Source organism: Chryseobacterium lathyri, assembly GCF_003290185.1.
Taxonomy (GTDB): domain Bacteria; phylum Bacteroidota; class Bacteroidia; order Flavobacteriales; family Weeksellaceae; genus Chryseobacterium; species Chryseobacterium lathyri.
In genome coordinates, this window is the sequence record NZ_QNFY01000001.1 from 115343 (window position 1) to 230685 (window position 115343).

The 115343-nt window shown below is 37.1% G+C and carries 106 protein-coding genes and 1 tRNA gene (2 of these 107 running past the window's edge); 59 read left to right on the plus strand and 48 right to left on the minus strand.

Annotation, left to right across the window (positions count from 1 at the left end; genetic code table 11):
- The 5 genes from DRF61_RS00460 to DRF61_RS00480 all read right to left on the minus strand — a co-directional run.
- Positions 1-110, minus strand: the start of a protein-coding gene (locus DRF61_RS00460) for a M20/M25/M40 family metallo-hydrolase (RefSeq protein ID WP_111952964.1). 1294 nt of this gene lie to the left of the window's left edge; only the first 110 of its 1404 coding nucleotides appear in the window; its start codon is at positions 108-110; the stop codon falls past the left edge of the window.
- A gap of 55 nt (positions 111-165) precedes the next feature.
- Positions 166-1410, minus strand: a complete 1245-nt coding sequence (locus DRF61_RS00465) for a DUF1015 domain-containing protein (RefSeq protein ID WP_111952966.1) — start codon at positions 1408-1410, stop codon at positions 166-168.
- A 3-nt stretch (positions 1411-1413) separates the two neighbouring features.
- A complete protein-coding gene (locus DRF61_RS00470; protein WP_111952968.1) occupies positions 1414-2379 on the minus strand; it encodes a D-2-hydroxyacid dehydrogenase in 966 nt (321 codons plus the stop codon).
- A 121-nt stretch (positions 2380-2500) separates the two neighbouring features.
- The gene (gene serC / locus DRF61_RS00475) at positions 2501-3565 is read right to left on the minus strand and encodes a 3-phosphoserine/phosphohydroxythreonine transaminase (protein ID WP_111952970.1); all 1065 of its coding nucleotides are present in this window, start codon (positions 3563-3565) and stop codon (positions 2501-2503) included.
- 122 nt (positions 3566-3687) lie between these two features.
- Positions 3688-4038, minus strand: coding sequence for a 4Fe-4S binding protein (locus tag DRF61_RS00480; RefSeq protein WP_040999034.1), 351 nt, complete (start codon positions 4036-4038; stop codon positions 3688-3690).
- A gap of 59 nt (positions 4039-4097) precedes the next feature.
- Here DRF61_RS00480 and DRF61_RS00485 point away from each other — a divergent pair, with 59 nt between their 5' ends.
- From DRF61_RS00485 to DRF61_RS00495, 3 genes are read left to right on the plus strand one after another with little or no spacing between them, the layout of a single operon-like run.
- Positions 4098-5132 (plus strand): acyl-CoA reductase, encoded by a 1035-nt coding sequence (locus tag DRF61_RS00485; RefSeq protein WP_111952972.1) that lies wholly within the window; start codon positions 4098-4100, stop codon positions 5130-5132.
- Positions 5133-5176: 44 nt separating this feature from the next.
- Positions 5177-5620, plus strand: a complete 444-nt coding sequence (locus tag DRF61_RS00490) for a peptidylprolyl isomerase (protein ID WP_111952974.1) — start codon at positions 5177-5179, stop codon at positions 5618-5620.
- Positions 5621-5644: 24 nt separating this feature from the next.
- Positions 5645-6334: a Bax inhibitor-1/YccA family protein gene (locus DRF61_RS00495; protein WP_111952976.1), complete on the plus strand. Its 690-nt coding sequence runs from the start codon at positions 5645-5647 to the stop codon at positions 6332-6334.
- 383 nt (positions 6335-6717) lie between these two features.
- Here the strand turns inward: DRF61_RS00495 and DRF61_RS00500 are convergent, their stop codons facing one another.
- From DRF61_RS00500 to DRF61_RS00515, 4 genes are all read right to left on the minus strand, one after another.
- Positions 6718-6966, minus strand: a complete 249-nt coding sequence (locus tag DRF61_RS00500; protein ID WP_034727575.1) for a DUF6952 family protein — start codon at positions 6964-6966, stop codon at positions 6718-6720.
- Positions 6966-7274: a thioredoxin family protein gene (locus DRF61_RS00505; RefSeq protein WP_034707328.1), complete on the minus strand. Its 309-nt coding sequence runs from the start codon at positions 7272-7274 to the stop codon at positions 6966-6968. Before DRF61_RS00505 ends, DRF61_RS00500 begins: the two co-directional genes overlap by 1 nt.
- Positions 7275-7391: 117 nt before the next feature.
- Positions 7392-8024 (minus strand): peroxiredoxin, encoded by a 633-nt coding sequence (locus tag DRF61_RS00510; protein ID WP_111952978.1) that lies wholly within the window; start codon positions 8022-8024, stop codon positions 7392-7394.
- Positions 8025-8197: 173 nt separating this feature from the next.
- The gene (locus DRF61_RS00515; protein ID WP_111952980.1) at positions 8198-9394 is read right to left on the minus strand and encodes a pyridoxal phosphate-dependent aminotransferase; all 1197 of its coding nucleotides are present in this window, start codon (positions 9392-9394) and stop codon (positions 8198-8200) included.
- A 224-nt stretch (positions 9395-9618) separates the two neighbouring features.
- Here DRF61_RS00515 and DRF61_RS00520 point away from each other — a divergent pair, with 224 nt between their 5' ends.
- The 5 genes from DRF61_RS00520 to DRF61_RS00540 all read left to right on the plus strand — a co-directional run bounded on the left by DRF61_RS00520 (position 9619) and on the right by DRF61_RS00540 (position 15385).
- On the plus strand, positions 9619-10956 hold the full coding sequence (locus DRF61_RS00520; protein WP_111952982.1) for a M20/M25/M40 family metallo-hydrolase: 1338 nt from the start codon (positions 9619-9621) through the stop codon (positions 10954-10956).
- Positions 10957-11053: 97 nt separating this feature from the next.
- A complete protein-coding gene (gene rsmG, locus DRF61_RS00525) occupies positions 11054-11689 on the plus strand; it encodes a 16S rRNA (guanine(527)-N(7))-methyltransferase RsmG (protein ID WP_111952984.1) in 636 nt (211 codons plus the stop codon).
- A 62-nt stretch (positions 11690-11751) separates the two neighbouring features.
- Complete coding sequence (locus DRF61_RS00530) at positions 11752-12156, plus strand: hypothetical protein (protein ID WP_111952986.1); 405 nt, start codon at positions 11752-11754, stop codon at positions 12154-12156.
- 2 nt (positions 12157-12158) lie between these two features.
- Positions 12159-12695 carry a DUF922 domain-containing protein gene (locus DRF61_RS00535; RefSeq protein WP_111952988.1) on the plus strand — a complete coding sequence of 179 codons (537 nt, stop codon included), beginning with the start codon at positions 12159-12161 and terminating at the stop codon, positions 12693-12695.
- Positions 12692-15385, plus strand: a complete 2694-nt coding sequence (locus DRF61_RS00540; protein ID WP_111952990.1) for a PD-(D/E)XK nuclease family protein — start codon at positions 12692-12694, stop codon at positions 15383-15385. The genes DRF61_RS00535 and DRF61_RS00540 overlap by 4 nt, the downstream gene beginning before the upstream one ends.
- Before the next feature lie 61 nt (positions 15386-15446).
- Here the strand turns inward: DRF61_RS00540 and DRF61_RS00545 are convergent, their stop codons facing one another.
- The 4 genes from DRF61_RS00545 to DRF61_RS00560 all read right to left on the minus strand — a co-directional run bounded on the left by DRF61_RS00545 (position 15447) and on the right by DRF61_RS00560 (position 20861).
- Entirely contained in the window at positions 15447-17390 is a 1944-nt protein-coding gene (locus DRF61_RS00545; RefSeq protein ID WP_111952992.1) for a T9SS type A sorting domain-containing protein, read from the minus strand.
- Positions 17391-17554: 164 nt separating this feature from the next.
- Positions 17555-18733, minus strand: coding sequence for an acyl-CoA dehydrogenase family protein (locus tag DRF61_RS00550; protein WP_111952994.1), 1179 nt, complete (start codon positions 18731-18733; stop codon positions 17555-17557).
- 128 nt (positions 18734-18861) lie between these two features.
- On the minus strand, positions 18862-19650 hold the full coding sequence (locus tag DRF61_RS00555) for an NUDIX hydrolase (RefSeq protein WP_111952996.1): 789 nt from the start codon (positions 19648-19650) through the stop codon (positions 18862-18864).
- 23 nt (positions 19651-19673) lie between these two features.
- On the minus strand, positions 19674-20861 hold the full coding sequence (locus DRF61_RS00560) for an MFS transporter (RefSeq protein WP_228452536.1): 1188 nt from the start codon (positions 20859-20861) through the stop codon (positions 19674-19676).
- A gap of 177 nt (positions 20862-21038) precedes the next feature.
- Here DRF61_RS00560 and DRF61_RS00565 point away from each other — a divergent pair, with 177 nt between their 5' ends.
- From DRF61_RS00565 to DRF61_RS00590, 6 genes are all read left to right on the plus strand, one after another.
- Positions 21039-23957 (plus strand): SusC/RagA family TonB-linked outer membrane protein, encoded by a 2919-nt coding sequence (locus tag DRF61_RS00565; protein WP_111953000.1) that lies wholly within the window; start codon positions 21039-21041, stop codon positions 23955-23957.
- Positions 23958-23968: 11 nt separating this feature from the next.
- Entirely contained in the window at positions 23969-25519 is a 1551-nt protein-coding gene (locus tag DRF61_RS00570; RefSeq protein WP_111953585.1) for a RagB/SusD family nutrient uptake outer membrane protein, read from the plus strand.
- 3 nt (positions 25520-25522) lie between these two features.
- On the plus strand, positions 25523-26947 hold the full coding sequence (locus DRF61_RS00575) for a glycoside hydrolase family 30 protein (protein WP_111953002.1): 1425 nt from the start codon (positions 25523-25525) through the stop codon (positions 26945-26947).
- 9 nt (positions 26948-26956) lie between these two features.
- A complete protein-coding gene (gene bglX / locus DRF61_RS00580) occupies positions 26957-29179 on the plus strand; it encodes a beta-glucosidase BglX (protein WP_111953004.1) in 2223 nt (740 codons plus the stop codon).
- A gap of 83 nt (positions 29180-29262) precedes the next feature.
- Positions 29263-30072, plus strand: a complete 810-nt coding sequence (locus tag DRF61_RS00585) for a glycoside hydrolase family 16 protein (protein WP_111953006.1) — start codon at positions 29263-29265, stop codon at positions 30070-30072.
- Positions 30073-30114: 42 nt separating this feature from the next.
- Positions 30115-31554, plus strand: a complete 1440-nt coding sequence (locus DRF61_RS00590) for a glycoside hydrolase family 30 protein (protein ID WP_111953008.1) — start codon at positions 30115-30117, stop codon at positions 31552-31554.
- Between the two features lie 79 nt (positions 31555-31633).
- On the opposite strand, the gene DRF61_RS00595 is transcribed toward DRF61_RS00590, so the two are convergent.
- Together DRF61_RS00595 and DRF61_RS00600 are read right to left on the minus strand one after the other, a co-directional pair.
- Complete coding sequence (locus DRF61_RS00595) at positions 31634-32443, minus strand: enoyl-ACP reductase FabI (protein WP_111953010.1); 810 nt, start codon at positions 32441-32443, stop codon at positions 31634-31636.
- A 119-nt stretch (positions 32444-32562) separates the two neighbouring features.
- Positions 32563-32862 (minus strand): hypothetical protein, encoded by a 300-nt coding sequence (locus tag DRF61_RS00600; RefSeq protein WP_111953012.1) that lies wholly within the window; start codon positions 32860-32862, stop codon positions 32563-32565.
- A 143-nt stretch (positions 32863-33005) separates the two neighbouring features.
- Here DRF61_RS00600 and DRF61_RS00605 point away from each other — a divergent pair, with 143 nt between their 5' ends.
- The gene (locus tag DRF61_RS00605; RefSeq protein WP_111953014.1) at positions 33006-33566 is read left to right on the plus strand and encodes a DNA-3-methyladenine glycosylase I; all 561 of its coding nucleotides are present in this window, start codon (positions 33006-33008) and stop codon (positions 33564-33566) included.
- A gap of 263 nt (positions 33567-33829) precedes the next feature.
- Positions 33830-35209: a hypothetical protein gene (locus tag DRF61_RS00610; protein WP_111953016.1), complete on the plus strand. Its 1380-nt coding sequence runs from the start codon at positions 33830-33832 to the stop codon at positions 35207-35209.
- 103 nt (positions 35210-35312) lie between these two features.
- On the opposite strand, the gene DRF61_RS00615 is transcribed toward DRF61_RS00610, so the two are convergent.
- The 5 genes from DRF61_RS00615 to DRF61_RS00635 are packed head-to-tail and all read right to left on the minus strand — an operon-like array spanning position 35313 to position 40640.
- Positions 35313-35726, minus strand: coding sequence for an immunity 70 family protein (locus DRF61_RS00615; protein WP_111953018.1), 414 nt, complete (start codon positions 35724-35726; stop codon positions 35313-35315).
- A gap of 31 nt (positions 35727-35757) precedes the next feature.
- Positions 35758-37341: a DUF4280 domain-containing protein gene (locus DRF61_RS00620; protein WP_111953020.1), complete on the minus strand. Its 1584-nt coding sequence runs from the start codon at positions 37339-37341 to the stop codon at positions 35758-35760.
- A gap of 11 nt (positions 37342-37352) precedes the next feature.
- Positions 37353-37625: a hypothetical protein gene (locus DRF61_RS00625; protein ID WP_111953022.1), complete on the minus strand. Its 273-nt coding sequence runs from the start codon at positions 37623-37625 to the stop codon at positions 37353-37355.
- Positions 37606-38448: a hypothetical protein gene (locus DRF61_RS00630; RefSeq protein ID WP_111953024.1), complete on the minus strand. Its 843-nt coding sequence runs from the start codon at positions 38446-38448 to the stop codon at positions 37606-37608. Before DRF61_RS00630 ends, DRF61_RS00625 begins: the two co-directional genes overlap by 20 nt.
- 2 nt (positions 38449-38450) lie before the next feature.
- Positions 38451-40640: a type VI secretion system Vgr family protein gene (locus DRF61_RS00635; protein ID WP_111953026.1), complete on the minus strand. Its 2190-nt coding sequence runs from the start codon at positions 40638-40640 to the stop codon at positions 38451-38453.
- A 576-nt stretch (positions 40641-41216) separates the two neighbouring features.
- On the opposite strand from DRF61_RS00635, the gene DRF61_RS00640 reads away from it, so the two are divergent.
- Positions 41217-41999, plus strand: a complete 783-nt coding sequence (locus tag DRF61_RS00640; protein ID WP_111953028.1) for a Rossmann-fold NAD(P)-binding domain-containing protein — start codon at positions 41217-41219, stop codon at positions 41997-41999.
- Between the two features lie 165 nt (positions 42000-42164).
- On the opposite strand, the gene DRF61_RS00645 is transcribed toward DRF61_RS00640, so the two are convergent.
- Both DRF61_RS00645 and DRF61_RS00650 read right to left on the minus strand, forming a co-directional pair.
- On the minus strand, positions 42165-43019 hold the full coding sequence (locus tag DRF61_RS00645) for a nucleoside phosphorylase (protein WP_111953030.1): 855 nt from the start codon (positions 43017-43019) through the stop codon (positions 42165-42167).
- Positions 43020-43038: 19 nt separating this feature from the next.
- Complete coding sequence (locus tag DRF61_RS00650; protein WP_111953032.1) at positions 43039-43494, minus strand: hypothetical protein; 456 nt, start codon at positions 43492-43494, stop codon at positions 43039-43041.
- A 322-nt stretch (positions 43495-43816) separates the two neighbouring features.
- Between DRF61_RS00650 and DRF61_RS00655 the strand changes: the two genes are divergently transcribed.
- From DRF61_RS00655 to DRF61_RS00665, 3 genes are all read left to right on the plus strand, one after another.
- A complete protein-coding gene (locus tag DRF61_RS00655) occupies positions 43817-45646 on the plus strand; it encodes a cytochrome-c peroxidase (RefSeq protein WP_111953034.1) in 1830 nt (609 codons plus the stop codon).
- A 282-nt stretch (positions 45647-45928) separates the two neighbouring features.
- Complete coding sequence (locus DRF61_RS00660) at positions 45929-48082, plus strand: alkaline phosphatase PhoX (RefSeq protein WP_111953036.1); 2154 nt, start codon at positions 45929-45931, stop codon at positions 48080-48082.
- Positions 48083-48136: 54 nt separating this feature from the next.
- On the plus strand, positions 48137-49036 hold the full coding sequence (locus DRF61_RS00665; RefSeq protein ID WP_111953037.1) for a leucine-rich repeat domain-containing protein: 900 nt from the start codon (positions 48137-48139) through the stop codon (positions 49034-49036).
- A 2-nt stretch (positions 49037-49038) separates the two neighbouring features.
- On the opposite strand, the gene DRF61_RS00670 is transcribed toward DRF61_RS00665, so the two are convergent.
- The 3 genes from DRF61_RS00670 to DRF61_RS00680 form a co-directional block, all read right to left on the minus strand.
- On the minus strand, positions 49039-49362 hold the full coding sequence (locus DRF61_RS00670; protein ID WP_111953039.1) for a translation initiation factor: 324 nt from the start codon (positions 49360-49362) through the stop codon (positions 49039-49041).
- Between the two features lie 103 nt (positions 49363-49465).
- The gene (locus tag DRF61_RS00675) at positions 49466-49789 is read right to left on the minus strand and encodes a helix-turn-helix domain-containing protein (protein WP_111953041.1); all 324 of its coding nucleotides are present in this window, start codon (positions 49787-49789) and stop codon (positions 49466-49468) included.
- A gap of 16 nt (positions 49790-49805) precedes the next feature.
- Complete coding sequence (locus DRF61_RS00680) at positions 49806-50228, minus strand: transposase (RefSeq protein ID WP_111953043.1); 423 nt, start codon at positions 50226-50228, stop codon at positions 49806-49808.
- Between the two features lie 493 nt (positions 50229-50721).
- Here DRF61_RS00680 and DRF61_RS00685 point away from each other — a divergent pair, with 493 nt between their 5' ends.
- The 7 genes from DRF61_RS00685 (at position 50722) to DRF61_RS00715 (ending at position 58929) form a co-directional block, all read left to right on the plus strand.
- A complete protein-coding gene (locus DRF61_RS00685; protein ID WP_111953045.1) occupies positions 50722-52155 on the plus strand; it encodes a tetratricopeptide repeat protein in 1434 nt (477 codons plus the stop codon).
- A gap of 701 nt (positions 52156-52856) precedes the next feature.
- Positions 52857-53606, plus strand: coding sequence for a hypothetical protein (locus tag DRF61_RS00690; RefSeq protein WP_146896916.1), 750 nt, complete (start codon positions 52857-52859; stop codon positions 53604-53606).
- Positions 53607-53969: 363 nt separating this feature from the next.
- Positions 53970-55511, plus strand: coding sequence for a 2,3-bisphosphoglycerate-independent phosphoglycerate mutase (gene gpmI, locus DRF61_RS00695; protein ID WP_111953049.1), 1542 nt, complete (start codon positions 53970-53972; stop codon positions 55509-55511).
- 152 nt (positions 55512-55663) lie between these two features.
- Complete coding sequence (locus tag DRF61_RS00700; RefSeq protein WP_111953051.1) at positions 55664-56644, plus strand: acyl-ACP desaturase; 981 nt, start codon at positions 55664-55666, stop codon at positions 56642-56644.
- 91 nt (positions 56645-56735) lie between these two features.
- The gene (locus tag DRF61_RS00705) at positions 56736-57167 is read left to right on the plus strand and encodes a BT0820 family HAD-type phosphatase (protein WP_111953053.1); all 432 of its coding nucleotides are present in this window, start codon (positions 56736-56738) and stop codon (positions 57165-57167) included.
- Between the two features lie 185 nt (positions 57168-57352).
- A complete protein-coding gene (map, locus tag DRF61_RS00710; RefSeq protein ID WP_111953055.1) occupies positions 57353-58162 on the plus strand; it encodes a type I methionyl aminopeptidase in 810 nt (269 codons plus the stop codon).
- On the plus strand, positions 58162-58929 hold the full coding sequence (locus DRF61_RS00715) for a class I SAM-dependent methyltransferase (RefSeq protein ID WP_111953057.1): 768 nt from the start codon (positions 58162-58164) through the stop codon (positions 58927-58929). The genes map and DRF61_RS00715 overlap by 1 nt, the downstream gene beginning before the upstream one ends.
- A gap of 68 nt (positions 58930-58997) precedes the next feature.
- Here the strand turns inward: DRF61_RS00715 and DRF61_RS00720 are convergent, their stop codons facing one another.
- The 3 genes from DRF61_RS00720 to DRF61_RS00730 all read right to left on the minus strand — a co-directional run bounded on the left by DRF61_RS00720 (position 58998) and on the right by DRF61_RS00730 (position 60448).
- Entirely contained in the window at positions 58998-59324 is a 327-nt protein-coding gene (locus DRF61_RS00720; RefSeq protein WP_111953059.1) for a DMT family transporter, read from the minus strand.
- Between the two features lie 222 nt (positions 59325-59546).
- Positions 59547-60110 carry a Crp/Fnr family transcriptional regulator gene (locus DRF61_RS00725; RefSeq protein WP_111953061.1) on the minus strand — a complete coding sequence of 188 codons (564 nt, stop codon included), beginning with the start codon at positions 60108-60110 and terminating at the stop codon, positions 59547-59549.
- A 5-nt stretch (positions 60111-60115) separates the two neighbouring features.
- Positions 60116-60448 (minus strand): hypothetical protein, encoded by a 333-nt coding sequence (locus DRF61_RS00730; protein WP_111953063.1) that lies wholly within the window; start codon positions 60446-60448, stop codon positions 60116-60118.
- A 130-nt stretch (positions 60449-60578) separates the two neighbouring features.
- Between DRF61_RS00730 and era the strand changes: the two genes are divergently transcribed.
- The 3 genes from era (at position 60579) to DRF61_RS00745 (ending at position 64505) form a co-directional block, all read left to right on the plus strand.
- Positions 60579-61454, plus strand: a complete 876-nt coding sequence (era, locus tag DRF61_RS00735) for a GTPase Era (protein WP_111953065.1) — start codon at positions 60579-60581, stop codon at positions 61452-61454.
- A 67-nt stretch (positions 61455-61521) separates the two neighbouring features.
- Positions 61522-61950: a DoxX family protein gene (locus tag DRF61_RS00740; protein WP_111953067.1), complete on the plus strand. Its 429-nt coding sequence runs from the start codon at positions 61522-61524 to the stop codon at positions 61948-61950.
- A 152-nt stretch (positions 61951-62102) separates the two neighbouring features.
- Entirely contained in the window at positions 62103-64505 is a 2403-nt protein-coding gene (locus tag DRF61_RS00745; protein ID WP_111953069.1) for an alpha/beta hydrolase family protein, read from the plus strand.
- A gap of 47 nt (positions 64506-64552) precedes the next feature.
- Here DRF61_RS00745 and DRF61_RS00750 read toward each other — a convergent pair whose 3' ends face one another.
- The gene (locus DRF61_RS00750; protein ID WP_111953071.1) at positions 64553-65242 is read right to left on the minus strand and encodes an HAD family hydrolase; all 690 of its coding nucleotides are present in this window, start codon (positions 65240-65242) and stop codon (positions 64553-64555) included.
- Between the two features lie 77 nt (positions 65243-65319).
- Between DRF61_RS00750 and DRF61_RS00755 the strand changes: the two genes are divergently transcribed.
- Both DRF61_RS00755 and DRF61_RS00760 read left to right on the plus strand, forming a co-directional pair.
- Complete coding sequence (locus DRF61_RS00755; RefSeq protein WP_111953073.1) at positions 65320-65886, plus strand: Crp/Fnr family transcriptional regulator; 567 nt, start codon at positions 65320-65322, stop codon at positions 65884-65886.
- 269 nt (positions 65887-66155) lie between these two features.
- Positions 66156-66659 carry a GNAT family N-acetyltransferase gene (locus DRF61_RS00760; protein WP_174772301.1) on the plus strand — a complete coding sequence of 168 codons (504 nt, stop codon included), beginning with the start codon at positions 66156-66158 and terminating at the stop codon, positions 66657-66659.
- 394 nt (positions 66660-67053) lie between these two features.
- Here the strand turns inward: DRF61_RS00760 and DRF61_RS00765 are convergent, their stop codons facing one another.
- The 11 genes from DRF61_RS00765 to DRF61_RS00815 all read right to left on the minus strand — a co-directional run bounded on the left by DRF61_RS00765 (position 67054) and on the right by DRF61_RS00815 (position 78797).
- Entirely contained in the window at positions 67054-68067 is a 1014-nt protein-coding gene (locus DRF61_RS00765; RefSeq protein ID WP_111953075.1) for a terpene synthase family protein, read from the minus strand.
- 539 nt (positions 68068-68606) lie between these two features.
- Positions 68607-69968 (minus strand): MATE family efflux transporter, encoded by a 1362-nt coding sequence (locus DRF61_RS00770; RefSeq protein ID WP_111953077.1) that lies wholly within the window; start codon positions 69966-69968, stop codon positions 68607-68609.
- A gap of 102 nt (positions 69969-70070) precedes the next feature.
- Complete coding sequence (locus DRF61_RS00775; protein WP_111953079.1) at positions 70071-71255, minus strand: sigma-54-dependent transcriptional regulator; 1185 nt, start codon at positions 71253-71255, stop codon at positions 70071-70073.
- Between the two features lie 56 nt (positions 71256-71311).
- A complete protein-coding gene (locus DRF61_RS00780) occupies positions 71312-71971 on the minus strand; it encodes a YggS family pyridoxal phosphate-dependent enzyme (protein ID WP_111953081.1) in 660 nt (219 codons plus the stop codon).
- A 116-nt stretch (positions 71972-72087) separates the two neighbouring features.
- A complete protein-coding gene (locus tag DRF61_RS00785) occupies positions 72088-72954 on the minus strand; it encodes a polysaccharide deacetylase family protein (RefSeq protein WP_111953083.1) in 867 nt (288 codons plus the stop codon).
- 333 nt (positions 72955-73287) lie between these two features.
- Complete coding sequence (locus DRF61_RS00790) at positions 73288-74016, minus strand: DUF72 domain-containing protein (protein WP_111953085.1); 729 nt, start codon at positions 74014-74016, stop codon at positions 73288-73290.
- A gap of 4 nt (positions 74017-74020) precedes the next feature.
- Complete coding sequence (locus DRF61_RS00795; protein ID WP_111953087.1) at positions 74021-76879, minus strand: heavy metal translocating P-type ATPase; 2859 nt, start codon at positions 76877-76879, stop codon at positions 74021-74023.
- A 199-nt stretch (positions 76880-77078) separates the two neighbouring features.
- Positions 77079-77639: a helix-turn-helix domain-containing protein gene (locus tag DRF61_RS00800; protein ID WP_111953089.1), complete on the minus strand. Its 561-nt coding sequence runs from the start codon at positions 77637-77639 to the stop codon at positions 77079-77081.
- The gene (locus DRF61_RS00805; protein WP_111953091.1) at positions 77636-78028 is read right to left on the minus strand and encodes an acyl-CoA thioesterase; all 393 of its coding nucleotides are present in this window, start codon (positions 78026-78028) and stop codon (positions 77636-77638) included. Before DRF61_RS00805 ends, DRF61_RS00800 begins: the two co-directional genes overlap by 4 nt.
- Before the next feature lie 95 nt (positions 78029-78123).
- Positions 78124-78534, minus strand: a complete 411-nt coding sequence (locus DRF61_RS00810) for a DUF6157 family protein (RefSeq protein ID WP_111953093.1) — start codon at positions 78532-78534, stop codon at positions 78124-78126.
- A gap of 59 nt (positions 78535-78593) precedes the next feature.
- A complete protein-coding gene (locus DRF61_RS00815; RefSeq protein WP_111953095.1) occupies positions 78594-78797 on the minus strand; it encodes a helix-turn-helix domain-containing protein in 204 nt (67 codons plus the stop codon).
- A 310-nt stretch (positions 78798-79107) separates the two neighbouring features.
- On the opposite strand from DRF61_RS00815, the gene DRF61_RS00820 reads away from it, so the two are divergent.
- Positions 79108-79476, plus strand: coding sequence for an RNA recognition motif domain-containing protein (locus DRF61_RS00820; protein WP_111953097.1), 369 nt, complete (start codon positions 79108-79110; stop codon positions 79474-79476).
- 172 nt (positions 79477-79648) lie between these two features.
- Here the strand turns inward: DRF61_RS00820 and DRF61_RS00825 are convergent, their stop codons facing one another.
- The 3 genes from DRF61_RS00825 to DRF61_RS00835 are packed head-to-tail and all read right to left on the minus strand — an operon-like array spanning position 79649 to position 82555.
- The gene (locus DRF61_RS00825; protein WP_111953099.1) at positions 79649-81439 is read right to left on the minus strand and encodes a DUF4153 domain-containing protein; all 1791 of its coding nucleotides are present in this window, start codon (positions 81437-81439) and stop codon (positions 79649-79651) included.
- Positions 81440-81457: 18 nt separating this feature from the next.
- Positions 81458-81943, minus strand: a complete 486-nt coding sequence (locus DRF61_RS00830) for a BlaI/MecI/CopY family transcriptional regulator (RefSeq protein ID WP_111953101.1) — start codon at positions 81941-81943, stop codon at positions 81458-81460.
- Between the two features lie 9 nt (positions 81944-81952).
- Positions 81953-82555, minus strand: a complete 603-nt coding sequence (locus DRF61_RS00835) for a phosphatase PAP2 family protein (protein WP_111953103.1) — start codon at positions 82553-82555, stop codon at positions 81953-81955.
- Positions 82556-82679: 124 nt separating this feature from the next.
- Here DRF61_RS00835 and pdhA point away from each other — a divergent pair, with 124 nt between their 5' ends.
- Together pdhA and DRF61_RS00845 are read left to right on the plus strand one after the other, a co-directional pair.
- Positions 82680-83681: a pyruvate dehydrogenase (acetyl-transferring) E1 component subunit alpha gene (gene pdhA / locus DRF61_RS00840; protein WP_111953105.1), complete on the plus strand. Its 1002-nt coding sequence runs from the start codon at positions 82680-82682 to the stop codon at positions 83679-83681.
- Positions 83682-83768: 87 nt separating this feature from the next.
- A complete protein-coding gene (locus tag DRF61_RS00845; RefSeq protein ID WP_111953107.1) occupies positions 83769-85382 on the plus strand; it encodes a pyruvate dehydrogenase complex dihydrolipoamide acetyltransferase in 1614 nt (537 codons plus the stop codon).
- A 117-nt stretch (positions 85383-85499) separates the two neighbouring features.
- Here DRF61_RS00845 and DRF61_RS00850 read toward each other — a convergent pair whose 3' ends face one another.
- Positions 85500-85883 carry a helix-turn-helix domain-containing protein gene (locus DRF61_RS00850; protein ID WP_111953112.1) on the minus strand — a complete coding sequence of 128 codons (384 nt, stop codon included), beginning with the start codon at positions 85881-85883 and terminating at the stop codon, positions 85500-85502.
- A gap of 145 nt (positions 85884-86028) precedes the next feature.
- On the opposite strand from DRF61_RS00850, the gene DRF61_RS00855 reads away from it, so the two are divergent.
- The 14 genes from DRF61_RS00855 to DRF61_RS00920 all read left to right on the plus strand — a co-directional run bounded on the left by DRF61_RS00855 (position 86029) and on the right by DRF61_RS00920 (position 99307).
- A complete protein-coding gene (locus DRF61_RS00855; protein ID WP_111953114.1) occupies positions 86029-87528 on the plus strand; it encodes a hypothetical protein in 1500 nt (499 codons plus the stop codon).
- Positions 87529-87539: 11 nt separating this feature from the next.
- Entirely contained in the window at positions 87540-88124 is a 585-nt protein-coding gene (locus tag DRF61_RS00860) for a DUF6705 family protein (protein ID WP_146896913.1), read from the plus strand.
- Positions 88124-88696: a DUF6705 family protein gene (locus tag DRF61_RS00865; RefSeq protein ID WP_111953118.1), complete on the plus strand. Its 573-nt coding sequence runs from the start codon at positions 88124-88126 to the stop codon at positions 88694-88696. The genes DRF61_RS00860 and DRF61_RS00865 overlap by 1 nt, the downstream gene beginning before the upstream one ends.
- Positions 88696-89262: a DUF6705 family protein gene (locus tag DRF61_RS00870; protein WP_146896910.1), complete on the plus strand. Its 567-nt coding sequence runs from the start codon at positions 88696-88698 to the stop codon at positions 89260-89262. The genes DRF61_RS00865 and DRF61_RS00870 overlap by 1 nt, the downstream gene beginning before the upstream one ends.
- Positions 89263-89335: 73 nt before the next feature.
- Positions 89336-89812: a hypothetical protein gene (locus DRF61_RS00875; protein ID WP_111953122.1), complete on the plus strand. Its 477-nt coding sequence runs from the start codon at positions 89336-89338 to the stop codon at positions 89810-89812.
- A gap of 195 nt (positions 89813-90007) precedes the next feature.
- Complete coding sequence (locus DRF61_RS00880) at positions 90008-90676, plus strand: ABC transporter ATP-binding protein (RefSeq protein ID WP_111953124.1); 669 nt, start codon at positions 90008-90010, stop codon at positions 90674-90676.
- A 16-nt stretch (positions 90677-90692) separates the two neighbouring features.
- Positions 90693-91271 (plus strand): murein L,D-transpeptidase catalytic domain-containing protein, encoded by a 579-nt coding sequence (locus DRF61_RS00885; protein WP_111953126.1) that lies wholly within the window; start codon positions 90693-90695, stop codon positions 91269-91271.
- Positions 91272-91305: 34 nt separating this feature from the next.
- Positions 91306-91983 (plus strand): RadC family protein, encoded by a 678-nt coding sequence (gene radC / locus DRF61_RS00890; RefSeq protein ID WP_111953128.1) that lies wholly within the window; start codon positions 91306-91308, stop codon positions 91981-91983.
- Positions 91980-92891 carry a hypothetical protein gene (locus tag DRF61_RS00895; protein WP_111953130.1) on the plus strand — a complete coding sequence of 304 codons (912 nt, stop codon included), beginning with the start codon at positions 91980-91982 and terminating at the stop codon, positions 92889-92891. Before radC ends, DRF61_RS00895 begins: the two co-directional genes overlap by 4 nt.
- Before the next feature lie 91 nt (positions 92892-92982).
- On the plus strand, positions 92983-93915 hold the full coding sequence (locus DRF61_RS00900; RefSeq protein ID WP_111953132.1) for a phytanoyl-CoA dioxygenase family protein: 933 nt from the start codon (positions 92983-92985) through the stop codon (positions 93913-93915).
- 84 nt (positions 93916-93999) lie between these two features.
- Positions 94000-95163 carry a hypothetical protein gene (locus DRF61_RS00905; protein WP_111953134.1) on the plus strand — a complete coding sequence of 388 codons (1164 nt, stop codon included), beginning with the start codon at positions 94000-94002 and terminating at the stop codon, positions 95161-95163.
- 24 nt (positions 95164-95187) lie between these two features.
- Positions 95188-95700, plus strand: coding sequence for a DUF7935 family protein (locus tag DRF61_RS00910; RefSeq protein ID WP_111953136.1), 513 nt, complete (start codon positions 95188-95190; stop codon positions 95698-95700).
- Positions 95701-95716: 16 nt separating this feature from the next.
- A complete protein-coding gene (locus tag DRF61_RS00915; RefSeq protein ID WP_111953138.1) occupies positions 95717-96328 on the plus strand; it encodes an inorganic pyrophosphatase in 612 nt (203 codons plus the stop codon).
- Positions 96329-96571: 243 nt separating this feature from the next.
- On the plus strand, positions 96572-99307 hold the full coding sequence (locus tag DRF61_RS00920) for a sodium-translocating pyrophosphatase (protein ID WP_111953140.1): 2736 nt from the start codon (positions 96572-96574) through the stop codon (positions 99305-99307).
- A gap of 126 nt (positions 99308-99433) precedes the next feature.
- Here the strand turns inward: DRF61_RS00920 and DRF61_RS00925 are convergent, their stop codons facing one another.
- The gene (locus DRF61_RS00925; RefSeq protein ID WP_111953142.1) at positions 99434-100573 is read right to left on the minus strand and encodes an aminotransferase class I/II-fold pyridoxal phosphate-dependent enzyme; all 1140 of its coding nucleotides are present in this window, start codon (positions 100571-100573) and stop codon (positions 99434-99436) included.
- An 88-nt stretch (positions 100574-100661) separates the two neighbouring features.
- Between DRF61_RS00925 and DRF61_RS00930 the strand changes: the two genes are divergently transcribed.
- From DRF61_RS00930 to DRF61_RS00950, 5 genes are all read left to right on the plus strand, one after another.
- Positions 100662-101714 carry a M28 family metallopeptidase gene (locus DRF61_RS00930; RefSeq protein ID WP_111953144.1) on the plus strand — a complete coding sequence of 351 codons (1053 nt, stop codon included), beginning with the start codon at positions 100662-100664 and terminating at the stop codon, positions 101712-101714.
- Positions 101715-101963: 249 nt separating this feature from the next.
- Complete coding sequence (locus DRF61_RS00935) at positions 101964-102413, plus strand: GNAT family N-acetyltransferase (protein WP_111953146.1); 450 nt, start codon at positions 101964-101966, stop codon at positions 102411-102413.
- Positions 102410-102772: a VOC family protein gene (locus DRF61_RS00940; RefSeq protein ID WP_111953148.1), complete on the plus strand. Its 363-nt coding sequence runs from the start codon at positions 102410-102412 to the stop codon at positions 102770-102772. The genes DRF61_RS00935 and DRF61_RS00940 overlap by 4 nt, the downstream gene beginning before the upstream one ends.
- Complete coding sequence (locus tag DRF61_RS00945) at positions 102772-103287, plus strand: endonuclease V (RefSeq protein ID WP_307724872.1); 516 nt, start codon at positions 102772-102774, stop codon at positions 103285-103287. Before DRF61_RS00940 ends, DRF61_RS00945 begins: the two co-directional genes overlap by 1 nt.
- Before the next feature lie 199 nt (positions 103288-103486).
- Positions 103487-104785, plus strand: a complete 1299-nt coding sequence (locus DRF61_RS00950) for a GEVED domain-containing protein (protein ID WP_111953150.1) — start codon at positions 103487-103489, stop codon at positions 104783-104785.
- A gap of 111 nt (positions 104786-104896) precedes the next feature.
- On the opposite strand, the gene DRF61_RS00955 is transcribed toward DRF61_RS00950, so the two are convergent.
- Positions 104897-108241: a DEAD/DEAH box helicase gene (locus tag DRF61_RS00955; protein ID WP_111953591.1), complete on the minus strand. Its 3345-nt coding sequence runs from the start codon at positions 108239-108241 to the stop codon at positions 104897-104899.
- 240 nt (positions 108242-108481) lie between these two features.
- Here DRF61_RS00955 and DRF61_RS00960 point away from each other — a divergent pair, with 240 nt between their 5' ends.
- The 4 genes from DRF61_RS00960 (at position 108482) to DRF61_RS00975 (ending at position 112438) form a co-directional block, all read left to right on the plus strand.
- Positions 108482-109540: a 3-oxoacyl-ACP synthase III family protein gene (locus DRF61_RS00960; protein WP_111953152.1), complete on the plus strand. Its 1059-nt coding sequence runs from the start codon at positions 108482-108484 to the stop codon at positions 109538-109540.
- A gap of 211 nt (positions 109541-109751) precedes the next feature.
- On the plus strand, positions 109752-110549 hold the full coding sequence (locus DRF61_RS00965) for an SDR family oxidoreductase (protein WP_111953154.1): 798 nt from the start codon (positions 109752-109754) through the stop codon (positions 110547-110549).
- Positions 110550-110625: 76 nt separating this feature from the next.
- Positions 110626-111540 (plus strand): helix-turn-helix domain-containing protein, encoded by a 915-nt coding sequence (locus DRF61_RS00970; protein ID WP_111953156.1) that lies wholly within the window; start codon positions 110626-110628, stop codon positions 111538-111540.
- Between the two features lie 70 nt (positions 111541-111610).
- Positions 111611-112438: a hypothetical protein gene (locus DRF61_RS00975; RefSeq protein WP_111953158.1), complete on the plus strand. Its 828-nt coding sequence runs from the start codon at positions 111611-111613 to the stop codon at positions 112436-112438.
- 99 nt (positions 112439-112537) lie between these two features.
- On the opposite strand, the gene DRF61_RS00980 is transcribed toward DRF61_RS00975, so the two are convergent.
- Positions 112538-112609, minus strand: a tRNA-Arg gene (locus DRF61_RS00980).
- 881 nt (positions 112610-113490) lie between these two features.
- Between DRF61_RS00980 and DRF61_RS00985 the strand changes: the two genes are divergently transcribed.
- On the plus strand, positions 113491-114126 hold the full coding sequence (locus DRF61_RS00985) for an NAD(P)-dependent oxidoreductase (protein ID WP_111953160.1): 636 nt from the start codon (positions 113491-113493) through the stop codon (positions 114124-114126).
- 252 nt (positions 114127-114378) lie between these two features.
- Here DRF61_RS00985 and uvrA read toward each other — a convergent pair whose 3' ends face one another.
- Positions 114379-115343, minus strand: partial view of an excinuclease ABC subunit UvrA gene (gene uvrA, locus DRF61_RS00990; protein ID WP_111953162.1) — the 3' portion only. The gene runs 1828 nt beyond the window's last position; the window shows 965 of its 2793 coding nt (coding positions 1829-2793); the start codon falls outside the window, past its right edge; the stop codon is at positions 114379-114381.

The following is a 115343-nucleotide window of genomic DNA, read 5'->3' on the forward strand; positions in this document are numbered from 1 at the left end:
TAGTTGAACTTAGCCACGGTTGTTTTTTTTACCGGTTTTTTCTGTGGCTTTTTTTGAGAAAATAAAAATCCACTCAAAAAGAGTGGAAGTATAATGAAGATTTTTTTCATTTTTTATTTACCTTTCTTTTTCCGAAGATAAAAGTAGGGAAAAATTAGGAATTTATTAAGGTTTCATATCGTACATTAACAGTGCTGTAACCAATTTTGGTTCAATGAATGTACATTTTGGAGGCATACTGAGCTTAAGATCAGAAATTTTGATCATATCATTGAAACTCACTGGATAGATTCCGAACCCTACTTTGCCCTCACCATTGTCTATTTTTTCTTTTAAATAGTTGATTCCCTGGATATTGGATGTTCCTTTGGCGTATGATATTTTCTCAGAACTGTCTGAATTTTCTATTTTAAGGATATTTTTGAAAATGTATTTATCTAAAAGATGGTGGTCAAGGTTGTCAAGGGACATTTCCGTTGAACGTAGGTCATGCTTCACGTGAAGTGAATAGAATTTACCATCCAGGTACATCGAGATGTGGAATTTCTGTGAAGGGAAATAAGAAGTTTCACCTTTTTCATGAATCAGGAAATACTGGTCCAGCTCTTTTAAAAACTCTTCGCTGGAAAGCCCGTTAAGATCGGACAGAATTCTGTTGTAATCATGAATCTTGATCGACTGGTTGGAGACGATAAAACTATAGACAAAATTATAGGCTTCCGTACCGTTGTGTCTTTTATTTTTTTCCTTGTGATATTTAGCATTCAGAGCAGTAGATCCGATCCTGTGGTGACCATCTGCAATGTAAAACGAGTCAATTTGATCGATTACCTCTTTGAATTGCTGAAGTTTCAGACGGTTATCTATTCTCCAGATCTTATGCCTGATCCCGATAGAATCCACATGATTGAAAATAGGAACATTCTTCTCTTCATGATTCATCAGAAGCTCAATCTTGGAATTGGAAGGGTAGGTAAGAAGCACAGGTTCAGCCTGAAGACTTACTTTGTCCAGATAATGAGCCAGCTTTTCTTTTTTCTGTGGAATGGTACTTTCGTGTCTTTTGATCTTTCCGTTCCAGAAATCTTCAATACTTGCTAATCCCAGCAAGCCTCTGAAAACCTGTTTGTTGGGATAGATTTGCTCATAAAGGTAATATGATGAACTGTCCTGGATCAGTTTCTTTTCTTCCAGAAGTTCTTCAAATGTTGAACGGATCTTCCTTAAATTCCGGTCAATATCTTTGGATTTACTTACAACATAAGGTTTAATCATATTGATGTAAGTATTTTCAACTTGAGCTTTCTCTGCAATCTCCTCTTGGGTGAAATTGTCCAGCGGATGGGTAGGGAAAGTGCTCTCAAAGTCTTTATGAGGTCTTATTCCACGGAAAGGTTTAAAAACAGGCATATTTTATCTTATGGTTTCTTTTTGTAGCTTAATAATTTGTTCTGCAAGTTCTGCTCCGATTTTCTCCTGTGCATCTATGGTGTTTCCACCTACGTGAGGCGAAAGAGATAATGCAGGATTCATCAGTAAAGGGAGTTCCGGAGTCGGTTCGTTTTCGAATACATCCAGTGCGGCACCCGCTACTTTTTCAGATTCAATGAAATCTATAAGGGTTACCTCATTGATTACACCGCCTCTTGCAGTATTTACTATGTAGACTCCATCTTTCATTTTTTCAAACTGAGGTGTGTCTATAATATATTCATTCGTTTTTGGAGTATTGATGCTGATGAAATCTGTATCTTTAAGGAAAGCATCCATATCATTGGTGGAAGTGATCTCAAAGTTCAGACTCTGTCCATCGAAAAAGTCCAGGGTAAGAACTCTTGTCTTAGGATTTTTTGTCAGCACCTTAATTTTCATTCCCAATGCTATCCCCATTTTTACAACTTCCTGCCCAATACTTCCAAAGCCGATTACTCCAAGTGTTTTTCCTGAAAGTTCATACGCTTTGCTGAATGACTTTTTCATAGCATCGAAATGGGTTTCCCCCTCCAATGGCATCAGCCGGTTCGATTCGTGAAGGAATCTTGCCAGTGCAAAAAAGTGTCCGAAAACAAGCTCAGCTACTGATTTTGAAGATGCTGTAGGCGTGTTGATCACTTTTATACCTTTGCTTTTAGCATAATCAACATCAATATTATCCATTCCGATACCGCCGCGTCCAATGATTTTCAGGCTTGGGCAAGCATCGATTATGTCCTGTCTTACTTTCGTCGCGCTCCTTACCAAAAGAATATCCACGTTATTTTCATTAATGAAATTGATCACGTGATTCTGTGCCACTCTGTTCGGCAGGACTTCAAATCCTGCTTCCGTAAGGGCCAGTTCTCCTGTTTTCGAGATTCCGTCGTTTGCTAAAACTTTCATGTGTTATTTAGATTTAAAGATTGAAAAATTTAATTATTTAAAAATTTTAAATCGGGGCGCAAATTAATAAATTTTAATTAACTGCTCTAAATTTTTCAATCTTTGAATTTTTAATGCTCAATTATTTAATAGATTTCATAACATCAACAAGAACCTGCACACTTTCAATTGGTAAAGCATTGTATAAACTTGCTCTGTAACCACCCAGGCTTCTGTGTCCGTTCAGCCCGCTTATTCCTGCGGCTTTCCATGCAGTGTCGAATGCTTCTTTTTTGCTCTCATCTGTGATGTTGAAAGAAACATTCATTAAAGAACGGTCTTCTTTTACACAGAATGTTTCAAACAGAGGATTGCTGTCGATCTCATCATATAAAAGTTTTGCCTTTGCCTCATTTCTGGCTTCTGCTGCTGCAATTCCTCCGTTCTTTTCAAGATACTGTAAAGTAAGAAGGGAAGCATAGACAGGGAAAACCGGAGGGGTGTTGTACATGGATTCTTTTGAAATATGTTGGGAATAATCCAGAATAGAAAGCATGTTCTCTCTTCCTGTTTTCCCAAGAATTTCTTTTTTAATGACCACCAGGGTAACTCCTGCAGGTCCCATATTTTTCTGAGCTCCGGCATAGATAAGATCAAATTTTGAAAAATCAAGTTGTCTTGAGAAAATATCAGAACTCATATCACAAACCATCAAAGTATCTACTTCGGGGAAAGATTTCATCTGAGTTCCGTAGATTGTATTGTTCGACGTGCAGTGGAAATAATCGTATTCTGAACCTACCGTATAATTTTTAGGAATAAAAGAATAGTTTTCTTCTTTGGAAGAGCCTACCACATCCACATTTCCTAATTTCTTAGCTTCTTTAATAGCTCCTGCCGCCCATGTTCCTGTATCCAGGTAAGCTGCTTTACCGCCTACTTTTAGCAGATTGTAGGGAACCATCGCAAACTGCAGGCTTGCACCGCCACCTAAATAAAGCACTTCATAATCATCACCAAGGTTCATCAGTCTTTTCACAATGGCACGTGCTTCGTCCATTACAGCAACAAAATCCTTGCTTCTGTGCGAAATTTCAAGGAGAGACAGTCCGATTCCGTTAAAATCTAAAATAGCTTCTGCTGATTTTTCAAATACCTCCTGAGGTAAGATGCATGGTCCTGCGCTGAAGTTGTGCTTTTTGCTCATATTTTTACTTTTTTGGTTGTGCAAGAATTTTATGGACTTGCGGTTTATTATTGATATTTTACTAGATTCCTTTAAGTTTATGGTTAAAAAAACCGCCTCATTATGCTGAGACGGAGCTTTTATTATTCACCGTGTAAGAATGCTTTTTTATTAAGCAGGGTTTCTTCAGATTCTACGTGGTCTTCGTCCGGAACACAACAGTCTACCGGGCAGACAGCTGCACACTGAGGTTCTTCATGGAAGCCCTTACATTCCGTACATTTATCTGTTACAATGAAATATACATCATCACTTACCGGTTCCTGCGGCGAATCTGCATCTACAGTAAGTCCTGACGGCATGGTCACAGTACCTGTAAGGGCAGTACCTTCAGAAGCTTTCCAATCTACGGCCCCTTCATATATTGCATTATTTGGGCATTCCGGTTCGCAGGCTCCGCAATTAATGCATTCATCAGTTATTTTAATAGCCATCGCTAATTTTTTTTAAATTTGCACAAAATTACAAAATATTCCCCAATTTAAAAGTAATTATGAATATCGAAAATAAAGTTTTAGGACTTATTAAGTTAAGTGTATATATAAAAGAGTTTTTAGCAAAGAATCCTGCGGATTATAATGATCATGATACGGAGTTTGAGTTATTGCTGAGAAGATCCGAAATAGAGAATCCCTGGTTTACCCTTGAGAATCAGAAATTTGCTCTTACAGAATGGACTCATTTGCTTACTCAGGAAAATATAAACAATTGGCTCAGAAATTATTCCGTTTCCAAAACTTCAAAAAGAGTAGGATTGATCCTGGCCGGAAATATTCCATTGGTAGGACTGCATGATGTGATATCTGTTGTTTTAAGCGGACACATTCCTTTGATTAAGCTGTCTTCAAAAGATAAGCAGATGGTCCCATTCCTGCTGAAAAAATGGAATGAGTTGTCAGATGGAGCTGTCCAGTTTGAATTTGTTGAAAGACTGGAGAATTTTGATGCTGTGATTGCAACAGGAAGCAATAATACTGCAAGGTACTTGGAATATTATTTCAAGGACCATTTAAGCATTATTAGAAAAAACAGAACCTCTGCGGCGGTTCTGAAAGGTGATGAGACTCCTGAAGAACTTCAGCTTATGGCGGAAGATATTTTCAGGTATTTCGGTTTGGGATGCAGAAATGTAACCAGAATTTTTATTCCTGAAGACTTTCTTATCGACAGGCTATTTGAAAGTTTTATCGGTTTCCAGGACATCATTAATCATAATAAATATGCAAATAACTATGATTATAACAGGGCAGTTTATCTCCTGAACCAGGATAAATTCTGGGATAATAATTTTGTTATGCTGAAAGAGGATGATAAGCTTTTCAGCCCGCTTTCCGTGATCCATTTCAGCAGGTATTCATCTTTGGATGATGTTAAAAATTTCATTGCCGAAAATGAAGAGAATATCCAGTGTATTGTGGCAAAAGATGAGCTGGGATTGGATTCAATTCCTTTCGGAGAAGCGCAGCACCCTGCTTTGGATACGTATGCCGATAATGTAGATACGATGAAATTTTTGGAAGTGGTCTGATTTTCGTATCTTAACTCACTATTTTACCAATAACAAAAAAGATTATGAAAAAAATATTTTTAGGACTTACAGTTCTTGCCGCACAGCTGATGTTTGCTCAGAAAGTAACAGGCGTGAAGGTTGAAAAAGTTCAGAAAGAAATTCCTGTGCAGTTAAGCAAAGAGAAGATTAATCTGTATAATGACAACTTTCTTAAGTTTGTTGAAGCACTTAAATCTTCGGATCGTTCAGGCGTTGATGCACTTCTTTCCGATAAGGTAAAAGATATCGTTACGGATGATGTTCTTAAAAAAGTAAAAGAAGGCTTTGATGTGAATAAAAAGCTGGAAATTTTAAAAACGGGATACCACAGATTGATGGATGGTTCCAGTTTGCCAAGCATCAACTACAAATATGCAGGAGATTCTTCTTCAAAAGAGGTAATTATGGCTGTTTTTGAAGAGGATGGAAAAATTATTGGGGTAATGCCGGCAAAAAAAGATAAATAATTTAAAACAATAAAAATACTAACTATGATGACAGATGTTTTAGTTGCTCATTCCTCCGATGTGGAAAAAGCAGCTTTTTACAGAAAAACTTACCTGCATGTCGCTTTATCAATCCTGGCATTTATCGGGGTTGAAACTATTTTACTGAAAACGGTTCCTGTGGAGATCATTGCTATGATGTTCGGACAGAAATACACATGGCTACTGATTATCGGTGTTTTCTGGCTGGCTTCGATGCTGGCTTCTAAATGGTCACTTTCGCAGAGCAGAACAACACAGTATTTCGGATTAGGCTTCTATATTATTCTGGAAGCTGTGATTTTCATGCCTATGATCTATATCGCAGCAGGAATGCAGGGTGGAGGAAATATTATATTCCAGGCTGCCATGCTTACGATTGCCATGTTTGCCGGACTTTCGGCAGTGGCATTTACTTCAAAAAAAGATTTTTCGTTCCTAAGAAATATTATTGTTATCGGAGGTTTTCTTTCGATAGGGCTTATTGTAGCCGGAGCAATTTTTGGGTTCAATCTGGGACTTTGGTTCTCGGTAGGAATGGTGCTTTTGGCTTCTGCAAGTATTCTTTATGAAACAAGTAAGCTTAAAGATGTTTATTCTACAGGGCAGTATGTAGGTGCTTCATTGCAGCTTTTTGCATCCATTATGCTTTTGTTCTGGTATATTCTGAGAATCTTAATGAGCAGAAGAAGCTAGTTAATTTAAAAATGAAAGGAGAAGAATTGTAAATTCGGATTCTATCTTATAAATAATCCTGGTGATATTTTCACCGGGATTATTTTTTTGAATTTTTTTACACAAATGCTACAAATGTTTTCAAAAAAAACACTTTAATTTTAATTCAGCCATTTAACCAAAAAATCCCGGTGAAAATATCACTGGGATTTTAGTGGATTCTTTAATCTATATAAACAGAAGCAACAGCGTCAGCAATGGCATATTACAGAAGCTTTGAAGCGTGTGTTTAAATTAAAAACTAAAGAATTGAGAAAATATAGTATCGAGGAAAGCCTCAGTAGTACTGTGTTTTTGTTGTAATTTTTTACTATTAATCTTAAATGATCGATCGAATGAAAAAATTACTTGTCAATGGATCCTAAGACCTTCTGTGCAAAAGAATTTAAAGCGTCTTTTTCGCTCATTCCGTTCTGAACGCTGGCGTGTACTTCCAAAGCGCCGCAGATATTTGTGATCAGCTCTCCTGCTACATTCAGATCTTCTTCGCTGGTTCCTCTGAATTCGCAGAAGCTTTCTAAAACCTCTAATGTTTTTTCAAGATTTTCAGGCGTCTGATTCTGATAAAACTGTCGGATTACGGGTAACTTCATTACTGTATTTCTTTAAAAAGATTAATTAAACTTTCAGCCTGGTTGCTCTGTACCTGGTTTACCAATTCACCGTTTTTAAAAACTGCAAAAGTAGGAAGGTTATCAACGGTTGCTAATTTTCTGCTTTCAGGAAGCTTTTCAGCATCTACATATAAGAAAGGAATTTCTTCATTTTCTGATGCTAATTTTTTAAATTTAGGCTTCATGATTCTGCAGTTTCCGCACCATGTGGCACCGTACTGAACAACTACTTTTTCATTGTCGTTCACGATATTCTGTAAAGTATCTTCTGTTAATTCTGTGTACATAAGTTTATTTTTAGAAAAAATAAACAATGTAGCAATCTAATAATTTACCAATCTAACAATTAAAAAACGAATCTTAAAATTGTTATACTGTTAGATTGCTACATTGTTATATTAAAATTAGTTCTTAGCTAAGTATTCTGCTGTAGAAGTTCTGTCTGCTTTCATAGCATCTTTTCCTTCTTCCCAGTTGGCAGGACATACTTCACCATGTTTTTGAACGTGCGTGTAAGCGTCGATAAGTCTTAAATATTCTTTCACGTTTCTACCAAGAGGCATATCGTTTACAGACTCATGGAAAATTTTTCCAGTTTCGTCGATTAGGTATGTTGCTCTGTACGTTACATTAGAACCTGTGAAAGTTTCCTCTCCATCTTCATTGTATTCGAAATCCTGATCTACAATTCCTAGGATGTTTGCCAATTGTCTGTGAGTATCAGCTAAAAGTGGGTAAGTTACTCCTTCAATACCTCCGTTATCTTTTGGAGTGTTCAACCATGCAAAGTGTACCTCGTTAGTATCACAAGAAGCACCGATTACTTTGGTGTTTCTTTTTTCGAATTCACCTAAAGCATCCTGGAAAGCATGAAGCTCTGTAGGACATACGAAAGTGAAATCTTTCGGATACCAGAATAAAATTACTTTTTGCTGGTTAGAAGTAGCTTCTTCAAGGATGTTGATTCTAAGATCATCACCCATTTCAGACATAGCATCGATTGTTACATTTGGGAATTTTTTTCCTACTAAAGACATAATTTTCTGTTTTTATATTAAATTTTCTTGTGCAAATATATAAATATTTCATCTATCAAACAAATCAATATTGATAAATAAAATCTATAATTGTTTTTAATGGAACTATAAGAAAAAAGCCCTGAAATCAGAGCTTTTTTGTTTACTTTATACTAATTTTTATTCAGTCTAATTTATGAATTAAATGGAGCTAAAGCATCTTTAATTCGTTTCATCGCTTCTCTAAGATCCTCTTCAGAAGCTGCATAAGAAAATCTGATACATTCCGGGCTTCCGAAGGAAACACCGCCTACACATCCTACATGAGCACTTTCCAATAAAAACATAGCGAAATCATCAGAGTCTTTGATTTCAGTGCCATTCAGTGTTTTTCCGATATAGTGGGAGATATCCGGGAAGAAATAAAATGCAGCTTTTGGAAGTAATACTTTGAATCCTGGAATTTCTTTCATCAGGTCATACACCAGATCTCTTCTTTTCTGGAACGCATCAATCATGTATTTGTACTCGGAAGGATCTGTTTTTAGAGCAGTAATAGAAGCTCTCTGAGCCACTGTATTGGCTCCGCTGGTCATTTGTCCCTGAACCTTTTCGCAGGCTTTAGCCAGCCATTCCGGACAGGCAGAATACCCGATTCTCCATCCTGTCATGGCAAATGCTTTAGACATTCCGTTAATCACAGCAGTCTGCTCATATACTTCAGGGAATTGAGCGATGGATGTTGTTTTTGTTTCGTAATTGATGTACTCGTAGATCTCATCCGAAATAACCGTTACATGAGGATATTTGGCAATAACTTTCGCCATCGATTTTAACTCATCATAGGTATAATATCCGCCGGAAGGGTTACAAGGAGAACTGAAAAGAATAGCTTTTGTTTTATCTGTAATGGATTCTTCAAGTTGTTCGGCAGTGATCTTGAAATCTGTAACATAAGAAGTCGGCAGCATTACTGAAGTTCCCCCCATCATTTTTACCATTTCATCATAGCTTACCCAATAAGGTGCTGGAAGAAGAACTTCGTCACCATCATTGACCACGGAGGCCAATACATTTAAAATAGCTTGTTTAGCTCCGTTGGAAACACAGATCTGGGTTGGCTTATAATCAAGATTGTTGTCTCTTTTTAATTTGTGGGCAACCGCTTCACGAAGTTCAAGAAACCCGGGAACAGGAGAGTAATGGCTGTAGTTTTGGTTAATCGCGTCAAAAGCTGCCTGTTTGATATTGTCCGGAACATCGAAATCCGGTTCGCCAAGTGTCAGACTGATCACATCAATGCCGGCGGCCTTCATTTCTCTTGCTTTGTTTGACATTACGAAAGTCTGTGAGTAACCTAATCTCTTTACTCTATCTGAAAGTTTATCCATGTGGGTCTTTTTGAATTTTAACAAATATATAATAAAAACGTTTTGCCGGGAAATAAAAGTAGGGCAGGAAAAAAGATTTTTGTCAGGTTTTTTAAATTTTAATCATTAAAGTATAGTCTTTTATACTTTTCTGCCGAAATATTCAGTTCCTAAGAACATGGAAATGAAAAGCGGTACCCAATATTATGTTTTTGTATATTTAACTATCTAAATATTCAGTAGGTATGAAATATTCTCTCCTTTTATTGTTGGTTCCTTTTGTAAGTTTTTCCCAAACAAAAACAAAAGATGATGAAATAAAAAAATACGTTTCTGAAGTAAGTTCGGATTCTTTAAAATCCTATATCGGCAAGCTTGTAAGCTTTCATACCAGGCATACTTTAAGTTCTGTTGATGATAAAAATCAGGGAATAGGAGCGGCAAGGAACTGGGTGCTTGGAAAATTTAAAGACTATGCAAAGAACTCCGGAGGAAGAATGGATGTTTACTTACAGAAGGAAAACATTCAGCCGGATGGAAAACGGATAGACAGGGTTACCAACCTGGGAAATCCTATAGCCTTTTTAAAAGGTACAGATCCTAATGATAAAAGAATTTTCCTGATTTCTGCACACCTGGATTCGCGGGTTACCGATGTAATGAACAGAATTTCATACGCGCCGGGTGCCAACGATGATGGGAGCGGAGTGAGTGCTGTTATAGAAGCTGCGCGAATTTTGAGCAGATCTTCTTTTCCGGCATCCGTTATTTTCGTTACTTTTTCCGGAGAAGAACAGTCTTTGCTTGGATCTAAGCTTCTGGCAGATAAAGCCAAAAAAGAAAACCTGCAGATAGAAGCAGTCCTGAACAACGACATGATCGGAAATTCTAAAGCAGGAGAAACAGGAGAGATCAATAACCATACATTAAGGGTTTTTAGCGAAGGGCTGCCTTATGCAGAACTCGATAAAAAAGCAATGGGTATAAGGAACCTGGGACTTGAAAACGACAGTGAATCCCGGCAACTGGCCCGGTATATTAAAGAAATTGCAGAACAATATGTAAAAGGACTAGAAGTGAAGCTGATCTACAGGAACGACAGGTTTTTACGTGGCGGAGATCATTCCAGTTTTGTCAGTCAGGGATTTCCTTCCGTAAGGCTCACTGAATATTATGAAAACTACGATCATCAACATCAGGATATAAGAGTTGAAAATAATAAGCAGTACGGAGATCTTCCTGAATTTATAGATTTTAATTATCTGAAAAGAAACGTTGCGGCAAATATTGCTGTTCTGGCAAGTCTTGCCAAAGCTGCTTCAAAGCCTGACCGGGTAGAAGTAATGGTTAAAGAGCTTACCAACTCCACCTCACTAAGATGGGAAAAGCCAAAATCCGGAACACCAGCGGGGTATTATATTCTTGTAAGAGAAACGGATAGTCCCGTTTGGCAAAAAAAGATATTTACTAAAGAGCTTTCCATTAAAATCCCACTTTCAAAAGACAATTATATTTTTGCCGTTCAGACGATTAATCAGGCCGGAAATTTAAGTGTACCTGTTATTCCGGGGATTGCGAAATAATATCGACTAAGGAAGCTGAAATTTAAAATCTGATCCGGACAACTTCATTTGAATACAACAGAAATAAAACTTATTTTTGTAGATTATAATAATTCATATGGCAGCATCGTTACTATTAAAATACTTTCCTGATCTTACGGAGAAGCAGATCGAGCAGTTTTCCCAGTTGGAGAAACTGTATAATGAGTGGAATGAAAAAATCAATGTGATCTCAAGAAAAGATATGGAATCGCTGTATGAGAAGCATGTTCTTCACTCCTTAGGAATTGCAAAAATAATGGAATTTGCACCCGGAACAAAAGTGCTGGATATAGGAACAGGAGGAGGTTTTCCGGGGATTCCCCTGGCAATTTTATTTCCGGAAACGGAATTTACTTTAGTTGATTCTATCGGAAAAAAAATTACTGTAGTGAAAGCAGTGGCAGAAGGAATCGGGCTAACTAATTTAACGGCCATTCACGGAAGAGCGGAAAAAGTAAAAGAAAAGTTTCATTTTGTGGTAAGCCGCGCTGTAACCCAGATGCCGGAATTCCTCAGATGGCTGAAAGGAAAGTTTGAGAAAGAACAGTTTAATCCCAAACATAACGGGGTTTTATATTTAAAAGGCGGCGACCTTGCAGAAGAATTAGCCGGAATTAAATGTGAAATCTTCAATCTTAAAAACTATTTTGATGAAGAATTTTTTGATACTAAAAAAGTGATTTATGTATCAAAAGGTAATTTTAATTCTTAATTTTAGTGAATTAAGGAATAATTTTTGCTGAATTTTTATTAATAATCAGTAAATTTAAGGTTATGAAAAAACTTTTAAATATTGGATTTTCTGTATTGTTTTCAGGAATGGTTTTTGTTTCCTGCGAAGACGATGATTACCAGACTGTACAATCTATAGGTAAGATCAAAATCGACAGTGTAAAGATCATGCAGGATACTATGGATGTATATTCAATACAGAGTATTAAGACGTATTCTACCTATTCGTCCCAATGTGAGGGTTTTTATGGATATGATTACATTCATGACAGCAGCCTGGAAAGATCTGTTACCGCTTATAAATATACTACGGACGGTCCCTGTACACAGGAAGCCCATGTGGGAGCCAACCAGATCAACTTCAGTCCGCGTCAGACAGGAACGTATACCTTTAAATTCTGGAATGGTGGTAACAGCTGGATCACCAAAAAAATTGTAGTAGAATAATAATGAAATGGATTTCACTTTGCTTTTTTCTTTTTGCCAATGCTCTTTTTGGGCAGAAAATTATCTGGCAGGAAGATCATAAGCTGGTCTGGGATAACTTTAAAAGCCCCATAAACAGAAAAAATCATCCCGATGTAGCTGCCTATACACACTGCGGCTGGGAATATTCTGTAGTGAAATCCACCAATCCTAAATCTCCCGTTAAAATTGAGGTCACTGCTATTTTTAATGAAGACAGATCCTGGAAAGATGTCAAAAAAATAAATGATTATATCCTGCTGCATGAGCAAATGCATTTTGATATTGCAGAATTGTTTGTCAGAAAATTCAGGAAAGAGATAGGAGAGAAGATCAAAACTTCCGGTGATTACAATAAAAATTTTAATGCAGTTTACAGCAAAATATCAAACGATTACAAAAATTTCCAGATGTCTTACGACAGGGTTACGGAACATGGAATGAATAAAGAAAAGCAGGCAGAATACAATGCTCTCATTGCTGAAGAACTGGACCATTTAAAAAGCTATAAAGCCTCTTGAAATTTCTCAATAAAATCATCCACGAACTGCTGGCCCAAAACCAGGATCTTTCGGAGTTCAATATTGTTCTGCCCGGAAAACGTCCCATCGTATTCATCAGGCAGATCCTGGAAGAAAACAATTACTCAGGATTTCTTCCCAATTTCTTTACCATAGAAGAGCTGATCGACAGGATTGCAGGCAAACAGCCTGTTCAGGGAATCTCTCTTTGGCTTTTTGCCTTTGATGTCTACCGGAGTCTTGGTCTAATCCCGAAAGATGATTTTGCAGACTTTTTAAAGTGGTTTCCGACCCTTCAGAAGGACTGGGACGATATCCTGAAGTTCTCTGAAAGTGATGAAGCTGTTTTACAGTATATGTTTGATGAAGAAAGGATCAAAGAATGGGCTCAGGATCTGGGTGAAGATGATGATGTTCCCCGTAAAAAATTCCTTAATTTCTGGCGGAATATGAACGTTTTTCTTCCAATTCTAAAGAAAAAACTACAGGAAAGAAACTGGGCGACTTCCGGGATGATTCATGAAACTGCGAAGGCCAAGATCTCAGCTTTTGCCGAAAATACTTCCGAACATTTTGTATTCTGTGGCTTCAATGCTTTCACACCGGTGGAAGAAAAGCTCGTAAGGAGCTTACTGCGTTGGAATAAGGCACAGTGTTTCTTTCAGGCGGATCATTATTATTTTGATGATGAAAGACAGGAAGCGGGAAAATTCCTCAGGAACCATAAAACATGGAAAGAATTTGATGACAACAGGATTTTTCAGTGGATAGAAGATGATTTTAATCAGCCAAAAAATATAAAAGTTTATGAGGTTTCCGGAAATGTAACGCAGACTAAAGTTCTACCTGAAATATTTAAGGAAATTGAAAATAAGACCTATTCCAACACCGCAGTGGTATTATTGGATGAAAATCTTCTTCCTGCAAGTCTGGATGTGATGTACGGTGTTGAAAACCTGAATATTACCATGGGTTTTCCTTTGAAGAATCTTTCTTTTTCCAATGCCGTAAAACAGCTTTTCTATCTTCAGAAACAGCTGGAGAAAAATAAATCTTCCTATTACTACAGAGATATTTTCCCGATCCTTGAAGAGCTTCCGAAGTCTTCTGAAGATGAGTTGATTATCGGTAATTTCAGGACGAAAATAGAGGAGAGGAATATCGTTTATATATCAAAAAAGCTTTTAGAAGAGCTTCTGGGTGGGCTTTCTTATTATGGACTTCTTAGAAAAGCTGATCATACAGGTGTTTACCTGGATATGCTTATCGCTTTCTGTAAACGGATCAAATGGCTGGAAATAGATGATATCCAATATGAAAACGTTTCCCATTTTGAAAATGCGTTCAGAATTATTAAAAACCAGCTCAGTCCATATGATTTTGAAATCAAAATGGAAACACTGGAAATCCTGATCAACCAGCATGTCAATTCCGAAAGTATAGATTTCCAGGGGGAACCGCTCCGCGGACTTCAGATTATGGGTCTTTTGGAAACCCGTCTTCTGAATTTTGAAAATGTAATCATGCTTTCTGTGAATGAAGGGAAGCTGCCTTTAGGAAATTCACAGAATACTTATATTCCGTTTGATATCAGAAGGTATTTTGATATGCATACGTTCCTGGAAAATGACAGTATTTATGCCTATCACTTTTACAGGCTGATCCAGGATTCCCGAAATGTCCATCTTCTGTACAATGCACTCAGTTCCGGAGTGAATACTGGAGAGAAGAGCAGATTTATCACACAGATAGAAATGGAGAGCTCCCATAAGATAGAGCACCTTATTATTGAGAATTCTTCCGAACCTATTGCTTCGCAACCAATAGAAATTCTGAAGACGGAAATCGTGATGGAAAGGTTGCAGAAATGGAAGGAAAAAGTATCTGCATCACACCTGACCAGCTATCTTTATAATCCTATAGATTTTTATCTTTCCAAGATATTGAAGACCTCGGAAACGGATGAAATAGAAGAAGAACTGTCTGTTAAAAATTACGGAAATCTGGTTCATTATTCACTTCAAGAAGTATATGAATTACTTAAAGGTAAAGTATTAAAAGAAAAGGATTTACAAAATTCAATTAAAGAAATAGATCAATACATTAATATTGCTATTGAAAAGCTAAAGCATCAGCCTGAATTCTATGAAAAAGGCATGAATTTTATTCACAGGGCTATTGCTAAAAAAGTGATAGAGAATGTACTGAATCATGATCTTGAACTGGTGAGAAATGGTAATACCCTGGAGATTCTGGACATTGAAAAAAGATTCGAAAATGTAGATTTTTATCTTGATGGCAACGACAAAATTTCTTTCTTCGGATTTATCGACAGGATAGACCGCCTTAACGGGACCCTAAGAATTATTGATTATAAAACGGCAAAGATCAAAAACCTCACGGTAAAAATAGATGAAAATAACGTAGATGAATATTTCCATAACAGCGAAAGGAAACAGGCTCTACAGCTTTGCATTTATCATTATGTGGTACAAAATCTTCCGGAATTTTGGGGACTTCCTATAGAAACGGGAATCTGGAGCTTTGCAGAAGCTAAAAAAGGAGTCATTTCTCTGCAGTTTGATAAAGGGAATATTGATGATGCCATGCAGTCTGTAAAGAACCTTATTCTGGAAATATTGAACCCTGATCTCAGTTTTATTGAGAATATCAAGCCGTATTCCAATTAAAAATGCACTTCATTGCTGAAGTGCATCTCATTTGAAATGAAGATATACTAGTACTATTGTCTTATAATTTTACTTTTTTATTCACCGTTTTACCATCGTTTCCGGTAAACTGAACTACATAAATGCCTGGTTCCAAGCTTTTTGATTCAAATTCTGATTTATTGACTTCCTGCTGAATAATCAATGCCCCCGAAATATTATAGATGCTGATGTTTTTAATGCCATTGCCTGCTCTGGCAACGATCTGGCGGTTTTTCGTAAATATCTCAGCCTTGTCAGATAATGAGCTGTTTTCCAGTGCTTTTTTGAACTGAAGATTATAAAACTGAGTGACCACTTCAAAAGTGTTCTGATTATTAAGACCTTTTATGTCAATTCCATTGTTTTCGGCATACTCTTTCTGAGAAACTGTTCTTAAAAGATTTTTATTGCCATCAAAAATATTGACAGTGATCAGTTCTTCCTGTGGTATTTTCAGTTTTAAAATATTATTGTTTTCAGACTGTACAATTTCATTTTCAGGAACTTCTACGGGTGTGCTTTTAACGTATGGAATTAATTTCTGATTGTTATTTTCCTGTACTTTTAAAAGATAAACACCGTCTGTTAATGATGATAAACTGCCGTTTGTTCCTGATTTGCTTACTGCTTTTTCCTGATTGAAATCTGTAACTCCTACAAGCTGCATTTTTCCAAGATCCGGCTTTAATTGAGAAGAATAGAGTGTATGGGTCTCAGCCTGGCTGTTTCCCTGTTGTTTTGAAGTCAGTATGGCCCATTCATTCAGAAAACCTCCGCTTCTGAGTGTATTGAATTTGGCATTGGAGGCCAATGTAAAAGGAACAATTCCCCCTACATGGCCTAAAGGTCCCCAAAATAATGATTCCAGCTTATATTTGTTCAGATCCCACCATGCATAATATCCCCGCTGTACATCAATGGTTTTAGAAGTGTTTTCCGGTGGAATAGCCAGGTCTACTGAGGAATGTCCCAGGGTCATAGGGGTTTTGTTGTACCAGTCATACACATCCTTAGGCTTCATGCATCGTCTGAGGTTATTGTTGGGATTATTGGTAACATCATTAACAAAATTCTGAGTGAAAAGATTTCTCCAGATCACAGGCCCCCAAAGAAGGCCTCCGTTGTCCTGAACCACATGGTAATTGTATTTATCCAGATATTCCGGAGAAATGACCTCAGAAATGCTCGTATTGTAGGTTTTATAACCTGTATTATTGCAGGTATGCAATACATTGGCAAGGAAAGAAGTGAAAGGATAAAAATCCTTTTCCAGGACTCCTTTATTCAGGGTAACTCCTGAAAAATCATATGGTCCGTCTCCCATGTAAGCATACTTGAACTTCAGATTGGTTGGGTTAGAGGTATTCAGGCTTTTTAAAGTGGACATGGCGGCATGCGCACCTTGTGAATAGCCTGCCAGAAAGTATTCATCGTATCTTTTTATTCCTAACTGACCCAGCACTTTATTGGCTGCCTTTACAAAGTCTATCGTTGCGCCAGCTTCCGTAGCAGCGTCTACATATGGATGAACGCCGTCTCCGCTTCCCATTCCTACGTAATCAGGTGCCATCAGAATATAGCCGTTGAGTACATATGATAATTCAACTACGAATCCTGCGGTTAAGGCTCCTTTGAAGTTAGAAGGGACATTATCTCTGCTGTCGGTCGTTCCGTGATCAGAAACCACCGTGGAAAGTTTAAAATTAACGTTCGGATACATCAGAAGTCCTGTAGCCTTTACTAAGACATTCTTTTCATTTTTGGTATAATAAGTAATTTTATAGCCCTTAAGCCCCACATTGAATCCATTGAGATAGCTGACAAAATCCGGAGCGTTCTGCTCGCCCAGACTGTTGGCGATGAAATTAGTAACTCCCTGTGGAGTCAGATCCAATTTTTGTTCAAAACTCACAACATCTCCTGCCTGTTGGGCAAAAAAGAACGGAGCAGTGAAACTTAATAAAAGTGTAGATAATTTTCTCATATCAATATTTTTTGATGTTATTAAATTAAATATTTTTAATAAAAAATGGATAATGTTAATACATCAATAATTATTCATTGAATATAAGTTCCCTGCAAAGTGAGTAAAACAAGGAGTCCGGCCATTCGGCCGAACTCCTCTTCAGTATATTTTTGAGCTTTTATTTAAAAAGCGTTGATTCCTGTAATATCTAAGCCAGTGATCAGTAAATGAACATCATGTGTACCTTCATACGTAATTACCGACTCAAGATTGGCTGCGTGTCTCATCATCGGGAATTCGCCCATGATTCCCATGCCGCCAAGGATTTGTCTGGATTCTCTGGCAATATCAATAGCCATTTTCACGTTGTTGCGCTTAGCCATTGAGATCTGTGCAGGACTTGCTTTGTGGTCATTTTTAAGATTTCCTAACTGAAGACATAATAACTGTGCCTTTGTGATCTCTGTTAAGAATTCAGCTAATTTCTTTTGTTGAAGCTGGAAAGAACCAATCGGCTTGCCAAATTGTTTTCTTTCTTTAGAATACTGAACAGCTGTACAGTAGCAGTCAATTGCTGCCCCGATTACACCCCATGAAATTCCGTATCTCGCTGAGTTTAAACAAGATAAAGGTCCTTTTAACCCTGTTGCCCCAGGAAGTAAATTTTCTTTAGGAACTTTTACATTATTAAATACCAGCTCTCCGGTTTTTGAAGCTCTCAAGCTCCATTTATTATGAGTTTCAGGCGTAGTAAAGCCTTCCATTCCCCTTTCAACGATTAAGCCCTGTATTTTTCCTTCTTCGTTTTTTGCCCAGACTACTGCGATATCGCACAGAGGAGAATTCGTGATCCACATTTTGGCTCCATTCAGAAGATAATGGTCACCCATATCTTTGAAATACGTTTCCATAGAACTTGGATCTGAACCGTGATTAGGCTCAGTTAATCCAAAAGAACCGATCATTTCCCCTGCAGCAAGATGCGGAAGGTATTTTTTCTTCTGTTCCTCGGAACCGAATTCGTTGATAGGGAACATCACCAGCGAGCTCTGTACCGAAGCAGCAGAACGTACCGCAGAATCTCCTCTTTCAAGCTCCTGCATAATAAGACCGTAAGAAATCTGATCTAACCCTGAACCGCCATATTCAACAGGAATGTATGGACCTAAAGCTCCAATCTTTCCCAATTCTTTCATTAAGCCCGGAATATCAGTATGATTTTGCGCGGCCTGGTCAATCTGCGGCATTACAAAACTTTCCACCCAATCTCTTACCGATTGACGGATCAGTTTATGTTCTTCAGTAAGTAAAGCATCAATTCCGTAGTAGTCTGGAATGCTTGTAAGAGGATAATATGACATGATTTTTTTGATTTGCTTAAAAGTAATACTTTTCGTTGGTTTGAAAAATTTTTTTACGAATCTTTGTTGCGTTTGATTTTCAGTAAGATAAATGGGACCATACAGGATTTCAGTTAAAATACAGTCTCCTAAGATTCCTCATCATTAGAGATAGGATACTGATTGGCAGCATTGTGTACCTTACTTTTGAACTTATACAGATATGGAGCCTTATTGGCAGATCCGTCATACAGTTTCTCCAGTCTGTCCAGAATATTCAAGCTTAATATTTTACGCTGAAAATTATTTCTCCGGAATTTCTGTCCCAGAATAGTTTCATACAGCGACTGAAGATCTTTCATCGTAAATTTTTCAGGAAGAAGATTACTGGCTGCCACTTCGGTATTGATATTCATACGAAGATATTCAAGGCCCGTTTCTATAACTCTGTCATGGTCGAAGGCCATCTTGGGAAGTTTATTAACCTCAAACCATTCACAGCTTTCGTTGAATGCATCCGGAAAAGTATTGGCGACGGAAAAATCAATAAGGCTGCAGTAGCCCACCGTAATAAATCTCTGGAAGATCCAGTGATCTTTCGGAACTTCAATTCCTTTATTGTTAAGAAGGATTTGATGGACATTATTCTCCGTTCGGTCAATTCTCCCAAACGTGTGAAACTGTTTTAAAAAAAGGTCCTGGAGATGGGTTCTTTCATACAGTACTCTCGCAGCGGCTTCACGAAGGTCTTCATCATTGAAAACAAAACCGCCCGGAAGCGACCACAGATCCAGATCGTGGTACTTCAGAAGCAAAACCTTCAAAATATTATTGTGAAAACCAAATATTGTGCAGTCAACAGATACGTGTGCTACAAAATCTTTTGTATCAATAAGTTCCTGAAGGGTTTCTTTGTTTTTGGTGTCTTTGATTTTCATGGGAGTAAAAATAAAATTATTTTCTATAATTTCTTTCCTGCAAGCTTAAAATATATTAAACTCACTGTAAAAAGCACAGAAACAGCAAGTAATATATAAAGCGGATAGTAGTTTAACAGTTGTTTTCCGAACAGAACTGCCATAATAATTGAACTGACAGAGCTGCCAAGCGATGAAAAAATGACAATCAGGGATGTAAACAGGTTGATTTTTTCCCTGTCGATCTGTGCAATCATCTTTGAATTGACGACAGGGTAGAGCGGCGAAAGGAAAAGTCCGATCACCGGAAATAAAAATAGAATAATACCGGAATTCACAGAATCAAAATACTGTATTCCCACGATAATTACCAGCACAGCAATAATTAAAGAAATGCACAGAATATAATATTTTGACAGTGAAAATCTGTGAATGATATTAGCTGTTGCTGTTCTGCCTGCATAAGAAAAAAGAGCAAGAAAAGAAGTGGCCTGTAAAGCAAAAAAAGAATTTACATTCAGGTGATTTTTATAAAAAGAAGGCAGCCATGAATTAAATCCCTGCTCAACAAAAACAATAAAAAAAACTACAGCAAGGAACATAATTGTTGTGGGTTTTACAAATACTGAAAGTTCAGCCATAAGACTTTTATTCTCCGTTTTTTTCGCTTCTGAGATGTTCAGCTTTGAAAAAAGAAATATCGTTACAGCACAGAGTACTGTTATAGAAAGGAAACCGAACTTCCAGTATTCGGAATAGCGGCTGGAAATGAGCCACCCGAAACCGGTATTTACTATAAAAATACCGACCATAAATGAGGCTTCCACGCTGTTCATCATTTTGGCAAGAGATTTTTCATCTGAAATATTGTTCCGGATAATTCCGAAAACACAGATCTTTCCTACGGCAAAACAGGTCCCGATAATAGCAAACCAGACTTTATAGAACCAAAAATCTTCTATAAATGGAAGGAAACATGAGCAGATTCCAACAATGACTAAAGCAGAAACCAATGCTTTTTTAGTACCCGTCTTGCTTATAAAATTCACTGCAAAAAGTGAAATAAATGCAATGGGAATATCTTTGAAAGATTCTAAAAAGCCTAATTTTTCATAGGTGATTTTTGCCTCTGAAAGCTGAAGGATCACAATACCCATGCAGTTCAAGACCATTGAAAAAATAAGGAAGGTTAGTTTTAGAGGAAGAGAGATCTTGGAAAGCTTGGCTGTCATTTTGGGGACTTTTTTTATTGTTTTTTTACGATTTTTTTAGGAATTATGAAGAAGATATAAGGCTTTCAACTCCCAAAAATAAACGAAAAATTAAAATAATTGTGAATAGAATGTTAATTTATTAAAAAAAAATATATTTTTATTGTCTCAATTTGAGAATTAAAAAACTAACTGTATATGAATCTAAGAGTATCAAGAAGTCTGGGAGTAGTTGCTGTGCTGTATTTTACAGCTAATTTCAGTGCACAGGCCAGCGTACAAGACACTGTTCCGAAAGAGAATAAAATAGAGGAGGTTATTGTGATCGGTTACGGTACACAGAAAAAAAGTAATGTGACCGGAGCTATTGCAAGTATTAAAGCAAGCGACATAGAAAACATTCCGGCAGGTAAACCTGAACAGGTATTACAGGGAAGAGCTGCGGGTGTTTCTGTAGTGACGAATTCCGGGCAGCCCGGAGCTGCTGCTACGGTACGGGTGCGTGGAATTACCAGTTTTGGTGCAGGTAGTAACAGCCCTTTATGGGTGGTGGATGGTATTGTAGTAGACAATATCGGATGGCTGAACCAATCTGATATAGAAAGTATGGAAGTCCTGAAAGATGGGGCATCATCTGCTATCTATGGGGTTTCTGCAGCAAAGGGAGTAATTCTGGTTACGACAAAAAAAGGAAAGAAAGGAAAACTGAGTCTTTCGTACAATGGGTTTTATGGTTTTTCAAATACTTCCAAAAAATTAGACCTTTTAGATGCTACTCAATATGCAAACATCATTAATGAAGGGTTTGTAAATGATGGGGGAACACCTAGATATGCCAATCCCGGATCACTTGGAAAGGGAACAAACTGGCAGGATGCTATCTTCGGAACCGGTGAAAAATCTTCTCACGAAATAAGTATTACAGGTGGTAATGAAAAGTCAACCTATTATACTTCGTTTGGATATTTTGATCAAACGGGTATTGTCATGAGCGATATCTCTTATTATAAAAGGATAAATGCCAGATTTAATTCAACACATAAAGTTACAGACTACCTGACCATAGGCCAAACCTTTGCGTATACACACGTAAAATCTCAGGGAATCAGTGCCAACGAAGAATTCGGTGGTCCATTAGCTTCAGCAGTTAATTTAGATCCTACCACTCCGGTAGTCGTTACAGACTGGTCTTTAGTAGATCCTAACGGTTATACCAACCCATATATTATCCGTGACGAAAATGGTAATCCATATGGAATTTCCCGTTATGTCAATCAGGAAATGACCAATCCACAAGCTTTCCGCCACATCCAACAGGGAAATTATAGCTGGTCGGATGACTTTGTCGGGAATGTTTTTGCTGAGCTTAAATTTCTTGATCACTTCACTTTCAAAACAAGTTTAAATGGTAAGAAGTCGTATTGGGGAAGCCGCACTTTTACGCCGAAATATTATTTGAGCCCTAATTTTAACAATACCAGCTTCAACAGTCTGAATAAGGTAGACGAAAATAAATTCGAATGGAGTATGGAAAATACTCTGACCTATCAGAATAAATTCGGCGATCATAATTTAAGTGTATTGTTGGGACAGGGAGTTTACCGATATAATATTGCTGGCGGGGCAAGTTTGACCTATAGTAATCTGCCTATTGATAACTGGCAGGATGCATCTTTCAACTTTAATATCCCTCAGGATGATATTACGGCTACAGGATGGGATGGAATACAGACCCGTAAAGCATCTTATTTTGGTAGAATTATTTACGATTATGCAGATAAATATCTATTTACTGGAACTATCCGTAGAGACGGTTCTTCAAAATTTGCCACGAATCAGCATTGGGGAACTTTCCCTTCCATGTCATTAGGATGGAATGTTCATAAAGAAAACTTCTGGCCTCAAAATAAAGTGATCAATAATTTGAAATTAAGAGGAGGGTACGGAGTTTTAGGAAATGATGAAATGGATAACTTCAGATTTGCAAGTTTCATGGTTTCCGGAAGCAACTATACCACTGCCGGAAATAATATTATCATAGGATATGCACCAAGTACACTGGAAAATCCGAACCTGAAGTGGGAAGAGACCAGCCAGCTGAATATTGCAGCGGATTTGAAACTTTTCAACAACTTCACTTTTACAGCAGACTGGTACAAAAAGAAAACATCTGATATCTTAAGACAGGTGAATATCCCTGGTTATGTAGGTGTTCCTAATTTGCCTTGGGCAAACGTTGGAGATATGGAAAACTCAGGATTAGAACTTGAGCTAGGTTACAAAAAGAACTGGGAAGATTTTAGCATTTCGGTTAACGGTAACTTTGCTACTATTAAAAACAAAGTTTTACGATTAGAAGATGATATAGATTATTTCAACCTTGCCTCTTTTCAGACCATGGGAGCGGTATCCAGAGTAGCAGTAGGGCAGCCTTACGGATCATTTTACGGATACACATATAGTGGTGTTTTCCAGAATCAGACACAGGTTGATTCCTACGTCAATGCAACTGGAAACAAGTTATTACCTAATGCGAAACCAGGAGATTTTATATGGCAGGACAATAATGGCGACGGTAAAATTGATGACAATGATAAAGTAAACTTAGGAAGCTCTATCCCGAAATATACTTTTGGACTGACCGTCAATTTAAATTATAAAAATTTCGATTTTATGATGTTTGCACAAGGACAAGCAGGGAATAAAATTTTCCAGGGTTTAAGAAGATTAGATATGCTTGATGCTAATTATCAGACAAGGGTTTTAGATCGATGGACAGGGGAAGGTTCCACCAATAGTAACCCTAGAGTTACAAGGGATGATCCTAACCATAACTATTCCTGGATGTCAAATTATTATCTTCAAAAAGGAGATTATGTCCGTTTAAAAATCATCCAGTTAGGTTATACACTTCCTCAGGATGTTACAAACCGTTTTGGGATGAGCAAAGTAAGACTGTACGTAACGGGAGAAAATGTCTTTACTTTTACGAAATATACGGGCTACGATCCGGAAATCGCAGGAAGAAACAATTCCGAACAAGATATAATAGGAGTTGACAGAGCTTACTATCCACAAGCCAGAACATTTTTGTTAGGTGCTAATATCCAATTTTAATAATGAACAAAATGAAAAATAAGAATTTTTTATATAAAGGGCTTGCCATTACGTTTCTTACAGGCCTGAGTTTTAGTAATATTGCCTGTAGTGATTCATATCTGGATGACGTAAAGAATTCAGGGTCTTTTAATACCGATCTGTATTTTCAGAATGAACAACAGTCTTTCAGTGCATTGGTTTCCGTATATGATATTTTAAGAAAATATTCCGGAGGATTCGAGAATACGGTCACTTTTTTTAATGCAGGATCTGATGACTTTTATTCCGGAGGTGGAAACTCCAATGATGGAGCAGGAATCCAGGGAATGAATAATTTTACAATTAATCCCAATACCATGCCTGCGAGTTACTGGAAAGATTTTTATCAAGGGATAGCACGTGCTAATCTCTTAATAGAAAAAGTTCCGGGAGCTACTATGGGTGAAGATATTAAAAAGAGATATATTGCAGAGGCCAAAGTACTCCGGTCCTTATATTATTTCGAATTGGTAAGAATGTTTGGAAATATTCCGTTAGTGCTCAAAACTATTCAGTTCGGTGATGATTACTGGAATATACCACAGGCGAAACCAAGTGATGTATATGCGCAGATAGAAAGTGACATCAATGCGGCCATTCCAGATTTAATGATGACGTCTAGCGGCAATGACAAGGGTAGAATTACACAAGGAACAGCCAGGGCAATATTAGGTAAAATTTATCTTTACGATAAAAAAATGCCCGAAGCAGCAACACAGTTGGCAGCAGTGAATGGTACACCGGGAGGAACCAGCCAATATGGATATAAACTTGTGGCCAACTATGCCGATCTATTCAAAGTGGGACCGGAAACTGCAGATCCATATAAATTTTCAACAGAATCAATTCTGGAAGTTATGCATACCAACAAAGGAAACTCCGACTGGGGATTCTGGGGACAGGGAAAAGATGAAGGTAACTCTATCAACGTAATGGTAGGACCGCGTTCTTATTCTTTAAAAAATGTTCCGAATAATAATGCACCGGATATTTATTCCGGATGGGCTTTTAATACAGTAACGAATGACTTCGTTAATTTCATGCAGGGGGATCCCAGATTAAATGTAACCGTTTTCAATGCGAAACAATTGGTCGCTGATGGTAAAATTTCTTACAGCCCTGCCTTTGCAGATACAGGATATTTCTTAAACAAATATTTACCTACGAACGATTTGAAAAGCTCACTTCCAGGACCGGCTGAATTGAATTTCAGACAAAATTATGTAGCCATAAGACTGGCAGATACTTACCTGATGGAAGCAGAAGCCTTAGGCGGTGCCGGAGGTAGAGCACAGGCTCTGTTGGATGCTGTGAGAGCAAGAGTAGGTTTAGCATCAGTTCCTGTTTCTTTACAGGCTATTAAAGACGAAAGAAGAAGAGAGCTTGCCGGAGAAGGACACAGATGGTTCGATCTTGTCAGATGGGGAGATGCTCCTTCTAAGCTTGCCTCTAAAGGATTTAAAGCAAATAAAAATGAAATTCTTCCAATTCCGTTCAATGAATTGCCAAATACTGCTTTAAAACAAAACCCAGGCTACTAAAACATGAAGTTTCACAGTTTATATAGTTTCTTTTTTAAAGGTACTGCGCTGCTTTGCGGCGTGGTACTTTTTCCTGTATCATGTGCGTCAGTAAATAGTGATAAAGAAAGTGTTCAATCCTGGCTGACGAAAGGAAATGAAAGTGTAAAATTACAGCAGCAGAGCCCGGTTAGGTTTACAACAAATGCCAATAACTGGCAGAATATTGAAATTGATGATACCCAGAAATTTCAATATGTTGACGGTTTTGGCTATACCCTGACAGGAGGAAGTGTTGAGGTGATCAACAGGCTTTCATCTTCAAAACGGAAAGCGCTTCTGGATGAACTTTTTGGGAAAGATAAAAATTCAATTTCCATAAGCTATCTGCGGTTAAGTATTGGAGCTTCCGATCTCGATGGTGAAGTTTTTTCTTACGACGATCTTCCGGAAGGCCAGACAGATCCGACGCTTTCAAAATTCAGCCTGGCAAAGGATAAAGATCTGATTGCGATGCTGAAAGAGATCTTGGCCATCAATCCCGATATCAAAATTATTGCAGCTCCATGGTCGTCTCCAGTTTGGATGAAGGACAACGGAAAATCCAAAGGAGGAAGCTTAAAACCTGAGTTTTATAAAGTCTATGCAGAATATTTTGTAAAATATATTCAGGGAATGCAAAAGGAAGGGATTACCATTGATGCCATTACGCCTCAGAACGAGCCTCTCCATCCCGGAAATAACCCAAGCCTGTATATGCCGTCTGAGCAACAGAAAAACTTTATCAAAGGTCATTTGGGCCCTGTTTTTAAAGCCAACAACATCAAAACAAAAATTGTTGTTTACGATCATAACTGCAACAAACCGGAATATGCCCTTGATATTCTGAAAGATCCGGAGGCGTATCAATATATTGACGGCTCGGCTTTCCATTTGTATGAAGGAGACATTTCGGCGTTAAGTACGGTTCACAACGCATTTCCCGATAAAAATTTGTATTTTACCGAGCAGTGGACGGGATCGAAGGGAACTTTTAATGAAGACCTGAACTGGCATGTTAAAAATGTAATCATCGGTTCCATGAGAAACTGGAGCAAAATTGCTTTGGAATGGAATATAGCAAATGATCCGCAGTACAAACCGCATACAGACGGAGGATGTACAGAATGTAAAGGGGCAATAACAGTTTCGGACAGTGAAAACTTCACCAGAAATGTCTCCTATTACATTATCGCACACGCTTCCAAATTTGTACCTGCAGGTTCCCGGCGTATTGCCTCCTCACAGACAGAAACACTTTCTACGGCAGCCTTTAAAACCCCTGCCGGAAAAACTGTACTTATTATCCAGAACGGAAACAGTACAGATGAAAGTTTTAATATCAAATATAACGGAAAGACTGCTCCGGTTACCCTTTCAGGACACTCGGCAGCGACTTATGTTTTTTAATTTAATATCATGAAAAAAACTTATTTCTTACTTGCAATTGCAGCATTAGGTATCAATGTCCACGGGCAGAAAACGATTGATCAGAAAGTAGCGGAACTGCTGTCTAAAATGACACTCGAAGAAAAAGTAGGACAGATGGTTCAGTATAGCGGATTTGAATATGCCACAGGGCCTCAGCAATCCAATTCAGCAGCAGTACTGGAAGAAATAAAGAAAGGGAAAGTAGGCTCCATGCTCAATGTAGCGGGCGCTGATGAAACCAGGGCTTTTCAGAAACTCGCTCAGCAATCAAGGCTGAAAATACCCTTACTGTTCGGACAGGATGTTATCCATGGCTATCGGACGACTTTTCCTGTTAACTTGGGTCAGGCAGCAAGCTGGGACCTGGCAATGATTGAAAAGTCTGAGAGAATTGCAGCCACAGAAGCTTCTGCTTATGGGATCCACTGGACCTTTGCACCTATGGTAGATATAGCAAGAGATCCGAGATGGGGAAGGGTAATGGAAGGTTCCGGAGAAGATACTTACCTGGGAACGCAGATTGGTCTGGCAAGAATTAAAGGATTCCAGGGAAAGGGCTTAGGAAGCCTTGATGCGGTAATGGCCTGTGCCAAGCATTTTGCGGCCTATGGAGCAGCTGTCGGCGGAAGAGATTACAATTCTGTAGATATGAGCTTACGACAGCTGAATGAAACCTATCTGCCTCCGTTTAAAGCCGCAGCTGAGGCTGGAGTAGCCACATTCATGAATTCTTTTAACGATATCAACGGAGTTCCTGCTACAGCCAATCAATATATTCAAAGAGAACTTTTAAAAGGAAAATGGAATTACAAAGGTTTTGTGGTGTCAGACTGGGGAAGTATCGGGGAAATGATTCCTCATGGTTATACCAAAGACGCTAACGAGGCCGCTGAAAAAGCTATATCAGGTGGAAGTGATATGGATATGGAAAGCCGCGTTTATATGGCAGAACTTCCAAAATTAGTTAAAGAAGGAAAAGTTGATATACAATTAGTAGATGATGCCGCAGGAAGAATTTTAACCAAGAAATTCGAAATGGGGCTTTTTGATGATCCTTACAGATTCAGCAATGAAAAAAGACAGAAAGAACAGACCGACAATCAGGAACACCGGAAATTCGGAAGAGAATTCGGTTCAAAAAGTATTGTTCTTCTGAAAAATAAAGGAAATATTCTTCCACTTTCAAAAACAGTGAAAACAGTCGCACTGATCGGACCTTTCGGGAAAGAAACAGTTGCTAACCACGGATTTTGGTCCATTGCATTTAAAGACGATAACCAAAGAATCGTTTCTCAGTTTGACGGAATTAAAAATCAGCTCGATAAAAATTCTACCTTATTATATGCAAAAGGATGTAATGTAGACGATCAGGACAGATCTATGTTTGCGGAAGCAGTGGAAACTGCGAAAAAAGCTGATGTGGTAATCATGACGTTAGGAGAAGGTCATGCAATGAGCGGTGAAGCCAAAAGCAGAAGCAGTATCGGTTTTTCCGGCGTACAGGAAGATTTATTGAAAGAAATAGCTAAAACAGGAAAACCTGTTGTTTTAATGATTAACGCTGGAAGACCTTTGATCTTTAATTGGGCAGCAGATCATATTCCTGCCATAACCTATAATTGGTGGCTGGGAACAGAATCAGGAAATTCTATTGCCGATGTTCTGTTCGGTGCAGTAAATCCCGGAGGAAAACTTCCAATGAGCTTCCCAAGAACCGAAGGACAAATTCCTATTTATTATAATCATTACAATACAGGAAGACCTGCGAAAAATAACACAGATAGAAATTATGTTTCAGCTTATATTGATCTGGATAATGATCCGAAATTTCCATTTGGTTACGGATTAAGCTATACGGATTTTAAATATTCTGACATGGTCTTAAGTTCAACCAGTCTTAAAGGAAACCAGACTTTAAATATCAGCGTAACGGTTTCCAATACAGGAAAATTTGACGGAGAAGAAGTCGTACAGCTTTACATCAGGGATCTTTTTGGGAAAGTAGTACGGCCTGTGAAAGAACTGAAAGGTTTCCAAAAAATATCCATCAAAAAAGGAGAAAGCAAAAAAGTAGACTTCAAACTGACCCCGGAAGACCTGAAATTTTTTGATAATGATCTGAATTATGATTGGGAAAGTGGAGAATTCAATATTATGGTTGGAACCAACTCCCAGGATGTTCAGACGAAAAGAATCAATTGGATTAAATAATTCAATAGGAGCGGGCTTTAGCCCGCTTAACATAATAAAAAAGAAAACGGCTTCAGCCAAAAATCTACATGACAACCACATTCATGAAAATCAAATTTAGAAATATCATTCAACTCTGTGCGGCCGGAATATTAGTTCTTTCTGTGGCAAGCTGCGTCTCAAACAAAGCAGGCTCCGGCAGAAAACTGGTCTGGAGCGATGAATTTAATGGGAAAGGTCTTCCCGATTCATTAAAATGGAATTATGATGTAGGAGGAGACGGATACGGAAACCAGGAAGCTCAGTTTTATACAAAGAAAAGAATTGAAAATGCCAGAATGGAAGGTGGAAATCTTGTTATTGAGGCCAGAAAAGAAAATTGGGATAAGAATAAGTATACTTCTGCAAGGCTTTTGACCAAGGGGAAATTCTCTTTCCAATACGGAACAGTAGAAGTAAAGGCAAAACTTCCCAAAGGCAGGGGAACATGGCCAGCCGTCTGGATGATGAGTGAGAATATGAAAAAATGGCCGGATGACGGCGAACTGGATATCATGGAACATGTAGGTTTCAATCAGGGGTATATCCATGCTTCGGTTCATACCAAAAAGTATAATCATATTCAGGGAACACAGAAAACGGATACTCTGATTGTAAAAGATGCCAGTGAAAAATTCCATGTATATAAAGTAGACTGGACGCCGGAAAAAATTGATGTCTATATTGACGATAAAAAGTTTTTCACGTATGAAAATAAAGAAAAAACTTATGAAGCATGGCCTTTCGATCAGCCTTATTTTATTATTTTAAATCTGGCAGTAGGCGGTTTCTGGGGCGGAAAAGAAGGAATAGATGACAGCATATTTCCGCAAAAGTATTATATAGACTATGTAAGGGTTTATCAAAATAAATAATGAAGAGAGGGCAGTTACGTCCAAAAACAGAAAGAAAAAATTATGAAAAAACTAATTGTAAGCTGTTTGGCAGTAGGAGCGTTTCTGAATGCTAATGCACAGAACTATTGGAAAAAGAACACAGGGAAAACAGCAAAGGTTATTCTTACCAACTCCAAGGCCAATGAGAAAATGGCAGATAAAGGAATGGTTAAGTTTGAGAAGTTCGGACAGCCCAAAGAAACGGATGCCTGTATTTTTGTAGATCCTGATTTTAAATATCAGAAGCTGATCGGAATTGGTGGGGCCATCACTGATGCATCTGCAGAAACCTTTTATAAAATGCCGGAGGACAAGCAGAAAGAGATTATAGAGGCTTACTTTGGAAAAAACGGATTGGGATACACCGTAGTCCGTACCAATATGAACTCCTGCGATTTTTCCAGTGATTCTTATACTTATGTAGAAGATAATGATACGGCTTTGAAGACTTTCAATATTGCCCATGACGAAAAGTATAAGATCCCGATGATTAAAGAAGCTCAGAAAGCGATAGGGAAAGATTTCACATTTTACTTCTCCCCATGGAGTCCGCCAGCATGGATGAAATCTAATAAAAGTATGCTGAAAGGAGGGCGGTTGGAAAATGCATTTTATCAGACCTGGGCAGATTATTACATTAAATTCATCAAAGAATATGAAAAAAGAGGAATCAACATATGGGGTCTGACTGTACAGAATGAGCCTATGGCGACACAGACCTGGGAGTCCTGCATTTATTCAGCTGAAGAAGAAGGCGAATTTCTTAAGAACAACCTTGGGCCGACACTTTGGAAAAATGGTTACAAAGACAAAAAGGTAATGATCTGGGATCACAACCGGGATTTAATCTATCAGAGAGCCACTACTACTTTAAGCGATCCTGAAACCTCGAAATATGCCAGCGGAATTGGGTATCACTGGTATGAAACCTGGAATAATAAAACGCAGCTTTTCGATAATTTATCTGAAACGCAGAAAGCTTTCCCGGATAAGTTCCTGGCTTTTACCGAAGGTTGTAAAGAACAGTTCAATATGTCCGGAATTTATGATGTGAGTCTTGGTGAACTTTATGGAAGAAATATGCTTAATGATTTCAATAAAGGAACAGCCTTATGGACAGACTGGAATGTGTTGCTGGATGAAACCGGAGGCCCAAACCATGTCGGAAACTTCTGTTTTGCCCCTATCATTGCTGATACCAAAACAGGAGAGGTACATTATACTTATGAATATTATTATGTAGGCCATGTTTCAAAATTTATCAAGCCTAATGCCCAGAGAATCGGAAGTTCTTCAAACAGAGCGGCTCTTACATCTACCACTTTCATGAATGAAAACGGCCAGCTGGTTACTGTGATCATGAATGATTCCGGGAATGATATTGAAACAAATCTGTGGATCGAAGGAATGGCTGCGAAATTATCTGCGCCGGCCCATTCTATACAGACTGTTATACTGTAACTTCATATTAACATTTTTATAGAACCGGCGGCCTCGTAGAGGCCGCCGGTTTATTGTTTACAGTATATTTTTAATGCTGTTATTCAACATCATATTTGCTGATTACTTTCTGAGTAACTCCTGAGCTGCTGAAACCACCATCATGGAATAAGTTCTGCATCGTCACTTTCTTAGTAAGATCAGAGAATAAAGTTACACAATAGTTGGCACAGTCAAGAGCTGTAGCATTTCCAAGCGGAGACATATCTTCAGCGTATCCAAGGAAGCCGCCGAAACCTTTCACACCGCTACCTGCTGTAGTAGGTGTAGGAGATTGGGAAACCGTGTTGACACGTACTTTTCTCTCACCCCAGTAATTTCCGAATGTTCTTGCAATACTTTCCAGATAAGCCTTATTATCAGACATATCATTGTAGTCAGGGAAAGTTCTCTGAGCTGCAATATAAGTCAGTGCTAAAATGCTTCCCCACTCATTCATGCAGTCTTTCTCCCACGCCACACGCATTACCTTGTGGAAAGAAACCGCTGAAATATCCCAGCCTTTTTCCAACCAGTCATAATTCATTTCAGTGTAATGCTTTCCTTTTCTTACATTTACGGACATGCCTATAGAGTGAAGGATAAAATCTATTTTCCCGAATTTTGCTGTCGCAGCATCAAAAAGTTTTTCAAGATCTTCTATAGAAGTAGCATCTGCAGCAATCACCTCAGAACCTGTTTTTTCTGCTAAACCATTAAGTTCTCCCATTCTCAAAGCAATAGGGGCATTTGATAAGATAAATTCAGCACCTTCTTCATGACATCTTTCTGCAACTTTCCATGCGATTGATTGCTCATTAAGGGCTCCAAAAATAATTCCCTTTTTGCCTTTAAGTAAACCGTATGACATAATTTTTTAATGTTTATTTGAATACAAATGTAGCAATAATTTGTGTTTGTAACATCATAAAAATGGAGCCTTATTGATTTAAGACTCCATTTTCTTGAAATATTTATATGACTGAAATTTTAATTGGTTTTCTTATTCCATTCTGCTTTTGCATCTTCCGCAGCATCTTTAGTTTTTTCCCAAGCTTCGTTTGCCTTATCTTTTATGTCATCCCATGCATCTGCAGCATTATTCTTTACTCTTTCAAACCAGTCTTCCTGCTGTGCCTCTTCATCATTATTCCTCTTTTCATTGATGTAATCTTTTGCTTTGGCTGCCAGGTCATCAATTTTCCATTTAGCATTGTCTGCTGCATTCTTTAAAGAGTTTTCTGTGTTATTTACTGCATTTTCCGCTTTGTTGTATTCTGAATTGTTCATAATATATAATATTTTATTGTTGTGTATACGTAAATAAACAATAACTATTCCTAAAACCTGGAAATGCTGTTAAACTTTTCTTAATCTTTTGTTATACTTTTCAAATCAGTATTATCTTTAGTACAGTATAAAAAATTACTATTATGGAAAAAATACGATGTGGCTGGTGTGAGAAAGACGATCTGTACCGAAAATATCATGATGAGGAATGGGGAAGGCCCGTATACGATGATGAAACTATTTTTGAATTTCTGATCCTTGAAAGTTTTCAGGCGGGACTGAGCTGGTATACGATCCTTTCTAAAAGAGAGAATTTCAGAAAAGCTTTTGATGATTTCAATTATAAAAAAATTGCAGCTTATACGGAAGAGAAAATGGAGGAGCTTATGAACGATCCCGGCATTATAAGAAACCGGCTTAAGATAATGGCTACAGTAACCAATGCGCAGAAGTTTCTGGAAGTTCGGAAAGAGTTTGGAAGCTTTTCAGAATATATATGGGGTTTTGTAGGTGGAAAGCCGGTGGATAACTGTCCCAAAACTTTAGGTGATGTTCCGGCTGTAACAGATATTTCTGATATTTTATCTAAAGATCTGAAGAAAAGAGGTTTTAAATTCGTGGGATCTACAGTGGTTTATGCTCATATGCAGGCCACCGGAATGGTGAACGATCATATTGAAAGCTGCTTCGTAAGACAAAAATAAATTTTATTTTATTCATTTTTACGTGATTTTTTTATATATAATGTAATTTAATTTTTTATATGATAGAAGATATAAGGCCTTTGGAACTGTGTTGTTATTAGGTTTCATGCTTTTTAATTCATGATAATGTTTCAATTATAAGTGATTAACGGTGGATTTAATCACTATTAAGTGTATATTTATTGATTTGATAAAAAATATGGCTATTTTGTTTTAAATTCGTATATTTGCATCCTCAAAAAATAAACTATAGCAATAAGGCGATGCAAAGCAAATTCAAACTTCAGCTCTTTCTTCTTTTTTTACTGATTAATAATTTTATTATCGCACAGGTGGGGATTGGTTTACCTGAGCCTGATTCTTCTGCTATGCTGCACATCAGTTCAAAAAATAAAGGAGTGCTTTTTCCAAGTGTGTCTTTAGCATCCAATATAGATCAGTTAACTATTCGAAATCCGGCTGAAGGGCTCATTGTTTGGAATAATGGACAAGGAAGTTTAACGGAGACCGGGTTTTATTACTGGAATAAGGGCAAATGGAATATGCTTGCCACCTTTGCAGGAACGAACGGAAACGGAGCCGGCGGAGGAAGTGTCGCTCCATTTTCAGCATGGAATAGCTCGGCAACAAACAGCGGTAATTCGGCTGGAGCTAATACCAATCTTTCTTTAGGGACCAATACTTCAGATGATCTTATTTTTAAAGTAAATTCTACCACAGTAGGACATTTGGGTGTAAATAACTCAATAAGTTTTGGTATGGCAGCTCATGCAGATCAGAATGGTATTGCTCTGGGTAATTCCAGCAGTGCTTACCAGGGAATTGCCATCGGAACAAATACATCTGTTACGGCCAATGAATCGGTAGCCTTGGGAGCCAATACTAAAATTTCCGGTTATCAGTCAACTGCAGTAGGATTCAATGCCAAAGTAACAATGAATGAAGCTACAGCAATAGGAAATAATGCGGAAGCATCAGGCTTTCAATCGATCGCAGCAGGGTATAATGCCAAAACAACAACAAATGATGCGACGGCTTTAGGTAAAAATTCAACAGCATCAGGCTTTCAGTCTACTGCAATAGGATATAATGCAAAAACAAGTTCTAACAGTGAAACGGCTGTAGGATATAATACAGTGACCAATAATCAGAATTCTACGGCAATAGGATCGGGAGCGAATGCTTTGGGGCAGTTTTCTTCAGCGATTGGATATGGAGCGGCGACTTCCCAAGCTAATGCAATTGTCATTGGAAATAATAATGCTAATGTTGGAATAGGTACAGGATTCCCTAATACATCTGCTAAATTGGATGTAAATGGTGGATACAAACTGGGGGAAAAGGGGAGTGTACAAAAAAACCAGATCAGTTTTGAAGCCTGGCCATCGGTTTCTGTGAATAATCTGCCCCCCGGAAAATCTGTTATGCTCGAAATTCCTGTTCCTGCGAGTATGCAGCCGGGTTCTGTAAGAGCGGCAATTGTAGTTTCTCCGGCGGGCGATTTTGCAGGCAATACTTCTTTTTCGGTATCCAATCCAAGAATGACTTCTACTACAAGTGTTACAATTAATCTCACAAATATCTCAGGCGGACCTGAAAGTTTGTATTCAGGGCATTTTTATGTGATGATTAATGAGTTTTAAATTGGAAAAGTCTTACAAGCTATGCCATTGGTCCTGTAATTTTTAGATATCAAAATGAAAAAACCGCCATAAAGCGGTTAATTATATAAAAACTTATAACTAATTATAAACTTTGAACTGATATTTCTTTATTAACTTTCTTTGCCGCGTCCATAGCTTTTTTGAATACGGCGAAAAGATCTTCACCATCACTAGTATAAAAATAATTAGCCAAGCTCGTAATTCTTTCAGCAATATTATTACCCCAAGGTGGTTGTTTTGATAAATCTTCAATATCCCAGACAACCATAGAAGGAGAATATTCTTCCAGTTCAGTGAAAATGGTTTTTAATTCTTCAGTAGCAGAATCAATTTTATCAGGTGACAAACTTTTATAATATAATTCATTCATAATCAATGGAAATCTGCTCCCCCAATTATTATTCTCTAAATTATAAGCTACAGTTGAAAAGAATGAATGCAGAAAACTTCCGGTTCCTATTTTGTAAAAGATTGGACCTACTTTTAATCCTACCATATTTTAAAATTTTAAGTTAAATATATAAAAATTATTGCATGAAAATTACTTCCAAATCCGGACAGCTTCGATTTATGCTTTCTTGAAGTTCTATCAATGTTTCTGGTGACACATTTTGACCTCTTACATCAATTACAGCCGTTTGCCTTGTCCCATTCGGAAGGTTTTTTAATCTGTCATTATATTGTCTTTTTAATTCATTTGTTAAATTACTTCTTCCATTATTGGAGGTAACGTCATAATTTTTTACTTCAACACTATGACCTTCAGTGTATAAATCAGGTCTTGTACTGCCTTCCGTTCCGTACGGCACTTCTTTTTTATCAATAAAGCTTTTCTGAGTATCATAACCCGGATACATACCTTCCGCATCTATTTCACTTTTTCTCCAACTTGGTCTATTTGAATCATTAGGGTTATTTGGATTATTTTCAGGCTCATTTTTAGGAGGTTTATTAGGGTCTTCGACAAATTTGTTGGTTTTAGAATCTCTTAACCTTCCCTTTGTATCTCTATAAGTGCCTGGAGGATCGGTTATGGTTCCGTCAGTGACTTTGGCAATATCAGAAGCATCATCACCTAAAGATTCTATAAGCTCTTTACCTGTTCTAGCTGCTACAGCTTCCCCACCTTCTTTTGCAGCCCGTTCCCCTGCTTCTTCTACACCTTCTCGGACAATTCTTTCACCAGCTTCTTCAAGTGCTTCTTTTCCTGCAACTTTCGCACCGGTCAATGCTAAGGAAGAACCCCCACTAAATGCTGCTGCTGCTACATCCGGAATAAATTCTCCCACAGTTGTGCCTATTTTTCTTGGGTTTTCAGCTACCCAGCCTGCAGCATCTTTGGTGCCTTCCCAGGCTGCGCTTCCTGCATCTGCCCAGTTTTGTCCGTCACTGGCCCAGTTCCAGGCTCCTTCAGCAGCATTGCTCCAGTTGTCTCCCTTGCTGGCCCAGTTCCATGCATTTCCGACCCCTTCGGTAGCTGCGTTCCATCCGTCACTTACCATTCCGCCCAATGCTTCAGCGGTGCCTACGGGATCCTGGCCAACCTGATAAAGTGTTTCACCTAAGCCAACTACACCATTTACAGCTCCTTCTACCAGCCCTGTCCCCAGATCACTGAACCAGTCTCCGACACCTGTTACGGGCTTCATCCAGTCCGGAAGCATCTGGTCCCGCATTTCCCGACCTTTTTTGTTTTGCTCGGCGATCCAGTCAAAACCTTCCTTGATATAGTCGGAAGGCATTTTTCCTTCTCCGACGCCATATGATACGGCAGCTGCTCTATCAAAGAAGATGTTGATCTTTCCACCAAATATACAATTACAGAAAGAATCTTCCAATAGCATCCGGCTTCCATTTATCTTTACCCCATCCTTTGGCGCTTGCCATCCAGTAAGAATGGTTGGTAGACAAGAAGCTCCTGTTGCCCATTTCAAAGGGTTGGTACAAAGTCCCATAGGTTTGATATTGAAAAAAGGAAGAAAATCCAGTTCCGAAGCCATGGGAACACTGTATATGGTAGTGTTTTTATTGTTGCTTACCCGCAGGGTAGAGGGGCTTGTTCCTTTGTCGCAAGCTAAAAAGGCACCTTCAGGTACGTATTTTTTTGCCATAATGCGATGATTTAGATGTTAATTTTATCTGAGCTCAGGGTTACATTTTTCAATCTTCTGAAACTATTTTCCAGTTTATTAAGGTTTTCCCGGGTCTCCAGAAAAATCTTACCCGGAACTTTCAACAGCTCCGAAACTTTACAGTTACTGACAGAGCATATATATTGTCCGTCTGCATATACATGCCATTCTCTGGCAGCCGGAGCCTCCAGGATCTTCTCATCATCGAAGAGAAGATAGTAGCGGTCATTCTGGAATACAATATCAAGCAGGGGAATGGTCATGGGCTGCAGCTTTTAAGATGTTTTTTTCTTCACGGTATAATGTGCCAGGAATCTGTGCCAGGCTCATACACATACTCTGTTCAGACCACGGCCACTCTTCCAGGAGATAGCGTTCTATATAATTAAGCTGTAGGAGAGTCGGCACACGGGGACGGTTCTTTAAAACACGGATCATGGCGGTTACTTTATCCTGTTCAAAATTATCTTCATCTATGCTTCCTTTCACATCAATCTGGTACCTGCCGTCTTCTAATTCTGAAATTGTTTCTTCTGTAGTAATAGGGACGCTCTTGGTAGCAATAAAGTTGGGAAGCTCACGGTATCCGTTGATGATCTCGTTTTTTTTGAACTCCTTGAAATGAATGCCGGGAAATAGCAATTGATAAGGCATTGCGAAACGGAGAGCTTCTGCCAGGCGCTCGCCATCTTCCAAAAGTTCTTCTACACCTTTGATGAAAATTTCACGGTATTGCTCACTTCGATGTTTCAGGATAATTTTAGGCTTTATTTCCAGCCATTTATTCTGTACCTCAGTTAAGTTGATGATCTTTCCAAGCTGTCCGTTTTCATTGAGGGTGCATACTATTTTTTCTCTCAGCTGATGCAGGTCTCCGACCCATTTGTACATACCGTCTTTATTGGATTGCTTATACAATGGCATTTCAACGGTAAAAACAGGCTTTTCATTTTCAATAGAAGTTAGGGTGACTTTTAGCTCAGCTTCAATATAGTTTTCATTTCTGAGTCCCTGAAATTGATATCTTTCTTCTCTGAGAAAGGTATAGTTACGATATTCGCCCTTGTTTTCTATATTAACCTGCATAATTATCCTTTATTGATTTCCACATCAGCCCCTTTGATATTGGTAGGTCCTGAAGATGAGGTATTAATTTTAGCGGCATTGGCATTGATGTCACTATCAATCTTAATTCCAGGATTGGCAGCGGCTTTTCCTAACTCTGTAGTCGTTTTTCCTATGACTTTCACATTGAGACCTTCTATGGTGATGTCTCCTCCCGTAGTCATGGTTATGGAGCTGCTTCCTGTTTTAATGGTAATGGTTGTGTCGCATTCCAGAGTGATTTTTCCGCTATTATCCATTTTAAGCATAGAATTGGCTCCTCCGCCTTCTTTTCCTCCTACGTTAATAGAACTTACACTTCCAACATTTACCGTATTATTATTCCCAACTGTTACTGTTTTATCATTATTGGCATTGGTCATTGCATTTCCGGCTCCATCAAATTTCATATTGGCTCCTCCCTGATCGGTCAGAAACACAGATCCTGCACCATCATCCAGTTCCAGTTTATTACCGCTTCGGCTGCTCAGGCTTTTAACATTATTGTTTTGTCCGCCTCCTCCGCCAACACCTCCATGAAACATTCCTCCCATTACAAAGGGACGGTCCGGATGCTGGTGTACAAAATTGACAACCACCTGATCTCCAACTTCAGGAATAGCCATAAAACCACGGTTTTTACTTACTTTATCGCTTCCGCCCGCATCAGGAGTCATAACGCGGATAAACTCAGTGGTATCCTGCCCGTTCTGCCAGTCGAACTGAACCTGAATCCTGCCTTGGTTAAGAGGGTCAGTATTTGAAATAACTTTGGCGAACTGAGGTTCTGCTTTAGGCATCTCAAATTCAGGCCGTGGCATGTATCCGGTATCTGCTGCTATTGCTTCAAAATTTCCGGTATAATGACCTCTTGCATCTACCTCGTGGCTGATCCCTGTGATCATAAGCTTGGTAAAATAGGCGGTCTGGTTGGTTTCAGATTTCCGCATTTCTACATCCGCGGTACATCCAGGATATAAAAACGGGACAGAAGTGCTTCCGGATGTGATAAACACGTCTACAGCTTTACTTCCTGCTGTACCTTTCTGTGAAGCATCAATATCCATAAAAGTAGATGCTTTGATGGGAGCTACCCTTAATGAAGGGGTTGTGAAAGTTGCTTTGGATATTTCATAGGCTCGTTTCGCAATATCTGACTGATGATTTATTTTTGAACTTCCTGTTGTGAGCTTTTCATTTTTGCTGCTGTTATAGCCGTAAAAAACAGGGTTTACATGCTGGGCTCTCATTTTGATCTTAATATCATGTACGCTGCTTCCGTATACCAATTGTACCGGCTTTTCCTGTGGGGGCAGTTTTCCGAAATGAAGAACCTCACCATCATAATAAAACTGTTCCCCATAAGCTTCTGCTATTCTTGCGAGATAATTGTAGTGGGTTTCTTCATATTGAGAGCTGTAAGAAACATTTCCGTGCTGGGAATCTACTCTGAAATCAAATTTATTGGAACCAAGTCCTTCTTTAATCACCCAATCTGCAATGCTGTTCAGGCTGATCTCTTTGGCACCACCGAAACTCTGAATGTGCGGGGCAGCATCAAGAAGTACAGTAGGGCTGTTTCCGGTAAGTACAATATTTCCCAAACTGCCTTTTTCCTGGCTGAACCCTACTTCGGTAATCACCCCTACAAAGTTTCTTTCAGGACTTTCTTCTACGTCTTTATATTTAAATACTACTGTGATCCTCTTGCCCAGAAAGTTTTGTGCCTGCTCCAGGTTATGATTTTCTGCCCCTCCCAAAGCATCATGAGCGAGCATAAGATTGAATTCATGATGTTTAACAGCACTTTGGGTGAGTGTAAAATGCTTGAAATGCTTAATTATTTTTCCTTCAATAATGATTTCAAGTTTAACCACACGATTGATCCCTAAAAGCTCACTTTTCGGAATTGATCCGGCATTGAATATTTTAGAAGTGGGTTGCTCGTTCCAAATTTTATTTTCAGAAACCAAAGCTGTATTAGGTTGTGTAGCTTTGTTCATGAAATTATCGGTATAGGAGAGTGCCTGCCCGGCTGTCTGTACTGTTTTTTTTATTTTTTCAGCTTTTTTTTCAGCTTTATTAACTGGGTCTGGATCTGCGGGTTTTATACTGTCCAGATCTTTTTTAGATTTTGGAATCTGGTTTTTTGATGATTTGCTGTCCTGGAACATAACATATTTTTTCTGGTTAATGTATGTAACAACAGTCTGGCATGCCGGACTGCATAATGGTTGTTCTTATTACTCACTACAGATCAAAATACTGTCTTGTTAATGTCAACAGAATAGTATCTTTTGTGAGGGAATTATCGTTCTGCTTTCACCTGATGCCGGGAATGGATCCCTGTATATTTTTAAGTTTTAAAATATAATTAATATTTAGTTTTAATGAATTTAATATTCTGAATTACAGTTTTGTAATGATGATATTAAAATCACATCCACGTGAAACAAATATAAGAAGCAAAGACATAATGAGGAAAAAAATGAAAGGCTATTTTTCTTTTTGTCGTAGTTTTACTACTAACAGTTGTTAGGCTCAAAATGAGACAAAAAAAGAACCTATAGATGCTTGAGCTGTACGGAAAGAAAAGCACAAATTAAATACAGCTGAAGAAAGGCTGATTTAGATTTTAAGAATATAATGCAATGAAAATTGCGGACAGCATAAATTGATTTAATTTTGCCAATGTTCTGCTTATTAAAAGGAAGAAGATTTAAATCCTTAATGCATATACTTGAAAATTTATGAAGAAAATAGGAATTATAGGTTGCGGCTGGCTGGGATCAAGGATTGCCGATTCAATGTCCGGACAGTATAAAATATATGCCACCACCACTACAAAAAACAAAGCTGATGAGCTGTCTTCTAAAGGATTTAATACTTCTGTCGCCAGCTTCCCGGATTTTCAGCTGGAAGAAAAGGTTATTCCGTGGACTGAGATTAAAGACATAGATGTTCTCATTATCACTATTCCGATTTCCGGTAAAAGCTGCTGTGCAAGTTCGTTATACAACAGGGTTCAGCATTTATTTTCATTTATCGGCGATTTTAAAGGTCAGATATTTGTGATGAGTTCTACCGGTGTCTATCCGGATATTCCTGGTGAATATGCAGAAGAAAATCTTTCTTCAGATCATGTTCAGGGAGAGCGAATGATCAAAGGTAAATATCCACAGGTAAATATCTTGAGATTAGCAGGATTGATGGGAGATAACCGTCTTCTGAAAAATTATAATATCTCAAACCTGGAAGCACCGGTGAATCATATTCACTATGAAGATATCTGTAGAGTAATTAAAAAAATGATCGAAACAGGATCAGAAGGAAAACTGTACAATGTAACGGCTCCAGAACATCCGTCGAAAGCCCAGGTGATCAATGCTCAGCAAAATTTAAAATCCTCTGAAGAAACAGTGACAATAGGTGAGGGGAAAATAATCCTGTCTTCAAAGCTGATTTCAGAATTGGATTTTATATTTAAATATCCGGATCCGAGAGCATTTCACTTAAACACTTCTTTACTCTAAGAAAACTTAGATGAAATAAAAAATCTGCTTGATCTGTTCAATCTGCGAGAGAAAAACCGCTTGCAGATTGAGCCAATTAAGCAGATCTTGCTATAATTTAAGCTAAACCTTATAGATTTTTAAAACCTATAAGGTTTGATTTTAAGGATAAAAACGTGAGTTATTTTACTTGATAATTCTTTCCAGTACCCAATCAATAAGGTTCTTTTCAGAAGCATGGTGGTCTGCAGAAAATTCTCCACGTCTTCTGTTGGCAATAACGTTATTCACTGTAATGGCTTTGTGACCTAATAGTTTTGAAAGAGCATAGATCGCTGAAGTTTCCATTTCAAAGTTAGTTACTCCAAGGTCATTCAATGTTTCCAGGAACTTATCATCAACTGCTTTTAAACGCAGCTGTCTTCCCTGAGGAGCGTAGAATCCTGGGAAAGTAGCCGTATTTCCGTGGTATTTGGCATCTTTATAATAGTCTCCCATTTCTTCTGCCCAGTCTGAGAAATAAAGCATAGGTTTGATCTTCTCATACGGGAATTTTTCCATGAAACTTTTGGAAAACTCATTCTCGAAGCTATAGTCTTGATAAAAATGCATCAGTCCGTCCAGACCTACAACATTTTGGGTTACGAGCATATTATCAACCTGTACGTCCGGATTTACACTTCCACAGGTTCCCATACGGAAAAGTTCAAGGGCTTTATGATCAGTTTTAAACTCCTTGTTTTTAAGGTCGATATTCACCAGGGCATCAAGCTCGTTCATTACGATATCAATATTCTCTGTTCCGATACCTGTAGACATTACGGTAATTCTTTCTCCGCGAAGTGTTCCGGTATGGGTATAGAACTCCCTTTTGTTTTTTTTGATTTCTACTTTGTCAAAATATTTTGAAACTTTTGCCACTCTGTCCGGATCTCCCACAAGGATGATCTTATCAGCAATATCTTCAGGTAAAAGATTTAAGTGGTATACACTTCCGTTGTCATTCAGCACCAGTTCTGAGGCAGCAAGTTTATTTAGCATAATTTATATTTTTTATTTTTTAATTAGTGAATATAGCTTCTTTGTAAGGCGATCCGGCAAGATCATAGATCGTATCATATTCTTCTACGATTCTTTTCTGTCCCTGGAAAATCTCATAGACTGTAATAATGGTTTTTTCAAAGTTTTTCGGATCCTTTCTTTGGGTTGTAATTTCATAGAGCTTATCTCCTTTTTTTAGAACAGAGACCATTTCCTCCTTGGTTGAATTGTTAGAGTCCATCATTCCCGGAAAATCCATAACAATATCCTTGAGGTCAGTATAGTTCTTGTAAGGTTTTGTTACACCATTTGAATATACATAAACATTTGGAACTTGTTTGCCTTCTTCCAGGCGTACCAGATAATAATCATTGCCTTTTTTCTCTGCGTACACGGCCATTTCCTTCTTTTTTTGTGAAAATGCACAAATGGAAAGGAAACTCGCCGCAAAAGCAAATAATACTTTTGTTTTCATAATAATATCTTGTTTTTAATTTGCTGAAATGATGTTATAAATCCTCTCCCAATATCTTTCGTCATCTTTTTTGAAGCGGCCTATAGAAATCAGCCGTTCTTAAGTATAATGAATTTGATTTCGGGGTTTAAAATTAATAAAAATATTTCTATAAGAAACTGCCGTTTGTAGATTTTTACGCTTTTAAAATAGCCCTGCTGGATTTTAAATTTGTGTTAAAACTAGCCCTCCATAATAATTACGTGGTCAAAACATAAACATTTTTTAATCTGCCGTTAAAGTTGCGATAACATCGGAACGGTACTTTTGCCGCTAAAAATTAATGAGATTATATCCGCTGCTAGCTGTGATTGTGTTGATAGGTTTTGCTGTCATGTCTTTTAATCCGATTGATAAGGGAGAAAAAAATGAAAATACCTTTGTCAATAAAGGTTTGTCGGATTTTAAAAACAGGCTTGACCAGTTGAAATCAGACGTATACAAATTCTCAGAGGATCAAATCTCTCTTGAAGAGCTTAGAAATTCCTTAAGGGGGGCAAGAAATTCGTTTAAAGAAATCGAATTTTATATCGCCTATCATTATCCGGAGTTCACAAAAACTCATCTTAATGCCGCTCCGCTGTTTCATATAGAAGCTGCGGGAACTTCTGCCTATACACTGCCACCGGAAGGACTCCAGGTTCTGGATGAGCTGATCTTTTCCGATGAAGCAGGAGATGAAAAAGAGAAGATCAAAACGATTACGGATTTTCTGTACAATTCCTATTCAAGCTTTTATCTGAGCACCATAAAGAACGGTTTAAGCCGCGGAAACAACAAAACGCTGCCACTAAGGATAGAACTGATAAGAATTTATACATTGGGAGTTACAGGCTTTGATACACCAGGTTCCCTGAATGTTTCAGAGGAAGCCGGCCATGCTTTTACCGGAATAAAAAAATACATTAATGACGATGTGTATTTTAAAAACTATAATGTTCAGAAAGCCAACAAGATCCTTAATGAAGGAATCAATTATGTCGCTGTGAATAAAGATTTTGAAAATTTTGACAGAATTGAGTTTTATAAAAAATACATTCAGCCTCTGTATGAAGAATTTGGAAAATGGGACGGAAGGGCAGATGATCTAAAAGAATTTTCCGGCTGGAATGTAAAGAGTAAAAACCTTTTCAGCAGTGATTTTCTGGATCCGTATTTCTACACATTGCTGCAGTCTACTGAAGATAGTAATGAGCTTCGCAGTTTAGGGAAATCTATTTTCTATGACCAGAATTTGAGTCAAAACGGTAAAATGAGCTGTGCGGTCTGCCATCTTCAGGAAAATGCTTTTACGGACCTTAAAGTAAAGTCCCAGAGCAATGTGGAAGGTAAAACAGTTCTGAGAAATTCTCCGTCTTTATACAATGCTGTTTTTGCCAAAAGGTTTTTCTATGATCTGCGGGCATTTTACCTTGAGCAACAGGCAGAACATGTAATCTACAATGATGATGAGTTTAATACCAGCTATGAAGATATCATCAAAAAACTGAGAACAAAGCCTGAGTACAAAAGAGCTTTCCGTGCTGCTTTTCAAAATGGTAAAATAAATAAAGAAAATTTTTCCAAAGCTTTAAGCTCTTATGTTTCATCCCTGTATTCTTTTGACAGTGATTTCGATCGTTTTATGAGGAATGAAAAAGATGTTTCCGAAGATGTAAAAAAAGGATATAATCTGTTTATGGGAAAGGCCAACTGTGCAACATGTCATTTTGCACCACATTTTTCGGGTCTTGTGCCGCCATTCTTTAATGAAAATGAATCAGAAGTTTTAGGGGTAACTACAAAACCCATCCATCAGCTTCCTATTCAGTTGGACCAGGATCTTGGAAGAGGCAACAGCCCTGTGAAAAAAGAGAAGTCATGGATCTATGATTACTCTTTCAAAACCGTTACGGTAAGAAATATTGCTCTTACCAAACCCTACTTCCATAACGGAGCTTTCAATACTCTGGAAGAAGTTATGGACTTCTATAACGAAGGTGGAGGAGAAGGTCTCGGTTTAAAGATGAAAAATCAAACGCTGCCACCGGATAAACTGGAACTTACAGAAACAGAGATCAAGCAGGTCATTGCTTTCCTGAATTCACTGACCGATATTAGTAAGGCTAGATGAGTTGGAGAGTTTGAGAGTGGGAGGGTTGAGGTTTAAATGAATTTGGATATAAGATTTATTATCTGTAACTACTTTTACTAAAGGATGAACTTTGAATAATATTACTATTGAGTTTTACACTTCCAGCACTCCCACTCTCAAACTCAAATATTTAACAATTATTTAATTCCCTTAACATTGGGTTATAAATTAATTAATATTCTCCAGTCTATATTTAAACTCCTATTAACAGAGGTACCTCGCCAAAAAAATAGCTTTGCAGAGTCTAATAAATCAATTAAAATGAAGAGAAAATTACTTACAATTGCAGCGCTGGCTATGGTGGCTGGTTTTAGTGCACAGGCACAGACCTTTTTATTCAACAAGAACTCGTCCTGGAGCTATAAGGATAACAACCAGGCTCTGGCAGATTCGTGGAAAGATCAGACATTTGATGTTTCAACATGGACCGCAGGGAACGGACCTCTGGGTTATGGAGATCCTGTAACCACTACCATCAGTTCAGGTCTTACAACTGCTTATTTTGCTAAAGATTTCACCGTAGACTTGTTAACCCTTTCAGATAATATGGAATTAGGAGTAATGAGAGACGACGGAATCGTTGTTTATCTTAACGGAGTTGAGGTAGTGAGAGATAATATGCCAACAGGGGCTATTGCTTTCAATACACCTTCCAGTACAACAATTGACGGGGCTGCAGAAAGCGTTTATAATATCTTTTCTATTCCGAAAGCTCAATTTGTAAACGGAACCAACAGGATCTCTGTAGAACTTCACAACAGAACCGGGGCCAGCTCAGACCTTAGAATTGATGCTTATTTAAAGACAACAGCTACTGTCACGCCACCTCCTGCATGTACAGGAACGCACATCAGCTGTTTTACTTCTATTGTTCCTACGGCACAAACCAATAAACTGATCATTCCGACTGAACATAAATACCAGCTTATCTTAAAAGAAGGTGACAGTTACACCGAAGGAGGTGGAATGGTAGGAGGTCAGAATGACTTTACTGCCTATGTTGCCAAGACAGGAAGCAGCACGAACGGATATCTTTCTGTAAACCATGAAACCAATCCTGGAGGGGTTACGATGGCTGAGGTTAACTACAATTCTTCCACAAAACTTTGGCAGCTGACAAGATCAAGAGCAGTAAGTTTCTCCGATCCAAGTTTGGTTCAGACGATCAGAAACTGTTCAGGTGGAGTTACTCCTTGGGGAACTGTTGTTACTGCCGAAGAATCTGTTACTTCCAATGACGTAAACAGTGATGGCTACAAAGATTACGGATGGTTAGTGGAAATTGATCCCGCTACGGCTCAGGTTATTTCCAAAAATACAGACGGATCCAAAGGAAAGCTTTGGCAGATGGGAATTATGAACCACGAAAATGTAGTGGTAAATAATGCAGGAACTACAGCTTATTACGGGGAAGACGGGGGAACCCATATGGTCTATAAATATGTAATGGATACTCCAAATGATCTTTCTTCTGGAAACCTTTATGTATTAAAGCTTGATCAGGGATTAAGTACTTCAGGAGATCCTGTGGGAACTACAGCTACATGGGTTCAGGTTCCAAATAAAATAAAAGCGGATCAGAATAATACAACTGCACTTGCCCAGTCTTTAGGAGGAACAAGATTTAACGGAGTGGAAGATGTAGACATCAGCCCTTTAGACGGAAAAATTTATTTTACAGCAAAAGGATTGGATAAAATATACCGTCTGCAGGATAACGGAGCAACTGCTTCCCAGGTAGAAACTTTTGCAGGAGGTGCTTCTACAGCATATTCTTTTAACACTCCTCAGGGAATGAAATCTGAAGCATGGGGCGATGGAAATGACAACCTTACTTTTGACGAACTTGGAAACCTTTGGGTTCTTCAGGATGGTGGAAAAAACTACATCTGGGTAATCGCTCCGGATCATACACAGGCTAATCCTAAAGTGAGACTTTTTGCTTCTATGCCTGCAGGATCAGAACCTACAGGACTGACATTCACACCGGATCATAAATTTGGTTTCTTCTCGATTCAGCATCCTGATTCTACGATTTCTACGGATATTGACGCTACAGGAAATACAATTGATTACAGAGGGAAATCAGCTACAGTTGTTATTGCTTTAAAACAAAACTTAGGAACAGCTGGTGCATTGGGGACTGTTGAAAGTCATAATGCTGAAAATACCGTTGAGGTAGCTCCGAATCCTACTTCAGGAATTGTTAAAATCAACTCACCAAAAGGATTGAAAGACATTTCTGTAACAGCATACAGCTTGGATGGAAAGATCGTTTATACGAAGAAATTCAGCGGAGTTAACAGATCATTGGATCTTGACTTTACACATCAGCTTGAAGGATCCCGCATTCTGGTTCTGAATATCGAAGCAGAAGGAGGTTTCCAGAAAACTGTGAAGCTAGTAAAAAAGTAAATTATTAATACTCATTTCGGGCGGCGGCAAAGTCGCCGCCCGAAATTTATCTCTATGAAAAAGCTTGTTCTATTGATTTCTGTTTTCTCTCTCTGTCTTGCAAAGGCACAGATAGATCCCGTGAAATATCCTACATTTACCAATATTGACGAAGCGCTGACCAGTAAAAAAACGGTTTACAGTATGAGTTTCAGAGAAAAGGGACTTTTCAACCTGCCTCCTCAAATTTCAAAGCTGGAATCCTTATTTTTCCTTAATATCATGGGAAATAAGCTTGAAAAAATGGATCAGGAAATCTTTGCATTAACGAAGCTGGAGATCTTAAATGTGAATGAAAACAGCATCAAATATATTCCAGACGAAATTGGAAACCTGAAAAAGCTGAACACATTCTCCATGAATCTCAACGGCCTGACAAGCATTAACCCCAACGTTGCAAAACTTCAGAATTTAAAAGCAGTACATTTTGATGCCAATAACCTGAATATTTTTCCCGAAGCCCTGATGGAAATACCGGCTTTGGAAGAAATTAACCTTCAGGGAAACCAGATCAGTATCATCGCGGACCGTTTATACAGAATAAAAAATCTAAAATTTCTGAATTTATCTGAAAACCAGATTAATGATTTGGGGAATCTTTCTTTCCCTAAATATTTAAAATATCTTGAATTGCAGCAGAATGCTATTGTAAAATTGCCGGAAAACCTGTTCAGGGCTCAGAATCTTGAATTTTTGAACGTAAGCAGCAATCATATCACAGAAATATCCCCTAAAATAAAAGGACTGAAAAATATTGTCAGTATGAATCTTGCCAATAATAATCTGAAAGATATTCCCGAAGAAATAGGGCAGTTGAAAAAACTGAAAACCCTTATCCTGACAGGAAATCCTATAGAAAAAACTAAGATTGAACGATTGAAAAGCCTGATGCCGGAAACCCAGATCTATTTCTAGATCTACCCGCCGACTCTTTTGGTTTTATATCCCATTTCTTTAAGGATATTCATTATTTTATCACGATTATCGCCCTGAATAATGATCGTTCCATCTTTCTCTGAACCGCCTATTCCTAAGGTGGTTTTTATTTTTTTTGAGATTTTCTTTAAATCTTCCTCACTCCCTTCCCAGCCTTCAACAATCGTTACAGGCTTACCGTTTCTGCCTTTTTTCTCAAATTTACACACCAAAGGTTCCTGCTGCTTAAATTCTTCTTTAGGCATTTCAAAGTCCTTTTCCTCATGTTCAGGGAAAAGGTTCTTTAACTGATCTCTTAAATCCATATAGCAAAATTAAATAATAATTTAGAAAAGACCATCGATGAGATCAAAAATATATGAATAATGGTTCTTTGGAAGTAAAGGGCTTAATGGGCTAGATTACTGTTTAAACAAGATATTTTTTCTTCCACTTTGTAAGACTGTTACGGCTCATTTTAAAATGTAAGGCAATTTGAGTATTGTTAAGGTTATATTCCTTTTGATAGTCAAGAATTTCTATTATTGTTTTCTCACAGTAAGAACGATGCCTTTGGTTAAAAGTCATAGATTCCCTGTCCTGCTCACCAAATATTATTTTATTTAATGCAATAATATCCAGAGTAGAAAGCTTTTTTTTATTTAATATTCTTTGACATATAGATATTTTTTGAGGATACTTTTGATCTAAGATATCGATATAAATCTTTTTATAATTAGGAGTATTAATCATGCTTCTATAATTTTTTTCATTTTTGATATTTAGCTATCCATTTGTAAAGGGTAGTTTTAGGAATTCCATATTCCTGTATTATTTGTGTCTTGGATTTTTGTCGTGTCTCTAAAAGATCCAGCATGAACTCAACAATTTCCTTTGTATAAATATTTTTCCTAAAAGAGGGCAGTTGTGTTTTATTACATTTATACTTCATCGATGCTTGTGGAGAATATAGAATAAGATGTTGAGAATATATCCGGAAAAAATCGTACTCGAGTAACTTACTTAATTTTAAAAGTACGTCAACTTCTATAGATTTCTTTTCATATATTTTTTTGACTTCTTCTTCACTGCATTTAAGAAACTTACTTATTCTGGTTACAGAAATGTCACATTCTGAAACTCTTTGTTTGATTAGTTGTCCGAGATAAATTTCTTTGAGATCTGGTATCATCTTGTGTTTCAATAAAAGCTTTATTTAAAATTTGATTGGTGGAAATAATAATGATTTAAGGACCACTTATTCTTATCAAAAAATTTTTACAATGTTACATCTTTGTAGTTAGTGACGCAAAGAAACAGGCCATACCTATATATAACATTTAAATGTTTTTATTGTATTCCTATTAATTGTTTTGATTATTATGTGCTTGATTTCTTTTTATAAGAAAAATTTGAATTTTTTTGAGGTGAGTAAATATCATAAAAAAAATAAATGTTATATCTGTGTAATAGCTTTCGAAATCTATTTTCCCTTTTTTATCTATAACATTGTTGCTCTGATAAATCTAATCTTTTAAATAAAACAATTAAAAACAAACGAATAAATGATTAATAAAAGAACGAATGTTTTTTATTATTAAATTTGCATATGTAGTGCTTTTTTTTTGAGAAATCACATTTATTTTTATTTTATTGATTTGTTTTGTGCATGTAAACACTGTAAAATGATGAAATACCTTATTGTCTTTTTCCCATGGCTGTTATTTGCTCAGCAAAAGATTACTATAATAGCTATTGATAATAGACTGGAAAAGTCTAACGCCCTTCTTTTTGAAGGTCAAACAGATAATATGATTAAATTAAATCTTTCAATACTGGAAGACTCAAAGCAAATTAATTATCCAAAAGGAAAAATATATGCATGCTATAATTTAGCTCTTGCTTTTTCTATGCAATACAGATATAATAAAAGTAATCACTATTTAAAATTAATGGAATCTGAGTTTAAAAATTTAGACGACGAGGATGAAGAAATTTCTATGAATTTATTATACAGCATGAATTATAAAGGAATTAAAATGTATGATGAAGCATTGGAAAAACTCAGAAAGAATTTAGTACTGGCAAAGAATATTAAAACAGATTCCACCAGATATTCCTCAAATGTTATGACTCTGGTTGAAATGGCTAAAAACCATGTTGAGAAAAAGAGTTATGATTCTGCTACTTATTACTGCAAGAGAGTTATTGAAGAAGTGACGAAACCCAGAAAAATGGATCAAGGTTTGAATACAAGTTTAAAAATTACATTATTAATTTTAGCTGAAACAAAACTTAAAGAAAATAAAATTGATTCTGCAGAATTTTATGTAAAGTCAGCTCAATCTGTACCTATTGTACTAGGTAATAATGAATTTAGAACATTTAAACTTTTAGGGGAAATTAATAGGGAGAAAAAACAATATGATTTAGCAATTGTAGACTATAAAAAAGCAATAGAGCTTGCTGCAAAAGTAAAGAATATAAAAAAACTATTGGAATTGTATGGCTTAATATCCGAGGCCTACAAAAAAATAGGCCAAACGGATAATGAAAAAAAATATATGCTTAAGTATAATACTCTTAGCGATAGTTTAAAGACAATAGAGAATGAGAATCTAAAAGATACCGTCGGCCTTCTGGTAGAAGAAAAGCAAAAGCCTTTGGAAGATAAAAACAATCTTTTACTTTATATTATATTTATAGGAATTACAGGGTCCATTATTATTATTTTCTTAGTAAATAATAGAATACGTAAAAAAGATAAAATATTAAATATAAAAGAGCAGGAAACCAAAGTATTGACTCAAAAGTTAAATATTGCTTTCGATCAGGTAATTCAACTCGCTAAAAAAAACGATCCCGAATTTATGACAAGATTTCAGGAAGTTTATCCTAATTTTTTTCCAAGATTGTTACAAATTGAACCCCAATTGCAAAACAGCGAATTAAAATTCTGCGCTTTATTATTTTTGAACTTTTCTTCCAAAGACATTGCTGCCTATACATTCGTACAACCTCGGTCAATACAGATCAGGAAGAATAGACTGAGAAAAAGACTCAACATTTCTTCAGAAGAAGATCTGTATATCTGGATGAAAAACATTAATAATAATTGATGTCTTCAATAGAATTATATATCTTTTTTTGCTATAGTTTTTTATAAAAATCAAACTTTCTTTTTGTTAAACCTATGAAAGGTTAGATTTCTTTTTCTATATCTGCTAATGAAAAAAGAAAAACGAATCAGAATAATTTTATTATGTATTTTTATAATATTGATTATCATTTAATTATGCTAATGTTGTACCTGTGTTATATTCGTTTTTTTTGATTAACCGGATGGATAATTCAAATTTGTATCAAGATTTAATTGATGCACAAATGAGAAAAGTATAGTTGGAAAATTAATTGAGTAACAACGTGATTTTTGGTTGTAATAGTAAGAGTTATCAGCCAACCGCCGCAAGCAAAAGATGACTTTTTAATATGAATCCAATGAAAAAAAACAAAGCAAAAAAATCTTACACAGATAGCCTTTAAACCTGGCATCAGATACACCCAAACTTATAGATACATTGAAATAGTTGAAAAACTTTTTAATGAATAGAAAAAATGTTTAGAAAGATGTTTTATGGAATCTTTTGTCTCAAATTTTAACTGAAAACAGTCCCCATTAGATATTAATAATCCCGAAAATGGAATTGTGATTCTATTCTTGAATAAAGATTGATTGTAAAAAAATGATAAAATAAATTTAAAATAAGTATTCACAAAAAAGAAAAACACAATGAAAACAAAACTTTTATTTTTAATTGCCATGACGGCATCTTCTGTAAGTTTATTCTCACAGGTAGGAATAAATACAACAACGCCCAACCCCTCTTCAATTTTAGATATAGTCTCCACTAATAAGGGATTATTAATTCCCCGTGTATCATTAACGGGAAATACTGATGTTACCACGATACCTAATCCCGCTAATGGATTGTTAGTGTATAATCTGGTAGATGCGGGAGGAGCTAGTCCTGTAAAAAAAGACAATTTTTATAAGTTCAACACTACTGTTAATAAATGGCAATTAGTGCTTGATGAAACCAGTCTGCCTTTGTTGGCGCCTGCAGTATTTAGGTTAGAAACTAGTATGAGCGATTTTTTAAATGGGCAAGGCGCAGCAAGTTCCGTAGTGATTCCAATGACTATGCTTTCTAATAAAATCACTGGACTGAGCTATGATAGTACTACTTCCACTATTACTTTTCCTGCCGGAACTTACAAAATGGAATTTGTTTATGAAGGTGATCATAATGCTGCTGGTTGCACTATCAGTTCTTATCTTGTTGACTTCCCGGATGGAGCAGGTACTGCTTATAATAGAATACATACTACGGCTGCTCATAATCAGGGAGGTTCAAGCAATCATGGGGGTGTAGTAACTTATACAACAACTGTTCCGGCCGGTAGAACATGGACAATAAAATTCGGCAGAGGACAATCCGGAAACTGTAGTGGGCTAGGAGGTACCTTAAGAGCTAAAAGTACAGAGCTGTTAATTTTTAGAATGGATTAATGCGGTTTTTATAATATATTTTTTTACTCCTCTGGCACTTCAATATGTAGTTTAGATTCTAAGTTCACAAATGATATTCCCTCAAAATCTGGCCAGGGGTAAAAATTTTTTAGACATTCCGGATGTAAATATTTTTATGAATCTTGTAAAACTGCCACAGGAATGTGGCAGTTTTAATTAGTAAAAAATAAAATCTGCGTTCTGCGTTATCTGCTCAATATTCGGGAGATTAAAAACAATCATACACGAATATAATTATCATAAAAAATCCTTCATTATATCTGAATATTTTTGAAATAACTCTCCCAAATTCGTCCATTCATCCGAAATTAGGTAAATTTGTGTAACAAAAAGTTATACGAAATGTCAAAAAAAGCAATATTAGCAATCCTTGACGGATGGGGACTGGGAACAAATCCAGAGGTGTCTGCCTTAGATAAAGCAAACACTCCATTTATAGACGGCTGTTATCAAAAATTTCCACATACAACACTTGAAGCCAGCGGACTGGCTGTAGGACTTCCTGCAGGACAGATGGGGAATTCTGAAGTAGGGCACATGAATTTGGGAGCAGGAAGAGTGGTCTATCAGAATCTTGTAAAACTGAATATGGCCGTTGAGAACGGAACACTGGGACAACAGCAGGTCATTCAGGATGCTTTCGATTACGCTAAAAGAGAAAATAAAAAACTGCACTTTATCGGATTGGTTTCCAATGGTGGTGTACATTCGCATATCAATCACTTAAAAGGGTTATTAACTGCTGCCCAGGAGTTCGGACTGCATGAAAATGTTTTCGTTCACGCATTTACAGACGGAAGAGACTGTGATCCGCATTCAGGACTTGGGTTTATAGAAGAGCTTCAGAACCATATGGAGGTTACAGTAGGCAAGCTGGCAACGGTGATCGGAAGATATTATGCAATGGACCGTGATAAAAGATGGGAACGTGTAAAACTGGCATACGATGCGATGGTAGAAGGAGTAGGGCTACAGACGACAGATGCTTTGACCGCTATTAAGTCGTCTTATGATAATAATGTGACTGATGAATTCTTAAAGCCTATTATTCTGGTTAAAACAACAGAAACAGGAAACGTAGTTCCGGTAGCCAAAATTATAGATGGTGACGTGGTCATCTGTTTCAATTTCCGTACAGACAGAGGGCGTGAGATTACAGAAGTTCTTACCCAGAAAGATTTCCCTGATTTCTTTATGCGTAAACTCAACCTTCATTATATCACTTTAACCAATTATGATAAAACCTATCAGAATGTACAGGTTGTGTTTGATGAAGAAGTATTGAAGGAAACAATGGGTGAAATTCTTGAAAGAAACGGTAAAACACAGATCAGAATTGCCGAAACAGAAAAATACCCTCACGTAACGTTTTTCTTCTCCGGAGGCAGGGAAGAAGAATTCAACGGAGAAAGAAGACTGCTTTGTCCAAGTCCGAAAGATGTTCCCACTTATGATCTTAAGCCGGAAATGTCTGCTTATGACATTACCAATGCCATTGTGCCCGAATTGGAAAACGGAACAGCGGATTTTGTCTGTTTGAATTTTGCCAATACTGATATGGTAGGTCATACCGGAGTTTTTGAAGCAGCAGTAAAGGCCGCTGAAACAGTAGATAAATGCATTGAGAAAGTAGCAACTGCAGCTTATGAGCATGGCTATGCCGTATTTATCCTGGCTGACCATGGAAACTCAGATGTAATGATCAATCCGGACGGTACTCCCAACACACAGCATTCTACGAACCTTGTACCATTTATTGTGATGGATAAAGACCATACATGGAATTTAAAACCTGGGAAACTTGGAGATGTAGCACCGACTATCTTAAAAGTAATGGGAGTAGAGATTCCGGAAGTAATGACAGGAGATATCTTAGTTAGTTAAAAATTCAATAATATTGTCCGAAAAATGCCGTTATGGTATAGATGGCGGCATTTTTGTATGATTTATATCAGTCATTGTATGAGTTGCATAGGTTATTATGCGACAAATAATAAATAAATCATATCTTTGTAAATTAAAATCCATATAGTAAGATGTATCAAAAGCTTGTCAGAAAAGAAGTAATGGGAATATTGGAAAAGGAAGTAGGTTCTTTTCTGGATAAATTTTTAACGCCAATTGAAAAAATCTGGCAGCCTTCCGATTATCTTCCGGATCCGTCAAGCGCTGATTTTAAATATGACTTAGAAGAAATTCAGACTTTTGCCCGTGAAATGCCTTATGATTTGTTTGTAACTCTGATTGGCGACTGTATCACAGAAGAAGCATTGCCTTCTTATGAATCATGGTTAATGGGAGTGGACGGAATAGATCAGGAGCAGAAAGAAGTGGGCTGGGCCCACTGGATAAGAGCATGGACTGGTGAAGAAAACAGACATGGAGATCTTTTGGGCAAATACCTTTATCTGTGCGGAAGAGTGAATATGAGAGAACTGGAAGTGACCACTCAATATTTAATTAATGACGGTTTCGATTTAGGGACAAGTATGGATCCATACAGAAACTTTGTTTATACAAGCTTTCAGGAAACGGCTACCAATATATCGCACAGAAGAGTGGGTACATTGGCAAAACAATCAGGAAACGGAAAGTTAGCAAAAATGTGTGGTGTAATTGCTGCAGATGAAGCCAGACACGCAAAAGCATACAAACATTTCGTTGCTAAAATTTTAGAAATAGACCCATCAGAAATGATCCTTGCATTTGAAGATATGATGCGTAAAAAAATCGTAATGCCTGCTCATATGATGAGACAGTCCGGACAAAAAGCCGGAGAGCTTTGGGGGCATTTCTCAGATGCAGCACAAAGATGTATGGTATATACAGGTCAGGATTATATCAATATTATGAAAGACTTATTGGATGAATGGAAGATAGAGCATGTAAAAGGACTTACTGAACAAGCTGAAAAAGCTCAGGAATACCTGATGAAACTGCCTGCGAGACTTCAGAAAATTACGGACAGAATTTCAACTCCGGATTTACAGTTTCAGTTTAAGTGGGTAAAAGGCTAACTTTACAAACATTAAATTATAAAACTTAAGAGTGCCATCGTTTTCGGCACTCTTTTTATTTCTTATCTTTGCAAAGCTAAAAAAAGACAAAATGTTAAATAACAAGAAAATTGCTGTTGATTTCGACGGAACTATTGTTGATGATGCATATCCGGCAATTGGTAAAGCAAAAATCTTTGCTTTCGAAACATTAAAAAGACTTCAGGCAGAAGGGTACAGGCTAATTCTCTGGACATACAGACACGGAAAGACTTTGGATGAAGCTGTAGAATTTTGCAGAAATAATGGTGTAGAATTTTATGCGGTGAATTCCAGTTTTGAAGGAGAAGTTTTTGATCCTGAAAATCAGTCAAGAAAACTGGATGCAGACTGGTTCATCGATGACAGGAATTTAGGAGGATTTCCAGGTTGGGGAGAAATCTACAATATTATCCAGGAAAGAATAGAATTCCGTGTAGAAGGAAAAGAAGTTCTGGCCTATTCAAAACTTAAAAAAGAAAAGAAAAAAGGACTTTTCTGGTAACAATTTAAAATAGAAGTTAGAAGCTAGAGATTAGAAATTAGTTTTTTAATGCTGCTGCTTCGTTTAGAACTTTATCAGAAAACCGTAGATGTTGGGAAGGCTATCATTTAATCTTACTTTAAAATATACATTAAGTTGTAGTCTAACTTCTAACTTCTAACATCTAATATCTAACATCTATAAAAATGATTCAATTAAAAACAATAGAGGAGCTCCGCCTGATGAAGGAGAGTGCACACCTGGTTTCAAAAACACTGGGAATGCTTGCAAAAGAAATAAAACCTGGAATCAATACTTTATATCTTGATAAGCTGGCTCATGATTTCATTAAAGATCATGGGGCAGAACCTGCTTTTTTAGGATATGGCGGTTTCCCGAATTCTTTATGTATTTCTCCAAACGATCAGGTTGTTCACGGTTTTCCGAATAATGATATTATCAAAGAAGGAGATGTTCTTTCTGTAGACTGTGGGGTTATTCTCAACGGTTTTGTAGGAGATCATGCTTATACATTTGAGATCGGGGAAGTGAAACCTGAGGTTAAAAAACTATTGCAGGTAACCAAAGAATCCCTTTACAAAGGAATTGAGCAGTGCGTAAGAGGAAAAAGAATAGGGGATATTTCCCATGCCATCCAGGCACACTGTGAAAAAGAAGGATATGGGGTGGTGAAAGAACTTGTAGGACATGGTCTTGGAAGAAAAATGCATGAAGATCCTCAGGTTCCGAATTACGGAAGGCAGGGAAGCGGAAAAGTTATCAAAGATGGTCTTGCCATTGCCATCGAGCCGATGGTGAACTTAGGAACGGAAAAGGTGAAATTCCATAATGACGGCTGGACGGTCACTACTTTGGATAACCTGCCTTCTGCCCATTTTGAGCATGACGTAGCAGTAATCAACGGGAAACCGGTGCTGCTTTCCACATTCAAATATGTTTATGAGGCCCTGGGTATCGTAAGTGATGAAGAAAAGCCTTTCCAATTGGATTTTTAATGAAAAAAGTAACTAAACTTTTACTCAATAAAATACCTCGTCCAATGCTTATTAAAATGAGTATCTGGGCGAGGCCGCTTATTTATCAGTTTTTTAAAGGAGAGGAATTCTATGATCCTATCGACGGAAGATCCTATCGGAAATTCCTTCCTTACGGCTATGGAAAACAACGCGAAAATGCGCTTTCTCCGGGGACGCTGAGTTTGGAAAGACACCGTCAGATGTGGCTCTATCTTCAAAACGAGACCGATTTTTTCATTAAAAATGCCAAAGTTCTGCATATCGCTCCTGAACAGGAATTCCTCAGAAAATTCAAGATGATGAAAAATCTGAATTATATTTCTGCAGATCTTTTTTCCCCCATCGTAGATGTGAAAGCGGATATTCTGGATCTACCATTTCTTGATGAAAGTTTTGATATTGTTTTCTGTAATCATGTCCTGGAACATATTGAAGACGATGCAAAGGCGATCAGTGAATTGTATAGAGTAATGAAGCCCGGAGGCTGGGGAATTTTTCAGGTTCCCATGAGAAACTCTATGGAAAAGACCTATGAAGATTTTTCAATAAAGGATCCGAAAGAACGTCAGAAACATTTCGGACAGTACGACCATGTCCGCTGGTACGGAATGGATTATTTCGACCGTTTGAGGAAGGCCGGTTTTGAAACTGAACCCAATTTCTATTCCCAGAATTTTTCAGAAGAAGAAATCAAAAAATACGGGCTGAGACAAAATGAGATCTTGCCTGTAGTTTTCAAAAAATGATTATAATAAACCCGTCCTCATGTTGAAGACGGGTTTATTTAAATATAGATAGAAGTTGTTTTTCGATCTTAGTGAGAAACAGATTTCAGTCCTACTACAGAACCAATTAAAGTTACGATAAAAAATACCCTCCAAAAGCTCACAGGATCTTTAAAAAAGAAAATTCCCATCAGCGCTGTTCCTACGGCTCCTATCCCTGTCCATACTGCATAAGCTGTCCCAATTGGAAGCGTTTGCGTAGCTTTGATCAGCAGTACCATACTGATTGTCATAGTCACCAGAAAACCGGCATACCAATAGTACATCTCAGATCCGGAAGTTTCTTTGGCTTTACCCAAACAAGATGCAAAAGCAACCTCAAACAATCCGGCGATGATTAAAATAATCCAATTCATTTTTTTAAATTTTCTCTCCTGCAAATTTCCGCATTTGAAAGTAGAAACAATTTTACATTTGTTAAAAAAGGATTTATTTGTCGGGAAGTCGGACGCTCGAAGAGGGAAGTTATTAAATCTAAAAGAACAACTGCAGTGCAAATTTATTTGTTTTTAAAGAAGCTGTTAAAAATGAATGACTAATAGTAACTTCCAGCCTCCCGCTTCCAGCTTCCAGCCTTCTTATTTTATTTCTGCCCGGATCCTGCTCAGACTTACCTGTGTAATGCCAAGATAAGAGGCAATATGTCCCAGTTGAACTCTTTTTAAAAGATCGGATTTATTCGTCATCAGATCTTTATAACGTTCCAGGGAGGTTTTAAACTGTCTTGAAATAATCAGTTCTTCCGTTTTCATAAGTTCCTTTTCTGCAAATTTCCTTCCCCAGTTAGCGATGTGGATATCTTCATTAAAAAGTTTTCTCAGACTTTCCGTTTCCAGAATGTACAGATCACAGTCTTCCAGAAGCTCAATACTTTCATAGCCGGGTCTGTCTTCTACATAACTTTTCATGGAAACTATCGTTTCTCCTTCGCTTCCGAACCAGAATGTAATATCATTCTCAGCAGTAGAAGCATAAGCACGTACAATACCTTTCCTGATAAAATAGATATGCGGGATAATTTTATCTGCTTCCATAAGGCAGAAATATTTGGGATGTGATACTTCCTGAATGTGCTGTTTCAAAGCATTTTTAGAAGCTTCTGGCAAAACATAAATACGGTCAAGGATCTGATCTATATCCATGAATTTTAATTGTTTTTTGAAATTTTCTTCTCTATGTTCTTAACTTCTGTTAATGCGGACTGGGCAAAATCTTTCCATTTGTTTTGATGTTCAGCCGGTATCTGAACCCATCCGTTCATCTTTTTCCCTTCAGAAGGTTCAAAAATAGAAGTTCCATTTAAACCTAAAGCTTCTTCTAAGACTGATCCACTGAGTTTTATCGCAATACTTCCATTTTTTGATAATAAGAATGCTTTACCATTAGGAGCTTTCAGGCAAAGAGCGCCAAACATTTTTCCCTGCTGAGCCTCCGGGATTTCTGCCGCTAATTCTGCAAAATGTTTTTCTGCTTCAGCCATAGATGAATTTTGCTATAAATATATTACTTTTTCAAAGGCTGCACGTACTTTTCATGGAAACCAAACCCAATTAAATTTTGTTTTCACTAACTTTGCAGCCCGGTTCAATCTTGAGCCTAAAAAATATTATATGCACAAAGCAGGATTCGTAAATATAGTCGGAAAGCCCAATGCGGGAAAATCTACCTTATTAAACCAGTTAATGGGGGAGAAATTGGCTATCGTAACACAAAAGGCACAGACAACACGCCACAGGATTTTTGGAATTTATAATGAGGATGATTTACAGATCGTATTTTCAGATACTCCCGGAGTTTTAGACGCCAAGTATGGTCTTCAGGAAAAAATGATGGATTTTGTAAAGGATTCTTTACAGGATGCCGATGTATTTCTGTTTATTGTAGATGTTACAGATAAGGCCGAACCTTCAGAATTCTTAATTGATAAACTTAATAAGATTCCGGTTCCGGTATTGCTTCTGCTGAACAAAGTAGACCAGACTACCCAGGAAGGACTTGAAAAACTGGTAGAAGAATGGCACAACAGGATTCCTAAAGCTGAGATTCTTCCTATCTCTGCCCTTAATGCCTTCAATACAGATATCATTCTTCCGAAATTAAGATCTCTGTTGCCGGAAAACCCTCCATATTATGACAAAGAGCAGTACACCGATAAGCCGGAAAGATTTTTTGTCAACGAGGCGATCCGTGAAAAAATCCTTTTAAACTATGAGAAAGAAATTCCTTATTCTGTAGAAGTAGTGACCGAGCAGTTTAAAGAAAAAGAAGGCATTATTTTCATCGATTCTATTATTTATGTGGAAAGAGATACCCAGAAAGGAATTATCATTGGGCATAAGGGAGAAGCTATCAAAAAAGTAGGAACTGAAGCCAGATTGGATCTGGAAAAATTCTTTTCCAAGAAAATTCACCTGAATCTTTTTGTAAAAGTGAAAAAGGACTGGCGTAAAAACGACAGGGATTTGAAAAATTTCGGATACAGATAAACTAAAAATGCCCGGAATTCCGTTCTATTAAAAGATTTTTATTAACTTTAATCTAAATTTTTAGTAAATGAACTATTTTAACTCAAATTCCAGCTCAGTACCTAAAGATATTATTTTATTAGTAGTAAGAGTATTTGTTGGTTTTGCCATGCTTTCTCACGGGTTTCCGAAACTTCAGATGCTGCTTGAAGGCGGCAAAATTGAATTTTTCGACTTTATAGGGTTAGGCCCTACAGTGACCCTGGTTCTTGCGGTTATTGCTGAATTTGTTTGTTCAATACTTCTTATATTAGGTCTTTTTACAAGGATTTCTTTAGGATTTCTGATCTTTACAATGGTCATTGCTGCTTTTGTAGTTCATGGAGGAGATCCTTTTGAGAAAAAAGAAATGAGTCTGATCTATTTGTCTGTTTATCTGCTTCTCATGGTTTTTGGTGCAGGAAAAGTATCGGTAGATCATATGATAGAAAAAAGAAAAAGAGCTTCGGATTGGTAGCCCGGTTCAGATAAAAGATAAAAGAGCATTAGAAATAGTGCTCTTTTTTATTTTGATGTCAATGGAACTGTTTGTTACTTCCAGTAATATGTTTCTCATAAAGCAATTAGTTGTATCCTAAAAATCACTAATTTCGTGGAAAACGAATTTATATGAAGATAAAACTGACCATTTGCCTTCTGGCATTTCTCAATTTCTATGATGCACAGGAGAATATTACTTATCAAAAACCATCTGCTGAAATTCTAAAGCTTGCAGATTATGAAAGACCGCCAAGCGTCCTGATGAACAGCAAAAAAGACTGGGTGGTTTTCACTTACCGTCCGACCTATAAAACACTGGAAGACCTTAATCAGCAGGAAATGAAACTTGCCGGTTTAAGAATTAATCCGGTTACTAATATTTCAAGCAGTGTCACTTACTCCGATAATCTGAAGATCAGAAAGATTAATGATAAAAGCGAGGTTCAGGTGAAGAACCTACCTTCCAATGCTAAAATCACTTATATTTCATTTTCGCCGGACGAAAAAACACTGGCATTTACCAACACAACCAATAAGGGAGTTGAGCTTTGGTCCGTAGATATGGAAACTGCTACTGCCAAAAAAATTACTGGTGATAATCTTAATGCTAACTTAGGAACGCCCTATACATGGTACAATGATTCCAAAAGTCTTCTGATCAGGACCCTTCCCCAGAACAGACCAGCTCTGATAGATGCCAGCAAAGATCTTCCAACCGGACCTATCGTTTCTACAGCTGACGGTAAAGTGTCGCAAAACAGAACCTATCAGGATCTTTTAAAAAATCCTCAGGATGAAAAAAACTTTGAGGTTCTTACCGCTTCAGAAATTTATAGTGTAGACCTGAATGGAACCCTTAAAAAAGTAAAAGACCAGGATATGTATTCCGGTTTAAGCTTTTCTCCGGACGGAAATTATTTGATGGCTACGGTGATCAAAAAACCTTTTTCATACATTGTCCCTTTGAGCAGGTTTCCAATGACAACTACGGTGTATGATATGAAAGGAAATGCAGTAAAAATAGTAAATGATGTTCCTTTGAACGAAATAATGCCAAAAGGATTTTCGTCTGTAAGAACAGGAAAAAGAAGTATGGGCTGGAGAAATGATGCACCGGCAACTTTAGTATTTGCTGAAGCATTGGATGGAGGTGACCAGTCTAAATCTGCAGAGTACAGGGATGAGATCTTTACATGGGAAGCACCTTTTACTACTGCTCCAAAATCATTCTTTAAAACAAAACAGAGATATGAAGGCGTAAGCTGGACCAACGATCACTATGCGATAGTTTCTGAAGGCTGGTATGATACAAGAAATACAAAATCTTTCCTTGTGGATCTTAATAACGGCGAATCAAAAGTGATTGATGACAGAAATTACCAGGATGTTTACAGTGATCCTGGGAACTTTAGTACTACAAAAAATCAATACGGGAGATATGTTATTGATATGAAAGGAGGAAAAACCTATCTGATAGGAGACGGATTTACCAAAGACGGACAGCATCCTTTCATCGATGAAATGGATGTAAAGTCGCTAAAAAAGAAAAGATTATATACATCTAACGTTAAGAATGGCAAGGAAGAGATCATAGATATCCTTAATCCTTCAAAAGGTGAAATTCTGACAACCCAGCAGTCCCCAAGCCTGTACCCGAATTATTTTAAAAAGAATATTAAAACCAATAAAGCAGAAGCAGTAACTCAATTTGCAAATCCTTTTGAAAGTATTAAAGACGTTTATAAAGAGGTAATTACATACAAAAGAAATGACGGTGTTACTTTAACGGGAACCCTATACTTGCCTGCCAATTACGACAGAAAAGCTAAAAAAGAAAAACTTCCTTTACTGATCTGGGCTTATCCTACTGAATACAAGGATAAAAATACAGCAGGGCAGAATACCCAGAACCCGAATGACTTTACGTTTCCATATTACGGATCTTTCGTGTATTGGACTACAAAAGGCTATGCTGTACTGGATGATGCTGCTTTCCCGATTATTGGAGAAGGTAAGACGGAACCAAATGATACTTTCATTCCACAGTTGGTAGCAAATGGAAGAGCAGCTATAGATGCTGTAGACAAGTTAGGCTATATTGATAGAACTAAAGTTGCTGTTGGAGGTCATTCATATGGTGCATTTATGACGGCTAATCTTTTAACCCATTCTAAGGACTATGCCTGTGGTATTGCAAGAAGTGGAGCTTATAACAGAACGCTGACTCCGTTTGGATTCCAGAGCGAGCAGAGAAATTACTGGGATGTTCCGGAAATTTATAACACAATGTCGCCATTCATGAATGCTGATAAAATGAAAACACCAATGCTTTTAATTCATGGTGATGCCGACAATAACCCGGGAACCTTTACTTTGCAGACGGAAAGATATTTCCAGGCTCTGAAAAATTTGGGAGCTCCTGTAAAAATGGTCCTTCTTCCAAAAGAAGCACATGGTTATGTGGCTAAAGAGAATATTCTACACCTTTTATGGGAACAGGATCAGTTCCTTGAGAAGTGTCTGAAAAAATAAAATAGTTAAATAAAAAGCCCGTTCATTATTTAGAGCGGGCTTTTTTTTTATAAATACTTCAGTACTTCATCAATACTTGTCAGTTCCATGAAGTTATCATGTTCCAGATGATGTTCATGCTGCTCATGGCTCCAGGTCACATGATAAGGAATGTGTGCTGCAAAGCCTCCGATCTCCAGTACTGGAAGAACATCTGATTTTATAGAATTCCCGAGCATTAAAAATTGCTCTGGTTTACAGTCCAGATGTTTCAACAGCTTTTGATAGTCACTTTCCTTTTTGTCACTCATAATTTCTATATGGTGAAAATAGTCCTGCAGTCCGGAGTTTTTAAGCTTTCGTTCCTGATCCAACAGATCTCCTTTTGTGGCCACAACCAGCCTGTATTTTCCTTTTAATGCATCTAATGTTTGGGTAACACCTTCCAGTAATTCTATAGGTTTCTGCAGGAGTTCCTGACCAATTTCAATAGTTCTGTCAATCAGCTGCATCGATGCTGTACCGTCTGAAACTCTGCTCACGGTTTCTATCATACAAAGCATAAATCCTTTTACCCCGTAGCCATACAGATGAAGATTTTTTATTTCAGTTTTAAATAATTCCTGAGAGACAGAATGTTGTGGCAGATAATCTTCAAGAAGTACACAGAATTCTTCTTCTGCTTCCTGAAAATAAGGTTCATTGATCCACAGTGTATCATCTGCATCAAAAGCGATGGTTGTTATATGATTATTCATTTTACTTTTGTATTTTTCTCGTGACAAAATTCAATATAAAAATTCAAACAGAAAAGGACATTTGTCCCGGATAAAATATGTTACGGACCAATCAGCTATTTTTAAATTATCTGGAAGATCTATACAAAAAACAGGAACGAAAAGAAGATATTGTGATAAGATCTTTTTCCAAAGGTGATAGAATATTCACGCAAAACGAAGAACCCTCTAAAGTAATGCTGATCAAAGAGGGAATTACCAAATGTTTTTTCGTTGAAGAAAACGATAAGGAATATATTGTTGAATTTCTGGGAAAAGGTGAGATCATCGGGGAAATAGAACTGATCCGGAATATTTCCTGCCTCTGCAGTATTGAAGCAGTCACTGACGTCACTGTGTATGCTGTAGCTATACCGTATTTCAGGACTTTGATTAAAACTGACCTCTCACTGAATAATCTGCTGCTGGACGTATTTGCCGAACGTATTGTCAATACATCCAAAAGAGCCTCTTATCAACAGTTGTATGCGGCTGAACATACTTTGTCCCAGCTTCTTGAACTGCAGAAACATGAAGAAATTGAGATTTCAAAAGAGGATATGGCTGCTTACCTGGGAATTACAGTAAGAAGTCTGAACCGGACTTTGAAGAATTTAGGGAAGTAAACAAGTTAAGGATAGAGAATGGAAGAGGGAAGTTATTGAGTGTAAAAAGACAACCAGTATGTTTTCATAGGAGAACAATTAGATTACTTTTTTACTATAAAAATATCGAGCAATAGCCTTGTCAAGGTTCAAAACCTTGACAAGGCTATCTGGAAGACTAATAGTAACCATCTTTCATCCTTCCTATTAATTACAATTATTGATTGAATTTCTGCTCATAAAAACATTATCCTCCGTATTTTTGCACAGATAAAACCGGAATTTATAAAATGGGAGAACTGCAATTCAGAAATGCTGACCTGAAAGATTTAGAAAGAATTGTTGAGATATACAATTCTACCATTCCGTCAAGAATGGTGACTGCCGATACAGAAAACGTTACTGTAGAAAGCAGGAAAAAATGGTTTGATGAACATAATCCTGAAACAAGACCACTTTGGATCATTGAAAATAGTAATCATGAAACAGTAGGTTGGGTGAGCTTTTCTTCATTTTATGGAAGGCCTGCATACAATGGAACCGTTGAAATGAGTATTTACCTCGATGAATCCTGCAGAGGAAAAGGTTTTGGGAAAAAAGTAATGGAATACTGTATTGATAAGGCTCCAAGTTTAGGGATAAAAACACTTCTTGGATTTATCTTTTCACATAATGAAGCTAGCCTGAAACTTTTCAGGAATTTTGGATTTGAAGATTGGGGAATGTTTCCTGATGTGGCCATTTTGGATGGAATAGAAAGGAGCCTGACGATTTTAGGGAAAAAGGTGAGTTAAATCTCTTTATGTACAGAGTAGGGTGAATCCCTTTTAACTTCTAAAGGAAAATACAGATGAAAAATACAAGCTTTAAAGAATTTGTGGAAGGGGGACAAAGTTTAGTTATATGGAGGATTATAATTTAAGTTTGTAGAATTCTTATTCTTGGATAAAAAATTGCTGAAACGTTAAGCAGGTACCATACTAGCAGTACGCATGCAGTCTCATTTTTGTATATTTCAGGCTATTGTTCTGTCAGGAAAATGTAGCCATTATCCATCCTGTATCTTTCCCCATCCGCTCTGCATGTGAATGGATAAAGTCGGGCCAGGGTAATGGCTACATAGCATATGATCTTTTGAATTATATTCTTCTGGTTAAGATTAAATTTGTAAAATATTAACTATCAGTCCTAGAAATATTTAATTTCTACTCTGTCCATTGTCTCACCTTTTCCATTGGGTGGCACAGCAAATCCACCAGGTTCATATCGTTCTGTTCCGCTTTTATAGTACCAATTATTTAACCCACTGATCATTTGTTTTATGTAATAAATAAATTCCTCTGTCTCCTTTTGATATGGACTGAAATCCGGTAGGTGATTTGATAATGTTACAAATTCATTTACAAGCTCATCATGAATCCTCATTCCTTCTTTGCAGGCTTCATCAAAAGAAATTTTATTGTGATGCTGTAATAATTTGATGATATTGAAAATCTCTGATTCTATAGCGAGCTCTTTGCCAATAGTTGCAAAATCGTTCTGAAGAGCAACAATGATTGACTGTAGCATAATAATACGCTGTATAACGGTATGATTATAAATGTAATCAGGTAAAGCAAAACCAGTTGAAGGGCAAATTAAATCAACAAATGGAATCATTCCTATGGAATTTGCACGGATTAAATGAAAAAGAGGAATAGGAGGAATATCTTTACTGATTTTATATGGTGATTCTTCCATAATTCCATCAGTAACGAAACGGTATTTATAATTCTTAGCGATCCGCTCAAGCCAGAAGTCTGGCATCCCAAGCGCAATCCATTCCTTTCTGTTTGTTTGCATTTGACGGAACATGCCTATTTCCCCCGGTTTTGGATCATCTCCCATCATCACCTCAAAAATACGGTCTCTGATTGCTGCAATTTCCTTTACGGGCAAAAGTTCAACATAATCATCAGTCACTGTCATATAAATAGCAAAACGCGTTGCATGGAGAATTCTGTCCTTTTCGGTAGCTGCAGGTACCATAAAGGGGCCTACATCAACTAACCGCATTTTTCTGTACCGGGTCATTGCCTCTTTTGATAAGAATTGATAATCCTGGTCATACCAACTGGTTTCTTCTTCATAGAAAGTTCCAGCGAAAGGGCTTGAGAGGGTTTCCCAAGGGTATACTGGCTTGGGCACATTAAATTGATTCATAATATATGGTTTTAGTTTAAAATGAAAAAAAATTGTATTTATACTCAATATGTGATTATCTTCTAAGTTGTTATGCTCCACAAATTCTTTCAGGTGTTCATTGTAGAAGTAAATCTTCAAGACAGGCTTCTTTCAGATGTTCATGCTGGATTACCTTAAGATATTGTAATGCATACTGTCTGGTTACCTCGTTTTGATTACTGATTGTATTTCATTGAAAAGAATAACCAGGTTGGGGATTTTTTAATGCTGGAAAAGGATATTGAAATTATTTGTAAAGCAGCTAAAGTGTGTTGAAATTTTCATGTTCATATTGTGATGTTTTTTGGTTTAGTTTTGAATACTAAAATAAGAATTTATTATCCGTAATAAAATTTTATTTTAAAATATTCAATATTTATCAAATATAATTTCGTAGGTGATGTGATTGTAGGTTAATTAATATTGATGATTTTTCCAATATTTTCTTATTCTTGGCTAAAAAAACTGCGCGAAGTCGAAGACTTCGCGCAGTTTTTTTAGCAGATTTTCTTATTTATTTAAGAATTCTGCTTAATTCTCTTCGCAGACATGTTTAAAAACCGCTTCACCAGGAAAACTGCAGAAACTGTGAGGCCCAGTCCTAGAGCGATCCACATTCCGAATGCCCCCATTTTTAAAGTGACACATAAGAAATACCCTAAAGGAATGGTAATCACCCAATAAGCGATAAAAGTATAGATCGATGGGATCTTTACATCCTGAAGTCCTCTGAGCATCCCCAAAGCCGTTACCTGAACGCCGTCCGAAAGCTGAAATAAAGCAGCGATAATCATTAATTTTGAAGCCAGCATAATCACTTCAACTTCCTCTTTTTTAGTAAAGAAAGTCGGTAAAATATTTCTTCCCAAAATGAAGATCATTCCGCAGATACACATGAAAATAAAGGCTATTTTCAGGTTGTTGATCCCGACCTTTCTTAATTCAACAAAGTTCTGCTCACCCAATTTTCTTCCGATCATGACCGTTGAAGCCACACTGAATCCTACACAAAGGTTGAAGGTAAATGAAGCCATACTTAGGGCGATCTGGTGAGAAGCAATATCGTGAGCCGAAATTAGACCACAAATAAATGCAGCACCTGCGAAAGCCGTAACTTCAAAGAACATCTGTAAAGCGGTAGGCAGCCCCAGTTTCACCATCTTATCAAACATATTTCTGGAGAAAACCTGTATTTTTAAAGAGAAATCTTTGATATAACGTCTTGTTTTTTTCTCTTTAACCAATACCACATACAGGAATACCACCATAAATATTCTGGAGATTAATGTTGCTAAGGCGGAACCTTTTACTCCCATTTCAGGGAAGATCCAAAGTCCTTTGATGAAAACATAGTTCAGGGCAATATTGATGATATTGGCAATGATCGTAGCCTTGGTAACGCCTATGGTATAGGATAATCCTTCAGAAACTTCACGAAGCGTCTGAAAAGCCATAAACGGGATCATGCTGATAGCCATAATACCCAGGAAATCTACCGTATTCGGAATGATCTTCTCCGGCTGCCCGGAATGATAGAGTAGCGGCATCCCTAAAAGCAGAATAGCCATTAAAATAATCCCCACAGACATATTGATCACAAATCCGTGACTGAATACGGAATTAATAGTTCCGTGATCCTCCTTAGAGTGTGCTTCAGAAACCAGAGGAGGAATAGCAAATGAAAATCCCAGTGCCAGCACAAACACTGAGAAAAATACAGCATTCCCCAATGAAACGGAAGCCAGTGCATCAGCACCTAAAAGTTTCCCGACAATGATATTGTCGAACAGATTCACCGAGACCTGCCCAACCTGCGTAAGCATGACAGGAAGAGCCAGGGTAAGGCATTCTTTCGTATAGTTTTTGTTTAAAAAGTTCATAATAGTTTATGATTCATATAGTTTAATATTTAAAAGTAGGGCAAAAAAAATTTGCAGTAAGGCTACTGCAAATTGTTATCATATATTTAATGTTCAATTAAATTATTTCCTTACAAAACTTGCAACATCCTCCTCGGAAACAGTATTTCCACCAAGAATAATTAATCTTTCCACAACATTTCTCAATTCCCTGATATTTCCAGTCCATGAAAGAACTTTAAGCGCCTCAATCGCCTTATCATCAAACTTTTTCACGGCAGTACCATGCTCATCGGCAATTAATCCGGAAAAATGATCTACCAATAATTTGATATCCTCTTTTCTGTCATCCAACGGCGGAACATAAATTTCAATTACAGAAAGCCTGTGGTAAAGGTCTTCCCTGAATTTCCCTTCCTCAATTTCCTTCTGCATGTTCTTATTGGTTGCTGCAATTACCCTTACATCAACTTTTATTTCCTTATCACTTCCTACAGGAGAAACTTTGCTTTCCTGCAATGCCCTCAAAACCTTGGCCTGAGCAATAAGGCTCATATCTCCGATCTCATCCAAGAAGATGGTACCGCCAGTTGCCTGCTCGAATTTTCCCTGCTTGTCTTTGATGGCACCTGTAAAAGAACCTTTCACATGTCCGAAAAGTTCAGATTCAATAAGCTCAGAAGGGATAGCGGCACAGTTTACTTCGATCATCGGACCTCTTGCACGCTCGCTTTGATTGTGGATAGCATGGGCTACGAGTTCTTTTCCAGCACCATTTGGCCCTGTAATCAAAACCCGGGCATCAGAAGCAGCTACCTTTTCGATCATATCCTGAATCTTCTTCAAAGCAGGAGAATCGCCGATCATCTGGTATTTTTTGTTAACCTTTTTCTTTAAGGTCTTATTTTCAGTTTGAAGATTTTTATTTTCCTTTTTCAGACTTTCTTTGGCTAAAGCATTTTTTACACTTGTGATCAGTCTGTTGATATCAATAGGTTTGGAAATAAAATCGTATGCACCTTCCTTCAGACAGGAAACAGCAGAATCAATATCCGCGTGGCCAGAGATCATGATGAATGTACTTTCAGGCTTTAAGATCATACTTTGCTTTAAAAGTTCTGTTCCTGAAAGTTTAGGCATCTTGATATCAGAGATCACCAATGCGAAATCTTCTTTTTCTATCTGTTTGTAGCCTTCAAGGCCATCTTCAGCGATAACAAATTCGTAATCGGTAAGTTCATCAGAAAGGATACTGTGTAATACTCCCGAGATTGCTTTTTCGTCTTCTACAATAAGGATTTTTTGCATAGTTGCAAATTTAGATTTTTTGATTCAATTATTAGCAAAAACTATACCTAAATATACTATTTTGAGTAATCTCTTCTACCGAAAATGGCGGATCCAACCCTTACAGAATTTGCATCACATTCAATGGCAGCCGGGAAATCGTCACTCATTCCCATAGATAAAGTTTCGAGGGTTTTTAATTGATTTAATTCATCAAAAAGCCTTTTTAAAATTAAAAATTCTCTTTTCACCTGTTCTTTATCATCTGTAAATGTGGCCATTCCCATCAGGCCGGTTATTTCAACATTGGAGAATTTTCCGTCAATATACTGTTGGAATAATGTTTTTGCTTCAGCAATCTCAAGTCCGAATTTAGTTTCCTCTGCTGCAATTTTTACCTGAAGCAGTACTTTAATGGTTCTGCTGTTTTTTCCGGCTTCCTTACTGATCTCTATAAGAAGCTTTTCAGAATCCACACTTTGGATGGTATCAATGAAAGAAGCAATATACTTTACTTTATTGGTCTGCAGATGTCCGATAAGGTGCCATTGGATATCTTTTGGAAGGAGAGGGTATTTCTCCATAAGCTCCTGAACCTTGTTTTCGCCAAAGACTTTTTGCCCCAGGTTATAGACTTCCTGAATGGCTTCAACCGGATGCGTTTTTGAAACTGCTACAAGCTGAACTCCCGATGGAAGCTGATTTTGTATTGCTGTATAATTTTCTTTAATATCCATGAATGCAAATTTCTGAATTTTAAAAGCAAAAAACTAATGAATCTGTAAAATTGTTGTTTCTAGTTGCTAGCTGGCGGTTACCATCAATGTAATTGTTACATTGATAGAGTATTACATTAATTAAGAATGTCATTGATCTGCGGATACTGAGAAATCTTTCTGAAGACAAATTTGTTGCTTTTCTGAAGCTTTTCAATAAACATATCCAGTTCATTGATGGAATCTGCATCTCTGAGATATTGGTCATGTGTAAGAAAAACCAGATGTCTTGATGTTTTTTCCAGATCATTAAGAAAGATGCTGTCCACCTTCTTAATCATGGCTTCATGGCTTCCCTTTAAAGTCATTTTTTGAGAAGGCCTCCATTCCAGATCCCAGCCGATTACTTTATAACCTGCTTTTTTCAGGCCGTTTGCGGCATCGGTGGAGCTTTTAATATCAGTAACATTAATATTGTTCAGCCTCCAGATATTTCTTCCCGGAGTTCTTGCTATCTTATCGTAAAGCTTAAGGCTGTCTTTAGCAATATCAAAATCATGGACTACAGCCTCAGGATTCTTGTAAAAATCAGTATATTTATTATGGGCGTGGCTAAAGCTGTGATTGGCAAGCTCAATCAGCGGATTGCTTCTTAAAAGCTCCATATCATCCTTTTGTCTTTTGCTTCCGTAGGCATGTTTTCCTACCAGAAAAGCAGTTGCACATACATTCCTTTTGTTTAATATTTTAAGGAGATTTTCCGTTCCCTGGTTGGGGCCGTCATCAAAAGTAAGGTAGATAATTCTTTTATCAGATTCTACGCTCTCATCATCTATTTTGGGGGCCGTTTGTACGGTGGGAGGTTCCAGTGAGACTGTTTTTTCAAACTCTTTCACATCAGTTTTGCTGTTACAGCCGTTGAATACAATTGAAGCTGCACTCACCAATGCAGTCATTCCCAGAAAAGCCATGTTTTTTGACTTTTCCCCAAAAATTTTTTTCATAAAGATAATGGAGGTTTAAATCGTTAAAAATTGTTAAAAATATTGCTGAAATGTTAACAAATTATATGCCAGTATTTGATAAAACACTGCTTTTTAATTTTATTTTAATAACTTTATTTTAAACGATATTTTGTAGAACGAAATGCTTTTTCAATTCTATTTTCTTATTCTTGAAATTTAACATTTATAATTGTAAAAACAATAGCTTTTTTCTATTCTTGTTGAAATTAAAACATTCCTCCTTTATTGGGGAATTATTTTAAAGTAAACAGGTGAATTTGTTTTTTAGCTAGAATAACACGAAAGATGACCGAAAGATTTTGTGTGCGAGGCTTATTCTAAAACTTTCTTCAGATATAGTGCATTTTTAATTGCAGCAGTGCCCCATGTATTATTGAAAAATACAAATGCTTTTTTTTCTGAATGGCTGATTTTTTCAGAAAGATCATCAAGAAAATCCAAGCTGTACTCCGATTTGTAGAGGACCGGTTTTCCGTGAAGCCTGTAGTACAAAACTTCAGGATGATTGTCAATAATTTCTTCCGGAAGATCGCCGGGAAAGCTGACGCCGGAAAAAACAATATTATTTTCTTTTAAAACACTGAAAATTTCTTCAGTCCACCAGGAATTGTGACGGAATTCTATAACATTTAAATAATTAAAATCAAGACTGGTCAGGATCAGATCGATGTTTTCCTGCGATTTTTTAAAAGAAGGCGGAAACTGATACAGAAATCCGGAAAGCTTTCCTTTTAAATGAGCCTGGATATGGGTGCAGAATTCTGAAATATCTTCTTTAGAATCTTTCAACCGCTTTTCATGGGAAATGGCTTTAGGAATTTTGATGAAGAACTTAAACTCTTCAGGAGTTTCATCGTGCCATTTTAAAAGGGTTTTTGCGGTTGGTTTTCTGTAAAAAGTGGAATTGATCTCCACTGTATTGAAAACCTGGGAATATAAGGTAAGAAAGTCTTTACTTTGAGTATTCTCAGGGTATAGCGACCCTTTCCAGTCGTTATTATAAAATCCCGAACATCCAATGTAAAGACTTCCTTTTTTCATAACTTTATTTTATATCTGCATCCAGATCTACAGAGTTCAGCCGTAGTGAGTTCAGGATAACAGAAAGTGAACTGACGCTCATGGCTGCTGCTGCAATCATAGGGGACAGCAGTATTCCAAAGAAAGGATACAATAATCCTGCCGCTACCGGAATTCCCAGCACATTATAGATAAATGCAAAAAACAGATTTTCTTTAATATTCCTAAGAAGTTTTTCGCTTAATAATTTAGCTTTTGCTACGCCTAAAATATCGCCTTTCAAAAGAGTGATTTCAGCACTTTCCATGGCAACATCGGTCCCTGTTCCCATGGCGATTCCTATATCAGACTGCGCCAGAGCAGGGGAGTCATTAATCCCGTCTCCGGTCATCGCTACAATTTTACCCTGCTGCTGAAGTTTTTTTACTTCATTCAGCTTGTCTTCCGGAAGGCAGCCAGCTTTATAATGTTTGATTCCCAATTCGTCAGCAACCGCTTTAGCCGTATGTTCATTATCTCCGGTCATCATGATCACGTCAATTCCTTCATTCATCAGACGCTGAACCGCTTTTTTGGAAGTTTCTTTAATTTTATCGGTAAAGCTGATGAAACCTAATACCGTTTTTTCCTGAGCAATATAAGAGATGGTATGTGCCTTTGACTGCACTTCTACAGCTTTTTGTTTTAATTCCTGGGGGATAGAGAGGCTGCTGGAGGTCAGAAGGCTTTCATTTCCTAAATAAACTGTTTTTCCATTGATATTCCCCTGAACTCCTTTTCCTGAAATATTTTCAAAATGCTCTACCTTTTCAGCCGTTAAATTTTCTTCTTTTGCTCTTTTGATCACGGCATTGGATAAGGGATGTTCTGAGTTTTGGTTTAGGGAAAAAGCAAGTTTCAGGATCTCATTTTTATTTTCGTTTCCTGTAGTTTCAATATGTTCTACAGACGGTTTTCCTTCTGTTAAAGTCCCTGTTTTGTCTGTAATCAGAACATTAACTTTATGCATCTGTTCCAGTGCCTCTGCATTTTTGATGAGTATTCCGCTTTTAGCTCCTTTCCCGATTCCAACCATCAGGGACATCGGAGTTGCCAGACCAAGCGCACAGGGACAGGCAACAATGAGAACTGCAACCGCATTCACAAAAGCAAATAGGCTTCTTTTCCCTTCCGGCCCGAAAAACTGCCATAAAACAAAGGTAAGAACAGCAATCAGAATCACAACAGGAACAAAAACTTTAGAAACCTTGTCGGTCAGTTTCTGTATCGGGGCTCTGCTTCGGCTGGCTTCATTCACCATTTTAATGATCTGCGAAAGAAGGGTTTCATCACCTACTTTTTCAGCTTTCATGATGAATACTTTGTTTCCATTGATGGTTCCCGAAGAAACTTTATCATCGATATTTTTCTCTACAGGCACGGGCTCTCCTGTGATCATGCTTTCATCGACCAAAGAGCTTCCTTCTGTTATCTTGCCGTCCACAGGGATTTTTTCACCCGGTTTTACCTTTAAAAGATCTCCGATTTTTACATGGGAAAGCAATACTCTTTTTTCTTCTCCGTTGATGATGAGATTGGCTTCGTCAGGAGAAAGGTTCATCAATTCCTTGATGGCATTTCCCGTTTTTTTATGAGCAGCGGCTTCCATCAGCTGTCCTAAAATTACCAAGGTTAGAATAACGCAGACCGCTTCAAAATACAATGGAATTTCATGATTATGACCTCTGATTTCATGAGGAATGATATCAGGAAAGAACAATGCAGCAATGCTAAAAATAAAGGCTGCTGCAACCCCTAAAGCAATCAGGCTGAACATATTTAAATTCCAGGTTTTAAACGAAACCCAGCCTCTTTTCAGCAGGAACCATCCTGAATAAAACATCACAGGAAGCGTCAAGGCAAGCTCTATGAATCCCTGTACTGTATGGGAAAAAGGAAAATTGATGAACATTCCACCCATGGAAAGAATAAAAACCGGAATAGTGAAGGCAAGAGAAATCATGAATTTCCTTTTCAGGATATTGTAGGTTTCATCCTCTTCATCTTCTCCGCTGTCTGGCATTCTTACCAGATCCATTCCGCATATCGGGCAGTCTCCAGGCTCGTCACGAATGATCTCCGGATGCATGGGACAGGTGTATTTTGCAGTTTTCTTTTCCGGATATTTTACCAGATCCATTCCGCAGACAGGACAACCTACGTTAGAATCATAAGTTTTATCCCCTTCACAGTACATCGGACAGTAATACTTTCCGGCCATATCATCTGTCACTTTGGGAGCTTCATGATGATGGCTGTGATCGTGATGGTGGGAATGAGCATGCTGATGGCCTTGTGAGGCTGCATTTTTCGCAAGATCTTCTGTGATTTCTTCCAGATGCATATGGCAAACCGGACAGTCACCTTTTTCGTCATATACTTTATCCCCTTCACAGAACATTGGGCAATAGTATTTTCCCATGCTGTCTTTAAAATTGGCTGGTAGATTTGAAGAAGAGTAGGTGGGTTTATGATTTGGATCTTTAGCATGTTTTTCCTCGATGGGAACCAGATACATATTACAAACCGGGCATCTTTCACCTTGTTTAAAGTATACTTTGTCACCCTCGCATTCCATTGGACAATAATAAACTGAAGACGGAGAAACCCTGTCCTGAGGTTTTACAAATGTAGTTTCGGGCTTCTTAGGGTCTTCCAGTCTGTATTTATCTCCTAAAGCGTTATTTAAAACTGATAGTTCAATTTCTTTATCGGAAGTGATGGTTGCTGTATTATTCTCCAGATTTACATCGGCGCTAACTCCCTCAATAGCGTTGAGCTTTTCAGAAATTTTTTTCTGACAGCCGGAGCACGTCATTCCGAGTATATTATATTGTCTGTTCATGATCCTTGAATTTATACTACAAATTTCCAAAATGAATTGGTAAGGCTGTTATAAATTTAAGGATAATAGTTATAGAATTTTGCCTGCGGTGTGAGTGGGCGAATCGGAGGGTTTGAGTGTCTTAGAGTGGGGGAGCTTAATACCGTAATTATTGAGTATTTTAAAACACCTTTACTCTAGAACTCTCTCACATTCCAACTCAGAAACTATCCAATGTTTTCCTTTGATGATCCTTCAGTTTTTTAAATTCGGTAGGCGTAAATCCGGTAATATTCCTGAATTGGGAAGAAAGGTGCTGAACGCTTTTGTAGCCGAGCTTGCCAGCGATTTCCGTAAGGGTGAATTCATTATAAAGAAGCAGTTCTTTTACTTTTTCGATTTTGTGAAGAATAAAGAACTGTTCTAGGGTAATGTTTTCGTTCTGCGAAAAGGTTTTGGAAAGAGAACTGTAATCTTTTGGGATTTTTGAGCTTAAAAACTCAGAGAGAAGAAAGTTTTCATCAATATCCAGCTCACTGATCTTGATGATGATGATGTTTTTGATCTTATCGACAAGCTGGTGAGCGGAATCCTTGATTCTTTCAAAACCTGTATCCTGCAGACTATTTTCTATAGCTTTCATTTTCTCAGCTGAAATGTCGGTTCCGGTTTCAACTTCTCCTAATGTAACAGAGCTTACTGCTATACCAGCATCGCTGAATATTTTTTCCACTGCAGAAATGCAGCGGTTGCAGACCATATTCTTCACAAAAATTTTCATGGCTTGCTCAGTCTGTCTTTTACAAATTCAATCTGTGTTTTTCCGTGAGGAGCCGGGTTTCCCTCGTTGTCCAGGTTCACCATGACAATTTTATCAACGGTAATAATGGTCTGGTGGGTCATTTTGTTTCTTACATCACATTTTAAGGTGACGGATGAAGATCCGAAGTGCGTAGCTTCAATCCCGATTTCTATAATATCTCCCTGTTTTGCAGAGCTCACAAAATTAATTTCCGAAATAAATTTTGTAACCACTTTTGTATTTTCCAGCTGAATAATTGCGTAAAGCGCCGCCTCTTCATCGATCCACTGTAAAAGTCTCCCTCCGAAAAGAGAATGATTGGGATTCAGGTCTTCGGGTTTTACCCATTTTCTGGTATGATAGTTCATGTTTTAATAATTTACTTCACAAATTTAGTGTTAAAAACTGGTTTTATCAAAGAAACAGTATTTACTGATCTTAAGGAAATGATTCATTTTCTCAATCATATTTTCTTGGAACGCATCGCTTTTACTTTTTTCACGGTAGGATCATTTAAAAATTTTTGATATTCTTTACTCTCAACGGGGAATATTGCTACTTTACCTTCGTCATTGTGATGGGTTCCGAACCCATAACGTTTGGATAGAGGAGAGGATCTGAGGCAGGGCTGTCCTTTGGAGAAGAACTGTATCCTTGCCAGCTGTTTTTCGCTTTCCGGAATATCATTTTTCAGAGCATAACATTCGAATATGATATCATCCGAAGTGTAGTGGTAAGGATTTTTCATGATCTGCTCATACTGAAGCTCTGCCAGTGTCTTTATTTTCTTTTCAGGCGGTGTCTCGGCCTGGGAAACAGGACAATCATCGGCAACTTCAATAAAGGTGTTGGTATAATTTGTAGTATGTTTCATAAAGATGTTGTCAATAAAGGTTAACTATTAATGGCATTATTCCTGATTATAAATTCAGGTTACTCTTTGAATTCTAAAATATCACCGGGCTGGCAGTCCAGAGTTTTGCAGATGGCATCAAGCGTACTGAAGCGGATCGCTTTTGCTTTTCCGGTTTTTAGATTGGATAGATTGGATAACGTAAGATTTATTTTTTCTGAAAGCTCATTCAGTGACATTTTTCTCTTAGCCATCATCACATCAAGGTTTATTATAATAGGCATAAGGCTGTATTTATCTTTAAAAAGGATGTTTTTTGCACGTTTACAGAATCGTTTTTATTATGTTAACTAACTTTAACTTTTGGTAAATTTCAATATAATTTTATTATAAAACAATACTTATTTATTATTAATCAATAAAAAATAGCTTTTGACTCCTTGAAACATGACAAATACTTTAAAAAAAACTTTGATTTAAAATTTTTAATTGTATCTTGCATACGTTTATATTTGGAATCAATATTTGTTCATTAATTTATGTTGTTTTTCTTTTATATACCAAATTTTTATTAATTTTTAATTTTTATTTAAAATGAACATTTTTGTTTCAAACATCAATTACGCAACTAAAGAGTATGAGTTGCACGATCTATTTGCAGAATTTGGTGATGTATCATCAGCTAAAATTGTTACAGACAGAGAAACTGGCCGTTCAAGAGGTTTCGGTTTTGTAGAAATGGGTGATGAAGAAGGAAAGCAAGCTATCGAGGCTCTTAACCAGAAAGAATTTAACGGAAAAGAGTTAAACGTATCAGAAGCTAAACCAAGAGAAGAAAAACCAAGAAGAAGCTTTGACAACAACAGAAGCGGCGGATACGGCGGTGGAAACAACCGTGGTAATGGCGGCGGCGGATACGGCGGTGGAAATAACCGTGGTAACGGCGGCGGAAACCGTTGGTAAAAAAATATAAGGCGGCTTTTTAGCCGCTTTTTTTATGGACTATTTATCCCTTCCTGATGTAATTGCAGGAAGGGATACTTATTTTTATCTGTTTTCTATTGAGAACCATATAATTAATCTGAATTATAGAACACTAAATAAATAAAGCGACAATTAAGCCACTTTATGAGTTTTATTTTTCTTTGATCAATAATGCTGCATTATTATAAAATATGGTCTTTTGTTTGTTGTAAGGAGAGCTGTCTCTTGAGATATTCTGAAAAACTATTTTGATATGGTATTTCCCCAAATCGCTTTCCATAGAGATTTCTTTCATTTTTATGGTTCCCGAATGGCTGGCGTTGTTTTCGAATAGCTTATCTATCACCGGACTGAAATCTACCGTCTCTTCTGAATTGAGAATCACCTTTATCGTTTTTCCATTATTAACTCCGGTCTGGCTGTCTATCAAAAATGTATCTCCATTAATATCTTTCAATTGCTGATTATAGCTGTCAAAATTAATTAAATACTGATAACCCTGAATGTTGATTACTTTTGATTCCGAGTCTAAAACAAGCCTTTCATATTCTGATCCATCCGAAGTTTTATTGACATGTATAAAAGCATTTCTAAGGGTACTGCTGATTAGCGAAGAACGAACGTTCTCAAAGTCTCCTGCTAAAAGATCGTGTGTTTTGCCGGCAGTCAGATTCAGTAAAAAATCTTTTTGCTTTCTTTCAGCCAGGAACTCAAATTTATCAGTAATTTCGTTAACGAGAGTGTCAGATACTTTTTTCTGAAAATCTATTTTGTTATTAACCAGAAGTTTATTTTTATCCAGAAGAGTGATCAATTGGTTTTTCTGGCTTCTTTTGGCTACACTGAATGCATTTAAATAAGGAAAGATCAACGAAAAAGCTCCAAACGCAAATAAGCTGATGGGAATAAATTTTATGCTTGCCTTTTTATTTAAAACAAAATAAGAAACTACACCCAGCAGCCATAGCGCCAATAGCAAAACGAAGTATCTGGGTTCTGTGTAGCCGTATTCCAGGATCCTTGTAAATATGGCCGTAAATAATAAAACAAGTAACGGAATTATGGTGTAGTAAAACAGTTTTGAAAATACTTTGACCCACGATTTTGCTTTTTCCTCTTTAAGCGGATAGACAAGCAATAAAGCAAGGATACCAATAATACTGTAAGCCAGGACCAGATAAGAAACCCATCCTCTCGGAAGTTCCCAGTTGATAACTATTTTAAATGAGTAAACATACAGGATGACCAGATAAATGAAAAGCAGCGGAATCAGGACAAACTGGGTGAAAAACTTTAAAATCACCGGATAGGTACTGTCTTTTTCCAGATAGCTTAGCCCGGTTTCATTGAAAAGGAGAAAGATAAAACTGCTCCCAAAAATGGCCAGGACATAGAACGTATCGGCATATAGGTTATCACTGAAATTAAAATCAAATAATTTGTCAACTGCCAGGATGGCCAGCTCTACACCTCCTGTAAGTACTCCTGTAAAAATAGCGGTCAGGAAAATATTAACAAAAAGATTTTTATTGTACTGCCAGAAATTAAGCTCCCTGTTCTTTTCGAGAAAGGCACCAAAGGAAACCAGTAAGTGAGAAAGAAGAAGAGTAATAGCGATGATGAAGCCATGAACTTCGGTAAAATCCCTCTCTTTTGCAGGTAAAATGAAAAAAAATCCTATCAGGAAAACTGTTCCCAATATTTCCAGTAAAAGTCTTTTTCCGATCCTTTGGGAAAGGATTTTCAAAGCAAACATAAGGGAAATACCGAGACAGCAGCAAATAGTAAATTTCGAATGAATGAATAACGATTCACGGTCATATTTGCTGTCCAGCATACGGATGGCTCCCACAGAAGAGAGCAGTCCCATTAATAAAACCATCGGATAGCGCGACAGAACATCCTGTGCCTTCTCTGTTATTTCCCGGATTTTCGTTTTCATGATTCGTGTATTTTGTGCTTAGTCTTTTTTCTTTTTTTTCTTCTTGTCTTTATCCTTATCTTTTGTTTTACTCTTTTTAACTTTTTTAGGATTTAAGATCTCATCTGCATATTCAAATTTCGGTTCCTCAATTTTTGTAGGAATAATCTCAATTTTCAGATCAAAATAATTCTTCAGATCATCCTGTGATATTAATTTTTCATTGAATAAAAACTCCAGCATTTCCTTTCCGGAATCATTGAAAAAATTATGAGCAAGCTCTTTCAGCAAGAATTTACGGTATTCTTCCATAGGGACAACTACGGTGTATTTGAAGATTCTTCCTTCCTTTTGAGTGGTGATATAACCTTTTTCCACCAATATTTTAAGGTAAGTAGAAACAGTGTTCTGGTGCGGCTTTGGTTCAGGATGCTGCTCCATGATGTCTTTAAGATAAAAAGATTCAAGCTTCCAAAACAGCTTCATAAAATTTTCCTCAGCACCGGTAAGATGATTTATTTTCATAGAAAGTTCTTAATGTTGAAATTGTATATTGCAATAAAGATAAATAAAAGATACCACAAATGCTATTCCGGCACCCATAAATACTTCCTTTATTGTATGTCTTTTTAAAATGATTCTTGTAATTCCCACTAAAGCAGCAATTCCCAGCCATACCAGTCCTGCTTTCCAGTCCAATGTGAAAAATAAGGCAGCAACAAATACATTAAATGCTGTATGCATCGAGCTTTTAATAAAGAAGTTACTGATCTGCATAGTAAAAACAAGGATCAGGACAAACAGCATGACGAGATCAATATACCCGTTTCTTACATAATTGAAAATAAGATAAGTAACCACGCAGGCCGCAATAAAAATATAGAGTGTTTTCCTTTGAATACGGTTCGAAACGTCCATATTCGTATATCTTCCAGTCTTTACATTCCAAACCAGCCAGATTACAACCGGTGCAATAATCATTAATAATATAGGAACAAAATAAAGAAGAGAATCTTCGAGTGAATATTCCTTTATACTCATATAAACGAAAAAAATAAATAAAGAAATTAGCGGATTGAAAAAATCTGAGATGATTTTTGAAATTTTATGTACTGTTGAAGGCTGTTTTTCTTCCATGTTCAAGTTTAAAATTCAAATATAACACTATAAGCAAAAAAACAATTAGTATGTATACGATAAAAACAAAGTTTTTTTTATAATTTTGCTCAAATATTCATCATAAAAAAGCAAGAGCTAGCACATGAAAGAATTTTCTAAAGAGGTATACCTGAAGTGGTATGAAGATATGACTATGTGGAGAAGGTTTGAAGACAAATGCCGTTCTCTTTATCTAAAACAAAAGATCAGAGGTTTTTTACATTTGTATAACGGTCAGGAGGCTATCCCTGCCGGCTTCACGCATGCAATGGACTTAACGAAAGACAGTATGATTACTGCTTACAGATGCCACATCCATCCAATGGCGATGGGAGTAGATCCGAAGAGAATCATGGCTGAGCTTTGCGGTAAAGCTACCGGAACGTCCGGAGGTATGGGCGGTTCTATGCACATTTTCAGCAAAGAGCACCGTTTTTATGGCGGACATGGTATTGTCGGCGGACAGATTCCTTTGGGAGCTGGAATTGCTTTTGCAGATAAATATTTTGACAGAAAAGCTGTAAATATCTGTTTCTTCGGAGACGGGGCTGCAAGACAGGGATCGCTTCACGAAACATTCAATATGGCGATGAACTGGAAGCTTCCTGTAGTATTTGTTGTAGAAAACAACCAATATGCGATGGGAACTTCTGTAAAAAGAACAGCCAACCATGAAGATATCTACAAATTAGGTTTAGGATACGAAATGCCTTGCCTTGCCGTAGATGCAATGGATCCTGAGAAAGTGGCTGAAGCAGCTTACGAAGCTATTGAAAGAGCAAGAAGAGGAGACGGGCCTACTTTCATTGAAGCCAGAACTTACCGTTACAGAGGACACTCTATGTCTGATGCCGAGCCTTACAGAAGTAAAGAAGAAGTAGCGATTCACAAGAATGATGACCCTATGGAACTGGTAAAGCACAGAATTTTGGAAAATGGTTGGGCTACTGAAGCAGAATTAGAAACCATCGACAATAAATCAAGAGATTTTGTAGACGAATGTATCGAATTCATGGAAAATTCTCCATATCCGGATCCGGATAAGGTGTATGAATATGTTTATGCTCAGGAAAACTATCCATTCTTAGATAAATTAGAAAACTAAAATAATTTGCTGATCCAATGATAGATGATGCGAAAAGCATTGATTTCTATTATTAATCACCATATTAAAAAAATAATACAATAAATTATGGCAGAAGTAATTACGATGCCCCGCCTTTCTGATACTATGACGGAAGGTAAGGTGGCGAAATGGCATAAAAAAGTAGGAGATAAAGTAAAAGAAGGAGATATTTTAGCCGAAATTGAAACAGATAAAGCTGTTCAGGATTTCGAATCTGAAATAGAAGGAACTCTTTTATATATTGGGGTAGAAGAAGGCGCTGCTGCTGCTGTAGATTCTGTTTTAGCGATTATTGGGAATGAAGGTGAGGATATTTCAGGACTGACTGGCGGAGCTGCTGCTCCTGCTGCAGGTGCTTCTGAAGAGAAGAAGTCTGAAGAAGAATCCAAAACAGAAAATAAGGCTACAAGTGTTGAGCAGACTACTGCGGAAGTTCCTGCAGGTGTAGAAATTATTACAATGCCAAGACTTTCCGATACGATGACGGAAGGTAAAGTGGCAAAATGGCATAAAAATGTAGGCGATACCGTAAAAGAAGGAGATCTTCTTGCTGAGATCGAAACAGATAAAGCGGTTCAGGATTTTGAATCTGAATTCAACGGGGTATTATTGAAGCAGGGCGTAGAAGAAGGTGGTGCTGCTCCGGTAGATTCAGTATTGGCGATCATCGGTCCGGAAGGAACAGATGTTTCTGCTGTAGGTGCTCCAAAAGCAGCGGCTCAGGCCTCTGAAAAACCGGCTGAACAGAAAACTGAAGCAAAAGCAGAAGAAAAAGCGGCTCCGGCAGCAAGTTCTTCATCTTCAGACAGGGTAGCAATTTCCCCGTTAGCTAAGAAAATGGCTCAGGATAAAGGTGTTGACATCAACAGTGTTCACGGTTCAGGAGAAAACGGAAGAATTGTTAAAAAAGATATTGAAAACTATCAGCCTTCCCAGGCACAGGCTCAACCGGCTGCTCCTGCTCCTGCAGCGGCTCAGGTTGCACTAAGCTTTGTTCAGGGTGAAGATACGGAGACTCCAAACTCTCAGGTAAGAAATATTATTGCAAAACGTCTTGCTGAAAGTAAATTCTCAGCGCCTCACTATTATCTGATGGTGGAGATCAATATGGATAAAGCAATTGAGGCCAGAAAAGAAATCAATTCTTTACCGGATACGAAAATCTCTTTCAATGATATGATCATTAAGGCAACTGCTGTTGCTTTAAGAAAACATCCTCAGGTGAACTCAAGCTGGGCAGGGGATAAGATCATCCACAGAGGAAATATCAATGTGGGGGTAGCAGTGGCTATTCCTGACGGATTAGTGGTTCCTGTACTTAAAAATACAGACCAGATGAACTACACTCAGATCTCTGCAGCAGTAAAAGATATGGCTTCAAGAGCTAAAAGCAAAGGCCTTAAAGCTAATGAAATGGAAGGTTCTACATTCTCCATCTCCAACCTGGGTATGTTCGGAATCGAGACCTTTACAAGTATCATTAACCAGCCGAACTCTGCTATCCTTTCAGTAGGAGCGATCATCGAAAAACCGATCGTTAAAGACGGTCAAATCGTGGTAGGAAATATCATGAAGCTTTCATTAGCATGTGACCACAGAGTGGTAGACGGTGCTACGGGAGCCCAGTTCTTACAGACTTTAAAAACATATCTGGAAAGTCCTTTAACCCTGTTACTGTAACAGTTCAGATTGTACATATTAAAACCTCTCACTTTGAGAGGTTTTTTTGTATTTAAATTTTAATTATACAGAATTGTTTTTCGAGGAGCGAAACTGCTTTTCCGGGAGGGTAGAAGATTATTTGGTGCCTTCTGCCTTATTTTTCCAGTATTCAACCTGTTCTTTTAGCTCTTTGATACGTTCTTCGTACTGCACTATAAGTTTTTCGGGAGTATTATAATTAATTGTCTGATTTTGAATTACACCGCTTGCATTATCATTAGACGATTCATTATTGTTATTAACCTGTAAATAGCCTTCTTCCGGTTTCAGAATCTCTTCCATTGTCACATCCAGAGAAGTGCAGATATTTTCGATATGATTTACCCACGAATTGGTTTCCCCATTTTCTATCCTTTGGTACGTGGAGCGTGAAATATGCAGCTTTTCTGCCAGTTCTTCCTGGGAGATTCCTTTGTCCTCTCTGTACTTTCTTATTCTCTTCCCGATGGTTGCATTCATTGCTAAATAATTTGATGAACAAATATAATTTTTTTTCGAACATAATGATGCATCAGAAATAGGGCATTGCCATTTTATTTTTTTCTCACATCTTTGGGAGTATAAATTTTTATTATATTTAACAACTTAAAAACACAAACAATCTATGAGAAAAAAATTATTTCTCCGGCTATTTCTATTGATAGCCCTCAGCACTTTGCTGTATTCCTGCCGGACAGAAGAGGAGCTGAACCCCAAAAACGGTGAAGCCGGAAATTTGCGGTATGGCATATCCAAAGAAGTCTTTATGGGAAGTTTATTTGTCACAGGTCTGAAAAGCAACAGCTCCAAAAATGTAGCCTCTGCCCTCACAGCAGAAGAGCTGGTAGAAAGACTGGACTTGGAAAAAGCCCACTTGAATTCCAATAATGGGAAAGAAGTTTTTCATGTGCCTGTAAGAACATTTGGAAGCTACAAAAGGTCGCTCCTGTCTATATCTGGAAACGGAAACTCCATGGCTGTTCTATTGACCTATCCCAATCCGGAAGATCAAAGGCTTTTTTATATAACGGACCTCAACGGAAACCTTCTGAAGGAAGTGAAGATAGGAGACGATGGGAAAGAACTTCCAGCTTCTCCCACTTCAAAGAAATCCAGCATAGCGGGCAAAAGTGATGATTTATGTGAGGAAGTAGTGTATGAAACCTGTAGTTCAGGGCAGCACAGTTTTGAAACAGGAAATGCATATCAATGCGAGTTTTGGCATAACCTACAGGGAGGTACGCCTCCAAAATTATTTAAAATAAACGGCATATGTGGCGGAACAGGAAGTGGTGGCGGTGGAACACCGATAGGTGGGGATGGATCTTCAGGCGGACATCCGGCAGGCGGAAGCAGTACTTCCCCTGTAGGTGGTGGAGGCCCTCCCAAATATGATTTTACCTCAGCTGATTGTGTACAAAATCTGGACTGTGAAAACTGTAATATACCGGGTGATACTAACAATGACTGTAAGCTGAGTTATGATGAAGCAATAGCCTTTAATAATAATCCATGTGAAAAAACAAAAGGCATCATTAATAACCCAAAAACCAAAACTGCAATAGATGATATGAAAAACCAGGCAGTATTGCCTGCTTCAGATCCTAATAGCGGAGAAATTGGATATAAATTTCAGGCAGACGGAACTCCATCTACAAAAATTATAGGAGGTGCCCATAATGTGAATTTTGGTGATAAGACAGGATATGCAGGAGGTTATCATAATCATACTCTTGAAGGAATACCTATGCTTTCTCCACCAGATATAGAACAGCTGCTTCAATTTGTGTTGGCGCAAGGGAATTATGGAAATCCAAGTAATGCGTTTATGGGGATGGTAGCACCCAATGGCATGCATTATGTAGCAACTTTCAGCGGAAATTATAATGATGCTTTAATAAGTTTTTCACAACAGGATTTGAATAATTTTACAGATAATATGGCAATGAGAAAAGGCATGTATAATCCTTCTACTCCTAACGGATTTGAAAAACTTTTTTTTGCAATACTAAATGATATGTCACTTAATGGGAAGGTTAATTTGCAAAGAATAGAAAGTGATGGAACTATAAAAACAATAATTAAAAATAATGATGGAACTACAACAGCTGTTCCATGTCCCTAAAAAACAATATTATGAATAAGATAATTATAAAATTAACATTTGTCTTTATACTTTTTTGTACTTTTTCTTGTAAAGCACAGCAAGAATATCCTCTAAAGACGGATTATACAGAAATTCCTAATAACTCCTACTTAAAAGATTTTAACAACGAGCTGAATGTATTTGTAGGGAATTATACTGCTAATTTCCAAGACAAAAAAATCACACTATTTATTACAAAACAAAACTATCAGTTTTTTGATAGAGGTAAATATAAGTATTACAAAGATGTATTATCCATAAAATTCATTATTAAAAATTTATCAGGAACTATTCTTCAAGATACTCAAAATGTGGTTTTCCAGCCCAATGAATTAAAAAATACTATATATAGTAGATGGATTGAAACAACAGATAATAAATTATTATTATATTATGGCGGTACGAATTGTGGTGTAGGCTGGGGAGATATTTACTTAAAGAAAATAAATTCTACACAAATATCTTGGGAATATCGTCCTAATGATATTATACTTGACGACAGCAGATGTCCTCCGGGAACAGATATTAATATTTATCTTCCAGAGACAAAAGATTTAATTTTCACTAAACAGTAATGAGAAATTGGGGAATATGTTTGGGAATTCTTGCTGTGTTTTCATGTAAAGCACAGCAGGTTTATCCCTTAAAAACAGATCATACTGAAGTTGCTCAAAACTCTTATTTAAAAGATGTTAATAATGAATTGGATTCTTTTATAGGCACATGGCAAGGAAATTTTAATGGTAATTCAATTACTTTATTTGTAACAAAAGAAATACATAGATTTTTTAATGAAAATCAATATAAATATTATAAGGATATTTTATCTATAAAATATGTAATTAAAAATTCTTCTGGAGTGGTTCTTCAAAACACTCAAAATATGGTCTTTCCTGCAGAACAATTAAAGCATACTATTTATAGTCAATGGGCAGAGGATAGTGGGAATAGTCTCTTATTTTATTATGGAGGCACTAATTGTAGTGTTGGTTGGGGAAAAATTATATTGAAAAAATTAAGCTCTACACAAATTTCTTGGGAATATAGGCCTAATGATATTATCCTTGATGACAGCAAATGTCCTCCGGGAACAGATATAAATATTTATCTTCCGGAAACAAAAGATTTAATCTTTACTAAGCAATAGTGAAAGGTTTAATTATATGTTTAGGAATGTTTGTTGTGTTTTCTTGCAAAGCACAACAAACCTACCCTCTTAATACAGATTTTGAAGAAATACCGCAAGGTTCTTATTTAAAAGATTTAAATAATGAATTAACACCCTATACAGGAGAATATAAAGCTAATTTTCAAGGAAATGAAATTGTATTATTTATTAGCAAAGAAACAATGAAGTTTTTTAAATCATTAAACATTTATCAAGATGTACTATCAGTTAGATACATTGTTAAAAATTCAGCTGGAAATATCCTTCAAAATACACAAAATATGATTTTTGAACCTAATCAACTTCGACATACAATATATAGTCACGGAACATATCCTAGCAAAAATATTGTATGGTTTAATTACGGAGGTACAAATTGTAAGGTTGGTTGGGGAAGTATAGAACTAAAGAAAATAAATTCTACGCAAATTTCATGGGAATATAGGCCCAATGATATTATCCTTGATGACACCAGATGTCCCCCAGGAACAGATATAAATATTTATCTTCCGGAAACAAAAGATTTAATCTTTACTAAGCAATAGATAAACTTTGAAAACTAAGTTTTTATTAAGATGCAACATTAATTATCGTTGATATTGACTAAATTTATCATTGATGAAAGGTAAACTATTAATTATATTAACATTCCTTATAAGTTTCTTGTCTTTTTCTCAAGAAATTAACAAAATAGAATTTCATTATTCTAATTCAGTAATTATTGGAAGTGAAACTAATATAATTTTTGAATCTGTTAAAAAGAACAGGAGAAATAGAGTTAAGATTATAACCGAGCGGAAAAATGATTTTTTCACTCAAAAAATCACTCAAAAAAAGTTTTTAAAATTGTGTAAAGCAATTTCAAAAATTAATACTGTTACATATAATTTAATTAAGGGAAAAGATTCAATAAAGTATAACTGTATCGATGGTTCTGATATAATTATCACAACTTTTCAAAATAATATAAAAAAGCAATATTTTATAGAATGTTTAGCATCAGTGGATAAAGATTCTCATGACAGAAAAGACTTTTGGTACGCTGTTCAACTTATTGCAGAAAGTGTAGGAATAAGAATTGAAGATTTATATTAATAAACTGAAATTTAAAAAAATAATAAAACAATTTTGTAAGTCTCTCTTGAAACTGGACAGAAATAATTAAAAATATTAATGGAAAGGACTTATATAAATGAATAAGAGAAATCCAATATTACTAAAAGTAAAATAAAGTATAAACCGCTTCAAAAAGCGGTTTTTTATTTGCAGGTAAATCACTATTTTTGAATCATGATTAAAGCGAGTAATGTCCATAAATTTTATGGAAATTTAGAAGTACTGAAAGGAGTTGATATTCACATTAAAACAGGTGAAGTGGTTTCTATTGTAGGCGAATCCGGGGCAGGGAAGTCTACGTTGCTTCAGATCTTGGGAACGCTGGATCATCCCAGCAATTCCAATAAATACAACACCGAAATCAGCATTGCAGGCGAGTCTTTCATTAATATGAATGATAAGCAGCTTTCCAAATTCAGAAACCAGAACATTGGTTTTGTCTTTCAGTTTCACCAGCTTCTTCCGGAATTTACTGCTTTAGAAAATGTTTTGCTTCCGACAAAAATTGGAGGTGCCAATGAAAAGGAGGCCTTAGATAAAGCATATGCCTTATTTGAAGATCTTAAAATAGAACAGAGACTGCATCATAAGCCCAACCAGTTATCCGGAGGAGAGGCACAAAGGGTAGCCGTAGCAAGAGCCCTGATCAATTCTCCCAAGATTATTTTTGCAGATGAGCCTACAGGAAACTTAGACTCAAAAAATGCGGATGATCTTCACAGGTTATTTTTTGATCTTAGGGATAAATACAACCAGACTTTTGTTATTGTAACCCACAACCCAAACCTTGCCGAGATCACAGACCGTAAACTGGTTATGAAAGATGGAATGATCATCGAATAAAAATCATCTTACCTCAATGAAAAGATTTATTTTCCTGTTCCTTTTTATGATTTCCTGCTCCAAAGCTGAGTCTCAGGAAAGTAATGCTTCCGGTAGTCTTCCGGCAGCAAAGGTCCTGGAAATTAAAAATTTTGTGAAAGAGAAGAGCTATAACCAGGATATTGCTGTTTTTATCAATTTTAAGATTCATTCCGGGAAATACCGTTACTTTGTTTATGATCTGAAAAACGATAAAATATTGCAGAAAGCAATTGTTTCACATGGTTCAGGTTCGGTTATTAAGAATTTAGATGTTCTGAAATTCAGCAATACAGAAGGATCCTACCAGTCTTCACTGGGAAAGTATGAAATCCTGAACAGCTATAACGGAAAATTTGGAAAAGCTTACAGGCTAAACGGTCTGGATATTGATAACAGCAATGCGATGCAAAGGGCAATAGTCCTGCATTCTTTCGGATGCATTCCGGATCAGGAATCTCCGGCTCCTGCCTGCTTAAGCTTAGGATGTCCTATGCTCTCTGCCAATGCGTTGGTTCAGACGGCCCACTATCTCGACAAGTCAAAATATCCGGTGATATTGTATGCATTTTATTAAATTGATTCCTTATTTATAACTTTATAACACACAAATGACCATAAAATTCCTTGCCGAAGACGATAGGCCCAGAGAAAAATTTTTGCTGAAAGGAAAGAATTCCCTTTCCGATTCTGAACTTCTGGCGATCATTATGGGTAGCGGAAGCAAGGACGAGAGTGCATTGGAGTTAGCAAGAAAAATCCTTGCTTCAGTAAACAACAGCTGGCACCAGTTGAGCCTTCTTTCCAATAAAGAACTTATGAAATTCAAAGGAATTGGGCAGGTAAAAGCTGTTTCCATCATTGCTGCATTAGAAATAGGAAAGAGAAGAACTGTTCAGGAAATACCTGAGAAAGCTGTGATATCCAATAGTGATGATGCATATTTTATCCTTAAAAACCAGTTATCAGATTTAAGAACTGAAGAATTCTGGGCAATATTCCTGAATCAAAGCAATAAGGTAATTCATATCTCACAACTGACACAGGGTGGTATAAACCAGTCAATCGTAGATGTAAGAATTTTGTTTAAAACAGCCTTGGACCATTTTTCAACAGGAATTATTATCGCGCACAATCATCCGTCGGGAAGCCTGAAACCCAGTAAAGAGGATATCAACATTACAAAAAAAATAAATGAGGCAGGGAAAACATTAAGCATACAGCTTTTAGACCATATCATTGTGACGCAGGATGCCTACTTTAGTTTCTCAGATGAAGGATTATTATGATTAGAAGACTGAAATATAACGAGATTGATTTTAAAAAATATACTGACAGTCTGGAAAAGTCAGAACAGAGGAAATATTCAGCATCAAAAAGCTTTTTAGATGTGACGACGGATAAGCAATGGGATGTTTTGGTGTATAATGATTATAATGCTGTAATGCCTGTTCCTTTTATCCTTAAAAAAGGAATTAAAATTGTGCATAATCCGTTGATATGCCAACAGCTTGGCGTTTTTTCAGAAAAAGATGATAAGAAAATCAATGAAAAATTTTTGTATTTTCTCCAGAAAAATTACCTGATAAGAGCTTATCATTTTAATGAAACCAATAGTTTTGATTCAAAGCTAAAGACAAAGAAGAATTTTCTTTTATATCCTAATGAATATGCTAAAGTATTTGCTAAATATTCTCCCAAAAGAAAAAGAAAACTGAGATTGGATGATGAAGTGACGGAAAATTCAGAGCTTAAGGAAATACAGTACAAAGAAGCAGAAATTTTCATAAAAAACAATGTGATAGGGCTGGATAAAGAACATGATACAGACACTCTACTGAAAACGCTTGAAACATTTCATGCATCAAAGCATTTAAAATTTCTGGCCTTTTATTATCATCACGAAATCACTAATATGATCGCCATTTATTCGGATTACGATACCATTGCTCTTTTAGGAACCTTTAATGATAAAAAATATATTAAAATGGCCGGGGCATCTACGCTTATTGATCACGTAATCAAAGAGAATATTGAAAATTTTATTTTTGATTTTGAAGGAGGAAACCTTCCGAGTATTGAGGAGTTTTTCAGAGGCTTCCGACCGGAATTAAAACACTACGCAGTTATAGAAAATTCTAAAAAGACATTGATCAGGGATTTTGCCCGTTTTCTAATGAGAGGTAAACTTTCTTAAGATGAATATCATGTCTATTTCGTTATTTAGAATGATTTTAATTAAATATTATTCCGTACCTTTATAAAGTATTTATCCTAATAATCCAGCCATGCTAAAGCAGATCCGTTATTATAAACTGCCCTATATTATTTATAATTTTTTTAATAAGAAGAAATTACAGCATAATATCCCCTTGTATAAAAAGTATGGCCTCAAAAAAAACTACTATTCCAGCATTTCCAGCACTGATTTTGCCCATCTTCCGGCTTCAAAAAGAGGAATAGACCAGAATAGACTTGTTGACACTACGTTTTTCAAAGAACTTAATGCTGAAAATAAACAAAGTGCCCTCCAGTATGATGAAAACGGATACATGATTGTAAGAAATTTCATTAGTCCAGATGATGCAGACAGGATCAATAATGAAATTGAAAAGCTGATGGAAAATGGCACCCTTAAATTTATTTACGGAGGAAAGCTGATGTTTGCCATTCATCATTCTGAAATCATTAAAAATATTGGAAATGATAAGAACCTGCTGGATTTTCTGTCTGTCCTTTTAGATGGTAAGGCAAAGCTTTTCCAGAGTATCAACTTCATTAATGGCAGCCAGCAGAAAACGCATTCTGACAGTATTCATATGACGACTTATCCTCTAGGCGGGCTTTTGGGAGTATGGATTGCATTAGAGGATGTGGATGAAACCAATGGTGCACTACATTATATTCCTAAAAGTCATAAACTTCCTTATTTCCTTAATTCTGATTATGAGAATGAAGGTAGTGCATTTAAAATCGGTAAAAAAAGCTACCGTGCCTATGAAGAGTTTTTGGAATCTAAAGTCAGAGAACTTGGTCTGAAAAAAGAAATATTTAAAGCAAAAAAAGGGGATATGCTAATATGGCATGCCAATATCCTTCACGGTGGAGAACCGCATACAGACAAAAACAAAACCAGGAAAAGCCTTGTCTATCACTTTTTTGATGAAAACAGTGTATGTTATCATGAAGTAACGCAAAGACCTGCCCTGTTTGAATTGTAATTACTATAAAAACACCTGAATAATAGCAGCTGAAAGAATAGTTTTTTTACTTTTGCATCCTTAACAGAATAAACTCAAACGCAGATGAAAAAAACTGGAAATATTCTTGTTTTTATTTTTTCGATCTATGTATGCCTGATGTCCTACTATTTGTATACCCATCAGTATTATAATGCAGATTTAGAAGCCTACATGGGCCTTATTTACAAAACTGAACATTCCGATCTTAAAATAGAAGATATTCATAAAAAAGTTTATACAGAATTAAAAAATATAAATCCTAAACTTTCTGAAATTTCCAAAGCTGAAGAAATTGCAATAGGGGGAAACACTTATTATTATACGCTGTCAAAAAATCCCAAAGCTTATGAAGAAGAACTTCAGCTGTTCTCTGTGAAACCATTTTATAATTTTGTGAACCTGATGTTTTATAAATTAGGTTTTAATGTTTTAACCTCAATATCTTTAACCTCAATATTTTCTTATGTTTTTATCATTACTTTAATATTTGGGTTCCTGATCAGGATTTTAAAGAATTACCCTTTAGCATTCATTATAACGGTCATTATTTCATTATTCAAACCTCTTTTGGAGGCAAGCCGGTATGCTTCGGCAGACAGTTTAGCCTGTTTAATGCTTCTGTTAAGTTTTTATACCTTTATAATTAAGAAAAATCATCTTGCAGCAACGGTTTTTGCGATGCTCTGTGTTTTAACAAGACCAGAATATTTTATTTTATATTCACTTCTTTATATTCTGATTTATTTTTATAAAAACACCCTTCAGATTAAAACAGCGCAAGTATTTTTATCTTACGGATATATCTTCCTTTCCTTTTTTCTGATCCAGTATTTCAATCAGATTTCATGGTCTGTTTTATTTATGAATCAGTTTACAAAAGTTCAGATTTATCCGATATCGAATCCTGATCCGTTCTATTTTCCGGATTATGTGAATTTTATAAAAAAAACAATGATGCTGGACTTTAACGGATCATATTTCCCGCTGCTTTTATTGTTTATCGTTATTATTCTGGCCAATAAATTTTCTTTGAACAGCAAAAAAAGCTGGGCTCAATGCTTGTTTTTCGGAGCTGTTTATGCAGCAGTTTTTGTAAGATATCTGGTTTTTCCAAGCCTGGCCAACAGAATGATGATAGGTTTTTATCTGATCATTGTTCTGTCTCTCATCTATATTCAGAATTCTAAGACTGATATATTTAAAAACTCTTTAGAAGCCGGAAAATAATTAGTAATTTTGCGGTCTAAAATTATGGCTAATTTTTCAGAATATCTACCGTATGCTTTTGCATTAATTATCGCAATTCCGTTTTTGGTTTTGCTGAGACAATTCGTACACTCGTACATTACCCTTAAAAATCAGGAGATCAAGCTTCTTTCCGTGAAATCAAACGCTGAAAACAAAGCACATTCCTATGAAAGAATGACCCTCTTTTTAGAAAGAATAAAACCGTCGAATATCATCCAGAAATTTGATAAAGGTCTGGCAGTACACGAGTTTATTTTCCTTACAGAAAAAACCATTAATGAGGAGTTTGAGTACAATTCTTCACAACAGCTATATATTACAAAAGGCTCATGGAAGAATATTGTAGACTCAAAAAATGCTTTGATCGATTTACTTCATAAAACATATGATGGTCTGAATGGAAATGCAGATCTTGAAGAGTTCAAAACCATTTTCATTATGAACTATATGGAAGGCGATGACTATATTGCTGCTACCATAGAAGACCTTAGAAGAGAAATTTTAATTATAACTTAAAAATAACAAATAAATAATGATTCCAAATTTTAAAGCACATCCATGGCATGGGGTTTCTGCAGGAGAAGATGCGCCAAATGTTGTAAACGTATTCGTGGAAATCGTTCCTTCAGATACTATTAAATATGAAGTAGATAAAGAAACCGGATTTTTGAAGGTTGACAGACCTCAGAAATTTTCCAATATTATTCCCGCTTTATACGGATTTGTTCCAAGAACATACTGCCATAATGAAGTTATGAAATTAGCTGTAGAAGCTGGCGCTGATGATGTGACGGAAGGTGATCATGATCCGCTTGATATCTGTGTGTTAAGCTCTCACAATATTCATTCAGGAGGGTTATTAATGGAAGCTATTCCAATCGGTGGATTCAAAATGATCGATGGAGGAGAAGCAGATGACAAAATTGTTGCTGTAATGATTGGTGACCACGCTTTTGGACATTTCAGAGATATTTCTGAACTTCCGGAAGCTGAAGTGAAAAGATTAATGCACTACTTCTTAACGTATAAAAATTTACCGGATGAGCCTGCAAAATGTAGAATTCATGAGGTATATGGAGCTGAGCATGCTAAAAAAGTGATCAAAGCTTCTCAAAAAGATTACGCAGAAAAATTCGGAGGCTAAAAAATAGCATTTCCAACTCATAATAAAGGCAGATGAATTTCATCTGCCTTTATTTGTTTAATAAGCATCTTTTTTGATAGAGGATAAAAACTTAAATATATTAATGCTTTCCCGGAATAGCACCTTTTTATGCTGTTTCAAATTTTCAGAAAATATATTATAGAATCAGACTTAATAAAACCATAGAATTTTTGTTATATTTATAAAACTAATTACTATTTATTAATATTAAAATAATAAACTATGGATTTGTTCTATTTAATTCCGGTTTTCGGCGTTGTCGCCTTATTGTATACTTTCCTGCAGAGTAACTGGGTAAGTAAGCAGAATGCCGGGAATGAAAAAATGAAAATAATCAGCGGACATATTGCTGACGGTGCAATGGCTTTTCTAAAGGCTGAGTACAAGATTTTAACCTATTTCGTAGTGGTGGTTGCGATATTACTCGCTGTGATGGGATCCAGTAATTCCAATTCCCACTGGAGTATTGGGGTTGCTTTTGCCGTGGGAGCTGTATTTTCTGCACTGGCAGGATTTATCGGAATGAAAATCGCAACAAAAGCCAATGTAAGAACAGCAGAAGCCGCAAGAACATCACTTTCCAAAGCTCTGAAAGTTTCTTTTACCGGAGGTTCCGTTATGGGAATGGGAGTGGCCGGATTGGCAGTTCTAGGTTTAGGTGCTCTTTTTCTGATCATTAAACAGATTTTCGCTCCTGATGCAACAGTAGATTCCCATGAAATGGAAAGGACCATTGAAATTCTTACAGGATTTTCTCTTGGGGCAGAATCCATCGCTCTTTTTGCAAGAGTAGGTGGTGGTATCTATACAAAAGCTGCAGATGTTGGAGCTGACCTTGTCGGAAAAGTGGAAGCGGGAATTCCTGAGGATGATCCAAGGAATCCAGCCACTATTGCTGATAACGTAGGTGACAATGTAGGAGATGTAGCTGGGATGGGAGCCGACCTCTTCGGATCTTATGTTGCAACAGTATTAGCGACAATGGTTTTGGGTAGAGAAACACTGTCTGATGATGCCTTCGGTGGTTTTGCACCTATCCTTCTTCCAATGCTTATTGCCGGGACAGGAATCATTTTCTCTATGATAGGAACTCTATTTGTAAGAATCAATGACAATGAAGGCTCATCTACTTCCAGCGTACAGAATGCTCTGAATTTGGGTAACTGGGGAAGTATTGTCATTACAGCGATCTCTTCTTATTTTCTGGTCACTTACCTTCTTCCCGAGAAAATGACGCTCAGAGGACACGAGTTCACTAAAATGGGTGTTTTCGGTGCTATAATGGTAGGTCTGGTAGTAGGTACTTTAATGAGCATCATTACGGAATTTTATACAGCTATGGGCAAAAGGCCTGTTTCAAGTATTGTAAGACAATCTTCTACAGGTCATGCAACAAATATTATCGGTGGTTTGGCAGTAGGGATGGAATCAACATTACTTCCTATCCTTGTATTGGCAGGAGGAATTTACGGTTCTTATTTATGTGCAGGACTTTACGGTGTGGCAATTGCAGCAGCCGGAATGATGGCCACTACTGCCATGCAGCTCGCCATTGATGCTTTTGGACCGATTGCTGATAATGCCGGAGGAATTGCTGAAATGAGTGAACTTCCAAAAGAAGTCCGTGAAAGGACAGACATCCTGGATGCTGTAGGAAATACCACAGCAGCTACAGGAAAGGGATTTGCAATTGCTTCCGCTGCGTTAACGGCGCTGGCTTTATTTGCTGCCTTTGTAGGAATTGCCGGAATCGATGGAATTGATATCTACAGAGCAGATGTTCTGGCAGGTTTATTTGTGGGAGGAATGATACCGTTTATATTCTCTTCACTTGCCATTACTGCAGTAGGACAAGCTGCGATGGCCATGGTAGAAGAAGTAAGAAGACAGTTTCGTGAAATTCCGGGGATTCTGGAAGGAAAAGCACAGCCCGAATATGAGAAGTGTGTAGCCATATCAACAGATGCATCCATCAGAAAAATGATGCTTCCAGGGGCTATTGCCATCATTTCACCTTTGCTGATCGGATTTATATTCGGACCTGAAGTTTTAGGAGGATTTTTAGCCGGAGCTACCGTGAGCGGTGTTCTGATGGGGATGTTCCAGAATAATGCAGGTGGTGCCTGGGATAATGCTAAAAAGTCATTTGAAAAAGGCGTTGATATCAACGGTCAGACCTATTATAAAGGTTCAGAACCTCATAAGGCATCCGTAACCGGAGATACTGTGGGAGATCCTTTTAAAGATACTTCAGGACCATCAATGAACATCCTGATCAAATTAATGTCCATTGTTTCATTAGTTATTGCACCAACATTGGCAGTACTGCATAAAGATAAAATTGAAGCCAACAGGAAAGCGAAACTGGAAAGCCTGACAAGAGCTTATAATGTGACTTCAACTGCAACCCATACAGATCTTCAAACCGTTCCCGCTTCTCCAAAAGAAATCAAAGGACATCTTAATGAAAACGGGGATTTTGTTTATGAGACAGGAAACATTCAGGAAATAAAATTGAAAGGCGGAAAAACAATCGCTTTAGGAGAAGGAAGCAGACTGTTCCAGCTATACAATTCGGTAAATCAAAAAGATCAGACTGTCATAGATCCTAATAACTGGTATACTCTGGAAAACCTTTATTTCGAAACCGGTTCCAGTGATCTGAAAGCCGGATCAGATGCTCAGCTTAATAACCTTGCTGAAATCTTAAATGCCTATCCTGACGTGAAAATTAAATTGGGAGGGTATACAGATAATACCGGCAATGAAGAAAGCAATCAGAAATTATCGAATCTGAGAGCTCAGACTGCAAAATTGAAGCTTTTGGAGCTGGGAATTTCATCAGACAGGGTAGAAGCAGAAGGCTATGGCTCTCAGCATCCGGTTTGTGAAGCGAATGACACAGATGAGTGTAAAGCAAAAAACAGAAGAATTGATGTAAGAGTTTTAAGTCTCTAAGATCGAATGATCAAATATTTTAAAGCACCGTCTCAAGCGGTGCTTTTTCATTGATATGAAGATTTTTTAGTTAATAATCTTCTTTATGCATAAACTATGATTCTTTGTAATGACAGGTTTCAAATATTAAAGGTTTTTCTGCAGGTGTTCCAAAGCCTGGATGATCAATTCATCCTTTTTAGCAAAACTGAACCGCACATAATCGGAGTTCTGCCGCGAATTATAGAAAGCAGAAAGTGGAAGACATGCTGTTCCTTTCTCTACCGTCAACCATTTTGAAAATTCTACATCTGTCATAGTTTTAGAAACATTCCTGAAATTAACGATCTGAAAGACGCTTCCTTCAGCCTTTTTGGTAGCTTCCAAAGGTGTAAATGCAATCATTTCATTAAAAATATCTCTTTTTCGCTGCATTATATTTTTGTTTTCACTGGAATCGAATATTTCAAGATATTTGGCAAGAGCATACTGGGCAGGAGCATTCGCACTATAGGAAATATATTGCTGATGACATCTGAATTTTGAGGTAAGATATTCTGAGGCAAGTAAATAACTCACCTTCCAACCGGAAGTATGAAACATTTTTCCAAAAGAGAAGATACAGAAGGTCCTGTTTCTCAGCTCAGGATGAAGAAAAGAACTGTAATGTTCAAGTCCGTCGTAGCAATAGGTATCGTAAATTTCTTCCGAGATAAGGTAAATTTCCTGATGCCTTATCAGTTTATAAAGCTGGTTCCAGTCATTCTGCTTCCAGATTGTTCCCGTAGGATTTTGTGGCGAATTAACAATAACGGCTCTTGTTTTTCCGGAAATGCATTTTTGAAAATTTTCCCAGTTTATGGTAAAATCATTATCAAGGTCATAATAAACAGGAATACCGCCATTTTGAACAACTGAAGGTGCGTAAGTATAATAGGAAGGCTGAATAATGATAACTTCATCTCCTTGATTTAGAATAGATTTAAGGGCTGTATTTAAAGCAAAAGTTGCACAGGGAACAACAGTCACCTCATTTTCTTTAAGTCTGATGCTGTTTTTACGTGCCGCGTTATAAGTAATGATATTGTTAATGAGCATCGGATTTCCTGCAAGTGGCTCATACTGATGTTTATTACAATCTACAGCCTCCTTTAAAAATGATTTTAATCGCTCATCAATATCAAAGTCGGGAAGTCCTAAAGACAGGTCAAAGCTATTATGTTTTGTAGCCAGCTCAGACATTTCCGTGAAAAAGGAATAGTGTGTAAATCCGTAAATTTTTTCCATCTATATTGCATTTATATCAAATATAAGAAAAATAGGCATCCGTTGAAGGTTAAATAAAATTTGTTATTTTTAAGCAAATTATTATTGTATGAAAAAAATACTTATCCCGTTGTTAGGGCTGGCTGTTATGGTGAGCTGCGGAACGGCGAAAACTTCTGAAGGTGCTTCGGCCCAATCCACTCAATCCGTGTCTGTAGCAAAAGGGGATAAAGCCTTTCTTGCTGCATATAAGACCATTAAATCTGATGAACTAAAGAAAAACTTATATGTGATCGCTTCCGATGAAATGGCAGGAAGAGATACCGGAAGTCCTGGACAGAAAAAAGCGGGTGAGTATATGATCAATTATTATAAGAGCCTAGGAATTACGCCTCCAAAGGCGTTAGGTTCCTATTACCAAAAGGTTCCTGCAGAATTTATGAAGAAAAGAGGAGGCGGAAACCTTCCGGATTCTGAAAATATCCTTGCTTTCATTGAAGGAAGTGAGAAACCTGACGAAATAATAGTGATTTCTGCACATTACGACCATGTCGGAACCAAAAACGGAGTTGTTTACAACGGAGCTGATGATGACGGAAGCGGAACTGTAGCCGTTATGCAGATCGCGAAAGCATTCCAGGAAGCTAAAAAGGCTGGAAACGGGCCAAAAAGATCAATTCTATTCCTTCATGTAACAGGAGAAGAGCATGGCCTGTTCGGATCTGAGTACTATACCAGCAATCCCGTATTCCCGCTTGCCAATACTGTAGCTGACCTCAATATTGATATGATTGGGCGTGATGATGCCGCAAACCGAGGAAAACAATATGTATATGTGATAGGTTCTGAAATGCTGAGCTCCCAGCTCAAAGTCATCAATGAAGCTGCCAACAAAAAAACGAATAATCTGGAATTAAACTATAAATACGATGATCCTGCGGATCCGGAACAGCTATATTACCGTTCAGACCATTATAATTTCGCTAAAAACAATGTTCCGGTAGCCTTTTTCTTTGACGGTATTCATGAAGATTATCATAAACCAACCGATGATCCTGAGAAAATTGATTATCCATTGCTGGAAAAAAGAGCCCAGCTGGTTTTTGCCACCGCCTGGGAAATTGCCAACAGAGCAGAAAGAATTGTAGTAGATAAAAAATAAAATATTTTATTGAATCATCACAAAACACAAGATAAAAATTGCATTAATTAATAATGTTTAAAGTTTAATAAACCAATGGTTTATGATTTTTTAATGTGTTTTTTTTAGTAAGGTACATTTTATCGGAGATTCTAATCAAGCATCAGGCACATAAAATTGTGCCTTTGCATTGACCAACTTCAATTTATATTATTAGAAACGGGTTATAACCCATTTTATAAAATAGCTAACCAACATAAGAATAACCAAATGAAAACAGCAATTCGCGAAGCCAGGACTGAAGACATTCCACAGATCCAGATCGTCCGGAACTCAGTAAAAGAGAATATGCTTTCTGATCCCGCCTTGGTAACTGACGCAGACTGTGAAGAATTTCTGTTTGAAAGAGGAAAAGGCTGGGTAGGTGAGATAGAATCCCGGATTATTGGTTTTTCTATTGTAGATCTGAAGGAAAATAATATCTGGGCACTTTTTATACATCCTGATTTTGAGAATCTCGGAATTGGAAGGAAGCTTCATGATGTTATGCTTGACTGGTATTTTGAACAAACCAAAGAAGATGTATGGCTGGGAACTGCACCGGGAACAAGAGCGGAAGCATTTTACAGGAAGTCCGGATGGCAGGAGAGAGGTATGCATGGAAAAGGAGAAATCAAATTTGAAATGACTTATAATAACTGGAAAAACAAAAAACAATGAGACAGCATGTAAAATCCATCAGGCCATTTATCGGGGCTGAAAATTTTGAAATAAGCAGGAACTTCTATAGAGATCTGGGATTTGAAGAAGTAATCTTGGAACCTAAATTATCCCTGTTTAAAAGGCAGGAAACAGGATTCTATCTTCAGGATTACTATGCTAAAGACTGGATAGACAATACTATGGTCTTTATGGAAGTAGAGAATACAGATGATTTCTGGAAGGAACTTCAGGCTTTGCGTCTTACTGAGAAATATGAAAAAGTAAAGTTTACCCCCGTAAGAACAATGGACTGGGGAAAAGAATGCTTTGTACATGATCCGTCCGGGATTTTGTGGCATTTCGGTGAATTTTTTTAATGATAGAAGGAAATATGATTTACGCTTTTGATACCTATTATTATGAGGACCATGCAAACACTGTGTGTATCGCATTTGAAGACTGGACCTCAGAAAATGAGTCTGATATTTATACTGAAAAAACAGAAGTCTCTTCCGGATATGAAAGTGGTGTTTTCTACAAGCGGGAACTGCCCTGCATTTTGAGCCTATTAAAGAAAATATCCTTAAAAGAAGGAGACATTATTATCGTAGATGGCTATGTTACCCTTGATAATGATGGTAAAATAGGTCTTGGAGGATACCTCTATGAAGCCTTAGACCGAAAATATGCAATCATTGGAATTGCAAAGAACGAGTTTGCTTCTCCGGATTCCCAAAGAAGAAGTGTTTTAAGAGGAGAAAGCAAAACTCCGTTATTTCTTACCGCAAAAGGTGCGGATGTAGATGAACTATTGCCTAAAGTAGAGCAGATGTCCGGAGCTTACCGGATACCAGCACTGTTGAAAAAGCTCGATCAGCTTTCCAGAGCTTAATATTTTTGCTTACACACTTAGATTCTACAGATATTTCTGCATGTATAATAAATGTATATACTGTTAGTTTTCAGCAGCTTTATTTTAAATATCTTCCTTTATTTTTAATTATTCTTTTAAAAGTGATAAATATCATTCGATTCTTATTTTTATTGATTCTAAATAAATATAAATTTGTCTCAACAAAATAAAAGAATAAATGAAGAAATTATCTACTTTTTCTGCTGTGGTATTCTATATGATGATGAATGCACAATACTGTACTCCTGCATTTCAATATGGCACAGATAGCAATATGATCACCAATGTAAGTTTTGGAAATATCAATAATACCTCAACTTCACAATCAGGGAATGCGCAGCCTTATGAGGATTTTACCTCACTGTCTGTAGATCTTCAGGCCGGAAACAGTTATCAGATTTCTATAAAAGGGCCCTCCGGTACTTTTCCAAGTGACGTTGTGGTTTTTATTGATTTTAACAAGAACGGTAATTTTGATGATGCGGGAGAAAATTTTTATATAGGCAGACTGGCAGCAGCGAATCCTTTTAATGCCTTTACGATTAACGGTACCATTACAGTTCCCGCGAATGTAGCATCCGGTGCCACAAGAATGAGAGTACTGAAAAATACCAATACAGCTGCTTATTCTGATCCCAACGCACCGAATTCGATCACTACAGCTTGTGATACCAGCTTAAGAGCGGGACAAACCGAAGATTACACTGTAAATATTGCAGGAAATAATATGGTTTTCCCATGGCCCTACTGCGGAGCTGAAAATGTCACAACCCTGACTGTTAGTGAAATTACAAAGATAGAATTTACAGGAATTTCCAACGAAAGTCATATAGACGGAACTTCAGACGCAGTTGAGAACTTTACATCTACAGTTTTCAGTGTGAACAGAGGTAATTCTTATCCAATAACCGTCACTGGAGGAACTCAGGGACAGACAACCGTCTCAGTGTATGCCTATATCGATCTTAATCACAATAATACTTTTGATCCGAACGAAGCGTTTAATTTAGGCTATCTGGATAATTCTGATCCTATTCCCGGCAGACAGTCTGGAGTAACGTCTGGAACAATCAGCATTCCTGCTGATGCAATGCTGGGATCAACCCGGTTCAGAATTGTTAAAGCTTATGAATCTAATTCATGGATGGGAACCTTGGAAAATCTGCCATGTCCAGCAGGGTGGTTCATTGGACAGGTTGAAGATTATACTTTAAATGTGCTGGCATCCAATCTGGCTACATCGGAGGTAACAAAAAAATCATCTGCAAAAATATACCCAAATCCTACATCAGGTTCCGTAACGGTACAAACAGAAGGCGGACTTGAAAAATATGAAGTTTATAGCGTATCTGGACAGAAACTTTTGGAAGGAATATCCGGTGTTGTTAATATGAATGGCTTTACTCCCGGGACTTATCTGATCAGGATCTACACTAAAGATAAAAAAAGCATCACCAAAAAGATCATTAAAAAATAAGAACACTTTATCTAATCATATCCATATCAATTTTTGTTTTTTTTAACCGGCAGATTCTATCTGTCGGTTTTCTTTTTAGTCAGGTATAACTGAATATTGTGTTGAAAGGTTTTACAATGATTTTGATTCCAGTATTTCTAATAAATCATGCTTCGACAGCTTCTGAATGCCTGTTCCGTCAGTCTGAAGCAGATTTTGGGCCAGCTCATTTTTCTTTTTCTGAAGACTTAAAATCTTCTCTTCCACAGTATTTGAACAGATCAGCCGGACTGCAATCACATTTTTAGTCTGACCGATTCTATAACTACGGTCGATCGCCTGGTTTTCCGCTGCAGGATTCCACCACGGATCTACGAGGTAAATATAATCTGCCTGAGTAAGGTTCAGGCCTACGCCGCCCGCTTTTAAACTGATCAGGAATACCCGGATCTCTTCATTCTCCTGGAAATTATTAACGGTCTTGCCTCTGTTTTTGGTTTGTCCCGTAAGATATTCAAAAGGAATCTTTTTACGTTCAAGTTCAGCTTTAAGCAAGTCCAGCATCTCTACAAATTGTGAGAATACAAGGATTTTATGATCTTTCGACTTACTTTGGATCTGTTCCATCAGTATTTCTATTTTCACGGCATGATCGCCGGAATATCCTTCTTTTAATAGTACAGGAGAATTACAGATCTGTCTGAGCCTGGTAAGTCCGGTCAGAACATGCATGCTGTTTTTATTCAGATCATCGTCATCATTGGCGGCAATAAATTCACGGAGTTCCTTTTCATAAGCATCATAGATTTTACGCTGTTCAGTATCCATTTCGCAGTAGATCACCATTTCCGTCTTTTCAGGAAGCTCTTTGGCAACCTGCTTTTTTGTCCTGCGGAGAATAAAAGGCTTGATTTTCTGTTGAAGCTCCTGGGCACGCTTACCATATTCAAATTTATCAATGGGAACGGCATAAATGTCTTTAAAATACTGCTTGCTTCCCAAAAGTCCCGGACAGGCAAAAGAAAGCTGACTGTAAAGATCGAAAGTGTTGTTTTCAATAGGAGTCCCTGTAAGAACAAACCTGTTTCTTGAATTCAACAAGCGGGCTGCTTTATATCTTTCTGAATTAGGATTTTTAATTGTCTGTGATTCATCAAGGAAAACACAGTTAAAACGGAAGTCTTTCAGAAAACGGATATCCGAAAGTAACATTCCATAGCTGGTAAGTACTACCTCATATTCAGAAAAATGTTTTGCAGTTTTCAATCTTTCGGCTCCATAATGAGTCATTACATTTATTGAAGGAGCGAACCTGCTAATCTCTTCCTGCCAGTTGAAGAGCAAGGAAGTGGGAACCACGACAAGATGGGTAACATGGCCTCGTTTTTTACGTTGAGAAAGAATAAACGCGATCACCTGAAGTGTTTTTCCAAGACCCATATCATCCGCAAGACATCCCCCGAAATTAAAGCTGTCCAAAAAGCTCAGCCAGTTCAGTCCGTCATGCTGATAATCCCTCAAAACAGCTTTCAATTCTGAAGGAATATCGATTTGGGGAATATCTTTAACGGATGAGAACTGAAGTGAATAAGAAGAAAGCTCTTCCTGTACCTCGCTGTTCAAAATATCCTTTTCAAACAGTGAAGACACTTCCGTAAAATTGATCTTTGGAATTTTAAGTTCCTCAGCATCAATTTCCCCGATCCGGAAAAATTCATTCATCCTGTTGATCCATTCTTCCGGGAGAACTCCGAGCGTCCCGTCGTCCAGCTGTACAAATTTACTTCTGTTGCGTATAGCGCGATGAAGCTGTTTCAGTGTGGCATCCTTCTGTCCGAAGCTTACCTTTAATTTAGCATTGAACCAATCCAGCCCACTGGTGATCTGAATATTGACTTTTGCTTTGTAAGAATTGAGTTTAGTATTTTTAAGCTCATTGAATCCAAGAATGACAACACCTTCACGTCTCCATACTTCAAAAGCACCAAGAAACCAGCCCTGATCCAGGAACTTATCTTTATGCAGATAAAAATAATCATAGCCGTCCATCTGTGCTTCGAAGTCGGGGTGCTGCTTCATAATGAGATAGGTAAAACGGGCTTCTTCTGCGTCATTTCTGTCAATTTTAAATACATTTCCATTCTGATCCGCTCCGAAAAGCTGTTTCCTGGAATAGACGGCAACTTCTGCCTGTCCATATTTCATGACCGGAGTCAAAGCAATGTAATTTCCCTGCTGGCGAAGATAAATGACCCATTCGTTACTGTGGTTTTCTTCTTCAAGCTGTACTGGTGTTGCAGGCTGTATGTAACTATAATTGATATGAATACGTTCTTCCAGTGAAGAAAGAATATTTTTCATGAATCCTTCATATTTTGAGGAATGAACAAGCAGGATCTCATTATTGGTTTTAAAAAATTTAATTACCCTCAGCATATCCGGATCATCTACAAAACTGAAAGTATTCCGGCTATAGACAAAATATTCATTCCTGATCATTATATTTTTAAAAGGAATGGATACATCATTGAATTCTAACGCTCCGGTTACCTCATAAAAAGGCTCCTTTTTGAATACGCTAAGCTGTATTTCTGCCTGCAAAACCTCAAGATGTACAGGGACAAGAGATTTTGATGAAACGGTCTCGGACAGCTCACGGTCATGATAATAAGTTTCCAGCCCAAGCGGATTCTGTACGATCAGTTTTAGAGCTTCCAGCTCTGCAGTATTGTAATCCTCATTATAATTATTCTGAAACGCTGAAACAGCAGTGTAGAATTTAATATGCTGTGGCTCTTCAGCTTTCCAGATAAGCTGCATGGCATCAACAGAATGGACAGGATTTTTGAGTTTTCCTGCCTGGGTAGTTTCAGCTTCCATGAGTGAAAAATTCAGGTGGCTGTAATAACGGTGCCTTCCGATGACCAGTATTTTTCTCTTCCCACTGTCCTGTAATGCTAATTGATTGATTACTGAAGAACGTTGAGGAAGAAGCTGCTGTTTAAAAATATCCTCATCTATAGGTAACATTTCCCTGATCTTAGGCTTTACTTCGATTTTGTCATTAACATATTCAAGCTCAAAATAGATATCAAGTTCCGGTTCATTTTCTAAGCCGTAACTTTTAGCTTTAGCAATAAACAATTTCTTACGAAGAAAAGGATCAAAAAAAGTCCTGAATTTTTTCTCCTCTATGATACAGTGGATGATTTCTGCCTGATGCTCACAAAGTTTGTCTTTAGGGGTATGGCAGGTACATGTACTTATTATAGAGCTGCCAATCTGGCTGACGGAAACCTGCGGGAAATCTTTTAACGGGGATCTTTTAGTAAAAACGCCTATATTGTTTTCGATGGCAGTAGGATAGATATTATGAAAATCTCTGATCTCCAGGAATGCGCTGCCTGAAGTATGTTTCAGGAGATCATAAACGGAAAGTATATTGATGCTTGTATTTTCAAGAATATAGGCTGCCATAAGCATGCGAATTTACAAAAAATGAAAACAACAATCTAAGGGATTGAGAATGAAGTGAAAATCTAATGATAGAAAGCGATCTGAGGGATGGTAATGTTTCATTTTATGCTCTGAATACCAATATAAATATTCAATTCTATTTTATCATACGATTAATAGATATTTTATCGTTAATATTGTACAATATTTAAATTCATGAAAAAACCAAAATGAATTTAAGAAGATTATAATTTTTTTTTAATGACAAGCAAGATTATAGGAGTCGGCAATTATATTCCGCCGGAAACAATTACAAATTTATTTTTTGACAAGCATCATTTTATTAATAAAAACGGGGAGTCATTAAAGGAAGCGAATGATATTATTGCCAGAAAGCTCAAGGAAATTACCGGCATAGAAGAAAGAAGATACGCATCTGAGGATCAGGTGACTTCAGATCTGGGGCTGATTGCAGCACAGAGAGCAATAGAAAATTCAAAAATAGATCCGGAGACCCTGGATTACATCATATTTGCCCATAATTTTGGTGATGTCCGCTTTGGCACCGTTCAGTCGGATAGTGTGCCAAGTCTGGCTTCAAGAGTAAAACATCTTCTAAAGATCAAAAATAATTTCTGTGTAGCCTATGATGTTCTGTTCGGATGTCCGGGCTGGATAGAAGGTGTGATACAGGCTAATGCCTTCATCAAATCGGGTATAGCAAAACGCTGCCTGGTTATTGGTGCAGAAACACTTTCCAGAGTCGTTGATATTCACGACAGGGACAGTATGATCTATGCGGATGGTGCAGGAGCGGTTATCATGGAAATAAGTGAAGATGGTAAAGGAATACAATCCCATTTATCGGCTTCTTATACCTTGAACGAAAAAGATTACCTTTTCTTTGGTAAGTCATACAACAATGAAAGCTGTCCTGATACGAAATATATCAAAATGGAAGGCAGAAAAATTTATGAATTTGCTCTTGTAAATGTGGCGGATGCTATGAAGAAGTGTCTGGATGCAAGCGGATATTCTATAGATCAGCTAGATAAAATTATCATTCATCAGGCTAATGAGAAAATGGATGAGGCGATTGTAAAACGTTTTTATCAGCTTTATGATTTGACAATGCCTGAGAATATCATGCCGATGGTAATAGATAAATTAGGGAACAGCAGTGTGGCTACCATTCCAACGTTGCTTACGATGATCCTGAATGGAGAACTTCCTTCCCATGAAATAAAAGAAGGACATGTGGTTTTATTTGCTTCTGTAGGAGCAGGGATGAATATCAATTCATTTGTCTATAAATTTTAAGATAAGATAATCTGAAGAGAATTCACAGCTTATACTGCATTTCTCTTTTTAATAAACAAGGCCCGGATTTTAAATCCGGGCCTTTCTATTTTGAGATAATTCCTTCAAAAAACTATTTAAAATCCATTTTGGATACACGTTAGTCCAATTTGGCAACTTCAGCCTTTATTCGAATCCTGACCTTTGTCCTGTTAATTTAATACAGAACAAAATGAAAACAATTTTTATAACAGGCGCTTCAACAGGATTAGGAAAAGCGGCTGCCCAATTATTTCAAAGCAGAGGCTGGAACGTTATTGCTACTATGAGAAACCCGGAAGCAGCTTCTGAACTTGCCGCCTTGGACAATGTAACCCTGCTTCCTTTGGACGTTACCAATCTGGAACAGATAAAATCGACTGTAAATAAAGCCCTTGAGCTGGGGAATGTAGATGTGGTTTTCAATAATGCAGGATATGGGCTTATTGGTCCTTTGGAAGCCTTAAAAGATGAGCAGATTTTAAAGCAGCTGGATACCAACCTTCTTGGGGTGATTCGTGTAACACAAGCTTTTATTCCATATTTCAGAGAGAAAAAGAGCGGAATGTTTATTTCTACCACCTCAATCGGAGGATTGATTGCATTTCCTTTGGGTTCAACCTATCATGCAACTAAATGGGCGTTGGAGGGTTGGAGCGAGAGTCTATCTTATGAACTGAATAAATTCGGCATTGATATCAAAACTGTATCTCCAGGAGGAATTAAGACCGATTTTGTAAGTCGTTCTTTAGATTCCGCAACGAGCCCGGCCTATGAAGAGATTACCAATTCCCTTTTTTCCAGTATGGAAGGAATGATGGAAGCGGCTTCCGAACCTGAACAGATTGCTGAAGTGGTATATGAAGCAGCTACAGATGGCAAGAAGCAGTTAAGATACGTAGCAGGAGAGGATGCAAAAGCATTATATGCCCAGCGTCTTGAACTGGGAGCTGAAGCTTTCAGAGAGCAGTTCGGCAAACAGTTTATTTAAGATATTTTTAAATATTGAGACGGCATAGATTTTATTTATGCTGTCTTTTAATTCAAATATTTAATACATTTATATCATGGAAAAGAAGGATAATACACCTATGAAAATTTCATCCATATCGGAGCTTCACGACCTGCTGAAACTTCCCAAACCGCTTCATCCGTTAGTAAGCCTGGTAGATAATACGAAAATGATTGTGAATAAGGAATTGCTGAACAGAAGCTTTTACCTGAATTTTTATAAGATTTCGTATAAGTTTTCTGAACATGGAAAGATGGGCTACGGACAGGGATATTATGATTTTAACGAAGGAGGCATGATGTTTACGGCGCCGGGACAGATTCTTTCTACCGATGCAGACGCAGAATACTGTGGATATACGCTGCTTGTACATCCGGATTTTATACGGACTTATCCTTTGGGCAAGAACATTAAAAAACTCGGGTTCTTTTCCTATGATACCAACGAGGCACTGCATCTATCTGATCAGGAAAAAACAATCATCACCGGATTACTGGATAATATCAGGAATGAGTTGAATACAGCGATTGATGAAGTCAGCCAGGACGTTATTGTGTCTTATATTGAGGTTCTGCTGAATTACAGCAACCGCTTTTATAAAAGACAGTTTATCACCAGAAAAGCAGTCAACAGTGATATTTTATCTAAAATGGAAGGTATACTGGAAGACTATTTCAATAAACAGGAAACATTAACCAAAGGACTTCCCACCGTGGAGTTCCTGGCCTCAGAAATGAACCTTTCACCGCATTATCTGAGTGATATGCTCCGGAACCTTACGGGGCAGAATGCCCAGCAGCACATTCATGAAAAACTGATTGAAAAGGCTAAAGAATATCTTATAGCTACGAATTTTTCCGTATCGGAAGTCGCTTATGCTTTAGGGTTTGAGCATCCTCAGTCGTTCAATAAGCTTTTTAAAAAGAAAATGGAAAAAACTCCTTTAAGTTACAGACAATCATTTAATTGAGGTGTATTTCATAGGATGAGTAATATTGGGAGGAAAAGGAATGGACTACCTAATCATTAGCTAATTAAAAATGAATTTCGAATTGGAAATGAACAGTTATGAAGATATTTGTAAAATACTGAACATACATCCTGGCCTGAAACCAGATGTATCTGCCTATGATGAAGAGGATCAAAAGGCTGCTGTTTCCCTGTTCAGATTGTGGAACGCAAATAAGGCTGCGTGGAATGGCGAAATGATTGATTTCAATGACGATGATCAGGAGAAGTATGAAATTTTGTTTGATCTGGGTGATGAAGTTGATCCGGATTCAGGTTTGATGTACTTTACTTACCGTCCTGTCAGCAACAGGAGCCATGTCGGTGCCCGCCTCCTCTGGCCTGGCATTACCATAGCAAAACACGTCACTAAGGTGATGCAGCAGGATTTTATGAATATGATGAAAATACCTGAAAAAATAATAAAAACGGGTAATGAATCATTAAAACTAAGTACAATAAATTCCAGATCAGAAGTCAACAGCTACGAGGATATCTGTAAAATCCTTAATATAGATCCCGATCTGGAACCTGATGTATCTGCATATACTATGGAGGATAAAGAGGCTGCTATCTCTATGTTCAGATTATGGAAAGCAAATAAAGCCGTGTGGAATGGTGAAGTAATTGACTTCAATAACTATGACCGGAACATATATCAGCACAAATATGAAGTGATGTGTAATTTAAGTGATGAAGCTGGAGGGGGAGAAGGTTTCACATACTCAAGTTGCAGTAGTACCGGAGATTATTCGGCGGTCGGCGCCCGTCTCCTCTGGCCTGGCACAACTATCGCAAAACACATGACTAAGGTAATGCGGGAGGATTTTATAAATGTAATGAAAATACCTAAAAAATAATAAAGTTGGACATGCAGCTACTTGCCTGGCTTTAAGGAATACATACAACTACTACAAATATAACAGGGCTGCCAGTATTTTATTGTTTATTTACATTTGTGGCCTCACCAGGAATCGAACCTGGATCTAAAGTTTAGGAAACTTCTATTCTATCCGTTGAACTATGAGGCCTTGGAAAAAATAAAAATACTAATTAATTTAAATAAATAAAAACTTTCCAATAATTGCGGTTTGTTTTTCAATGATTTTATTCAGAATTCATTCAGGACAGGAACTGAACCTGTGCATAAAAAGAATCCGCTCTTTAGGAGCGGATCCAGTAGATAAATACATCTCATTTTTTTAATTAGACAACAATAAAAAAGCACAGCCGACAATGCTGTGCTTAAATTTTTATTTCAAATTTAATTGCAATTTCAAAGCTGAAAAAAGCAAAAAATGATTTCATTTCAGTTGTATTACATAGTAAATGTAGTACAATTTTTAATACGAAACATGAATTTAATGTTAAAATTCACAACTTATCCACAATTTGTTGTGGATAAGTTTGTAATCAACTGTTATTCAGTATGTTTAAAATGGTGTTTTTCAAGTATTTTTTCCTTGTCACTTCTTTTTCTCAATATACCAGTGATCCATATCGTTGATTATTATCTGAATTGATCATTTTTTTTAATGTGCAGCTGCATAATAACAGAATAAACAGAAGAGCAGATAGAATTTTATAATTCATATTGTTTAATCAGATTAAAAAGGTAAAAAACCAGTGAATGAATAATATATGATTTTGTTTTCTAAGATAAAAAATTAGGGCTAAATAGCGTTTGATTCTAAAGTTTTATCTTTTTAAAATAATTAGTTATATTTGACTCATTAAAATCTCTTTATAAATATCATTATTCAAGTGCATTTCTAAGTACTTGAGATCCTAAGGTTCAAATTTTATGAACCCCGTTATTCTATTACTTAATACCCAAAAAGAAATCTGACGATAACTGATGAGGCATTCTCATTCATTATTGGATCATATTTCACCAACAAAAGAGATCATTATGAAAACAAATACAATAGCCGTAATAGGTGGCACAGGAAAAACAGGACATTACCTTGTCCAGGAGCTTCTGAAAAGAAAACATCCCATGAAACTGTTACTTCGGACTCCTGAAAATTTTACTATTGAAAACCCTTTAATTGAAATCGTACAGGGAGATGCAAGAGATTCTGAAGCTGTGAACCGTCTTATTAAAGATTGCAGTGCGGTAATCAGTAAAATAGGACAGCCTGCCGGAGAAGAATCGATATTCACGGATGCTACAAACAATATTATACAGTCGATGAATTCTCACGGAATTAAAAGATATATTACTATCACCGGTTTGAACGTTAACACGCCTTTTGATCATAAAAATGATAAAGTAAAAATGGCAACTGAGTGGATGTATCAGAATTATCCAAAGACAACAAAAGACAAACAGGATGAATATGAAATTCTTGTAAAGAGTAATCTGGATTGGACATTGGTGAGACTTCCGTTAATAATTCCTACTTCCGAGCACTTCAGAACAGAGACGAATCTGACGGATTGTCCAGGAGAGAAAATCAGTGCAGCAGATCTGTCTGAGTTTTTGGTGTCCCAGATCGATGATGAAGCTTATATTAAACAAAGCCCGTTTTTGTATAATCTTTGAAGGGTTTAAAGTTCAACGTTTAAGGTTTAAAGCTTTGGAGGTCTAATACAAAAAATCTATGATTTTTTTAAACTTAAGTGAACTTCTTATTCATAAAGCATTAAATCTTTAATCACTTAAGTGTCAAAAAGCTTTTGTGACTTTTGTGGTTTAAAAAAGCTTTTATGCGAAACTCAACTTACATTTAAACAAATTAAATAAACCTCAAGGGTTAAAAAAATAGAGAGCCATTTATTGGCTCTCTATTCATATTTAGCTTTCAAGTTTTTCCTTGATATATTTTGCGGTGTGCGATTTTTTATCTTTCGCCAGGTCTTCCGGGGTTCCGGCAAAAACAACTTCACCGCCATATTTTCCTGCCTCCGGGCCAATATCTATAATATAATCTGCAGATTTGATAATATCCGGCTGATGTTCAATAACAATTACCGAATGACCAAGATCAATCAATGCCTGTAGGGATTTCAGTAACTTCTGGATATCATGGAAATGAAGCCCTGTAGAAGGTTCGTCAAAGATAAACAGAGTTTTATCCGTCGTCACTCCCTTGACAAGGAATGATGCCAGTTTTACACGCTGTGCTTCACCACCGGAAAGGGTAGAAGAGCTCTGCCCCAGCTGCAGATAGCCTAATCCGACTTCCTGAAGCGGTCTCAGTTTTGTGACGATCTTTTCTTCGTTATTGTCTTTAAAAAATTCCAAAGCTTCATCCACTGTCATATGAAGAATATCGGAAATGCTTTTCTCATCGAACTTCACTTCCAGGATTTCGTTTTTAAAACGGGTACCTTTACATACTTCACATTCAAGCTCAATATCTGCCATGAACTGCATGGATACATTGATCACACCTTCTCCTTTACATTCGTCACATCTTCCGCCGTCTACGTTGAAAGAGAAATGCTTGGGCTTGTAACCCATCATTTTTGAAACTTTCTGTTTGGCAAAAAGATCTCTGATGTCATCATACGCTTTCAGGTAAGTAACAGGATTGGATCGTGAAGATTTTCCAATCGGATTCTGATCGATCAGCTCAATGTTTTTAATCAGTTTCTTTGGGAATTCTACAGAATCATAATCTCCTTTTTTGCCACCCATTCCAAGCTGGATCTGGATGTCGTTGGTTAAAATTTCCTTCATCAGCGTAGATTTTCCGCTTCCGGAAACTCCCGAGATTACCGTAAGGCTTTCCAAAGGAACATCTACATCTATATTTT

What these genes read in the sequence shown, in the direction of transcription:
- DRF61_RS00465 (WP_111952966.1), bottom strand. Translation starts at nt 1,410, where the DNA reads ATGCCTGTTTTTAAACCTTTCCGTGGAATAAGACCTCATAAAGACTTT.
- DRF61_RS00470 (WP_111952968.1), bottom strand. Translation starts at nt 2,379, where the DNA reads ATGAAAGTTTTAGCAAACGACGGAATCTCGAAAACAGGAGAACTGGCC.
- serC (WP_111952970.1), bottom strand. Translation starts at nt 3,565, where the DNA reads ATGAGCAAAAAGCACAACTTCAGCGCAGGACCATGCATCTTACCTCAG.
- DRF61_RS00480 (WP_040999034.1), bottom strand. Translation starts at nt 4,038, where the DNA reads ATGGCTATTAAAATAACTGATGAATGCATTAATTGCGGAGCCTGCGAA.
- DRF61_RS00485 (WP_111952972.1), top strand. Translation starts at nt 4,098, where the DNA reads ATGAATATCGAAAATAAAGTTTTAGGACTTATTAAGTTAAGTGTATAT.
- DRF61_RS00490 (WP_111952974.1), top strand. Translation starts at nt 5,177, where the DNA reads ATGAAAAAAATATTTTTAGGACTTACAGTTCTTGCCGCACAGCTGATG.
- DRF61_RS00495 (WP_111952976.1), top strand. Translation starts at nt 5,645, where the DNA reads ATGATGACAGATGTTTTAGTTGCTCATTCCTCCGATGTGGAAAAAGCA.
- DRF61_RS00500 (WP_034727575.1), bottom strand. Translation starts at nt 6,966, where the DNA reads ATGAAGTTACCCGTAATCCGACAGTTTTATCAGAATCAGACGCCTGAA.
- DRF61_RS00505 (WP_034707328.1), bottom strand. Translation starts at nt 7,274, where the DNA reads ATGTACACAGAATTAACAGAAGATACTTTACAGAATATCGTGAACGAC.
- DRF61_RS00510 (WP_111952978.1), bottom strand. Translation starts at nt 8,024, where the DNA reads ATGTCTTTAGTAGGAAAAAAATTCCCAAATGTAACAATCGATGCTATG.
- DRF61_RS00515 (WP_111952980.1), bottom strand. Translation starts at nt 9,394, where the DNA reads ATGGATAAACTTTCAGATAGAGTAAAGAGATTAGGTTACTCACAGACT.
- DRF61_RS00520 (WP_111952982.1), top strand. Translation starts at nt 9,619, where the DNA reads ATGAAATATTCTCTCCTTTTATTGTTGGTTCCTTTTGTAAGTTTTTCC.
- rsmG (WP_111952984.1), top strand. Translation starts at nt 11,054, where the DNA reads ATGGCAGCATCGTTACTATTAAAATACTTTCCTGATCTTACGGAGAAG.
- DRF61_RS00530 (WP_111952986.1), top strand. Translation starts at nt 11,752, where the DNA reads ATGAAAAAACTTTTAAATATTGGATTTTCTGTATTGTTTTCAGGAATG.
- DRF61_RS00535 (WP_111952988.1), top strand. Translation starts at nt 12,159, where the DNA reads ATGAAATGGATTTCACTTTGCTTTTTTCTTTTTGCCAATGCTCTTTTT.
- DRF61_RS00545 (WP_111952992.1), bottom strand. Translation starts at nt 17,390, where the DNA reads ATGAGAAAATTATCTACACTTTTATTAAGTTTCACTGCTCCGTTCTTT.
- DRF61_RS00550 (WP_111952994.1), bottom strand. Translation starts at nt 18,733, where the DNA reads ATGTCATATTATCCTCTTACAAGCATTCCAGACTACTACGGAATTGAT.
- DRF61_RS00555 (WP_111952996.1), bottom strand. Translation starts at nt 19,650, where the DNA reads ATGAAAATCAAAGACACCAAAAACAAAGAAACCCTTCAGGAACTTATT.
- DRF61_RS00560 (WP_228452536.1), bottom strand. Translation starts at nt 20,861, where the DNA reads ATGACAGCCAAGCTTTCCAAGATCTCTCTTCCTCTAAAACTAACCTTC.
- DRF61_RS00565 (WP_111953000.1), top strand. Translation starts at nt 21,039, where the DNA reads ATGAATCTAAGAGTATCAAGAAGTCTGGGAGTAGTTGCTGTGCTGTAT.
- DRF61_RS00570 (WP_111953585.1), top strand. Translation starts at nt 23,969, where the DNA reads ATGAAAAATAAGAATTTTTTATATAAAGGGCTTGCCATTACGTTTCTT.
- DRF61_RS00575 (WP_111953002.1), top strand. Translation starts at nt 25,523, where the DNA reads ATGAAGTTTCACAGTTTATATAGTTTCTTTTTTAAAGGTACTGCGCTG.
- bglX (WP_111953004.1), top strand. Translation starts at nt 26,957, where the DNA reads ATGAAAAAAACTTATTTCTTACTTGCAATTGCAGCATTAGGTATCAAT.
- DRF61_RS00585 (WP_111953006.1), top strand. Translation starts at nt 29,263, where the DNA reads ATGAAAATCAAATTTAGAAATATCATTCAACTCTGTGCGGCCGGAATA.
- DRF61_RS00590 (WP_111953008.1), top strand. Translation starts at nt 30,115, where the DNA reads ATGAAAAAACTAATTGTAAGCTGTTTGGCAGTAGGAGCGTTTCTGAAT.
- DRF61_RS00595 (WP_111953010.1), bottom strand. Translation starts at nt 32,443, where the DNA reads ATGTCATACGGTTTACTTAAAGGCAAAAAGGGAATTATTTTTGGAGCC.
- DRF61_RS00600 (WP_111953012.1), bottom strand. Translation starts at nt 32,862, where the DNA reads ATGAACAATTCAGAATACAACAAAGCGGAAAATGCAGTAAATAACACA.
- DRF61_RS00605 (WP_111953014.1), top strand. Translation starts at nt 33,006, where the DNA reads ATGGAAAAAATACGATGTGGCTGGTGTGAGAAAGACGATCTGTACCGA.
- DRF61_RS00610 (WP_111953016.1), top strand. Translation starts at nt 33,830, where the DNA reads ATGCAAAGCAAATTCAAACTTCAGCTCTTTCTTCTTTTTTTACTGATT.
- DRF61_RS00615 (WP_111953018.1), bottom strand. Translation starts at nt 35,726, where the DNA reads ATGGTAGGATTAAAAGTAGGTCCAATCTTTTACAAAATAGGAACCGGA.
- DRF61_RS00620 (WP_111953020.1), bottom strand. Translation starts at nt 37,341, where the DNA reads ATGGCAAAAAAATACGTACCTGAAGGTGCCTTTTTAGCTTGCGACAAA.
- DRF61_RS00625 (WP_111953022.1), bottom strand. Translation starts at nt 37,625, where the DNA reads ATGACCATTCCCCTGCTTGATATTGTATTCCAGAATGACCGCTACTAT.
- DRF61_RS00630 (WP_111953024.1), bottom strand. Translation starts at nt 38,448, where the DNA reads ATGCAGGTTAATATAGAAAACAAGGGCGAATATCGTAACTATACCTTT.
- DRF61_RS00635 (WP_111953026.1), bottom strand. Translation starts at nt 40,640, where the DNA reads ATGTTCCAGGACAGCAAATCATCAAAAAACCAGATTCCAAAATCTAAA.
- DRF61_RS00640 (WP_111953028.1), top strand. Translation starts at nt 41,217, where the DNA reads ATGAAGAAAATAGGAATTATAGGTTGCGGCTGGCTGGGATCAAGGATT.
- DRF61_RS00645 (WP_111953030.1), bottom strand. Translation starts at nt 43,019, where the DNA reads ATGCTAAATAAACTTGCTGCCTCAGAACTGGTGCTGAATGACAACGGA.
- DRF61_RS00650 (WP_111953032.1), bottom strand. Translation starts at nt 43,494, where the DNA reads ATGAAAACAAAAGTATTATTTGCTTTTGCGGCGAGTTTCCTTTCCATT.
- DRF61_RS00655 (WP_111953034.1), top strand. Translation starts at nt 43,817, where the DNA reads ATGAGATTATATCCGCTGCTAGCTGTGATTGTGTTGATAGGTTTTGCT.
- DRF61_RS00660 (WP_111953036.1), top strand. Translation starts at nt 45,929, where the DNA reads ATGAAGAGAAAATTACTTACAATTGCAGCGCTGGCTATGGTGGCTGGT.
- DRF61_RS00665 (WP_111953037.1), top strand. Translation starts at nt 48,137, where the DNA reads ATGAAAAAGCTTGTTCTATTGATTTCTGTTTTCTCTCTCTGTCTTGCA.
- DRF61_RS00670 (WP_111953039.1), bottom strand. Translation starts at nt 49,362, where the DNA reads ATGGATTTAAGAGATCAGTTAAAGAACCTTTTCCCTGAACATGAGGAA.
- DRF61_RS00675 (WP_111953041.1), bottom strand. Translation starts at nt 49,789, where the DNA reads ATGATTAATACTCCTAATTATAAAAAGATTTATATCGATATCTTAGAT.
- DRF61_RS00680 (WP_111953043.1), bottom strand. Translation starts at nt 50,228, where the DNA reads ATGATACCAGATCTCAAAGAAATTTATCTCGGACAACTAATCAAACAA.
- DRF61_RS00685 (WP_111953045.1), top strand. Translation starts at nt 50,722, where the DNA reads ATGATGAAATACCTTATTGTCTTTTTCCCATGGCTGTTATTTGCTCAG.
- DRF61_RS00690 (WP_146896916.1), top strand. Translation starts at nt 52,857, where the DNA reads ATGACGGCATCTTCTGTAAGTTTATTCTCACAGGTAGGAATAAATACA.
- gpmI (WP_111953049.1), top strand. Translation starts at nt 53,970, where the DNA reads ATGTCAAAAAAAGCAATATTAGCAATCCTTGACGGATGGGGACTGGGA.
- DRF61_RS00700 (WP_111953051.1), top strand. Translation starts at nt 55,664, where the DNA reads ATGTATCAAAAGCTTGTCAGAAAAGAAGTAATGGGAATATTGGAAAAG.
- DRF61_RS00705 (WP_111953053.1), top strand. Translation starts at nt 56,736, where the DNA reads ATGTTAAATAACAAGAAAATTGCTGTTGATTTCGACGGAACTATTGTT.
- map (WP_111953055.1), top strand. Translation starts at nt 57,353, where the DNA reads ATGATTCAATTAAAAACAATAGAGGAGCTCCGCCTGATGAAGGAGAGT.
- DRF61_RS00715 (WP_111953057.1), top strand. Translation starts at nt 58,162, where the DNA reads ATGAAAAAAGTAACTAAACTTTTACTCAATAAAATACCTCGTCCAATG.
- DRF61_RS00720 (WP_111953059.1), bottom strand. Translation starts at nt 59,324, where the DNA reads ATGAATTGGATTATTTTAATCATCGCCGGATTGTTTGAGGTTGCTTTT.
- DRF61_RS00725 (WP_111953061.1), bottom strand. Translation starts at nt 60,110, where the DNA reads ATGGATATAGATCAGATCCTTGACCGTATTTATGTTTTGCCAGAAGCT.
- DRF61_RS00730 (WP_111953063.1), bottom strand. Translation starts at nt 60,448, where the DNA reads ATGGCTGAAGCAGAAAAACATTTTGCAGAATTAGCGGCAGAAATCCCG.
- era (WP_111953065.1), top strand. Translation starts at nt 60,579, where the DNA reads ATGCACAAAGCAGGATTCGTAAATATAGTCGGAAAGCCCAATGCGGGA.
- DRF61_RS00740 (WP_111953067.1), top strand. Translation starts at nt 61,522, where the DNA reads ATGAACTATTTTAACTCAAATTCCAGCTCAGTACCTAAAGATATTATT.
- DRF61_RS00745 (WP_111953069.1), top strand. Translation starts at nt 62,103, where the DNA reads ATGAAGATAAAACTGACCATTTGCCTTCTGGCATTTCTCAATTTCTAT.
- DRF61_RS00750 (WP_111953071.1), bottom strand. Translation starts at nt 65,242, where the DNA reads ATGAATAATCATATAACAACCATCGCTTTTGATGCAGATGATACACTG.
- DRF61_RS00755 (WP_111953073.1), top strand. Translation starts at nt 65,320, where the DNA reads ATGTTACGGACCAATCAGCTATTTTTAAATTATCTGGAAGATCTATAC.
- DRF61_RS00760 (WP_174772301.1), top strand. Translation starts at nt 66,156, where the DNA reads ATGGGAGAACTGCAATTCAGAAATGCTGACCTGAAAGATTTAGAAAGA.
- DRF61_RS00765 (WP_111953075.1), bottom strand. Translation starts at nt 68,067, where the DNA reads ATGAATCAATTTAATGTGCCCAAGCCAGTATACCCTTGGGAAACCCTC.
- DRF61_RS00770 (WP_111953077.1), bottom strand. Translation starts at nt 69,968, where the DNA reads ATGAACTTTTTAAACAAAAACTATACGAAAGAATGCCTTACCCTGGCT.
- DRF61_RS00775 (WP_111953079.1), bottom strand. Translation starts at nt 71,255, where the DNA reads ATGCAAAAAATCCTTATTGTAGAAGACGAAAAAGCAATCTCGGGAGTA.
- DRF61_RS00780 (WP_111953081.1), bottom strand. Translation starts at nt 71,971, where the DNA reads ATGGATATTAAAGAAAATTATACAGCAATACAAAATCAGCTTCCATCG.
- DRF61_RS00785 (WP_111953083.1), bottom strand. Translation starts at nt 72,954, where the DNA reads ATGAAAAAAATTTTTGGGGAAAAGTCAAAAAACATGGCTTTTCTGGGA.
- DRF61_RS00790 (WP_111953085.1), bottom strand. Translation starts at nt 74,016, where the DNA reads ATGAAAAAAGGAAGTCTTTACATTGGATGTTCGGGATTTTATAATAAC.
- DRF61_RS00795 (WP_111953087.1), bottom strand. Translation starts at nt 76,879, where the DNA reads ATGAACAGACAATATAATATACTCGGAATGACGTGCTCCGGCTGTCAG.
- DRF61_RS00800 (WP_111953089.1), bottom strand. Translation starts at nt 77,639, where the DNA reads ATGAAAATTTTTGTGAAGAATATGGTCTGCAACCGCTGCATTTCTGCA.
- DRF61_RS00805 (WP_111953091.1), bottom strand. Translation starts at nt 78,028, where the DNA reads ATGAACTATCATACCAGAAAATGGGTAAAACCCGAAGACCTGAATCCC.
- DRF61_RS00810 (WP_111953093.1), bottom strand. Translation starts at nt 78,534, where the DNA reads ATGAAACATACTACAAATTATACCAACACCTTTATTGAAGTTGCCGAT.
- DRF61_RS00815 (WP_111953095.1), bottom strand. Translation starts at nt 78,797, where the DNA reads ATGCCTATTATAATAAACCTTGATGTGATGATGGCTAAGAGAAAAATG.
- DRF61_RS00820 (WP_111953097.1), top strand. Translation starts at nt 79,108, where the DNA reads ATGAACATTTTTGTTTCAAACATCAATTACGCAACTAAAGAGTATGAG.
- DRF61_RS00825 (WP_111953099.1), bottom strand. Translation starts at nt 81,439, where the DNA reads ATGAAAACGAAAATCCGGGAAATAACAGAGAAGGCACAGGATGTTCTG.
- DRF61_RS00830 (WP_111953101.1), bottom strand. Translation starts at nt 81,943, where the DNA reads ATGAAAATAAATCATCTTACCGGTGCTGAGGAAAATTTTATGAAGCTG.
- DRF61_RS00835 (WP_111953103.1), bottom strand. Translation starts at nt 82,555, where the DNA reads ATGGAAGAAAAACAGCCTTCAACAGTACATAAAATTTCAAAAATCATC.
- pdhA (WP_111953105.1), top strand. Translation starts at nt 82,680, where the DNA reads ATGAAAGAATTTTCTAAAGAGGTATACCTGAAGTGGTATGAAGATATG.
- DRF61_RS00845 (WP_111953107.1), top strand. Translation starts at nt 83,769, where the DNA reads ATGGCAGAAGTAATTACGATGCCCCGCCTTTCTGATACTATGACGGAA.
- DRF61_RS00850 (WP_111953112.1), bottom strand. Translation starts at nt 85,883, where the DNA reads ATGAATGCAACCATCGGGAAGAGAATAAGAAAGTACAGAGAGGACAAA.
- DRF61_RS00855 (WP_111953114.1), top strand. Translation starts at nt 86,029, where the DNA reads ATGAGAAAAAAATTATTTCTCCGGCTATTTCTATTGATAGCCCTCAGC.
- DRF61_RS00860 (WP_146896913.1), top strand. Translation starts at nt 87,540, where the DNA reads ATGAATAAGATAATTATAAAATTAACATTTGTCTTTATACTTTTTTGT.
- DRF61_RS00865 (WP_111953118.1), top strand. Translation starts at nt 88,124, where the DNA reads ATGAGAAATTGGGGAATATGTTTGGGAATTCTTGCTGTGTTTTCATGT.
- DRF61_RS00875 (WP_111953122.1), top strand. Translation starts at nt 89,336, where the DNA reads ATGAAAGGTAAACTATTAATTATATTAACATTCCTTATAAGTTTCTTG.
- DRF61_RS00880 (WP_111953124.1), top strand. Translation starts at nt 90,008, where the DNA reads ATGATTAAAGCGAGTAATGTCCATAAATTTTATGGAAATTTAGAAGTA.
- DRF61_RS00885 (WP_111953126.1), top strand. Translation starts at nt 90,693, where the DNA reads ATGAAAAGATTTATTTTCCTGTTCCTTTTTATGATTTCCTGCTCCAAA.
- radC (WP_111953128.1), top strand. Translation starts at nt 91,306, where the DNA reads ATGACCATAAAATTCCTTGCCGAAGACGATAGGCCCAGAGAAAAATTT.
- DRF61_RS00895 (WP_111953130.1), top strand. Translation starts at nt 91,980, where the DNA reads ATGATTAGAAGACTGAAATATAACGAGATTGATTTTAAAAAATATACT.
- DRF61_RS00900 (WP_111953132.1), top strand. Translation starts at nt 92,983, where the DNA reads ATGCTAAAGCAGATCCGTTATTATAAACTGCCCTATATTATTTATAAT.
- DRF61_RS00905 (WP_111953134.1), top strand. Translation starts at nt 94,000, where the DNA reads ATGAAAAAAACTGGAAATATTCTTGTTTTTATTTTTTCGATCTATGTA.
- DRF61_RS00910 (WP_111953136.1), top strand. Translation starts at nt 95,188, where the DNA reads ATGGCTAATTTTTCAGAATATCTACCGTATGCTTTTGCATTAATTATC.
- DRF61_RS00915 (WP_111953138.1), top strand. Translation starts at nt 95,717, where the DNA reads ATGATTCCAAATTTTAAAGCACATCCATGGCATGGGGTTTCTGCAGGA.
- DRF61_RS00920 (WP_111953140.1), top strand. Translation starts at nt 96,572, where the DNA reads ATGGATTTGTTCTATTTAATTCCGGTTTTCGGCGTTGTCGCCTTATTG.
- DRF61_RS00925 (WP_111953142.1), bottom strand. Translation starts at nt 100,573, where the DNA reads ATGGAAAAAATTTACGGATTTACACACTATTCCTTTTTCACGGAAATG.
- DRF61_RS00930 (WP_111953144.1), top strand. Translation starts at nt 100,662, where the DNA reads ATGAAAAAAATACTTATCCCGTTGTTAGGGCTGGCTGTTATGGTGAGC.
- DRF61_RS00935 (WP_111953146.1), top strand. Translation starts at nt 101,964, where the DNA reads ATGAAAACAGCAATTCGCGAAGCCAGGACTGAAGACATTCCACAGATC.
- DRF61_RS00940 (WP_111953148.1), top strand. Translation starts at nt 102,410, where the DNA reads ATGAGACAGCATGTAAAATCCATCAGGCCATTTATCGGGGCTGAAAAT.
- DRF61_RS00945 (WP_307724872.1), top strand. Translation starts at nt 102,772, where the DNA reads ATGATAGAAGGAAATATGATTTACGCTTTTGATACCTATTATTATGAG.
- DRF61_RS00950 (WP_111953150.1), top strand. Translation starts at nt 103,487, where the DNA reads ATGAAGAAATTATCTACTTTTTCTGCTGTGGTATTCTATATGATGATG.
- DRF61_RS00955 (WP_111953591.1), bottom strand. Translation starts at nt 108,241, where the DNA reads ATGGCAGCCTATATTCTTGAAAATACAAGCATCAATATACTTTCCGTT.
- DRF61_RS00960 (WP_111953152.1), top strand. Translation starts at nt 108,482, where the DNA reads ATGACAAGCAAGATTATAGGAGTCGGCAATTATATTCCGCCGGAAACA.
- DRF61_RS00965 (WP_111953154.1), top strand. Translation starts at nt 109,752, where the DNA reads ATGAAAACAATTTTTATAACAGGCGCTTCAACAGGATTAGGAAAAGCG.
- DRF61_RS00970 (WP_111953156.1), top strand. Translation starts at nt 110,626, where the DNA reads ATGGAAAAGAAGGATAATACACCTATGAAAATTTCATCCATATCGGAG.
- DRF61_RS00975 (WP_111953158.1), top strand. Translation starts at nt 111,611, where the DNA reads ATGAATTTCGAATTGGAAATGAACAGTTATGAAGATATTTGTAAAATA.
- DRF61_RS00985 (WP_111953160.1), top strand. Translation starts at nt 113,491, where the DNA reads ATGAAAACAAATACAATAGCCGTAATAGGTGGCACAGGAAAAACAGGA.